The sequence below is a fragment of the Paenibacillus algorifonticola genome (assembly GCF_000971975.1).
Lineage (GTDB): Bacteria > Bacillota > Bacilli > Paenibacillales > Paenibacillaceae > Pristimantibacillus > Pristimantibacillus algorifonticola.
Genome location: NZ_LAQO01000008.1, coordinates 173,015 through 273,557, shown reverse-complemented (window position 1 = coordinate 273,557; position 100,543 = coordinate 173,015). Strand labels below are relative to the sequence as shown.

Here is a 100,543-nt window from a genome sequence, read left to right as displayed (position 1 = left end):
CTCCTTAGTATGATAGGTTTATTCTACAAGCCCTCATTTTTATTGTCCAACTAAGTGTAGACGATCCACAGTTTGAATTAGGGTCAAGGAGAAAGGTTAAAAACGAAGAAATTAGATTAAAGCTTCAGGAAATAATAGAACTTAATGAGGTGCCGCCTCCAAGTCTAAGTGAAGTAGGTAGACAGATAAATTACCCAGCAAGTTTATTATATAACCATGCTAAAGACCTGGCTGTTCAGATTAGTGGACGATACAAAGAGTATAAGAAGAGGCAGCGGGAATTAAAGATAGCTTCATTAATAGATGAAATACACCGAATAACCAGAGAAATAATTAATGAGGGAATCTATCCAAGTCTCTCTAGAGTTCAACAACGCATGACATCTAATCCTAGGAGTATCTTGATCCCTGAGGTTCGTGAGTCTCATCTGGAGTTGCTTGAAAAATTGGAAATTCGTAATGACAGATAGATAAAAAGCCGACTAAGGTATTACACTTAAGTCGGTTGTTTTTTCGGCAATTGTTTGATTGAAAAATATACTAACGGCAAACTTTTGCTTGAATGACTATGGCTAAATACAGAAATCAGAGGATTAAAAGCAGTGACTTTCGGCAAATCTATGGTTTAATTATCGGCAAACTTTTGGTTTAAATGATATGTGGTCCTTTTTCTATCTATGGAGCAGCCATAGGGGGCGAACCTGGGGTTCAGCCCGCGCGGAGGGAACGAATGACAAAACTTCAATAATAGGCTTCGTGAGTGAGCACGGCATCCAAATATTTACCGCTAAGGTCGTCATCGGGGAAAAGACTTCGGCAGCAGGATAATCAGGATTTGGATACTCCCCTCGCCTCCACCCAAACGTTAAGACGCTGACTTCGTGCGGTCAGCGTCTTTTTTAATTATATATTACTTATGAACAATTTGACCGCGAATTTCTCCGTTCGGGTTCTGTATAGTGTGTACATTGACATAGGCATTGCCTCTTTCAAATTCACGAATTAGATCGCGGATTGTCTTTCCTTTTAGCGGTCCGACTAAATCATTATTTCTCAGGATGCCTCGAATCACTCCGCGTCTAACGGTAATGCCAAATTTCGACGGACCAAATAGAAAGGCAACAACGGGACCGTTCTCCCCTCTTTTCCCCAGATGAATATGAGCCTGGGTTACTCGATTGATATTTCGGATGACAAGTTTAAACAGTAACTGATTGTTAGTTCTGTTAAGTCGAAGAATAGCATCTCCAGTAGCGGCAGTCTTTACAGGCGGAACTTCGTTTCTTCCCTTTAGGAAAGCTCGGAACAATCTCATCGACATTCACTCCTTTTTGCTCTTACAGAAGTGTATTCCTAACGAGAGAAATGGTCTGTGTAATGGCCGATAAAATGAAAAATGGTTTACTACCCAGGGTGACATCAAAACTGTGACTACACCCGTAGATGCCTGTGTGGCGTGATCTTCGGACAGGGGTTCGACTCCCCTCGCCTCCACCATGAAAACCCAGTCCGCATGAGGACTGGGTTTTATGTTGGAAAGGATTTTTGGAATAAAATCTGTATTTGTCTGATGTCATGATATAATGAAGTATTCCGATCGATTAGGAACGAGAGAGGAAACTCAATATGAACAGATTTGAAGACTGGAATCTAAAAGTAAAAAAGACATTTAATGCAACGAGCAACTTAGTTGTATTAACCGTTACGGAGGCAGGAGGATTAATGGGTCTCTCCAAAGACCAAATGAAGATCTTCGTGGATAAATATAACTTAACAAAAGTCCCGATCATGAGAAGTGCCCATAGATACCTGTTGCTGAAATGTGAAATAGACGAGATAGTTGCGAATAGGGCCGTTTAGTACAGGGCGCTCCCGCAGACGAAATCAAAACAATGAGTACACCCGTAGCAGCAAGCGTGGTGTGGTCTTCGGATAGGCTTCAAATCCCCTAACATTCACTATGCAAACCCCGACCGCAAAAGGTCGGGGTTTTTTCCTACCCAGTTGTCTAACCTTTACGATAAAGGGGCTTCTAGGATTTTTCATATGGTAAAAGCCCGGTATACGCATGATTCTTGATAAATTGGTTATTAGGGGATCAGAGCTGAATTTTTTATAAACGCCTTCTTCAATTGCGTTATTCTCTGTTTTGTGCGCAGAGCTAACAGATGGTATTGGCCTTTTTTATTTCTTTTAACTGTAATCGATTCAACAAGGTGATGGTTTTAAAAGATGGTGCAATGGTAGCTTTTGATATCCTTGAAAACCTGCGTAACAGAAATGAAACCTATGATTTGTTTTTCAAAAATCAGTATATAGCAGGTTGAAATGTTGTTATGAAAATATAGAGGACATAAAACCATTGATTGCGATTGCGCGGGGGTTTTACTTTGACAGAGAGCCTCGAATCCTGGTCGCTGGTCAGGGGCAACGCGCAATTGAGGCCTAGATGAAGAAGTTGGGTTCAATCCGGAAAAAGCGAGCGCTATTCAAGCTGAGCAAAAAGCTCAAACATGGCTATCTTATATTTATATATTCGCGACAACTATCTTGACTAACACCGATCATAAGCTCGTCCACAATATAATAAACCAAAATATATAATAATAATAATAACGAAATGTAATAAAATAATGATTTTTTAAAAAAGGCATAGGAAATACATTAGAGTATATATTCGTTCATAGATTTCATAAGGTGTTTACAACCGGGATAAAGATGGAGATACGGCCGTGATCGGGATGGGAAGTGAATCCTCTGAATTATCGTCTAGTTTTTGGGATTAAATATAAATAATTTTAATTAATTCAATTTAAAGCAATATATCCATAAAGTATAATTGGATTCATAAGGAGGTGAACATGCGATGTGAAGTCTATATCGAGGGTAAGCCTTTTTAAAAGCTCAAAAAGTAAGCGCTTCCCTGTTTGGAACCCGGTTACATGTCCTGAAGCTTTTACACCGATGATCACCTGCATTTAACCACAAGTGGTACCCCTCACCAAGGAAACTGATTTGCATATTCAGTCACCATTTCTATTTCTCTGTTTGCAGCTTTAAAGGCGATCTGCCCGCCTTATTGAAAGCGCAATCATTTTAGCCGGAGGTGAACATTCACAGCTCATCCGTACGTTCTCTAGGGTGCATACACATCATGCCGACACAGAGGATCAATTATGAATATTTAATAAATCTAACCAAAGGAAAGGTGGATCCATGATGACGAAACTGAAAACCAAATCTAAAGGCGGTAAGGCTCTCCATGAAGGTATAAAGCAAATACTTGTAATAGCGCTGCTTGTGGTGGGGATTTTCCATGGCATGGCCCCGGGGGCGATCCAGGCTGCGGAAGCGCATCAGAATAATCCGTTTGTCGGAGCTACGGCGTACCTGAACCCGGATTATTCCGCCCTTGTCGATACATCCATCGCGCTTACCAGTGATGCGTCGCTAAAAGCAAAGATGGAAACGGTCAAATCTTATCCAACTGCAGTCTGGATTGACCGAATTGCCGCCATTAATGGCGGGGCGAACAATGCCGGACGCAAAAGTATCGAGGAGCATCTGGATGCTGCTCTGGCTCAAAAGATAGCGGGTACTCCGATTACCGCTTCATTCGTCATTTACAATCTGCCGGGCCGGGACTGCCATGCGCTGGCGTCCAACGGTGAATTACCACTGACGCAGGCCGCATTGCAGACGTACAAAACGGACTATATTGATGTCATCGCAGGTATTTTTGCCAAACCCAAGTATCAGGACATTCGCATCATTGCCATCATTGAACCGGACAGTTTGCCTAATCTGGTTACCAATCTCAATACACCGGCCTGTGCTCAAGCCAGTTCGACAGGCATCTACGAGGCTGGCGTGAAATATGCACTGGACAAACTGCATGCCATTCCGAATGTGTACAACTACCTGGATATCGGTCACTCCGGCTGGCTCGGATGGGATAACAACCGGACAGGTACAATCTCGCTGTATACGAGCGTTGTCCAGGGGACAGCGGCTGGCCTGAATAGCGCAGACGGCTTCATTACCAACACGGCGAACAGCACACCGCTGAATGAACCGAATCTGCCCAACCCGGATCTGAACATCGGAGGACAACCGATCAAGTCGTCCAAGTTTTATGAGTGGAATCCGTATTTTGACGAAACCGATTTTACGGCTGCATTGTATAGCGGATTTGTGCAGGCAGGCTGGCCGACCAGCATAGGCTTCCTGATTGATACCAGCCGCAATGGCTGGGGAGGGATAAACCGTCCGACATCGGCTACAGGCAGTGATATTAACACCTACGTGAATTCCGGGCGTGTCGATCGCCGGGATCACCGGGGGAACTGGTGCAACAACAGTGGAGCAGGCATAGGTGAAGCACCTAAGGCAGCACCGGGGCCTGCCCATTTGGATGCCTATGTGTGGGTTAAGCCTCCAGGTGAATCCGACGGTTCCAGTTCGGAAATTCCGAACAATGAAGGCAAGGGCTTCGACCGGATGTGTGATCCAACGTTTACAACCCGTGATGGTGTATTGACGGGCGCTCTTCCTAACGCTCCAGTATCCGGTCACTGGTTCCATAATCAATTCGTCATGCTGGTGCAAAACGCATTCCCTGTTCTTCCGGCCACCAATGGCGGCGGAACGACGGCTCCAGCGGCTCCGGCAGCACTGACTGCGACAGCAGGCAATGCACAGGTATCACTGAGCTGGACGGCTTCCGCAGGAGCGACGAGCTATAACGTGAAGCGAGCGCTGAGTGCGTCCGGACCATTCACAACCGTTGCCGCCAACGTGAGCGGCACATCGTATGCCAATACAGGCTTGACCAACGGAACAACTTACTATTATGTGGTCAGCGCTGTAAATGCCGCAGGTGAAAGCGCGAATTCGGCTGTAAAAAGTGCTGTGCCGGTAGCTGGAGCCACCGCTCCTGCTGCACCTACTGCATTGACGGCCACAGCAGGCAATGCACAGATCAGCTTGTCCTGGACGGCTTCCGCAGGGGCGACCAGTTATAACGTGAAACGCGCGCTGAGCGCGTCCGGTCCATTCACTACGGTTGCTGCCAATGTGAGTGCCACATCTTACACGAATATAGGTCTGATCAACGGCACGACCTATCACTATGTTGTGAGTGCTGTGAACGCTGCGGGAGAAAGTGCCAATTCTGCCACTGCTTCCGCAACTCCGCAAAGCGTGGTTGTTCCGACCAGTGATCTGGTCTTGCAATATCGTGTGGGAGATACCAATGCGACAGACAACCAGATCAAGCCGTATTTCAATATCAAAAACATTGGCAACACGGCTGTAGATCTGAGTGATCTGAAAATCCGTTATTACTTCTCGAAGGAAGGTACCGCAGCTATGGACTCGGCCATTGACTGGGCTCAGGTTGGCGGTACCAACATCCTGCGCACGTTCACCGATACGTATGTAGAGCTCAGCTTCACTTCCGGAGCCGGCGCGATCCAGGCAGGTGGACAATCCGGGGATATCCAGCTCCGCATGTACAAAACGGACTGGACCAACTTTGACGAAACGAATGATTATTCCTACGATTCAACCAAAACATCCTATCAGGACTCGAACAAGGTGACCCTCTATAAAGGCGGCAACCTAGTGTGGGGAATTGAGCCTTAAAAGACAGAAAAAGAATCTCCAGAGTTGATTGACGAATTGGTCAGAGATAAAGACGTATGCAGACCATCATCACCAAGCAGGGGCGTTTCAAAGTCATGTTCATGACTTTTGGAATGTCTCTTTTACAATTTTAACGAAACTGAGGGCGTCTTATTTACTGTACTTGCCAACAATTGCATCAATAATTTGGAATCTGAAGGTCGTTGGGGGACTTTATTGTTTATTAGCTGATGAAGGATTTTTGCAGGCATGCGTTGAAGAGCATCAGTATTAAGAATTAGCATCAGGGGGATATATAAATGTCTAAATGGTTATAAGCAATTGCTGGAGAGATAAGAAGTTTTTTATTTACAACATGCTTCAAAGAATAAATGATTCCACCTATCTAAAATTCTGCTCAACACGCGGCGGCGAATTGTGGTTTTGCACAACCACGGTTCGCCTCCACCAATACCATGAAAAACCCGACCTCGTGAGGTCGGGTTTTTGTATTTCGAATTATTTCTATTATGAAGGATAGTCTTGATGAAGAGAACCTATTTGTATTTGCCAATAGACAATACCGCATATAGTATTAATATACTGGTAAACAAGGAGTGTGATCATTAAATGGAAGAGAGAGGAACTGTAGTCTCGATGTTATCCTCGCAGACTGGAGATTCGACGCAGCAATCGAATGAAAATGTAGCGTTAATGTGCAAAGAAAACCCGACACTATTAAAACAAATTGCAGAAGGTCTATTACATTCGGACGTGAAACTTGCAGGAGATTGCGCAGAAGTTTTCACAAAGGTAGCAGAAACTCACCCCCACCTAGTTACGCTATATGCTGAGCAGCTCCTTTCCTCGATTCATCACAAACATACACGGGTGCGATGGGAGTCCATGCATGCTGTTGCATTCATAAGTCCCCTCATAGCTAGTCGGATAATCGCTGTACTTGATGAAATACAAGAACGGATGTTTTTGGACCAAAGTACAATCGTAAAAGACTATTCGATACTTTGTTTGGGGAATGTGGCATCCTGCGGTGAAGTGGAAGCCAAAATGGTCCTGCCGATATTAAAGCAGGGACTCATTCAATTAGGTGATAAGTTTATATCAAAAGTGTTAACCGCCATGATTGGGATATCGAAGGTCTCCCCGAGTCTAGCGGTCGAAGTTTTAATGTATGGATATGATTATGAAACTCACCCCAAAAGCTCCGTCCAAAAGGCGGCGAAGAAGTTAGTGAAAGCAGCCCAGTAGATCGCTCATTCTGAGCTGACATCTAAAAGTCTATGAGGAAGTGCAACGTGTTAGGTGCTCTATTTGCATTTTGTCATGGTGATGCTTTATAAGATCATTTTTTTGATGGGGGCTTGTAGGAAATATGCCGTTTTAGAACTTGACAGAAAAAAGGAAAATAAAGTAATTTTATAGAGGAATCCATGAATAGCTATTCTGGTCAGAGAGGACGAAGTCGAAATGGTGGCTAATTGGTGGCTGGCTCTCATTATTATGGTTGTGTCTAACGGAATTGTAGCTTGGACTTTATTAGTAGGACAAGAGCCCGTAAGTCGAAGGGCTAAAAAGTGGTTGTTTATCGTTGTAAATGTCATTGCGCTGGTGCTCGCTGTTTCTCAATTTTTCTGGATGGATTTTTAGACTTGGAAACGTTAAGAAGCATAGCATGATCTTCGGACAGGGGTTCGGCTCTTTCCCTCGCCTCCAAAAGAGTAAAATAAAAAGCCATTAACCAGTGAATTGGTTGATGGCTTTTGTTTATTTTTTATAAATAGGGCGCATTCATAGCCCGTAAGCAAGCCTTAGTCATACGTAAGCATAAATAAAGGAAAAAGTTACTTCAGCTCATACTTTGCAAGACTCGTACTCATATCCAGATAAAAGGTATTTGCATTTAGGAATCGAATGTTTCTCTCGGCAAACCGAGCTTCTTCCAGGATTAATGAGGTTTGCGTTTTGAGCGTGCGAGAATCCACTACGTAGAAGACTGCTTTTGATGGTTTTTCGAAATCAAACCAAGAACCTTTAGACTCGACACCGCCGAAGGCGATGCTTTGGTTCCCTAGCAGCTGTAACGTGTATTGGTCAGGCAAATCATCAAAGGTTCTCGTTGCGACAAGCTTATTATTTGTATCGTACACGGTAAGCATATTTTTATCCTGAACCAGATAGTGATTGCCTATAGACATGAACAGTCTATCTTTATGATCGGGCTCAGGTGTCGGCATAATGCGGCTCCATTTCTTTTTTCCGTCAGGTGCATAACCGTATAAGGTTTCCATTCCGGTCTTTGCATCAAATACAGGAACAAGTAATGTTCCACCACTGAGAACATCGAAATCAGCATGTATATAGCTAAAATAATCTTGCGGGAGTTTTGCAGTGGCGATTTTTTTGTTAGCAGAAATAGAATATATATCTAAAATCGTTGTAGCCCCTATATAGTTAACGGAACCGACATAATTGCCTTGGATGTGGCGTATAACGCCATCATATTCTCTATTAAGAAGTTGTTTGCCTTCCGCTGAATAAAGAACTAAATGGCTCTTATTTTGAATCGTATCAATAGTGGCAATGCGTCCATCATCAAGCACGTACCAATTAAAATTATAAGCAAGGGTCTTCACCCAACGCTGCTTATTGTTTGAATCAAGTGCGACTAGTTTGCTGAAGTTTTTCTTTTCGATCTTTACCTGTTCTACATAATATAAGTTCCCGTTATGATCCATATCGAATGCATTGTACGCGTGAGGCGAGTTGCGTATCCATTTTTGCTTTCCCGTCGTATCGTCAAAAGCCATCATCTTGTAAGTGGGTTTGCTTTTTCCGCCGGGTTGATAATACTGTAACATATATCCAGTACGGAAACCGTTATGATCAGATACGATAGGGAGATATTTTTTCCCTAGAAAATAATCATTTTTGTCGAAATTAGTTGTTGATGTGTGATCTGGAACTGTAATGGTCCATCGTGGTTCGGGAAGCTCTGTAAAGTCAGCAGCAGATACAGGATGCGATAAGCATGTTGTCAAAATCGCAATCAAGGAAAATAATTGAATACGTAAAGCATACTTTTTCATTAAAGTAGAATCCTCCTAATAGTAGGTAATCAATTGGCTATGGTGATTATATCATACGATTTGGGAGCTTCCCCCACTAGAGAATCTTTGTGGCGTATTTGTTGTTTCTGCGTTATATTTAAAATATCGCACCAGACTAGGCAAGGAAAAATGTTATACCGAGTGTTTAATTGAAGCTTCTATATATAGATAAGGATTGGGGAAAATCCAAAATGAACAGCATTGAATCTCTGCAAACTATGGTTGCATTGACGCCGATCTTTAAAGCGGCAGTTCCTGCCGAATTATCGATCGCTATTTGTGATACAGAGAAATTTATTGCTTATTGGGCTGGCGAAAATATTGATTTGCACATACGTGTTGGTCAACCGCTGCACCATGAGGAACCGTTAACGCATGCGATTCGAAATAATGTAGCGCTAAGGGCGGAGGTTCCTGCCACCTTTTATGGTTATGAATTTATTGGGACGGCAACACCGCTCCATGACTCCGAGGGCAATGTTATTGGAGGCATAGCCATTCAGCTTCGAAAACAGAGTGAATTAATAGCGATTGCGGATCAAATTTCTTTTTCGCTATCGCAAGCCAACACTCAGCTCTCGCAAGTCGCGGATGGCTCGGTTACACTAGCGGAGTCTGCCCAACAGCTTCTTGCCCTCGCCCATCGGACGGTAGAACAGGTAGATGAAGCGGACAAAGTGGTATCGATCGTCAGAAAAGTAGCGGACCAGACGAACTTATTAGGCATTAATGCGGCGATTGAGGCGGCACATGCAGGGGGTCGAGGAAAAGGCTTCGGCATTGTAGCGGGTGAGATACGGAAATTGTCCAATGAGACGGTTACCTCTACAAACGCGATTCAGCATACTCTGAAATCATTTGAAGAGGCAATAAGTAGCATGCGTGCATCTATCGAGAGTATGACATCCATAGTTGATCAGCAGGCCGTATCATCCCGACAGGTTTTGGATTTTATTGAAGAGGTTCATCGTATGTCGGAGCAGCTCAATCAATTCGCAAAGAGATTATAATCGATCCTCTACAATGTTTACCTCCTCCATTTGCCTCCGCCAATATCATGATAAAGAGCACCGAATCAGGTGCTCTTTTTGCTTTCTAATGAACTGAAGAAGCATACACCTTTTCGAGGTAAGCAATAGAAACCTGCTCCGCTTCTTCTTTTAAAACGAGTGTACCAGATTGTTGGCGCAAGCGTTTATATAGATCGATCGTGCTTTTTAATGCATGGTAGCAGCTTTCGAAATTGTGCGAAGGAATTGTCTTTATTAATTCTTCTTTTTCACTGATGCCATACTGTTCCAGTTTTCTAACGCCTCTAGGAAGCTGGCCATTCTTCATTAACACCAACGGACCTATAACAGTGCCGCGAATAAATGTCAGATGGTCGATCAATTCAAACCATTCTCCTCTTCCCAGCTTCGTTGCGCCGTAATGGACCCAGACCCAGAAGCGGTCCTCTATCCATTGTGCATTTGGGTATGGATGTGAGGGGGAGGTTTCTTCAAAAATTTTGCTGATTTCCTGATCTTTCTCCCATAATATAAGAGGGTTTTCGATTCGTATTTCAAGCTCTTCCAAGGTAACGAATTTAAGATCGACATGCAGCGGCTCTGGCCCATATAAGCAAATCACCACACGAGGTTCACCAACATGTTCACCTGTGAATCCAGAAAGCAGCTTGCCCAATCCTTCAGCAATGAGAATCCGTTGATTCATGATTTGCTCCTGGTAGGCTGAGTCATATACGATGATTAGGTCTAAATCGCTATATTCATCCATGGTATTCGTCATCATGGAACCGCCTGCAAGGAGACCCCGAACTCGTTGATCTTGACTGAGTTTTTCCTTTGCTTGATTAATGAATCGTTCGTGCACAGGTAAAAACATATCAAACACCCCTTATAATATGACCCATAAAAATGGGTATTACGCCAACTTATCATCTCGAATGGTCTTTGTCAATTCGTGGAGGTTGCGGAAGCCTGGATAAGAGCGAGTTGACGATTGAAGCTGCTTCTATGGTGCTTCGTTGAGGCTGCCGAGTGAAAACGAAAAAAGTGGACAATATGTATCCGTTTACATTATAATCAAATTAATTCCATATTTTGATAGGGGGTGATTTGGAGCTTTTTCTGAGCAGGCGCTTCTAAGCACGGTGAAAAAGTTTGAAGTCTCGTTGGCGTGCCAATCTATCAAAAGAAATGGAGGGAGAATGAAATGAAGAAAACATTATATTCTGCTATTATGTTAACACTGTTATCAGGAACGCTTGCGGGTGCCGCCTGGGCGGATAATTACGAGTCAAATGACACGTTAAGCACAGCGTATAAAATTCCAACGCAAACGGTGGTCACTCCCTATGGTCTGGCATACTGGGGAGGAAGCGCTTGGTCCTATTTATCATCCCCGACGGACGTAGATTACTTTACATTCAGAGGGCATGGCAAATCGGTCGTGCTTGGTTCTCCTTCCGGCTATGATTACGATTTATACGCCTATGACAGTGCTGGAAATTTGGTTGCTTCTTCTACGAATACGTCAGGAGCGGATACGGTTCTTGTCGACTACGATAATGTATATTTTAAAGTGGTAAGCAAAGATGGACGATACAGCGACACCGATGCTTACAGCGTAACCTTTTACAAAAGGGATGTTTGGGTACCGTGACCAGATGGTGAGGGTAAAATAACGGTAGGCATAGTGGACTTTTTTCCGCCTGCCTCTACCAATAGAAACTCTACAGCCTCCCTGAGGTTGTAGAGTTTTTGTTATTCCAAGCAAATGGTCTTCATACCTTCTTTATGCCCGTTCCTATTATACAAACAAAAAACGACATATTATTTACAAATATGGTATTAATGTATAAAATAACCATAGAAATGAAAGTTTCAATATGTCGCTTATTCCGTATGGTCTGAAAGATTCGGATACAACGTCCCCACTTTAGTTGATTGGAAATTTTATGGAGGTGGAATATTTGGCACGTGTATTAGTTGTGATGATGCCTGCAGAAGGGCATATCAATCCGTCGTTGGGGCTAATCAAGGAACTGGTAGAAAATGGTGATGAAGTCGTCTATTGTTGTACGGAGAAATACCGGACGAAGATCGAGCAGATTGGAGCACAATTTAAAGCCTACTCGTTCACCGAGGCAACCCTGCTCAATGACCCTGATATGAAGCCATTTGAAATCAAACATCCTTATCAATTTATATATATGGTCTTAAAACATATTATTCAGCGATTTATTCCGGATATACTGAAGCTGATCGAAAATGAAACCTATGATTATTTAATTTTTGACTCCTTAATAGGCTGGGGAGGACAAATTTTAGGTAAAAAGCTGGGTATACCAACGGTATGCTCGACCACTACCTTTGTTTTCGTGGAGCCTCTCGGATCAGACAATGATCTGGAGGAGGACGATGAGGAGGTTAAGCGGCTTTATAACGGCATCATGGAATTGTCACAGCAATTAGCTGCCCAGTTCAACGTGGCTGTTCCTTCTTTGGCGGAGCTTGCCAAGCATGCAGGACAATTAAAGATCGTCTATACAAGCCGTTATTTTCAGCCAATGGGGGACAAGCTGGACGACAGCTTTGTGTTCACCGGCCCGTCTATTGTACCTCGCATGGATGCGCCAGCTTTCGCCTATGAGCCGCTTCATGCTCCGTACAAACAGACGGTTTACATTTCGATGGGAACCATTTTAAATAAAGACCTTGATTTTTATAAACTCTGCTTTACCGCATTTCATGATTTGCCTATACAGTTCATATTGTCGTCAGGAAAAGATACCGATTTAGAGCCATTGGCTGATCTCATTCCTGACAATTTCATCATAAGGCCCTATCTCCCTCAGCTGGAAGTGCTGCAGCGTGTAGATGCTTTTCTGACACACACAGGCATGAACAGTACAAGCGAAGCCTTGTATTACAATGTGCCGTTGATCATGCTCCCGTTAACCTCGGATCAGCCTCGTGTAGCAAGCCGGGTGCAGGAGCTTGGAGCAGGAGTAATCGTAGATAAGAACAACCTCACGCCCGAGGTACTGAGGAACGCAGTATTAGAGGTGCTCAGCAATGCCTCCTACAGAGAGCAGGCTGGGGTAATTGGCGAAACGCTGCGCGAGGCTGGCGGGTATAAGCAGGCTGCTGCGGCCATTGGGAGCTTTTTGGGCAATCGGCCGTTATCGGCGACCTCTCGCCTCCATATTTAGATTCTAAGGCACCTTAAAGGGTGCCTTTTTTCATTTCAATGTCATTTTTCGACTCGGTGAGAGCAGCTCTATACATCTTTACGAGGTTCAAATAAACGGAAAAATGTTATAATAATAACGAATGGAGCTGATGCCGATGGATTTGTTGGACCCGCGTGTGGATTTTGTATTAAAGATGATCCACTCGATAAACAGTCCATTTTCGATGTTTATGCCAAGACCGCGGAAGGCAAACTGATTGATATTGAGATGCAGCTTTTCAATAAGTATGACATAGAGAAACGAACACTGTTTTACTGGAGCAAGCGGTATGCGAGCCAACTCAGTGAGGGTGACAAATATCCGGAGCTTAAGAAATGCGTTACGATCAATATTTTAAACTATTCGTTCCTAAAGAACGATCAATACCACAATGTGTTTCATCTGCGTGAAGATCGGACAGGAATAGCCTTAATTGACGACATTGAGGTTCATTTCCTGGAGCTGCCTAAGCTGGATGAACGTATCGTTCCGTCAGAGGGCGGGTTGATTAATTGGCTGCTGTTTTTAAAAGGGGCCAATACATCACAATGGGAGGTGCTGAAAATGAATGAGCCGAGCTTGGAGAAGGCGATGGATACGCTGCAATATTTGAGCCAGGATTCAGACGCTAGACGATTGTACGAGGCCAGACAGAAGTATCTGCATGATGAAGCATCCATGATGGAAAGTGCGATGAAAGCAGGCATGAAAGCAGGCATGGAGGCAGGCCTAGAAGAAGGTATGAAGGCAGGTATAAGGGAAGTAGCGGAGAACATGCTAAGCCTAAATTTGGACCTTGCAACGATATCCAAAGCTACTGGACTGACGGAGCAGGAGATTGACAATCTGAAAAAGTGAATAAAGACTATTTTTTTAAGTCCATTTCCTTATTTGATAATAAATGAACATGAAAAATATAGTGCGCATCCTCTTGGGTGCGCACTATTTGTATTTATCGTAAATATAAAAGGGGAATAAGCAAACAAGGCTTCCCACGAATTTAACTCTGGTTCCTAAAACAATTAATGACTTCTAATTGACGTTTACTGCCTAACCTATTAGACTGATGGTACATAACGATATTTATATTTTACATAACAAAAATAACAAATAAGCAGTGGGTATTTGGCGTTCTGCAGGTTTCAATAATGTTAGCGATATAAAATTTGTCCTCACACATTTGCGAATCGGCATAAGTATAGCAGGCCTTATTTAACTAAAGGGGGCTATAAGTCATGCGAATCGAAGCGAGCAAGCAATATATTTTCCGAGAAGGGCAGCCGTTTCAGAGCAGCCATGCTTCTACGGTGGCGGTGCTGCCGAATGGAGATGTGCTGGCAGCGTGGTTTGCCGGGAAGCATGAGAAGTCCAGTGAGCGGAGCATTGGTTTGCCAGAGGGCTCATTCAGCCGAGCCTATGGTCTTCTAATGCAGGGCATGTACATATGCTGCTTCGCAGCACAGAAGGGTTTATTTTTCGCAGCGATTCGAATGATGATGGGCGTACCTGGTGCCAGGCATATCCGACGCCACTGCCTAATAACAATAGCGGTATTGATGTGGTGTTGGAGGATGAGCCCGGAGAATATTCGTATCCGGCTATCGTGTCATCAGGCGATGAATTATATGTCACGTATACGTGGAAAAGGGAGCGAATCGCTTTTTGGAAGCTGAATTTGAATAGATCTTTACCAGAGTGACTGGAGTGACAGAAGGAAAAAGAAAGGTGGTATTTCTATGACCAGTGGGCAGCCCTTATTAGAAGTAATCGCAGTGAATGCGGCTGACGCGAGAGCGGCAGAAGCGGGCGGCGCGGATCGAATCGAGCTGGTTTGCGCCATGTCAGAAGGTGGGCTCACGCCTAGCTTTGGTATCATCGAGCAAGTGGTTTCCAGCGTTTCGATTCCAGTGTATGTCATGATTCGGCCGCATAGCCGCTCGTTCTGCTACAACGAGGACGATATGGAAGCCATGAAAAAAGATATTCGTACGGCCCGCGAGCTGGGAGCATCCGGAATCGTTATAGGTGCCTTGACGGATAAGGGCGAAGCGGATCTATCGATGCTGCAGAAGTGCTTGGCTGAAGCTCAAGGGTTAGGTGTTACTTTTCACCGGGCAATTGATGAGAGTGCTAGTCTGACCCGAACGTTAGACGCCATAAGCGCGTTGTCCCAGATTGAACGGGTACTCACATCGGGTGGTAAGAGCACTGCCTTAGAAGCAATGGACGAATTAAAGCAGCTGTCAAAACGAGGCGGGGAACGAAACGTTGCCATAATGGCGGGCGCCGGGCTGCTAATAGATAAAATCCATTCCTTCGTGCTGCAAACGGGCATTACAGAACTGCATTTTGGCTCAGGAGTGCGCCGCGAGGGCAGTTTTCACTGGCCTGTTGACTCGAATTTAGTGGCAAGGGCAAAGCAGCACTTAGCTAACGCAGCAAAAGAGCTTTAAAATCCTTAATTCCCTAATTATATAACAAGAGGTGATCCGGTTATGCAGGTTATGGCAGCACGTTTGGTAGAGGAATATAGAGGCGGCACGCTTGAAAATATTCATCACGGTCATATTTGCGGAATCGATGATAAAGGCGAAGTCATCTACAGTGTAGGCGACCCGGAATGGGTTTCCTATATGCGCTCTGCGGCCAAGCCTTTTCAGGCGATTCCAGCCTTTGTGCATGGCGTTCCTGAGACTTACAGCCTGACGGATCAGGAGAAAACACTGATGACAGCCTCGCATCGCGCAGAGCCTTATCAAGTAGAAGCGCTGGAAGCTATGCTTGCCAAAATAGGCGTAGAGGAGCGGTGCTTGATTTGCTCCGAGACGTATCCTTTAAGCATACAGGCACGTGATGCGCTTTTGCTCCAGAGTCAGCCGCCGCGTCGTCTGTATCACAATTGTTCAGGCAAGCACTTAGGCGTTCTTGCGCTATGCCAAGCAAAGGGATATCCATTAGAGGGATATGCCACCCCTGAGCACCCGGCACAGAGAGAGATTTTACAAACAATCGCTGAATTCTCGGGGGCACAAGCAGAAGAAATCCAGCTGGGCACGGACGGCTGCGGCTTTCCTGTGTTTGCGCTGCCCCTGCGGCAAATAGCAGCCATGTTCCTAAAGCTTGCTTGCCCGGATTTGCTGGAGGATCATCGAATACGAGAGGCGGCTTCACATATAGGAAGGCTGATGAACGAAAATCATAATATGGTTTCAGCCCCATGGTTCATATGCTCTAATCTTTTAAAGGATCGCAATATTGTGGCGAAGGGCGGCGCAAAAGGCATTTATGGGTTTGCTCTTCGCAAGGAAAGAATGGCGTTTGCTTTGAAGGTGCTGGACGGCTCTGAGGAAGAGTGGGCGCTCATTATTGCGTCTATTTTGGAGCAGATAAATTACAGCAATCGAGTTACAATTGACCTGATGTACCAACTTGCGTCGCGGGAGCTCAAAAACGACGGCGGCCTTGTAGTAGGTACCAACGAAGCGGTATTTAAACTAAATAGAGTCGAGGAAGGAAGGCGGTCCCTATGAACCAAGCACATGGGATAAAATCGGCGGCAAGCGTTTCACCATCAGAACGTCAACTAAGATGGCAGGCGCTGGAGTTTTATGCCTTTATTCATTTTACGGTGAACACCTTTACGGATCAGGAATGGGGCTTGGGCAATGAAGACCCGGCTATTTTTGACCCTACGGAGCTTAGTGCTGATCAATGGGTAGAGGCATGTAAATCCGCTGGCATGAAGGGTTTGATTTTGACCTGCAAGCATCACGATGGTTTCTGCCTATGGCCTAGTAAGTATACGGATCATACGATAGCGGCAAGCCCTTGGAAAAATGGCTCCGGCGATTTGGTGCAGGAAGTAGCCGAGGCTTGCCGAAAAGGTGGAATCCAGTTTGGTGTTTATTTGTCGCCATGGGACCGCCATGAAGCCTCCTACGGAGACTCGGAGCGTTATAATGAATTTTTCAAAAATCAGCTCAGAGAGCTGTTGACGAATTACGGAGATATCTTTTGTGTGTGGTTCGACGGTGCATGCGGGGAAGGGCCTAATGGGAAAAGGCAGGTTTATGATTGGGACGGCTACTATGCAGTCATTCGCGAGCTGCAGCCCAATGCCGTTATTTCCGTTTGTGGCCCCGATGTGCGCTGGTGCGGCAATGAAGCGGGGCATACGCGAGCTTCGGAATGGAGCGTCGTGCCGGCCCATTTGCAGGATAATGAAAAGATTCAAGAGCAGTCGCAACAAGCGGATGATCGCGAGTTTGCGACCAGAATCAATTCGCAGGAAAGTGATTTAGGCAGCAGAGAGATTGTCAAACAGTACGACCAATTAATCTGGTACCCAGCGGAAGTGAATACATCGATTCGTCCGGGCTGGTTTTACCATGAATCTGAGGATGATCAGGTGAAATCGCTAGAAGAGCTTCTGGGCATTTATAATGGCTCGGTTGGCGGCAATGCTACTTTTCTGCTGAATCTTCCACCGGATAAGCGTGGCCTCGTTCACGAAAATGATATAGAGCGCTTACAGCAGCTTGGCGACGCTTTGCGCAGCACCTTTGCACATAATTTAGCGGCACAACCGAAGGTGGAAATACAAGCGTCGGAAACGAAGGAAGCAGCTCACGCAGCATCACAGCTGTTAAATGATGATTTGGATACGTTCTGGTGTCCTCGCGAAGGAACAGAGCAAGCTTGGATTGAGGTGGATTTGCAGGAAGAGCAGCGCTTTGACCGAATCGTGCTCAAGGAGCACATTAGGACGGGACAACGAGTGGAACGTTTTCAGCTGGAATACTTCGAGGGGAACGACTGGAAGTCTTTATATGAAGGAACGATTGTTGGTTATAAGCGCATCTGCTGCTTCGAACCGGTAACCGCAAGAAAAATCCGGCTCACTATTCAAGAATCCAGATGGTGTCCGACTTTATCTTGGCTGGGCGTTTATTTGAGCAATCAAGGGGAGGCTGTCTAATGGCGATTTTTGAATGCAGGCAATCCCAGTTTATATATGATGGGAAGCCGGTACAGCTTTTATCAGGAGCTATGCATTATTTTAGAATTGTACCCGAGTATTGGCTCGACCGGCTGCAAAAGCTGAAAGCTTGCGGCTTCAATACAGTAGAAACCTATGTGCCTTGGAATTTTCATGAGCCTAAGCCGGGGCAGTACCGTTTTGATGGCATGGCGGATTTGGAACGTTTTATTCAGACAGCGGGGGAGCTCGGTTTGCTCGTGATTGTGCGAGCAAGCCCCTTCATTTGCGCGGAATGGGAATTTGGCGGTTTGCCTGCATGGCTGCTGGCGGATGACGAGGTTAAGCTTCGCTGCTATAACGAGAAATTTCTGGAGCGGGTAGACGCCTATTACGATGTGCTGCTGCCCAAATTACAGCCGCTCCTATGTACAAACGGCGGGCCTATTATTGCGCTGCAAATTGAAAATGAATACGGAAGCTACGGCAACGACGCCAGCTATTTGGAATATTTGCGTCAAGGCATGGTTCGTCGCGGGATGGATGTACTGCTGTTCACCTCAGATGGGCCGACTGACTCTTTGCTGCAAGGAGGGTCGGTACCGGGACAGCTCTCCACTGTGAATTTTGGCTCCGGGGTGAAGGGAGCTTTTTTGAAGTTGCGTGAATATCAGGCGGATCAGCCCATAATGTGCATGGAATATTGGATTGGCTGGTTCGATCATTGGGGAGAGCGGCACCATACTAGAGACGCAGGCGATGTGGCTAGCGTATTCGAGGAAATGCTTGAGGAGAAGGCTTCGGTCAACTTCTACATGTTCCATGGCGGAACGAACTTTGGCTTCTATAATGGAGCGAACTGCCAGCAGAAGGATCAATATGAGCCGACGATTACGAGCTATGATTATGATTCGCTCTTAAGCGAATCGGGGGAGCCTACGGATAAATTTTATGCGGTGCGGGCTGTCATCGATCGCTATATGAAGCTTGGTGAACTTAAACTGCCAGAGCCTATTGGCAGAAGGGCATACGGCCAGGTAGAAATAACGGAGCAGGCGGCATTGTTCTCACAGTTAGACCGGCTGCCCGCGCCGATTCGCCGAACGAATCCCGAACCGATGGAGAAGCTCGGTCAGGATTATGGCTTTATTTTATACAAGACAACGATTTCAGGGCCACGGGAGAAACAGGAGCTTGTCGTGCAGGAGGTACGGGATCGTGCGCTGGTATTTGTGGATGGCAAGCTGGAAGGTGTGCTGGAACGCGGCAATCAGGAGCGAACGGTATCGTTCGAGGTGCCGGCAGCAGGGGCCGAAATTGCGATTCTCGTTGAAAATATGGGGCGAATCAATTACGGCCCGTATCTCAGAGATCCGAAGGGCATTACGGAAGGCGTCCGCTTTGGTTTTCAATTTTTATACGACTGGGCGATTCATTGTCTGCCGCTTGATGACTTGTCGCCTTTGCAATTCGAAGCTGCAACCGATGCTTTCACTAATACCAACACTGCCGCTGCGCAGGCAGCGCCTGCTTTTTACCGAGGCATTCTCCACGTGGATGATGTGCAGGATACATTCCTGCGGCTGGAAGGCTGGACGAAGGGAGTTGCCTTCATAAACGGGTTCAATCTGGGGCGATATTGGGACAAAGGGCCGCAACAAACGCTGTATGTGCCAGCACCGCTTTTGCGCCAGGGTGAAAATGTCATTGTTATATTCGAGCTGCATGGAACGGGCAGTCGGAGCGTAACGTTTGTAGATACCCCGGATTTGGGCGCCTAGACTGGAAAATAGAATAGTAGACGATTATTGCGAATTGTGTAATGACGGGGAAAAGGGTATACGTTGGTGTGAGGATACAAACATGCGGAGAGGATGAGGGAAGAGATGAAGGTAGGACTCAGCACATACAGTCTTCAGCAGGCTCTGGACAAAAAAGAAATGACGGTGCCGGATGCGATTCGCTTTATCGCCGAGCAAGGCGGGGAACATGTGGAAATCGTTCCTATCGGATACAGCCTAATCGACAATCCAGAGCTGGTTGATCAAATTGTGCAGACGGCCAAGGAAGTGGGCATCGACATTTCCAACTATGCCATAGGAGCAAATTTTGTTGCGAATGACGGTCCTGAAGCGCTGGACAACGAAATTCAAGCCGTCAAGAAGCATGTCGATGTTGCCAGAGCGCTAGGCGTCGCCAAAATGCGGCATGACGTCGCCTTCCGCCCCGCACACGAGGGAACGGTTGCCCAGTTTGAGAAGGATCTGCCGACTCTTGTAGAAGCATGCCGCACCATTGCTGATTATGCAGCAGGCTTCGGCATTACAACGAGTGTGGAAAACCATGGGTATTATGTGCAATCCAACGAGCGAATCCAGCGATTATTGCATGAAACGGCGCGGGATAATTTCAAAACGACGCTGGATATCGGCAATTTCCTCTGTGTAGATGAAGACCCTGTCAGCGCTGTGAAAAATAACATTCCTTATGCCTCGATGGTTCATGCCAAGGATTTTTACCTTAGACCATCCTCTCGCAACCCGGGAGTGGGCTGGTTTCAGACCGCGCATGGCAATTATTTGCGAGGTGCAATTGTGGGCCATGGAGACATCGACATGTACGAAGTGTTCCGCGTGCTGAAGCAGTCTGGTTATGACGGGTATATTTCCGTTGAATTTGAAGGCATGGAGGATTGCAGAACCGCTTCCAAAATAGCAATGGACAACGTACGCCGTTTCTGGCAAGAAGCATAACCGTCCGACCCATTAGCAAATGAACAGGCCAAAAAGCAGATCATGGAGGGAAGCAAAATGTCCAAATTAAAAATCGCCGTCATCGGCGCAGGCTCTATATCAGATTGCCATTTGCAGGCGTATGCCAGCAATCCGGAAGTTGAAATCTACGCCATCTGCGACTTGAACGAAGGCCGGGCGCAGGAAATGGCGAAAAAATATAACGCTTCTAAAGTGTTCACCGATTATAAAGAGCTGCTGGCGCTGCCTGAAATCCATTCGGTCAGCATTTGTACGTGGAATAATTCGCATGCCGAAATTAGCATTGCCGCCTTGGATGCCGGTAAAAACGTGCTGTGCGAAAAGCCGCTCTGCCAGACCGTTGAGGAGGCGCTCGAAGTGGAGAAGGCGGTGCATCGTAGTGGCAAGCTCCTGCAAGTTGGATTTGTACGGCGTTATAGCGACAATGCCCAAATTCTGAAAAAATTCATCGAAGAGGGCGAGCTCGGCGAAATCTACTATGCGAAAGCATCCTGCTTAAGACGCCTTGGCAACCCCGGCGGCTGGTTTTCGGATATCGAGCGTTCCGGTGGCGGCCCGGTTATTGACCTGGGTGTGCATATTATTGATATTTGCTGGTATTTAATGGGCAAGCCCAAGGTCAAGTCGGTATCCGCGAACCTTTCCCATCAACTCGGCAACCGTTCCAACATCCGCAATCTGTCGTTCTATAAAGCCGCTGACTATGATGCGAAGGAAAATACGGTAGAGGATATGGCCAATGCGATGATTCGGTTTGAAAATGGCGCGAGCTTGCTGGTGGACGTCAGCTTTACGCTGCATGCCAAGCAGGACGAAATATCCGTCAAGCTTTACGGAGACAAGGGCGGCGCCGAGCTGGAGCCGGAAATTTCAATTATCGGCGAAAAATTCGATACGATTTTGAATATGACGCCGCAGGTAGATTTCAAATCATTTGATTTCATGGGCTCCTTCAGCAATGAAATCAATCATTTTATCGACAGCACATTGGGACGTAAGGAGACGCTGAGTCCGGTAGAGGACGGCGTTGAAGTGATGAAGATCCTTTGTGCGATCTACGAGTCGGCACGTCAAGGACGCGAAATTCAATTTTAGGAGATGACGGCGATGAGCGAGCCTAAGGATATTTTGCTGGATCAGGAACTGGAGCAAGAGCAGGAGCAGGAAGCGGATATTGTTGAAGCCGGCGTACATCATTTCAGCAAAGAGGAAGAATGGGTAAGGCCTGAAGAGCCGCTGCTGAATGAACGATTGGAATGGTTCAAGGATCAGAAGCTTGGCCTGATGATGCATTGGGGGCCTTATTCGCAGCTGGGGCTAGTGGAATCCTGGGCGCTGAGCGATGACGACGGGGACTGGTCCCGCCATGATGTGGATTGGACCGACGACATGGAGGACTTCAAGCGCGAATATTTCGACCTGAATAAAACGTTCAATCCGATTCGCCTTCAGCCGGAGGTGTGGGCGGATTTGGCCGCCGACAACGGCTTTAAATATTTTTTGTTTACCACGAAGCATCATGACGGCTTCTGCATGTGGGACACGCATACGACAGATTATCGCATTACGGGAGCGGACACGCCGTTTCATAAACATAAATACGCAGACATTTGCCGTACGCTGTTTGATGCCTTCCGCGCTAGGGGACTAGGCATCTCGGCTTATTTTTCCAAAGCGGACTGGCATACGCCTTATTACTGGGCGCCCGGCATGGAGCGCGGACGGCATATGTGGCGTGGGCCTTCTTATGATCCAGAGCAGTATCCGTGGCTGTGGGAGAAGTTCGTGGAATTTACGCATGAGCAGATTATGGAGCTGCTGACGAAATACGGCCGGATTGAGTGTTTATGGCTCGATGCAGGCTGGGTGCGGGAAGGCAGGAAGGGACAGGATATCCGTCTGGGCGAGGTTGTGGAGCGGGCACGCAAGACGCAGCCTTGGCTTCTAGCCGCCGATCGTACGGTCGGGGGACCTTATGAGAACATTGTAACGCCGGAGCAGACGATTCCAGAGCAGCCGATGAATATTCCATGGGAGAGCTGCATCACGATTGGCAATTCCTTTGCTTATGCCTTCGACGACAAATATAAGTCAGCTAGGCAGCTGGCCCATATTCTTCTTGAGGTCGTAGCCAAGGGAGGGAATTTGGCGCTGAACGTGGGGCCGCAGCCAGATGGACGACTGCCGGCAGGTGCGGTCAAGAGTATCAAGGAGCTTGGTGCTTGGCTGAATGTACATGGCGAGGGCATCTACGGAACGCGGATTTGCGGTCCTTATTTTACAGGAGATTGGGCATTTACCTGCAAGGACAATGTAACGTATGCCTTCCGCCTATACGCAAATGAAAATGAGGCCGTCGATCAGCAGCTCGTCATTCCATACTTAGGCAGTGTAGAGCGGATCGAGCTTGTTGGAACGAATGATCAAGAGGGAGTTGCGTTTACCAAGGCGGAAACTGGAGTGGCTGTTAAGCTGCCGCAAGCGTCCATTACGGAGCAGGCGCCTATCACACAAACGTTCCGATTGTTTACATCCTAATAAGCAGCATTCGAAATCTCGGGGGAGAGTCAGCGGCCCTCGAGATTTTTTTGTGCTTTGCTTATCCCTTGCTTCTGCCCTGCGTATCCGCTATCCGCTGGCGAAAAAAGAGAAGAAAGCACCGATTTTCCCTGATTTGACAAGGGTTTCTGGAATATGGAGAGGTGTGCGAAAATTGCAAATTGCTTAAATGACCCGACTCAAGGTACGATCAATGCAAGAAAGCGCTACCTGATAGGAAAGTTTACACAATCGGCACGGAGAAGAAGTTCCAGTGAAAAAACAAGCTGTATAATGAATTGTGTGTTAGGTATTATTACATAAAAAATATAGAGGGAATGATGCAGATGAGTCAGAACTCGGGAGCGATACCGACACGAATGAAGCCCCAAAAAAGCATGAATCAGAGCGAGCGCAAAATAGAGCACCCCTTCCTTAAAAGTCTTAAAAGGCATTGGCAGCTGTATTTATTGGTGCTTCCTCCAGTGCTGTATCTATTTATCTTCAAGTACATGCCAATGGCTGGCGTACAAATTGCCTTCAAAAACTACAGCGTCGTTCAGGGCATTTGGGGAAGCCCATGGGTAGGGCTTAAACATTTTGAAACCTTCTTCAACTCTCCAAATTTCTGGCTGCTGCTCAAAAATACGATTGGTATCAGCCTTTACACGCTGATTGCGGGTTTTCCGATTCCGATCCTGCTTGCTTTGGCGCTCAATGAGCTGCGAACGGGTTATTTTAAAAAGACGGTGCAGATGGTCACCTACGCCCCGCATTTCATTTCAACGGTCGTTATGGTATCCATTATTATTTTGATGCTCTCGCCGCATGTCGGGGTCGTAGACCGGCTGTTTACCTTCCTTGGCATGACCATGACCAACTTTATGGGCATACCAGAATATTTTAAATCGATTTATGTATGGTCGGGTGTATGGCAGGGGATGGGTTATTCTTCGATTATTTATATTGCTGCGCTTGCTGGTATGGATCCCTCGCTCTATGAAGCAGCCCGCATGGATGGAGCCTCCCGCCTCAAAAAAATATGGCATATTGATATTCCGAGCCTCATCCCCGTCACCGTCATCTTGCTGATTTTGAATCTCGGCAGCATTATGGGCGTCGGCTTTGAAAAAATTTATTTGATGCAAAATCCGCTGAATACGAGCGCTTCGGAAGTGATTTCCACTTATGTGTATAAGGTCGGATTGATCGGAGCGAATTTCAGCTTCTCCTCAGCGGTAGGATTGTTTAATTCAATCATCAACCTGATTTTGCTTATTTTGGTCAATGCGGTTTCCCGGAAAGTCAGTAAGAACAGCTTATGGTAAAGGAGGAGGCTATCTATGTTTAATCGGAATCGAATTAAAGACCCCTTGGGCGACCGTATTTTTATGGGCATCAATTATTTATTTCTCGTGCTGGTGCTGATCGTTGTCGCTTACCCGCTGCTCTATATCGTCAGCTCTTCCTTCAGCTCCTCCCGGGCGGTTACATCCGGGCAAATATGGCTGCTGCCGGTCGATTTTAATATTAAGGCGTATATCTCGATTTTTAAAAGCACGCAGCTGATGATGGGTTTTTATAATACGATCATCTATACGGTAGTCGGAACGGCGATCAATGTGATCCTGACGGTTATGCTGGCGTATCCGTTATCCCGCCGGTCGTTTTATGGCCGCGGCGCCATCATTATTTTTATGATGATTACGATGTTTTTCGATGGCGGCCTGATTCCCACATACTTGCTGATGAAGGATCTTCACCTGCTGGATACCCGCTGGGCGATGTGGCTGCCAGGGGCGCTGGCGGTGTTCCAGGTCATCGTGGCCAGAACCTTTTTCCAGTCCTCGATTCCGGATGAATTGCGGGAGGCTGCTGAGGTGGATGGCTGCCGGGATATCCGGTATTTGGTCAGCGTTGTGCTGCCCTTATCGAAGCCGATTTTGGCGGTTATGACGCTGATGTATGCGGTGGGCCATTGGAATGCTTACTTTGATGCACTCATTTATTTGCGCTCTGAAAATTTATTCCCGCTGCAATATGTGCTGCGCAATTTGCTCATTCTGAACGCTGCCGATCCGGCAATGCTCGCCAATACGAGCCAGCAGCTCCGTGATCAAGGGTTCGAGCAGGTGCTCAAATACGCATTGATCGTTGTGGCGAGCATCCCTATTTTGATCATGTATCCATTCGTTCAACGGCATTTCGTCAAAGGGGTTATGGTTGGTTCCTTGAAAGGGTAGGGCATTTGCCATATCTGCCATCTGGAAGCCATTGTGAAAGGGGGCGAAGGTCGATCGGGCTTCCGGGACAGGGTTCAATATAGTGCAGTAACAGACAAATAAGTGGTGTTCATTAAAAAGGAGGAGTCTGGTTTGAAAAAATCTTGGATTTCGATGTTGTTGCTTATTTTTACTACGGTTGCCGTACTGTCGGCTTGCAGCTCCACACCAAGCAATAATACACAAAGCAGCAGCGGCGGTGGAGAGAGTGCCGGACCCGTAACGATGACTTTTTTTGCTCCACAGGGCAAAGCACCTATGGAAGACAATGAGTTCACGAAATTCATTGAAAACAAGTTTGATGTTAAGCTGAAATGGGATCTCGCTCCAACAGACGCGCTCCAGGATCGCAGGCAATTGCTGCTGGCGAGCGGCGATTATCCCGAAGTTTTCCTCCATGGCAAATTTACTACATCAGACCTTCAAACTTACGGGAATCAAGGGATCTTCCTTGGATTGAATGATTTAATTGCGAAGCATGCCCCGAATCTGACGAAGATTATGGAAGAAAAACCGTATTTCAAAGAGGCGATTACGGCTCCGGATGGTAACATTTACGCCCTGCCTATATTTAATGAATGCTACCACTGTACGTATGCGCAAAAATATTGGATCAATACCGATTGGCTCGACAAGGTTGGCCTTGAAATGCCGACGACGACCGATGAGCTTTACACCGTTCTTAAAGCCTTTAAAGAGAAAGATCCTAACGGCAATGGCAAAGCCGATGAAATTCCACTTACAGGCGCACCGAACAAATATGTATGGAACGGAAATATGGACGCTTATTTGATGAATAGCTTCATCTATAATGACAACGATAAATATTTAATCGTCAATGACGGCAAAGTTGATTTTGCCGCTAACCAAGAGGGCTGGAAGAAGGGTCTGGAATATATGCACAAGCTGTATTCGGAAGGCTTGATCGACCCGGCTGCTTTTACACAAAATGACCAAGCGGTCGGACAGCTCGGCAACAGGGAAGGCGACGAGGTTGTTGGCTCCATTACGACTGCGCTCGTAAGCTACCTGGTCAATACGTACGATAAGACGATTACCCGCCATCAGCACTGGGATATCGTGCCTCCGCTCAAAGGGCCGGATGGTGTGCAAACGACAGGCGCTACGCAAAGCGTAGGCGAATTCGAGTTTGCGATTACCAATAAAGCTTCGGAAGCGCAGCAAATCGCAGCGATTGAAATTATCGATTACATGTTCAGCGAAGAAGGCGCGCTTTATGCGGAATACGGCCCGACTGAGGGCAAGGGCTGGCAAATGGCTGGCGCCGATGAGAAAAATATTAATGGCGAGCCTGCCAAGTACAGCTACTACAACCTGCCTGAGCGTGATCCAAACGTCGTCGTTAACGAAAGCTGGTCGCAAATTGGCGCACATGATTTGTCCAATACGTTCCGCAACTTGTTCGTGGAAGGGCAGGATCCTCTAGTGTCTGAAGGCTACGGCACTCGTCTGGCACAAGCGACGAATGTCTATGCTCCTTATGCTCCGAAGGAAGTGTATCCTTCCAACGTCTTTATTCGTCCGGAGGATACAGAAGCAGCAGCTCAGCTGACAACCGCAGTTAAGGATTACGTGCAGACGAACATGGCGCAATTCATACTGGGCAACAAGAGCATTGAGAAAGACTGGGATAGCTATGTCAAAGGCTTCGATGGACTAGGCCTCGGCAATTATTTGGCGATTTATCAGCGTGCGATTGAGAAAAAATAAAACAGCATAAACGTTTATTCTAAGGGGCTGCTCCGTGTTGTCAGACATGACTCGGAGCGGTCTTCCCCTATGACGGCCCCGCTTCATCCTATATAATAAATGAATATTTTGAAGCTTGGTGAAAAAGCTGCTGCGCTGCATGAAAAGCTTGGCTTCCGATCGCCGTTACCCTTGCCTTTCTTTAGATGATCCACTATATGTGGAAATGCAAGGGTAAAAGCATATGCTTACGAAGCTGCTTTCCTACGGAAAGCTTTAAGCGAACGCTGTCGCTTCTCCAGCACAAGCCTTTCATTCCGCTACGCCTTCTTCACCACGCATCTAGGTGGAGCTGGGAGCTTGAGCCGGGCGGCTGTTGTCATATGTATAAAAAGTGAGGGGGGACCTCAGAGATGAACAACAATTGGTTTAGACGTTTGCTGCTATCGTATTTACCGGTCTTTTTTATTGTGACGACGATTTTGTTTATTATTTTCTTCCAGCTGTTCAATGAGCAAAATCGCAAGGAAGCTTTGAAAGCCAATGAATTTCTGGCGTCTCAGGTCATGCAGTATTTGGACAATTCGCTGCGCTCGATCGATTTTAAAGTGCTGCGAGAAATTTTGACGAACCCGGATTTGAAAAATTATTATACGGCTGCTGGCAGCGATGATGTGTACGCCGGCATTCAGGTTCTCGAGGTTATTGATGAGCTGAAAATCAATTTCCCGTTAATCGATTCCATCTATTTGGTCCGGTATAAGGACAATATCGTATTCAGCAACGGAAAGGCGGTTCCGATTGAGGAGTTTCCAGATGCGTCTTTTATAGAAGAAAGCCGCAGCAACCCGACGCGAAAATGGGTGGATTTCAGAAATTTCAAAGCTCTTCCCTTACAATCGGCGCAGCAGGTCGTGACGCTTGTGCGCGGCATGGAGGGCGGAACTGGCCTTATGGTCGTCAATGTGGATTTGCAAACGCTGCGGAAGTCCATTATGCAGATGTATGCTCCCGAATACACCTTCGTCAATGTGATCAGCAGCTCTGGCGGGAATTTGTGGGATGAGCATTTGCCCGAAAGTGGGGGTGCTAAGCCTGCTTCCGGCGAGGTTTTCTCGACCTTTACGTCCAGCTACAGCGGCTGGAAGGTAGAGACGGGTATTAATAATGGGAAGGTCGTTAAATTTGCGCTGCAATTTTATAATATATGGTTTGCTTTCGCGATTGCAGTCGTTCTAATCGGCGTCATTTGGGTCGTTTATGTCACACGGAGAAACTACAAGCCCATCCAGCAAATCGTGACGTTAATTCAGACAGTCGCCTCGCAAAAACAACCGGGAACGAGCTCCGCCAAAGAAAATGAGTTCAGGTTTATTCAAAACACGCTTGAGCGGATGATCGATCAAACGAAGCAATATCAGGAAAAATACGAAGAAAATCTGATTTTGCAAAAGAAATATTTTTTTCAGGAGCTGCTTGAAGGAACGCGTCCTTTCACGGACGGCGAATTGCAGGCTGAAATGACGAAGTTTAAGCTTCCGGAGCTTGATTGCAGATGGATGGTCATGGTTGTAGAAATTGACCGTTATCCGCAATTTGCCGTTGACTATCATCAGCATGATCAGACGCTGCTAAAGTTCGTCCTGTCCACTGTGCTGCAAGAAAGCGCCCAGCAGGAGGAGGCAGACGTATGGGCGGAATGGATTTCGGAGCGCCGGCTGTATGCGATTCTCTGGCTTTCCGAAACGGCATTGTCTGAACAGGTAGAGCGCAAGGTGCTGTCCGGCTATTTGGAGAAGGTCGGGCAATATTTGAACTTCACCGTTACGATTGGGACGGGTGGAGTGGCGACTGATCTACGAGGTCTAAGAGCTTCGCTCAAGGAAGCATCCCATGCTCTAGATTATAAAGCGGCGCTGGGCATGAACCGAGTGATTTCGTGCGGGGAAGTGCCGGATTCCAAAAATGACGTATATGAGTTTCTCAAGACGATTTCCCTATTAGTGCAAGCGATGCGGCTGTCCGATGAAACGTGGGAAAAACACTTTGAACGCTTGTTTGATCAAATCAGCGCCTCTGTGTTGTCCCGTCAGGAAATGATGAATACGGTGCAGCTGCTGTTCCAGCATTATAATCGGGAGTTTGCCGAGCTTCCTCGTGAATACCAAGAGCTGTGGTCGGCTTCGTTCGGCCGTCTCCTTCGTGGGCTGGAGGACTGGGAAGTATTAGATGATCTTCGGCTGCTCTGCTGGGAGACATTTCGGGAGCTTGCTGAGCAGATGCAGGCGATGCGCTGCAGCAAGAAGCATCGGACGCATATTTTGGAAATACGCAAATACGTGGAGGAAAACTATAATAACCCAGAGCTTTCGCTGAATTATTTAAGCGATCTGTTTGATATTAATCCGAAATATTTAAGCAAGCTGTTCAAGGATGAAATTGGCGAGAAGTTCGTAGATCTGCTCATCAGTCACCGTATAGAGCGGGCTAAGCAGCTTATGCTGGAGACGGACAGGGCGATTCAGGAAATTAGCGAGGAAGTGGGCTATACCAACTACAACTCCTTTAATCGGGCGTTCAAAAATGTAGTAGGCGTAGCGCCAAGCGATTACCGAAAGGCGATATGAACAGCTGATATGAACAGCTGATATGAACAGCTGATAGAGACCGAGGCGGACAGCCCCACAAAAATAAACGGCGGTAGTTCATTGTGAATACACAAAAAACTATCGCCGTTTATCTTTTATAGGTGGGGGAAGCCCGCTGCACAAGCTTATTCGAAATAAGCTGCTTAAGCGGAATCTCTAGGAATTAAGGTGGCGCTGAGATGCAGCCGCTCCATCGGCGTTCCTGGACGTTCGATGCGGCGCCATAGCGCTTCGATCGCGCGGCTGCCAAGTGCTTCCTTGCTGAGGTTCACGGTGGTGAGTCGAGGGGACGTGTGGGCTGCCGCCTCAACGTTGTCGATACCTGTCACGCGCGTCTGCTCTGGAACCGCTACTCCCATCCTCTGCAACTGCTGCATCCATTGCATGGCGATGTCGTCATTGGCGCAAATCCAAGCATCTGGGCGCTGTTCTGGTGCGAGCTGGACAAATCGTTCTGCGGTAGCGGTGAGCCATTCCTTCTCTTCATAGGCCAGCTCCCACTCCTGCAGCTTCGCCTCTGGGCCGCCGTAGCGCTCCATTGCTGTCCTTACGCCGATCCGTCTTTCGGCAAAGCTGGCGGACCTGCCATCATCACCGAGAAAAATAAGGCTTCTGCATTTCTGGGCGGCCAGCAGATGATGAGCAATGATAATTCCCGCTTCAATATTCGCATGATTGACCGAATCAAAATCAAGCAAAGGCTCATTATGATCGAGCAGCACCAATGGCTTGCCTGTACGGGCCATAAGCTGAAGGGCGGCATAAGGGTATGCGCCCATGACGATGAGTCCAAGGCAGCTGTTCCAGTCCAAATGCGGCGCGATAATTTCCTGCGGCGATAAATGGGACACGGCCGGGAACGAAACGGGCTGGGAGACGATAACATGAGGCCATCCCCGCTCGCTGCAGCCGGATATGAGTCCGTCCAAAACCCGCTGCCAATAAAAAGGGTCGACTCGGTTGGAAGGATTCATGCAGATTAGGACAAAGGAAGAGGCAGCGTCAGGAGCAGGGGAAGGCGCCTTCTGGGAAGGGAGCCCGTAACCAAGCGTTTTGGCGAACTCCAAAACCCGCTCGCGCGTTGCTTGGCTGACCCCGGATTTTCCGCTAAGCGCGCGGGATACCGCATATTTGGATAGGCCGAGCTGATCGGCGATCATTTGGATCGATACTTTACGTGGCATGATGTTCTCCTTAGGTGATAGGACTAACAAACGTCACGCTAAATAACAGCGTTGACGTTTGTTGGCAAAAGTTATAGACTGGCTTTATCATAACGTTATTATATAATAACCTAACAAAAATAACAATATTCATTTGGAGGGCCCATGAAAATTTTAGTGTTTTACGACGAATCATTTCCTTACGAGGGCGTGCGCCCCTCACCGGAAGTATGGAAGAAGATTTCCGTATGGGCTGAAATCGCTGATGCACATACGCTGTCAGATCGTTTGGCAGAGGCGAGTTGGGAAACGCTTATTCATTTGCACGGCCCGTATTTTCCGAAATCCGCATGGAGCGGCGTGAAAGCCCATCTGGGCCGAGGAGCCGGCTTGCTTCATGCGGGCGGTGCTCCTTTTCGCAGGCCAGTTGTGAAAGATGGCGACGGCTGGAGAGTGGAGCGGGAGCAGACGGCGTACCATCAGCTCTTGAACATCCATGACGCGCTGCCAGCAGCCGTTCAGAAAGTAGAGCGGGTAGCTGCATCGGCTGAATTTCCGCTGCTTCTGGGGCGCGAAGCGCTTTTCGGCATTGAACCGACCTGGGGATTGACGCTTCATGCTACAAAGTCGAGCGATATCCCCGCCGAGATGGGCTCGGGTGGCCCAATGGATGCTTTTATTTACCCGATGCTTGTTGGTGTGGATAAGGATGGACGCGAAAGAGCGGCTCCGGTCGTCCTGCTGGAAAACATGAAGGGGAGCTTTGCAGGAGGCCGCTGGATATTGATCAATCAGACGCTGGAGCAGCCATTCTGGGACGGCGCGGGCGCTGCATTGCTCAAGGAGCTTGCCGAATATGTTGGACGCGGCGTCACCGAGCTGTGGCTTAAGCCCAATTACGCGGCTTATGAACCGGGTGAACAGCCTGTTTTGACGCTTCAATTGCAGTCCTTGTCCCGTACTTGCTTGATGGAGCAGCACTGGAACTTCAAGCTGAAGGTAGAGCATGAAGGTCAGGCTTCGGTCTGGGAAAGTACGCTGCAAGCGAAGACGGGGCCGCAGCGTCGGGATTTGCAGCTGCTCCGCATCCCTGTGCCGGTACCGGCAGTGGCAGGCCTTCACTTGATCACCTGTGAAGTCCGCTCAGATGCAGGCGAAGTTCGGCTTATGACGCAGGCTTATTGGGGAATGGACAGGGAATTGCTGAACAGCGGGGAGCTGCTTGCATGCGGAAGAGACTATTTCTACCGCGGCGGACGCCCTGTACCTATCGTCGGCATGACGTATATGGCCTCTGATGTGTCGCGCAAGTTTCTCCATCTGCCGAATGTGAGCCGCTGGGAGCGGGATATGGCAGAGATGAGGCGGGCCGGAGTCAATTTGATACGGACGGGCATCTGGACGGGATACCGGAATATGATGTTCGCGGATGGACATGTCGTCGAGGATGTTTTGCGGGCAATCGATGCTTTCCTGCTTACCGCCAAGCGGAATGGGCTGGAGGTTACCTTCACCTTCTTCTCATTTACGCCCGAGGCGTGGGAAGGGGTTAACCCGTATTTGGATCCGCGGGCCGTCGAGGCTCAAAAACGGTTCATTGCTTCCATCGTCTCCCGCCACCAGGGCACGACGCGCGTACATTGGGATCTCATCAATGAGCCTTCGTTATTTGATCCGGCGCGTGTGTTTGAGGGACCGAGGGCGCTTGCGGACCGTTATGAACGAGCAGCGTTTTCCCAGTGGCTGGAGGTACGCCACAGCGGCGACCTTACCCGGCTTCAGGAACGATGGAATATGACTCCCGGAGAGCTGCCATCCTTTGAAGCGGCCATGCCGCCGGACCCGGGCGATACCCATTTTGACAGTGTGCTTTTGCCGAAAAAGTGGGCGCCATGGCTGGATTATGCGCTGTTTTCTATGGATATGCACAATCGCTGGGCGCAGGAGCTGGCCTCCACCATTCGCAGCTCCAATCCGCGTCAGCTTGTGACGGTCGGACAGGATGAGGCGCTGGGCGGGCAGCGGCCGTCTCCCTTTTTCTACGCTTCAGTAGTCGATTATACGACCGTACATAGCTGGTGGCTGATGGATCAGCTGGTGTGGGACGGGATTTTCACCAAAACGCTGGATAAGCCAAACTTGACCCAGGAAACCGGCATTATGCATATTCAGCGCCCTGACGGCATCGCCAAACGCTCGGAGGAAGAGCTGCATCGCATTTTGGAGCGAAAATATGCCTATGCTTTTTCAACCGGAGGCGCTGGGGCGGTGCAATGGATATGGAATATTAACCCTTTTATGAACAATGCGAATGAATCGAACATCGGGGCCCTTCGGGCCGATGGCACCCAGAAACCCGAAACGGATGTGACGTATGATTTTGGCCGCTTTATGCAGGAGATTGGCGGTCTGTTTGAGGGACGGGTATTGGAGGACGTTGCTGTCGTATACCCGTATTCCAATGATTTTTCGAGCCGGAAGCTCGCTTTCGAGGCTACCTCGCAGGCGGTAAGAGTGCTTGCATTCGGGATGAATATACATCCTCGGGGCGTAGGCGAATACCAGCTGGAAGAGCTGGAGCGCCAGCCGGCTAAGCTCATTGTGGTGCCGAGCGCCCATAACTTCAGCGATGAGGCATTTGACCAGCTGGTTAGTCTTGCGAAGAACGGCAGCACCGTGCTATGGACGGGGCCGCTCCGCTTGGACGCTTATTGGGGCGCTGCCAATGAACGGCTTCGGGCTGAGATCGGCGAGACGGTGCCCGGCAACGTGCTTCGTGAAGAGGCGCTGCTGCTAGGCGGCAAGCTGCACAGCGTATCGTTCGGAGGACGCAAAATCGGGCAGCTGGCTATCGATCGGCCGATTTTGCAGCCAGGAAACGGTAGCGGCAATGCCAGCCAAGGTCTGGTCAGCATTGCGCTGGGTGCAGGCCGCTTCATATGGTGTCCGCTGCCGCTGGAGCTGAATGACAGGTGGGAGCCGCTGCAAGCGTTGTATGAAGAGGCGTTCCGTGCTTCCGGCGCTGAGCTGGAGCTGGAATGGATAAGTGGCGGCGACGCTGCGGGTGTTTATGGACGGAAGCTGCAATTTGATGAGGGCAATCTTTATATTTTTGTATCTGAATATAGCAGCGACATTGAACTGGAAATACGGGACCCGTTGACTGGCGCCCATTATGCATTTGTTTTAGAAAATGAACGGACGGTCATGTTCGTCGCCGACCATGAAGGACAGCTGTTGTCGGTGTATCGCCCCGAGCAAGTGAGCATCAGAGCTTTCAAACGCTAAATCAACCCAGAAGGAGAATGTGCACATGGACTATAAAGACGCTTCGCTTCCGATTCAGGAACGGGTTCAGGATTTGCTCGAACGAATGACAACAGAGGAGAAAATCGGCCAGCTTATCCAGCCTATGGGGTGGAAAACCTACCTTAAAGAATTGGACGGCACCGTGCAGGTGACGGAGCAGTTCAAAGAAGATGTTGCGCGGGGCGGAGTAGGTTCTTTATACGGTGTTCTTCGCGCCGATCCTTGGACAGAGGTGACGCTGGAGACGGGACTTACGCCAAGGCAAGGTGCGGTCGCGACGAATGAAATCCAGCGGTACGTGATCGAAAACTCCCGTCTCGGCATTCCGATTTTGTTCGGGGAGGAGTGTTCTCATGGGCATATGGCAATTGGGGCAACGGTATTTCCCGTTCCGCTTACGGTCGGAAGCACGTGGAATAAAGACTTGTACCGGGAAATGTGCGAGGCGATTGCGGTAGAGACTCGAAGTCAGGGGGGCGCTGCGACGTATTCGCCTGTCCTTGATGTGGTGCGCGACCCGCGGTGGGGGCGGACGGAGGAATGTTTCGCGGAGGATCCGTATTTGATCGGAGAGCTGGCGGTTCAGGCGATCAAGGGGCTGCAAGGGGAGCGGCTGGATACGGAGAAAACGATTGTGGCGACGCTTAAGCATTTTGCGGCATATGGCAGCTCGGAGGGTGGACGCAATGCGGCTCCCGTCCATATGGGCATGCGCGAGCTTCATGAAATCGATTTGCTGCCGTTCAAAAAGGCGGTCGAAGCAGGCGCCTGCTCCGTCATGACGGCGTACAACGAAATTGACGGTGTGCCCTGCACTTCAAATTCCTATTTGCTGAACGACCTGCTGCGCAAGGAATGGGGTTTTGACGGTTTTGTCATTACCGATTTTGGCGCGATTCAAATGCTGGTCAGCGGCCACAACACGGCGGAGAACGGGGAGCAGGCTGTGGCGCAAAGCCTGAGGGCAGGCGTTGATATGGAAATGTCCGGCTATATGTACGGCAAGTATTTAGGGAGCGCGCTTGCGCAGGGGCTGATGACCGAGGAAGAGCTGAATACAGCGGCAGGACGGGTGCTCGACATAAAATTTAGACTCGGCTTGTTCGAACGGCCCTATGTCGATCCAGATTTTGCGCAGCGGGTCATCGGGTGCAAGGAGCATGTGGAGCTGGCGAGACGGGTAGCTGCGGAGGGCATTATTTTGCTCAAAAATGAAAAGGCCACGCTTCCGCTCAGCAAAGCAGGCACCAAAATAGCGGTTATCGGCCCGAATGCGAACCACGTCTACAATCAGCTTGGCGATTACACTTCACCGCAGCCGAAGGGGCAAATCGTCACCGTGCTGGACGGTATCCGCCGCAAGCTCGGCGCAGATGCGGAGGACCAAGTGCTGTATGCCCCCGGCTGCCGGATCAAGGGCGATGCCAAAGACGGCTTCGGCCATGCCTTCGCCTGCGCGGAGCAAGCGGATGCCATCGTTATGGTCATCGGCGGCTCCAGCGCCCGGGATTTCGGCGAAGGCACGATTGATTTGCGTACAGGTGCGTCCGTCGTTACGGATAACGCATGGAACGACATGGAGTGCGGCGAAGGCATCGACCGTTCGACGCTTAATCTCATGGGTGTGCAGCTTGAGCTGGTGCAGGAAATCTATAAGCTCGGAAAGCCGGTTATCATCGTCTATATTAACGGTCGGCCGATTGCCGAGCCTTGGATTGAAGAGCATGCCCATGCGATTTTGGAGGCGTGGTACCCGGGACAGGAGGGCGGCAATGCGATTGCGGACATTTTGTTCGGCGACGTCAATCCTTCTGGGCGCCTTACGATTTCTATTCCGAAGCATGTCGGCCAGCTGCCTGTTTATTATCATTCCAAGAGAACACGCGGCAAGCGGTATTTGGAGACGGATCTGGAGCCGCAATATCCATTCGGGTTCGGACTCAGCTATACCCAATTTGGCTACGATAACATACGGGTTGTGCCGGAAGTGATGGCTCCGGGCGGAGAAGCCGAGGTCCAAATCGAAGTGACGAACATCGGCGGTGTGGCTGGAGATGAGGTTGTGCAAATGTATATAACTGATGTATCAGCATCGGTTACCCGTGCTGAAACCTCGCTCAAGGGCTTCCGCAAAATCCATTTGCAGCCGGGGGAGACGAAGCTTGTCACTTTTCCTGTAAATCAAGAGCATCTTGCATTGATTAATGCCCAGCTGGAGCCGGTTGTAGAACCGGGCGAATTCCGCTTGATGGTTGGCAGCAGCTCGAAGGATTGGCTGGCATGCAGCTTGCATGTGCAGCGTGAGGGGGAGCAAGCATGATTCGAATTCGGCGCTTCATTCAGGATATGACCGAGCGGCAGTGGCTGGAGACGATGGAGCTTCCGCAGTGGCATATGCAAAGAGCGAAATATATCCGGCCTGGCGAATACGTGATGGATGAGCAAAATGTCGGTGTGCAAAATGTGAATCCTCTTCACAGTACACATGGCACGACTTATTTTTTAACTAAAAAAGCAGACATTCCGCAGGCTTGGCATCAAGACGCGGTTGGTCTCATTTTCGAAGCGGGTGGGGAAGGGCTGCTGAAGGTGAACGGGGCTCCGTATCACGGACTCGACCGGAATCATTGGTATGTGCCGCTCCCCGTGGACCGGGTAGGGAGCACGCCGCTGCTGGAAATCGAATTGTACGATCCGATTCCAGAGCCGCATGATCCGCTGAACCGCCAGGCGGTTATTCAGCCGCCGATCGCTGGTATCCGTTCGGCACTCGTCCGAGTGAATCAGCCGCTGCAAAGCCTGATGTACAGCGTTACAGTCTTGTTGGAGTCGTTGAACGCGCTGCCGGAGAACGATTTGAAGCGAAATCGCCTTGTGGGGGCGATTCACAACATCATGGATCGCATGTACGCCGAGCCGCAGCGCTGGAATGAGGCGGAGTGGGTGAACGGTCTGGAGCAGTCGCTTGCCCAGAAGGTTCAGGAAGAAGAGCCGGAAGGCGGCCGCAGCGGCTTTATGCATTTGGTCGGGCAGTCGCATATCGACATTGCTTGGCTGTGGCCTGTCCGCGAAACGGTCCGCAAGTCCAGCCGCACGTTTTCGACGGTATGTACGCTGATGGATGAATATCCCGGCTTCATCTATTCGCAGAGCCAGCCGCAGCTTTATGCTTTTGTGAAGGAGCATTATCCCGAATTGTATGAGCGGATCAAGGAGCGGATTGCCGAAGGGCGCTGGGAACTAGTCGGCGGCATGTGGGTGGAGCCAGATTTGAACATTCCGAGCGGCGAGTCGTTGGTGCGGCAAATTTTGTACGGCCAAAGCTTCTATAAGGAGGAGTTCGGCAAACGTTCCAACATTGAGTGGCTTCCTGATACGTTTGGCTACTGCGCGTCGCTGCCACAAATGCTGAAGCTGGCCGATATCCCGTATTTTATGACTACGAAGCTCAATTGGAATGACACGAACGCTTTTCCTTACGACTTGTTTGATTGGGTGGGCATCGATGGCACCTCCGTCATTGCCTATTTGAACCATGGAGTAAATGAGCATACCCGTCCCAAGGATGTCGATGAACACTGGAAATCGTACAAACAGAAGGATTTGCATCCGCAGCAAATGCTGCTTTACGGGCATGGGGATGGTGGCGGCGGCGTAACGAACGAAATGGTCGAGTTTGCGGAGCGCTCCTCCTTTATGGTCGGGCAGCCTGTCAGCAGGTTCAGTACGGCCGGGGCCTTTTTCGAGGGAATCGGAAAAAGCGGGCAATCGCTGCCCAAATGGCATGGCGATTTGTATTTGGAGCTTCATCGCGGCACCTATACGACGCATGCAAGAAATAAGCGAAGCAACCGCAAGGCGGAAGTGCTGTACCGCGAAGCGGAGCTGTGGGGGCAGTTCTCGGGGTTGTCCGGCAAGGTGACTGAGGCTCTCGATGAAGGCTGGAAGCTGATTTTGCTCAATCAATTCCATGATATTATCCCGGGAACGTCTATTCCTGAAGCATACGTGACGTCTACAGAGGAATATGCGAAGGTGCTGGAGATCGGGACGGCTGCACTCGCCCGCTCGCTTGAGGCTATTGCGGACAACATAACGCCAGATGGGGAAGGGTTGCCTTACGTCGTGTTCAACAGCTTGGGCTGGGAACGCGGAGAGGTTGTCAGCTTGACATGCAGTGCTGAAATGAGCGGCTTATCCGTTGTTGATGTGAACGGGGAGCGTCTGGTTTGCGATGTCGAACGGAGTGGGGACGTCCAGACGATATCCGTGTACGTTCCATCTATCCCGGCCTTCGGCTATACAACGATATGGCTGCGAGCGTCATCGCATACGGACGACGTTGAGGATGCGAAAGCAGATGAAGCCTTTCCATCCGTTTGGGAGACGGATTTTTACACGCTTGAGTTTAATGACGTGGGAGAGATTACCCGCTGGTACGACAAGTCTGTGCAGCGCGAGTGGCTGAAGCCGGGCGATAAGGCGAATGAGCTGCAATTTTTTCATGATAAACCGACCTATTGGGATGCATGGGATATCGATCCGCGCTTTGAATCGCAGCGTGCCGGCTCTGTGCAGCTCATCTCGAAAGAAGTCGTACAGCGGGGGAACACCAAGGATGTGCTTCGCTTCCGCTGGAAGCTGAATGAATCGGAAATTAGCCAGGATATGATTTTGTATCGCCATCAGCGCCACGTTGACTTCCAGACGAAGGTGAGCTGGACAGAGAGCCATAAATTGCTCAAGGTGGCATTCCCGGTTGATCTTGTCGCTGCAAAGGCGACGTATGAAATTCCGTTCGGTGCGTTGGAGCGGCCGACCCATAACAATACGAGCTGGGAGCAGGCGCAATTCGAAGTGTGCGGACATCGCTGGGCCGATATTTCCGAGGGCAATGGCGGCTTGAGCGTGCTGAACGACTGCAAGTATGGATACGACATTAAGGACCAGACGATTCGCTTGTCGCTGCTGCGCGCGCCGAAATGGCCGGACGAACATGCAGATCAAGGCGAGCACGAGTTCACTTATGCTGTTCTGCCTCATCAGGAGGATTGGCGGGGGGCTAGGGTTGTTCGCCGTGCGATGGAATTAAATCATCCCGTCATGACGGTCGCGGGACAGCCGAATAAAGGTACGCATCCAGCGGTTCCCGCACTTGCTGCACGGCATGCATGGCTGGATTTTGAAAGCGAGCATGTCATTTTGGATACGATCAAAGCTTCCGAAGATGGGGATGGAACCGTGCTGCGGTTTTATGAGTCATCAGGCGGAAGAGAGACGGTGCAGATCCAGTGGCCGAAGGAAGAAGTGAGAGCGTCTGTCGTGAATTTGCTTGAGGATGAAATGGTGCAGCTGCCGTGTGAGCGAGGGGCATTCGAGCTGACATTCAAGCCTTTTGAGATAAAAACGGTGAAGCTTGTTTCATCGGATCAGGATCAGGAGTAGGGGGAGCTATGTGTTATGGAACGATTTAAGCTGCCGAAGGTAAAGCTGCCGCAGTTGGTGCTGCCTGAAGCGATAACAAAGGTGCTGGAGGAAGCGGAGGTCAAGCTAGCCCACCGCCCGAAGCTCCAGCAGCAATTTCGCAATTGTTTCCCCAATACGCTGGAAACGACGACGAAGCTGATGGATGACGGTACGACCTTCGTCATTACGGGCGACATTCCCGCGATGTGGCTGCGGGATTCGGTGGAGCAGCTCATCCACTACGTGCCTTTTGCCAAAGAGGACGCGGCATTGCAGCGGCTCATTTCTGGACTTATTAAGCGTCATATGATGTACATTGCGATTGATCCATACGCGAATGCTTTTAATGAAACGGCGAATCATTGGCATTGGGATGCTAATGACGATACGGAAATGTCCCCTTGGGTGTGGGAGCGCAAATTCGAGCTGGATTCGCTATGCTTTTCGATACGCCTGTCCTATATATATTGGAAGGAAACAGGGCTCACTGATATTTTTGACGAGCAGTTCAAACAGGCGATGCGCTCTATTGTGAACGTTTGGAAGACGGAGCAGCGCCATGCCGAGCAATCTGCATACCGGTTCAAACGCTCCAACTGCCCGGCCATCGACACGCTGCGCAATGATGGACGCGGGATGCCGGTCAACTATACGGGCATGGTGTGGTCGGGCTTCCGCCCAAGCGACGACGCCTGCGAGCTGCATTATAATATCCCGGCGAACATGTTCGCCGCTGTCTCGCTCGCCCAAATGCAGGAGATGGCGAAATGGGTGTTCCGCGACGAAGCGTTTGTGCGGGAAATGGCGAATTTGGAGGAAGATATTCGCCATGGCATTCAGCTCTACGGGATGTATAATCACCCAGTTTACGGAAAAATTTACGCTTATGAAACGGATGGTTTCGGGAATTACTGCCTATTGGATGATGCGGGTACGCCAAGCTTGCTCTCCATTCCTTACATTGGCTATACCGATGTTCATGATCCTATTTACCAAAACACGCGGCGCTTCATCCTGAGCCGAGAAAATCCTTATTATTATGAAGGAAAAGCGGCTAAAGGGATTGGAAGTCCTCATACGCCGCCGGGATATATTTGGCCTATGGCTTTATCTATGCAGGGGCTGACCGCCGCAAGCGATGAGGAAATGCTGGAAATCATTAAGGTGCTGGAAGCGACGGATGCCGATACGGGCTTTATGCATGAAGGCTTTCATGCGGACGATCCTCACCAATTCACTCGTCCATGGTTCGCATGGTCGAACAGCCTGTTCTCGCAGCTTGTTTACAAGGCAATGGCAATGGGGATTTTGGAGCAGAAATCATAGGGGTACGCTGGCTGATGCTGTTAGTTGCCTAAATCCTTGGGACACTACAGCTCATGTGCTCGTTAAGGGGAATCAAATATCCGGTTCAACAGGAGGCCAATTAATCGATGAAACTAACGAATAAAATAGGTGTAATCGTAGACAGCTTCGGGCTAGGGGTACGAGAGGGACTGGCGAAAGCCAAGGAAGTCGGGGCGGAGGGCGTACAGATTTATGCGGTTAAGGGAGAAATGGACCCGGAAAATTTATCGCCTGCGGCCCGCAAGGAATTAAGAAGCTACATAGAATCACTTGGTTTGGAAATTTCTGCGCTAGTCGGCGATTTAGGCGGTCATGGCTTCGGGGTTGAGGAGGACAATCGCTGGAAAGTGGAAAAATCGAAGCGTATCGTCGATCTGGCGCTGGACCTCGGTACGACGATTGTAACGACGCATATTGGCATCGCTCCACACGATACGTCCTCCGCTGCGTTTCATACGATGCACTCCGCTTGCGAGGAGTTAGGCCAATATGCCAAAAGCGTCGGAGCCTACTTCGCCATTGAGACCGGCCCCGAAACGGCAGCGGACTTAAAAGCGTTTCTCGATACCTTGTCGACGAACGGCGTATCGGTTAATTTTGACCCGGCGAACATGGTTATGGTGACGGGCGATGATCCGGTTCAAGGCGTTCATTTATTGAAGGATTATATTGTCCATACCCATGTGAAGGATGGCATTCGTCTTAAAGAGGTTGATCCGAGAGATGTATATGGAGCGGTCGGATATGCGCCTATGGATCATGAGAAAATCGCGGAGATGGTTTCTTCCGGCTTGTTTTTCCGCGAAGTTCCGCTCGGTGAGGGCGGAGTCGATTTTAATCGCTATTTTCAGGCGCTGCAGGATATTGGGTATACGGGTTACTTAACGATTGAGCGTGAGGTAGGAACGCAGCCGGAGTTGGACATTCGTAAAGCGGTTGATTTTATCAGGAAATACAGATAAGGAGGGGAGCTTGAAAAATGAAGGTGGGCCTCAGCACGTATAGCTTGTTAAACGATTTGAAATCCGGAGCGATGACGGTTCTGGACGCTGTCGATTGGATTGCCGAGAACGGCGGAGAGCATATGGAGCTGGTTCCTTATGGCTATACGGTAGAGGATAATCATGAGCTGGCAGACGCCATTCGCGAAAAGGCGAGCTCGGCAGGCATCCTATTGTCCAACTACTCGATGCCTGCAAACTTTGTCCAGGATACAGAGGAAGCTTTCGCCGCAGAAATGGAACGGGTTAAAAGACATGTCGATGTCGTGCACCGGATGGGCATCACCCATATGCGCCACGATGTAACGGCTTTTACGCTGCCCAAGGAAAACATGTCCATTGCCTGGTTTGAGGAAAGCTTGCCTCTAATCGTCAAAGGGAGCCGAATCATCGCCGATTACGCCGCACAGTTTGGGATTACGACTACAATCGAAAATCACGGCTTTAGCGTTCAGGCGAGCGACCGAGTACAGCGCGTCCTCCATGCGGTAGACCGCCCCAACTTCAAGACGACGCTCGATATTGGCAACTTTATGTGTGTAGATGAGAACCCGATTATTGGGGTAATGAAAAATTTGCCTTATGCGTCTCTGGTTCACTTTAAGGATTTTTATTTCCGTCCCTATGACGAGCATCCCGGTGATGGCGTATGGTTTACGACAGCGCATGGCAATTTTCTGCGCGGGGCCATCGTAGGGCATGGGGATATACCGATCCGTAAAATCGTCAAGCTTATTAAAGCTTCCGGCTATGACGGCAACATTACGGTAGAGTTCGAAGGCATGGAGGAATGCAAAGCAGCTTCTAAAATCGCGATGGACAATCTGCGCCGATTTTGGGATGAGGCGTAAGCCAGAGGTGATAGCTGGCAGGCAAACAGACTATAGGGACCTGTAAAGGGCCGACGTTAGACTAAATAGATACGTGTTGAGCGAATTAATCCTGCTAATTGATAGCGGGATTTTTTTTGCGTTGGGATGCTTGTTTTAATAATTGAGAGATTTTGCTTTTATAGAAGGGATGCTTGTATAGTAAGAGAGTGGATATAGAGGTTTGAGAGAAATAGGAGGAAATCAATTGAGCACACAAAATATTGGTGTACCATTAGAGGGTTTTGCAGAATTCAGCCGGACGGTAGCCGCAGAAGGCGCCGTATTATTGAAAAATGAAGGACAGGTGCTTCCGTTTAAGGATGGCGACAACGTTGCTATTTTTGGCAGAACCCAGGTTAACTATTATCGCAGCGGTACCGGTTCGGGCGGCAGCGTTCATGTTACTTATACAACAAATCTGCTGGGTGGGCTTCGTGGCAAAAAGAACGTTGCTGTCAATGAATCACTGGCCGCTGTCTATGAGAAATGGATTGAGGAAAATCCATTCGATAACGGCGGAGGCGGCTGGGCGGCTGAGCCATGGCATCAGAAGGAAATGCCTTTAACGGGTGAGCTGGTGTCGGAGGCAAGAGCCCAATCGAACAAGGCGATCGTGGTGATTGGACGTACAGCGGGAGAAGACCAGGATAATGCTGATGAGTCCGGAAGCTACCAATTGACGGTGGAAGAAAAAGCGATGCTGAAGCAGGTGACGGCTTATTTTGAACAAACCGTTGTTGTGCTCAATGTATCTAACATTATAGACATGAGCTGGCTGAACGATGAAAGCTACGTGCATCCCATTGCGAGTGTCATTTACTCCTGGCAGGGCGGCATGGAAGGCGGCAATGCAATTGCCGACGTGCTGGCTGGAGATGTGACGCCAAGCGGCAAATTGACGGATACGATCGCTTATTCCATCAATGATTATCCATCGACCCGGAATTACGGCAATGAATTTAAAAACGTTTATGAGGAAGATATCTATGTGGGATATCGTTATTTTGAGACGTTTTGCCCGGATAAGGTTCAGTTTGAGTTTGGTTATGGCATCTCGTATACCTCGTTCGACATCAAGTCTGAGGAGGCCAAGCTGGTCACTAAAGCAGGAGAGCAATACGTTGAAGTCGACGTCAACGTAACGAATACGGGATCCACCTTCGCGGGCAAAGAAGTGGTGCAGGTTTACTACGAAGCGCCGCAAGGCAAGCTGGGCCAACCTGCTAAAGCGCTGGTCACATTCGGGAAAACTAAATCGCTTCAGCCAGGCGAATCGCAGCGCCTTACGGTGAGCTTCCCTGTTTCTGCTATGGCTTCCTATGATGACGCTGGTGTGACGGGACATTCTTCCGCTTATGTGCTGGAAGCGGGCACTTACCGTTTTTATGTAGGTACGAGTGTGAAAAAGGTGGCAGAATTAGCTGTCGAGGGTCAAAACGGCTACGTCGTGGAGACTCTTCAAGTCGTAGAGCAGCTGCAAGAAGCGATGGCGCCGACAGAAAGCTTTACGAGAATGAAGCCGGGCGCTCGCAAGCAAGACGGCTCTTATGAGCTTAGCTCCGTAGAGGTGCCGCAGCGGAAGATTTCTATGGCCGAACGGATCGAGACCAATCTTCCTGCAACGTTAGCGCAGACGGGCAATCAGGGACATACGTTAAGAGATGTTTTTGAGGGTAAAGTCGGTATGGAAACGTTCATCGCGCAGCTTAGCGATCAGGATTTGGCGGCAATCGTCAGGGGCGAAGGCATGAGCAGCCCGCTCGTTACATCGGGGACGGCTTCGGCTTTCGGCGGAGTCAGCGACCAGCTGTTCAACTATGGCATTCCCGTTGCTTGTACAGCAGACGGTCCTTCCGGCATTCGGATGGATAGCGGTCAGAAGGCGACTCAGGTCGCAATCGGCACCTTGCTCGCGGCAACGTGGAATACGGAGCTGGTTGAAGAGCTGTATGTGATGGAAGGTCAGGAGCTATTAAGAAACAACATCGATACGCTGCTGGGGCCCGGCCTAAATATTCGCCGCAGTCCGCTTAATGGGCGGAACTTTGAATATTTTTCGGAGGATCCGTTGATTTCCGGGGTGTTCGCAGCAGCATGTACGAAAGGAATTATGAAGGGCGGCTCTAACGCCACGCTGAAGCATTTTGCCTGCAACAATCAGGAAAAGCATCGCAGCAAGGTAGATGCGGTCGTCTCCGAACGTGCCCTTCGGGAGATTTATCTGAAAGGCTTTGAAATCGCCGTGAAGCAGGGCGGCGCGAATTCGATTATGACCTCCTACAATCCGATTAACGGACATTGGGCCGCTTCCAACTATGACCTGAATACGACGCTTCTTCGCGGCGAATGGGGCTTTAAAGGTATCGTGATGACGGATTGGTGGGCGATTATGAACGATGTCGTCAATGGCGGCTCAGCGGATCGCAAATTAACGAACTGGATGGTTCGTGCGCAGAATGATCTGTATATGGTGGTGCCGAACTACGGTGCGGAAATCAATGGCTGGGATGACAATACGATTGAATCGCTTGAAAATGGCACTTTGACCCGCGGCGAATTGCAGCGCTCTGCTATGAATATCTGCACGTTCATTATGAACGCGCCGGTATTTTCGAGAAAACACGAAATCGTAGAGACGGTTGAAGCGTTTAAGGCGAATGCTTCGCTTGGGGCGGCTGCTTCATCAGAGCAAGTGCAAATACTAACCCAAAATGCACAGGTGAAGCCTGCCGCGACGGGATCGAGCTTTATGAAGGTGGATCAAGCCGGCCAATACCGGATTATTGTCAGCATTATGTCTCCAGAGCCGGAGCTTGCTCAAAGCGCATGTAATGTGACGCTGAATGATCAACTGATGACGACGATCCAAACGAATGGAACCGAAGGCAAATGGATCAGACAGAAGCTTGTGAAAATCGAGCTGGAAGCAGGCTTCTATGAATTGAAGCTGGAATTCATCAAGCCGGGGTTGCAAATTGATTGGATTGAATTTAAACAGGTTTAGGGTGGATCTGGAGCTAGGCTGATTGCGTATAGAGGTTCAAATATACATGTGAATAAAGTCGGCTTACATGAACTTGCTAATCTCTTTCTAAATAGAGGAGATTAGCAAGTTTTTTATTTCATCTATAAAACTATTTCTTCTCTTTTCTATTCATTTCCTTGGCCTCCCAGAAAAGGCCTGTCAAAATATCATTAACCCGCTTTTTATCCGCTGCATTCATAGACACACCATCGAACATAATTTCATGTTCCTCTTCAAGCATTTTCTTAAAATCTAAAATATCCTTAGAGCTTGCCCAACTAGGTATATGGTCAGATTCTATGCCAAGTATATGATCAGCTGTACTGCGAAGCTCTGTGGCTAAATCTCTAATAATGTTACCGGGAGGTACGGCTCGCCCAGCCTCATAATTCGAAATATTAGTTCGTTTCATTCCAAGTATCTCCGCTAGCTCTTCTTGTGAGATTCCTCTTTTTTCCCGGAGAGCTTTAATACGCATACCCATTTCTTTTTTTTGAATGTCATCCAAATGAACCAACTCCAAAAAATGATTTTAAAATATATTGCGCCATTTTAATTGACGTGTTAGTATAACTTAATGTCAATTAAATAAACGTAATTGAAGTGGGGTGAAGAGATGCAAAATAAGAGTAATACTGTGAAAAGAATGGTATTTAGCAACTATCGTAAAAGCTTTAAAAAAACACAGCGCGAAGTTGCATTCGCAGTGGGAGTTACTGAGAGTCATATTCGGCATATTGAGAATGGAAGAGCTAATCCCGACGCCAAGCTGCTATTTAAATTAGTTAAATATTTTGGAACAAATGCGGAAATGTTATTTCCCGATTTGGCAGATCAAGATATTGAGTTTGCTGGCAAGTAAACCAGCAGCAATATTTCCTTCATTATACACAGTCAATTTAATTGACGCAAATTGTTTTTTTAATAAACCTTATTTTTTTAATTTTCACGTCAATTAAATTGACTTTTTGATTACCGTTACAGTAGAGGCGCATGAAGTCGAGAACAACCGTTGAGAAAATAGGAGGAACGATCAATGATTAAAGAACTTAAACTTAAAAAGGGGACTTTTCAGCATGTGGAAAGTGAGTTTTATGCTTATCAGGATACCCAAAAGGAAATTGTTCGACTGAGGAATGAAATTTTACATGGAAAATATAGAGAGGATGAGAATATTGGCGGAGGCAGAAGTAATTTGCCTGATGATCCAACAGGCCGTGCGGTGCTGCTTTTAACCAGTCATAAGAAACTAGAACAGCTGCAAAACATTGTTGATGCTATTGAAACGGTAGTCGAAAGGCTGCCTATAGAAAAGAGAGAGCTTATTAAGCTTCGTTACTGGACGAGATCACAGCCTTTAACTTGGGATGGAACGGCTGATCATTTGCATGTCAGCCGAAGGCAAGCGCTGCGTTGGAGAGATGAAATCGTAAATGCTGTCGCAGAAACACTGGGTTGGAGATGAGTTGGCACTATGATGGCACTTTTGGCTTAATAAACCGTGTTATTATGCTAGTGTGGTAATAAAATAAAGGGGCTGATGCAAGTCCTATATTCATTATCACGGGTCACTCCTAACCGAGTGGCTTTTTATTATTCTATATTCTATTTTGGCAAAAATGAACAAGGAGTGAGGTGATATGTAGTGTCTCTTACAGCTAGACAAGCCCGCTTTATAGATGAATATCTCATTGATTTAAATGCTGCTGCTGCAGCCCGACGTGCTGGTTATAGCACGAAGACAGCAGGGGATCAGGGATCCAGACTACTAGCTAATGCTAATATCCAAGAAAAGCTTCAAAAACGAATGAAAGAACGAGAGCAGCGTACAGAAATTACACAGGATAGAGTTTTGCATGAGTTAGCTAAGATCGGATTTAGTGACATGCGAATGTTTACAACATGGGGAAATAACGGTGTATCGCTTATTAATTCAGAAATGCTCACGTCTGATCAAGCAGCATGTATAGCCGAGGTCAGCCAGACCATTACGGGCTCCGGCGGCAGTGTGAAGTTTAAGCTGCATGATAAGGTAAGTGCCCTTGAGAAGATCGGCCGTCATCTCGGCATGTTTAAAGACAAAGTCGAGTTAAAGGGGCAGCTGGTCCATACTCACAGTCATAGTCATGACTTGAGGAAACTCAGTGCAAAGGAGCTGGCAGAACTTGAACAGATCATTGGAAAAGCTGCCGACGCTGGATGAGATCCGATGTGCCCGGGCATATGTTGATTTTAGCTACTTTGTAGACTATGACAGTAAATTTCATGACGGGGATGGAAAACATCTGGATGTGCTGGATGAGACGCTGGTCAAGGTATCATTAGGTCAGCTAAAAAGAGTAATTATTACTATGCCGCCGCGACACGGAAAGAGTGAACGAGTTAGTAAAAAATTTCCAGCCTGGCATCTTGGAAGAAACCCGGCAGATGAAATCATTTTGGCCTCCTATTCTATAGATTTGAGCCGAGGTTTTTCGCGAATTGCCCGCGATACGCTAATGGCTAATAAAAATGTATTTGAAGCCAGTGTCGATCCCGTTAACAAATCTGCAGAATCTTGGGGAATTGAAGGTTATCGTGGCGGTGTAACCGCCGCTGGTGTAGGCGGGGCAATTACAGGCAAAGGCGCAAAAATCGCTATCATTGATGATCCAGTAAAAAATGCGGAGGAAGCGGACAGTGAAACCATACGTGAGAAGATCTGGGATTGGTATACGTCAACCCTTTACACTCGTTTAACACCAGATGGGCGTATTATTGTCGTCATGACTCGCTGGCATGAAGATGATCTCGTTGGCAGGCTTCTCAAAAAAGAGGCGGATGAGCTTGCAGAAGGGAGTCATCGTGGGGAACGGTGGACCGTCATTAATTTTCCAGCTTTGGCGGAAAAAGGGGATTATCTAGGCAGGGAGGAAGGTCAACCTTTATGGCCTGAGTTTGGTTTCGATAAGCATCGTATGGAGCAGATCAAAATGGATGTTGGATCAAGGGTATTTAACGCTCTTTATCAGCAGCGCCCAAGTGCGGCTGAGGGGAGTTTTCTCAGGCGTGAGTGGTGGAGATATTACGAGAATCCCCCGCCTTTTGCATCGCTCCTTATTTCTGTGGATGCGGCCTTTAAGGATGAGGCCGATAGTGATTATGTGGTTATACAGGTCTGGGGGAAAAATCAGGCCAACATGTATTTGGTCGATCAAATTAGAGCGAAGCTCAATTTTCCCGCTACGATACAAAGCATACGCAATATTTGTATGAAATATCCTGATGCGGCAGTTAAGCTGGTTGAGGATAAAGCCAATGGCTCGGCAATCATTCAGACGCTGCAAGGGCAGATAGGCGGCATTGTTGCCGTTAATCCGGAAGGCGGGAAGATTTCAAGGGTGAATGCTGTATCAGCCTACATTGAATCGGGGAATGTTTATTTGCCCAGAAAAACATGGATAAATGATTTTGTTGAAGAAGCTGCCAGCTTTCCAAATGGAAAGCATGATGACCAAGTAGATGCGATGAGCCAAGCGCTCCATCGCTTTATTTATTTTGGCGGCAGCTTGAAGCCCGCAGATGATAGTGATAATAGCATAGAAGCCCGTATTAGACGAAACATTGCAAATCAAGGGAAAAAGAAAAAGAGGGGAATACAGCCACTATGAATAAGGAACTGCTGATAGTCGTTCTAATTAGCGCAATGCTACAGATAGGGTTATTAATATTGCTGCTTCTGCATACGGAAAGATTGGGAAATGTGTACGAGCGAGCAAACGCTGATTTGTCTGAGCGTTGGGCTAATGAACGAGAAGCATGGGTGCTGGAGCGTCAGCAGCTGCTTGATCGTATTCAGGCACCATCCTTTAGCGAATTCAAGCATGCGGAAGTCAAATTAATAAAGGCAAAGCTGGGAATGACGGAACCAACACCGCTTGAGCCACTTTGAGGAGGATAGGAAGGCATGAATTTATTTAAATATACATGTGGGTTTGATGAGCGTTATGGGGCAGCCGTAAATGCTAGAGATGCTTATGAGCGTCGCGCGGAGGTGGACCCGACCTTTGGCTTTATCGAGGTTAAAATTGAAGAGGTTATCGTTCCTCATCACGTCATTACCATTAGGCCGACAGGAGATAAAGCTGGAAGCAATGATGCTTTTTTTCAGAATATGGAACGACCGGAACTTATAGAATGGCTGAAGGCTAACCATGTACACTATGTACCGCAATGGGGCGACCAGCGTCTGCGAGAAGCGGCGCTAGCAGCTAAAACACAAAATTAGGAGGGCATGAGCCGTGTCTAAACAAAGCAACAATACGGAGGCTAACGTAGTAGGACAAGAGTCGAAACGGCTCACTCCTGATCGTGTTGATCTATTATTTAGAAGTGCTGAAAACTGGACGGATATTCGCCAACAGCTGGTCAACATTAATTATTACCTTGGCAATCAGTGGATAGGCTGGAATAGTGGCGAGCGTCGTGTGCAGGCTATGTCCCAGCAGGCTGGAGAGACGAGAGTTACTCGAAATAAAATCAGGCCAAGAATTATGACTTTGCTTGCCAAGCATATAAAAAACAAACTCAAATTTGATGTGATCCCTGGAAGCAAGGATCAGACCGACATTGATGCTGCAAAGGCTGCAGACAAATATATGCATGTGCTGTGGCAGGAGCTTGATTTAAGTAGGAAAACGAAGGATATGTTCCTCTATATGTTGATTCAAAAGCGCTGCTGGGTCAAAACCTGGTTCGATAGTGAGGTAGGGATTGACCTTACACCCAACGAAGACGAGCTAGGTTACGAGGAATGGGTAAAAGGTGGAGGTAAGTCTGTAAATGAAGGTGCTATTCGCGCACGAGTATGTGACCCTTTAACGATATTCGCAGACCCAGCGGCTACTACAGAAGAAGAAATACGTTGGATTATCGAACGAAAGGCCCGCGATGTAGATGAAATTTATGAAGAGTACGGCGTACAAGTCAGCCCTGATGCAAATATAGATTATCTCAATCGATATGACATAGCTAAAATGTCGACAGATGGGGCAGGCGCTCATAGCAATAGGGGGCTGCAAAATCAGGCTGTCGTTTATGAGCTTTGGTATAAGCCCTGCAAGAGATATCCTGCAGGGGCGAAAATTACGGTTTGTAATGGTCAGGAGCTTGACTATAGTGAAAACTCTGGAGAGCTGCCGTACCAGCTGTTTGGATATATACCTATCCCTGGGTCTATTCAATACGATGCCATTGTAACGGATATGCTGGCTCCACAACGGGAAATTAATGTTTTGCGCTCAATGGTTGCCACACATGCCCGGAGACTAGGCAACTCGATGTGGCTTAACCCGTTGGGTAGTGGAGTAGATGAAGAAGAGTTAACTAATGAAATTGCCGGTATTATTTCTTACAACCCTATCAATAATGCTAAGCCGGAACGGATACACGCCCCGGATATCCCCTCGTTCTATAGTCAAGAGCTTCTCCAAAATGCTATTGATTTGGATGATATGAGTGGAGCGCGCGAGGTATCACAAGGGAGATTACCTGCTGGACTGGATACTCTTGGCGGCTTAGAGCTTATGGTAGAGCAGGAGAATGAAAAGCTGGCTGTGGCCTCCCAAAACTATGAGCAAGGAATGAAAAAGGTCATGCAGCGTATTTTGAGGTTGCTTAAGGCCCATTATACGGAGGAACGCCAGTCCAGGCTGCTAGGTGAGGATAATGAAATTGAGTTGATCAGCTTTAGCGGCTCTGATTTAACGGGATTTGAGGACATTAACATTGTTCAAGGCTCCAGCTTGCCAGAAATGAAGGCGGCGCAGCAGGAGCGTGTGATGACAATGTGGGGAGCAGGGGCCATTATCAAGAAGGATGGGACACCTGATACGGCCAAGTTATTGCGTCTTATGGGGATGGGGGATTCTACTGCATTATTTGAGCAAGAGGCGCTCGACAGCAATAACGCAAAGCTTGAAAATAAAGCTTTTGAAGATTTGCAGAATAATGCTGAGTTTATGCGGATGCTTAATATGTACAATGAGCAGACGCAGATTATTCAGCAGCAGCTTCAACAAGCGGGTATACCGCAAGAGCAGTGGGCGCCATATATGCCTCCGAAGCCCCCAGATGTACCGAACTTATGGGATAGCGATGACGACGAGGTGCACCTTTACGTCCATAATACGTTTCGTAAATCAGGCCGTTACCGTGAAATGCCGACAGAGCTGCGTTCGCTTGTAGATCAGCATTATGAGGAGCACGTAAGCCGGCTGAATGCACCTTTATTGGAAAAGCAAGCTTTGGCTGAAGCTAAACAGCAGCAGATTGCACAGAGATTATAGAGGTAAATAATATCAAAAGTAAAAGGGGGATATCCCAATGCATGATGGACCAGCGGTAGGCATTAAGGTCATTGCACCTAGTGACAGCAATCTTTTTGAGGCTACCCGTGCTATTTATGTAGGAACTGGAGGCGATCTGAATGTGCAGATGTTCGACGGTACTACAGCGATTATTCCCGCCATGCCAACAGGCATGTATCCTATTTCTGTGGTAAAGGTTCTAGCAACATCTACGACAGCAGCTGGAATAAGAGGGTTTTACTAATGGGGGTCTGGGTGGGTCTGGGACTCAATATTAACCTTAACGGCTCGAATAGCTTGGCGGGGGGCAGATCCAGCAAGCTTATTGCAGCAGACAGCTTTGACCGTGATGATAATAGTTCTGTTTTAGGTCTAACAGATACGGGACAGCCGTGGATAAGCCACACAGGCACATGGGGGATTCAATCTCAACGTGCGTATACGCCTGCAGGAACGGAAAATTACGCTACCGTTGATGTAGGCTTAACGGATTATAAGGCGGAAATTTCCCTCTCGGTACGTGTCAATCGATCGGGTCTGGTTTTCAGATTTACTGACTCCTCTAACTGGTATAGGTTTGTGCTGAGCTCGACCACTGTTTTTATGCAGCGCCGCTTATCGGGAACAACAACGTCACTTTCTTCATTTTCCGTTACGCCTACGGATGGAGATACTATGAAAATTATAGTGAATGGAAGCCAGTTTCAAGGCTATTACAATAACGAGCTCAAGGTGACTGTTACAGACACAACTTTTCAGACGCCAACCCTTGTTGGATTGGAATCTGCGGGTTTGGTTTGTCGTCTGGATAACTTTAAAGTGGAGGTTTTATAACATGATTATTACCGTAAGTAAGATTGGTACTGGTACTGATGATGACCCATACCGTCCTGACTACAATGGGGATTGGCAGTTAGTTGAGGAACGGGAAAATGAATTTGTGATCGAAACCCTGTAACGGGCTACAAGTGACAGTCTTGTAGCCCGTTCATTATATCTCCGGGCGTTAATACGTTATGGCCGCCGCATAACATGAGGGTTGAACATGTCAAAACTGTTTTCCAATTAAATCTTCAGTTATTGAAGATCAAAATTGAAGATCAAAACAGAGAAATCGGGCGTTAAATTAGCTCCTGACGCCGGGGAGTATTAAGAAGGAGGAGGCAGGTTAAGTGGATATTCAAAAGGGTACCGAAGGGCAGGGCAAGGAGGATATTGCTTTCGCTAAAAGGCTTGCAGCCGCTCAAGAGAAATGGCGGCTGGAAAAGGAGAATGAAATTGAGCAAATTCGCAATGAATACAAGGATCATGACATGTATCGGCAGGCTACCGAGTATCTCCAGCGCGCTAGCGGCATAAACGATATCATGACTCTTAAGGAACAAATCGAGCTGATTGAACTGCAGGATCGCGCAGAAGAGGAGAATGTTTCTCCGCAAGTGAAGCGACGTATCGAGGAGCTTGAGGCAAAGGCTGCACGAGCGGATGAAATGGAGGCGGAACAGAGTCAAAAGCAAGCTGTTCTGGCTTTCGAAAACATGCTGAAGGAATTTTGTGCCGACAAAAAAATTGATGGAAATTCCATTCACCATGAGGAGCTTTGGAAGTATATGCACGAGAATGAAATTGCAAAGCCGGAATTTGCTTTCAAGGCTATGAAAGCAGATGCTTTAGAGTCTAAACTTTCCTCAGCTAAAGAGGATGCCATTAAAGATTATTTAAACTCCAAACGTGGAGTGAAAACAGATAGCGCACCAGGTGCAGCCGCTCAATCCAACACCAAAATAGGTGGAGGATTCAAAGGGGCAGAGGCTCGAGCGATTGAGCGAATCAAAGCATCTCGGAATGCTGAATAAGAGGAGGAAATATATATGCCAGCAACATTGTCCACTATTGAAGAGGCTCTAAAAATTGATTATTTGCCTGAGGTGCAGGAGCAGGTCAATAACGGTTCCAACTACTTTATTAAAAAACTGAAGGATAAGGCTGAGAAAATTGATGGTGATGGTAAAAACTTTTATATCGCCCATCATTTTGGCCGCAATAGCGGAGTCGGGGCCGGTACTGAGATGGGTGATCTACCCAATGCGGGGCAGCAAGGCTACAAAGGTTCTTCTGGTAACGTTGCTTACGTTCATGGCCGGCTTCAAGTATCCAACGCTACCATTCAAGCCTCCAAACGGGACGAAACATCATATATTCGTGCGTTGACAAGCGAGGTTAAAGGTTTAACAACAGACCTTCAAAACTACATGCGTCGTGTTTCCCTGGGTGACGGAAGCGGTAAATTGGCAGCATTTCCAGCTCAGTCGGCATCAACGACACTTAACGTGGATGATGTTCGTTTGTTTTTTGTTGGCCAGGTTATTGATATTTATACCTTGCCGAATACTGCAGCTGCAACGGGGCGTACGATCACCTCGGTTGATTACGATGCAAAAACCATTACAATCAGCGGCGCGGCAGTTGCGACGACGGCTGGACAAATCGCGGTATCTACCGGCGCATTTAATTTGGAGCCGATGGGACTGGCGGGTATCATCAGCAAGACTAAAGCACTGCAAACGCTTGATCCAGCCACATATACATGGTGGCAGTCCACTGTAATGGCGAATGGCGGTACAGGCAGAGCGGTATCCGATACGCTTATTCGTTCACTGCTTGATCGGCTGGATATTGTTAGCGGCAAAAAAGTGGAATGGCTTGCTTGCTCCCATGGCGTTCGTGCAGCTTATGAGGCATCTCTTACCTCTATGAAGCGTTTTGTTAATCCGATGGAGCTGGAAGGCGGCTATAAAGCGATTGAATTTGATGGTATGCCGCTTATTGTTGATCGCTACATGCCGGCTAAACGTATTTGGGCTGGAAACTGGGATGATCTTGGCTTGTACTATACATCGCAGCTGGCCTTTATGGATGAAGACGGCAGTATGTTTAGCAGGGTCCCTAACAAAGCTGCTTACGAGGCAACGGCATTTTGCTACGAGACGATGGTTTGCCATAATCGTCGTTCATTTGGTGAATTGGGAGATCTCAACGAACCGAACGGCTATTAATTTAAGAATCAGAATGAAAGGGGCCTTCGGGCTCCTTTTTTATAGGAGGATCAATGAATAGACACTATAAAGACGGTTTTACCAGAGTGATGATTAATGATTTATATGACGTTGAGCCACAATTGCAAGCCTATGATGAGCATCTATATTTAATGTGGAATCCTCATACAGGAGAGCATTTAATCATGGATGGCTGGACAGAGCTTGCGGTTATGAAGCTGCCACAGACTGGTTTTCCAGAGCTGTCGAGCCGCGTTGTCACCCACATTCGTAAAATTCATACAGCTAACGGTTTCAGCGCTGCAGCTGTGATCGAGAAGGCTGATGAAATGCGGGAGCATCATTTGGAACAGCGCAAGGAACAGTTGGCAAAGGATTTTGCCAAGGATATGTATAACGGCGATAAATATTCCGTATCGATTGGCGGTGCAAGTACATGAACGTAGGAGAGTTAATCGAACGTGTCCGGCTAGAGATATTCAATGACCTTACCGATGCTGAAATAGTCGGCAGGTTCAATGAACTCTCTCGACGGCTTTTTCGATCATTTCCTTTGCCGAATAAAGAACATATTTTTGTAACAGCTGCAACTAATGGATATGTACTACCCGCAGATTGTCCCGAAGATCGTATTCAGTTGGTTACGGTTGGGGGCATGAGCTATACAAAAATATCTCCTAATTTGCAAGGGCCACCAAACTTTTATGCAAAAATGATTGGGGGCAAGCTTTATTTAGAGCCGAATCCTATTCAATCAGAGGTCGTGCTGTTGTATAGACAGCGTCCTCCTGCACTAAGTGCAGGTCGCCTGGCTGATACGCCAGGGCTTCCTGAAGATTACCATGGGCTTTACATTTATGATGCGGCAGCATGGATTGCCGGACTGCAGAAAGATGTGGATATGCTCAATAACTTTCGCGCTGAATTTATTTCCCTTCTGCAGGATGCACAGAGGGATATTAAGACTATGGGAATTAGGAGAGTAAAGGAGACGACATTGTGGTAGATCGCATGTGGCAAGGCATACGGGGTGTTTCCGACCCGATACCTGTGAGAGCGTTTAACGGGATATTCAAGCCGGATGATGAGGGCTTTAACTTGCCAGATGACGTTTTCACTGAGCTTACTAATTTTAGCGCCAACAAGTATCCAGCTATTACAACTCGTAAGGGATATACGGTAATTGGGGCATATGGTTCTGGCTCAGTGCTGGGTATGGGGGCTTGGAAAGGGAAGGAGCTGCATGCCGTATTTTCGGATGGGACTTGGCGCAAGTGGGATACAGTAGTATGGACTATTCTTGCATCAGGGCTTAATACGGCAGCAGAATGGACCTTCTGCAACTTTAAAGGCAACTTGTCAGGTATTAATTTAATTGGGTCGAATGGCATTGATGCTATAAAAAGATATGACGGGTCAACTGTTCAAAATCTTGCAAATGCTCCATCAGGGGGCAATTTTATTACGACTCACTCCAATCGGCTATATTGTGCAATAGGCAATTCTGTTCGCTTCTCAGCTCTTAATGAAGCCGACGACTGGACAACCGTAGATGATGCGGGTGAAATTGCGGTTGATACGCCAGATGGCGAGACGATTAATGGGCTGAATGCAGGCAATGGACACTTGACCGTCTTTAAGCCCTCCAGTATGCATGAGCTATACGGCAAGGGGCCGCAAAGCTACAGCATGGACAAGGTAGCTTCTGATATTGGAGCCGTAAGCAATAAGTCAATTATTGCTTATGATGAGACACTCCCTTTCATATCGCGGGATGGCATCTATCGGTACAGCGGAGGGATTCGTCCTCGCAAGGATTACTCTGTACCTGTACAGACCATCATAAACAATGCCAATAAAGCAAATATTCATAAAAGTGTTGCTGGCAACGATGGGGCGAGCCTGTACTTTGGTCTGCCTTTAGACACCTCCTCTCAAATCAACTGTATCCTTCAGCTTGATCCTATTCATCAAGCATGGTACACATGGGACGGCATTTCTGCAATGCAGATGCTTCGCGTTGGCGATTATATGTATGTTGGCGATGCAACAGGAAGAATATTGCGTCTAGGAACAGATACAGATGCAGGAGGAGCTATTACAGCGACGGCGGTGACAAAACCATTCACAGCAGACAGTCTGGCGCGGAAGCAGCACTGGTTTAGGCTTTGGGTTGTCGCTACTTTAGCAGCCGGAAGTACACTTCAAATATTCATTAGCGGCCAACCAACAGGAAACAGCTGGATACCACTGCCTATCATATCAACCGACACAGGCATTAGATATAAGGAGATTTTAGTCCCTATTAACAGTATTGCCGCTGCTAATAGTGTAAGGCTTAAAATTGTAGCAACGGGAAGAGTGACGATTCACGAAATTACAAGACAGCTTCGGCAGCTGCCTACAAGGAGATGATGGAATGCCCACACAAAGCATACATGTTGCAGCAGAGGTTGGCACGATAGAGGATTCCTTCGAGCAGCTCGCTAAGCTGCAAAAAACCGTGAAGTATCTAGTGAACGGCAATTTAGATTTTGAAAATATCCGTGCAAGAGGGATTAAAGCCGACAATATTGAGGCTGGTTCTATAACAGCTAATGAGATTGCAGCAGGAACGATTACTTCAGATCAAATTGCAGCGGGAACCATCACCTCAGACAATATTGCGGCTGGCTCTATCACAGTAGATAAAATAAAAATAACGGAGCTTCTTGCGGCAGTAGAGGCCGAAATTGATTTTGTTGTATCTAATGTAACGATAACGAATGTATTAGCTGCGGATAAGGGGTATATCGCTGAGCTTACGGTGGATCAGCTGGAAACAAGTGACAAGGTGCAAAAGTATTTAAACAGCGATACTTCGGATGTTAATTATATTCGTATAAGAGGGCAGACGGCCGAGTGGGTAACTGCCAGCCGGTCGGGGAGTTCGATAGAGCAGGCTAGAGACCGCTATGGTAACTTATTATATTGGACCAATTCAGCGAAAACTGCTGTTACCGCTCAGCCAACAAGCTGGGGGGTCATGCAGTACGTTTATAATGAACTGGTGAAATCCGCGATTAGCTTTCAACTGAAGGATGGGCAATATTTGCCAGAGTTTCAGTTGGGATCAGGAAATGGCAACGGCAATAGAGGGAAGAGTTTCATTCGAAAGCTGACAGACGGTATTGCTATTCAATATTACCGTGAGTCAAATGGAGAATTGGTTGAGCTAAAGGTGGGAGAGAGTGGTGTAGGGTTTGGCATAGACGTGCGCACATCTGATCCGACTAGTCCCGCTGTCGGTCAGATGTGGTTTAGGAGTGACTTGTAATGGCGGTTGATAAAAGCAGATTATTTACTTCTCAATCCATCGCCTTCTCCATTCCCAAGATCGGAAAATGGATAAAAGGCTACAGTCAATTTTTAACGAAGTATACAAGGGATGCTTTGCCTAATATTACGAACTCAGAGGGAGTTACAGTAGCACATTTTCATAATGAAGTAGGGCGTGGCGGTTATTTTCCAGCCTATGCAGGAACCTCGGAAGGACAATTTTTAGCTTTGCGGGGTTATTTGGATATGTATGGAACGACACATGAACGAGAGTGGCTGGATAAGGCTCTTCATCTTGCCTCTTCACTGGATTGGGTTTATTACAGCGGCATGTCTCTTCCTGAGCCCAATGTAACCAACCAATTATGGGTCCCTTACTGGCTCGTTAATGCTAAGCAGAGTCAAGCAACCTCAGAGGAGTTTGTATTGGACGATGTTATTCATTTCAATGGCGGTGTAGGCTATACCTCTAAAGATGTAAACCGAGTATTTTCTGCCCGTTCATTAGACAGCCGGTTGAGCTGGGATAGTCCAACAGCAGATATTATCGGCACGAAATATGATGTCTATTATTTTGAGCCTGTATCCTCTGGCACTTTAATTCGACTTCGTTCAAATTTTACAGGCGATTTATATGTGGCATTATCAACACTTACCGGGCCAATTATCCATAAAAATGAAGTTTTTGACGCTTATCCGATTTGGCGTAAATATAAAGATGGCGAAAAAGGCGCAGCGGTTGATTCCCTCTTTTGGTCTTATGACTGTTATGAACTGTTATACCGCTTTACAGGAAACACAAAATGGTACAAGGCAAGAGAAGCAACTAAAAATATGATCTATATGTCACATCAAATTACTGTGAATAATGATTATTTGACCTTGGATACGAGCAGTACCGATGCTCTTAACTCGGCAGGCACTTATATTTATGACATGCGAGCCAATAAAACAAGATCTTATCGAAAGCCAAGTGGACATATTGTGCTAGAGGTGAAAGCAGACAGCAACTATAAATCTGTAGAAATTGGCAAAGGGAATATACAGGAAAAGTGGGATAGTGCTAACAAGTATATAGACGTGCGCTTAGCTTCGGATATTCCCTTAACGGCTAAAGCCGTTATCATACCTAATATAGAGCATTATGACCAATATTGGGAGGCTCGATTGCAGCTTATTGGCGGGAATAACCTTCAAACCATATCGCTGCGATATGCAGATTTTTATAATGCTAGTCAGGTTAGATGGAGTGCATATTATAGACCGGATAGCCAGAGTGGCTTTATCGTAAAAAGTTCGCATAGCACAGTGAGCTATATGGATGTTTCTACTTCATTGGGAGCGACTGCGCGGCGATTTCAGTTTTTTCGGGGTGAAGAGAAAGGTACCATCATAGACTACTCGGAAACGGATGAAGATGGAACACCGATTCCTAAAGAGATTGTATATACCTACACCGGCTGGGCCCAGTATTTTCTAACCTTTGCCGAAGGGATGCCTAGTACGATTTTACCGATGCAATATCGTGGAAATGGAATGGGTATGGTCGTAACAGATGCCAATGGCGTAGGTTGGGTGGCCAATCTGCCAGATCGATCATCCTTTGGTACGGTGGCTCTCTCCTGGAGTGATTTTGTGCTGGCAGATTACCAGGAGGTGGATATATCAGGTGTGACAGGGCCGGCCGGTGGGCGTGTGCGGAATTACGCGCTGAATGGATTGAATATTCAGGCCTGGTGCGAGATTGTATATATCGGAGTGCTGCAGAAGATGCCGCTTCAAACCAATATATCTACCTTTTGCATTAATGATAATGAACCAGCAGCCCATAAATTGACGATTGAATACGTAAGACCGTATCCTCTTCCGGTTCTGAACTATACGCCATGGGTGGCACCTTTCGGTTTTGGAACAGAAAACAATCAAATTATGAATTGGAGAGGAATGCCGTATTCCGGTTACCAGGCTCCGTACATTTGGGAGAAGCTTAATGAGTCAACGGGGGTAAACGTCGTCTTGGGCTTTTTATCAGATGCGGCAGATGCTTATTATGCGGCTACAGGAGTAAGAGGAGGTTTTGCTCCTGTTTATTTATGGGACAGATGGGATTCGAAGGATTATGGAGCTAAAAATACGTTTACATGGGACGGTCCAGACCCCAATACAACCTGGGCAGGCTTCCAATATCGGACGGCTGACACGGTAGCTAGGACATGGTATTTGGACCCCGATAATCAAGTGGCCGCAACCTTGACACTGGATTTTCTCCATATGATTAATAGGTACTGGACCAGCAGTCAGAATAAAATTTTAACCGACTTTCCTTCAAATGGAGCTCCTTATGGAAACTATGATGAGACACATATGGCGGGTCTATTGCTGCGTACAGCGCTGTATGCCCATCTGGCTGGCGGGGATGATTCTGTCATTATTACTATTATTACAAGAAGCTTAAGATACTTGGACAGGTTTTATGTTGATCCCAATACACCGACCAGCCAAGTAGGGGGGACATGGTCTGTCGATCCTAGTAATGATATTTGGTATACCTATTGGGGCGGGGAAATATTAAGCGCATTGTCCTTGCTTTTAAACCACACGTTAGAGTTTTTGAATGTGAAGGGAGCCTCTCGTGTGCATAGACTGCCCATCTATCATCCAAGTATTCTGGAATCAGGCAGCTCCTCCATGCGGATAACAACTCCAACACGCGTTGGCGCATTTGAGCTGTTGGCTACAAGTGATGCGAAGGCAAGTCCAATACGGGTCTACACCCGTTCAGGAGTGAAGGCGATTAGAGATAGTTGATTTAGCAATAGTTCTTAGAGCAGTATTCATTGAAGCAAAGAGGAGCCGTTAAGCCGTTTATTAAGCCGTTTATTTAACGGCTTTTTTTATTATTTTTGGAGGTGAGCGTTGTGACAGTAAACACAAATCAAAATCAATATTTGACGAATATGGCAGCGGGCAAGACAGCTGCGGGTGGAACAGCAAATGCAGGCCAGCAAGCTTGGGCAAAGGCTCAATTAGCTAAAAGTAGTATTCCTAGTTCAACCACGGCGGCTAATACAACAAACGCGACGTCGCAGACTAACACTCTAGAAAAGAAGAAAGCAGATCCAATATTACCTGATTTAAGGGCTAAATCTGGTTCGTCAGCATCTCAAAATCCGGGGACGGGAATCTTTACTCCGGTTGTGCCCAAAGTAACTCCCGTACCAGCTCCGACGACCACTCAGCCAACCCCCTCTTTTTCAACACCGCAATATAATGATTGGCAAGCTAAGAGTGCCCAACAGTATGCGGCGCTTGAAAGTCTTACGGGAACACCCTTCAGCTATGATCCCGAGACTGACGCCGGCTATCAGGCACAGCGGCAGCTGGCACAAATTCGTGCAGGCGATGCAAGTAAAAGCGCTATGGAGACGGCTAACGAAAAGGGTATTTTAAATAGCAGTCTGACTTCGTCGCAGCTAGGTCAAATTCAACAGCGAGCTGAGCAGGAAGCAGTAGCATATATTCCTGAATATCGCCAACAGGCTTATGCGCAATATCAAGACCGTTTGGCTAATGCCGCCAATCTACTAAATACAGCACGAGCACTTCGTGGGGATCAGTTTAATGAATCCGTGACGGAGGCAGGCTTAACGGGAAACTATATGCCAGCCGGTTCACAGCAGCTTATCCAGCAGCTCATCGGTTTAAAACAGCAAGCGGAGACAAAAGGAATTACGGCGACAGATCGTGCGCAGCTTAGTGGGCAGGCGGATGTTATCCGCTCGCAGCTTCAAGCGATGGGGGTGAATACGTCGACCCTTGGGGCAAATGTTTCAGCAGCAAATGTAACCGCTAATCCTTATGCAGGTACAAGGACATTGGCCGGTCAAGAAATGGATTTGGCCAATAAACAAAGTAACTGGAATGCTTATATGGATATGGTCGGGCAAACGGGTAATCTAGGTTCTGGCCCAACGCAGACATGGGGCAGTCTTGCGAAAAATGCGAATGTCGGACAGCAGACATTAGCTGGCAAGCAATATGATCGCGGTGTTTTTGAGTCTGATCGAGCCTATAATTATACGGCCGGTCGAGATGCCGTTTCTGACAAGCAATGGCTGGATCAGTTTAATGAGCAGGTTCGGCAATTCGGCATGCAGAACGCGCTTCAATGGGCAGCACAAAATCTTAATGAACAACAATATAAAGATAATAGTGCTCGACAGTGGGCAGGCTTGGATTGGGAGATGTCCCAGACGAACAGCAGTGCATACAATGGCATGAATCTAGACCAAGCGTATGGCGCCATTAGCCGCTTATACGGCACTCCAGTTCTCGATTCGTCAGGGCAGCCTACAGGCAAAAATACGATGCCTACAAACGCTACAGATCGCGAGAAGATGTACACATCGGCTATCGATCTTGGATTACCCGAAACACAAACAGATCAGCTTCTTCTATCTCTTGGTTTTAGTAAGGACGAGTTAAGTGCGCTCAATAAGAAGCACGGAGTGACCGAGGGAAAGTAAGTGGCTCTGGTAATACCAGTATTCCGTCAACTTATCAGAGCATCGTTAATGCGGCGGCACAGAAATATCATATAGAACCTAGCTTAATAGCGGCCATTATCCAGCAAGAATCCAGTTGGAATCCTCAAGCTAAATCATCCGCTGGTGCCGGTGGCCTTATGCAGCTCATGCCTGGAACAGCTTCCGGGTTAGGAGTGAAAGATGTCAATGACCCGATTCAAAATGTAAATGGCGGTACGAAGTACATCAGTCAAATGATGAGCAAATACAACAACGACCCCCAGCTAGCATTAGCCGCTTATAATTGGGGACCGGGTAATTTGGACAAGGCAATTAAGAAATACGGAGCTAACTGGTCAGCAATTGTGAGTTATGCTCCAACGGAAACACAGAAATATGTAGCCAAGGTAATGGGAAACTGGAGGGGAGCGGGTGTCAGATAAATATGATGTCGTGCGAAACCGACAGCGGCAAGGAGAAGAAGCGAAGCAGAACGTACTCTCTGGCATGTACAACCGTCCTGCAGCTGTACCAGATAAGTATGAGGTTGTACGCAACCGCGTATTGCAACAGCCTGCCGTTCAATTGGCATCGCCGACGCCAGCTTGGGATAAAATAGCGGGGGCTGCCCAGGGTGGAAGCGCAGCTCAGGCCAAACCGGAGCAAATACCAGGAACGCTATTTAATCGTGATTTTTCGCCAGCAACGGGTTTTTCGGGAACGGTGATGGGACAGAAGCAGCGTTTGAAGGAGCAGCAAGCGGCAGAGCGGCAGGAACGGGCTTTGAATTCCCGACTATCCAAGCTGACGTCGTGGTATCGGCCAGCGGAATGGCCGACGGCAAAGCTGATTGATCGGATTGTCCCGAAAGAGGTGGATGAAGGACTTTCGAGCCTGCTGGATGGGAAAACGGGAGGGGAACGACTGGGTGAGGCTATACGAGCGATGCCAGACATTCCCGGGGTGACGGATACAGGACCTGTCCCCAACTTTATTCGCGGAATAGGGGATACGGCGACATTAGGATTATCCTCGTATATGGATCGACAAATGGGCATGCCAGAACGTGCCGAGGGTGCCACGCAAACAACGGCGGGCAAAGCGGGTCAGTTTGTGGGTTACCTATTACCCGGCACGGCAGCATGGAAAGTAGCTGGTGCTGCTACGAAGGGGATGGCTAATAAAGCAGGTCAAACATTAACACGTGGGGCAATGGGCGGTTCGATGCTGGGTACCGCACGCGAAGTGGGTGAATACCAGCTGGGGGTGAATGAGCAGTCTCTAAGCGGTCGTGCTGCAGATGTAGCCTTAGATACGGTGTTGGGAGGTGCTGGAGATCTGGCTCTATACGGGCTGGGTAAGGGTGTGCAGATGGTTAGACAGGCGCCGGGAGATGTGCTTGCCAGCACGCTGAGAAATGTAGACAGCCATAATAATACTGTAGGAGAAGCGCGAGTAGGGTGGATGGATCCAACAGGAGAAAGAAGTGGCTTGCGAGGAATCTCAGGTAGTTTGCCAGATGTACAAGCCGCACTGCCTACAAGTATTTCAAAAGGCAAATCGGCCGATCCTCCTCCGAATTCATGGGAGGATTTTGTGCAAACCGGGCAACAAATGAAGCAGGAAGGGCGCTTGACTCCCGATCGGGGGGCGGAAGGGCTGAAGTCACCTCGGATTCCAGTGACGGACATAGAGGAGACAAGACTCAGTAACCTAATAGAGCGTACTTTTTCGGAGAAAAAGAGCCGTGGCAGCTCAGGAGATGCTCCCCGAGCAGGCTCATCGATGAGCAAGTTGGAAGCTCCCCGTGCCACTATTACGAAGGCGGCGGAGCGATTAAGCCAGGCGGTAGAGGGAGCTGGGAAAGTCTTGCATCCCATCCGAGCGGCATTGGAAAGGCTGAAGGAGCTTGGAGGGAACCAAACACAAGCACTTCGTAACCGTCAACTACCTTCAGACATGCAGCACGGGTTGGGAAACCGGGCTTCTAGTACTGCGAATAACATGAGTGGGACTGCCTCTAACGCCAGAGGCGAATTAGGCCCAGCGGAATTGAATATTTTATCTAACGAGTCGTTAAGCGCAGAGCAAATGGGTACAGGGCATAGGCTAATGCAAGAGCTAGAAGCAGCGGGAGAACATCAGCGAGCTGCTGCCCTAGGAGATAGGCTGACCCAAGACTTGGCGCAGGATGTAAACTCTGATACATTTAGGATAAATGGGATGTTAGAAGAGAATGCAGATTTCGCTGCTGGTTATAAAGGTAGTGAGCCTCCTGAAGTAGCTGCTGCGAATCCAGTAGGAAGTCTACACTTTCAAAACACGAATCATCTGTCTAGTGAAACTGAACCGATTGGTCGAACGGTAGCAAAAGAAGAAGGCAGTTCGACTGCTGGAGCCTTGAAAAGTACTGAAATGAGAAACTCAAATATTGAGAGTAGAACGAGTGCTAAAGTTGAGGGGGCGGATGAAGGTAAGAATTTCATTGATACTAAAGGATATAGGAATGATACACCGCTTACCAAAGAACAGATAAATGAATTAATTAGTTATGCAAAAAAGTTGAACTTTCCAGAATATAATATTCACATTGCGGATAGTGTAAACACTACCCCTACAAGCATAATGTACGATACGATTTTGACAATAAATAATGATGTATTACCATCCAAACTACCAACAAAAAATCCGAATTCTTTGATTAGTGGTAGGGGCACTATAGCACATGAAGTGGTTGGACACTACGAGACAGTTAAAAAAGGAACTGCTTATAATCAATATGATCTCATTGACAATGTACCAGTGATCAATTTAATAAATTATGCTTTAGATGAAGCCCAAGCTAGCATTAGGGCGGCACGATTTGCATCAGAATTAAGTCAATCCGAGAAAGTTATGCTTTTAAGAGATGGTATTCAAAGATTAAGGAATGCAAATTTGAAGCTAAAAGATGTTAAACATTTACTTGATATAATAGAAAGGTAGGGTGAAAAAATGCGTTATGAACATTTTATGCAAATAGGCCTGACCGTTAATGATAAAAAAATGGGGCATATTATTATAGGAGCTGATCCTAAGTTCACCCTAGATAATACAAGCGGACTAAATATCGTTGATAAATATATAATGGTTAAAGCAACTCTGGAAGAATTGAGGTTTAAAGTCAAGAAGGTAGATATTTCAACTTCTATGTTTGGAGATCTTAGTATCGGAATTATTATTTATGATTCAGATGATTTTAACAAAATAAATGCAGGCGATATAGTTTATAAAGTATTGGATTGAGTTTTTTGTTTAGTTTATCGTTGCCTATTCATATAGAACTAAATTCATTGAGAACGGTGGGGGGACTACCCAGTAGCGTATAAATTTAAAATTAATGAAATAACACATCCAACCGCTGAAATGTAGTATAAAGTTTTCATCGCTTTGTTTGTGCATATATCCATGTTTTAATTTTATACTCTAAATAACGATAAAGCGTTACAAAAAACAGGTTGATTATGGTTAGATACCGCCATAATTGACCTGTTTTTTGTTGACTTCGTTTTCTTGGTCAGCTTCAATGAGGTGGAATTGCGCAATTGACAAGCGATTCAAATAGTACTTAGTGAAATTTATCCTCTTTTCAAAAACAGCATTTGGCGCGTCCTAAAGAGCAGAAAGAGCTGTTGACGCCAACAGGCAAAAACTCAGCCTAACGTAGTAAGTAAATATAGAATCAAGTAACCAAATGGAGGGAGGGGAGCAGATGTTAGATAAATACGATGTCGTGCGAAACCGACAGAGGCAAGGAGAGGAAGCGAAGCAGAACGTACTCTCCGGCATGTACAACCGTCCTACAGCTGTACAAGATAAGTATGAGGTTGTACGCAACCGCGTAGTGCAACAGCCTGCAGTTCAAGTGGCATCGCCGACGCCAGTCTGGGATAAAATAGCGGGAGCTGCCCAGGGTGGAAGTGCAGTTCAAGCCAAACCGGAGCAAATTCCAGGAACACTATTTAATCGCGATCTTTCACCGGCAACGGGTGTTTCGGGAACGGTGATGGGACAGAAGCAGCGTTTGAAGGAGCAGCAAGCGGCAGAGCGGCAGGAACGGGCCTTGAATTCCCCGCTCTCCAAGCTGACATCGTGGTATCGGCCAGCGGAATGGCCGACGGCTAAGCTAATTGATCGGATTGTCCCGAAAGCAGTGGATGAAGGACTTTCGAGCCTGCTGGATGGGAAAACGGGAGGAGAACGACTGGGGGAGGCCATACGGGAGACGGATATCCCTGGAGTGACGGACACGGGACCAATCCCCAACTTCATTCGAGGAATAGGGGATACGGCGACATTAGGATTATCCTCGTATATGGATCGACAAATGGGCATGCCAGAACGTGCCGAGGGTGCCACGCAAACAACGGCGGGCAAAACAGGTCAGTTTGTAGGTTACCTATTACCTGGCACGGCAGCATGGAAAGTAGCTGGTGCTGCTACAAAGGGAATGGCCAATAAAGCAGGTCAAACCGTAACGCGTGGTACAATGGGTGGTGCGATGCTGGGTACCGCACGCGAAGTGGGTGAATACCAGCTCGGGGTGAATGAGCAGTCTCTAAGCGGTCGTGCTGCAGATGTAGCCTTAGATACGGTGTTGGGAGGTGCTGGAGATCTGGCTCTATACGGGCTGGGTAAGGGTGTGCAGATGGTTAGACAGGCGCCGGGAGATGTGCTTGCCAGCACGCTGAGAAATGTAGACAGCCATAATAATACGGCAGGGGAAGTACAAATAGGGCTGACGGCTCCAACAGGAGAGAGGAGTGGCTGGCGAGAAATCGCAGATGGTTTGCCGGATGTACAGGCCGCTCTGCCTACAAGTACTTCAAAAGGCAAATCGGCCGATCCGTCTCCGAATTCATGGGAGGATTTCGTGCAAACCGGGCAACAAATGAAACAGGAAGGGCACTTCACTCCCGATCGGGGGTCGGAAGGGATAAAGTCACCTCGGACTCCGGTGACGGAGGGAGAAGGGAGAAGTCTCAGTGATCTCATAGAACGTACATTTCCAGGGAAAAAGAGCCGTGTCAGATCAGGCGATGCTCCTCAAGCAGGCTCATCACTTAGCAAGTTTGAAGCTCCCCGTGCCACTATTACGAAGGCGGCGGAGCGACTAAGCCAAGCGGTAGGAGGGTCTGGAAAAGTCCTGCATCCCATCCGAGCGGTATTGGAAAGGCTGAAGGGGCTTGGAGGGACTCGTACGCAGGCGCTTCATAACCGTCAACTACCTTCAGAAATGCAGCACCAGTTGGGAACCCGAGCTTCTACTACTGCGAATAACAGGAGTAGGACTGCCTCTAACGACGGAAGTGGTTTAACTCCAGCGGAATTAAATCTATTATCCAACGAATCGAAAAACGCAGAGCAAATGGGTACAGGGTATAGGCTAATGCAAGAGCTAGAAGCAGCGGGAGAACATCAACGAGCTGCTGCCCTAGGAGATAGGCTGACCCAAGACTTGGCGCAGGATGCAAACTCTGATACATTTAGGGTAAATGAGAGGCTAGAAGAGAATGCGGGTGTCATTGCTGGTTATAAAGGTAGCGATCCTGGTGAAGTAGCTGCTGCAAATACAGTAGGAGATCAATACTTTCAAAACACAAAGCATCTGTCTAGTCCAATTGTCCCCCATGATGAAACGCTATCAAAAGGTGTACGAGATTCGACTGTTGGAGTTATAAAAAGTTCCGAAATAAGCATGCCGAATATGGAGAGTATTCGTAGTTCCAGTAATGAGGGGACGGGTAAAGTTGGTTCGGGTGGAAGTGTTGCTAAGGAGTCTGGGGACGTTGTTGAAGAAACTGTAGCATATAGTCGAGTTCAAGGAGGACAGAGTAAAGATATATTAAAAGTCAATGGAGACGGGACTCTTTCTTTGAATGAAAAGTTCAAATCAAATGACTTAAATGTAAGTACAGGCAAAGATCATGCAGAATACTTCAAAAACAAAAGAGGAGACGGTTCATATAAAGTTGAATTTGAAGCGCCAAAGTGGTTAGATGAATTAATTCAAGAAAATGCAATTTCTCAAGATTTTTATAAATCTAATCCCTTGAACCAAGGAGGGAGGGCACCTAAAATAGTTGATAAAGGTATTTTTGAAAAATATAATTTTGATGGCCTTGCTTACGAACTACCATCACCTGTTAGTGAATGGCTTGTTGAATATGCGAAAAATGTGAGGATAGTACCTTAGTAGAAAGAGGTTTTGTTAAATGATAGTTCCACTTTATGCAGAAAATATTGTTGTAGGAATAGTCTTTCAAAACCAATTTAATTGGTACATTTCAACAAAAGAATATTGGATTTTAGACTATAAAAAATACGGGATTAATAATGAAAATTTGTTTGATAATGAAAGAGAAGGTATTATTGTTTTAGATGAAACAACAGTGAGTGAATTTTTAAATAAAATAATAGAGTATAAAGTAGAAATTGATGAGCTAAAAGAAAAGTTTTTATTTTCAGTTGAAATTGATGAAGATAATGCTATCTACGATTATAGACCATCTCTATTAATAAATTTTGATGAGAAGTTTTTATATTCGACGTTTCCTGAATACACTAGTTTTGAAGAGTATATTCCAGATAAATGGATTGGTGAATATAAAAATTTTTATGGTTTAATTGATGAAAGTTTTAAATATTGGTGTAATGATAATGAAAATTATTTTGAAGGGGATATATCATGAGTGAAAAAAATATTACTATAATAAAAGATGTATTTAAAAATGAAAAAAATGGTGTTCTGACAGATGGAATTACAATCATTATTGATGGTCAATTAAAGCAAGTTTTAGATATTATCTCATCAAAAGAGAGTTTTGGAGATTATACGGAAACTGTAAAAGAAGTTCTTTTTACAGGAATTAACCAGTATGTTGAAAAATATAAGAAGGAGCAGTGAAAGATTCTTTTTGTTTCAGAGAATGGATTTATATGAAAAATTGAGTCTGTAAAATAGTTTGTGTAAACGCGTTAATTTTCCATCTCTAAGATCGTACAATACAACCAACGAAGCCACAATACCAGCTAACCACCTGTGTTGTAGTCTTTTTCGATTGTTTGTACTCACAACAATGCTCTAATTTTATACCCTAAATAACGTAATAACGTTATATCAAACAGGTCGATTATGGTCAGATACCACCATGATTAACCTGTTTTTTGTTATCTTCGTTTTATAAAGTCGTCTCATCATAAAAATATAAAATAAAGCTCCGCTGCGGCGGGGCTTTTACTTTTAGGAGGAAACAATCATGAACAAAGGGCAAGCCCTTATTTCAACAGCGGGTGCCTTCGTTGTACCTATTTTTGAATATTTGTATGGAGCGGGTGATGCAGTGTTAACAGCAATGATGGCGTTGCTATTTTTCGTAGCAATGGATTGGATTAGTGGCATAAGGGCGGCTAAAAAGGATTTTTCATACGCAAGCAAGTATGGAATTGATGGTGTATTCCGCACATTTTTCATGCTGGCTTTGCCGGCTGGTGGTCATTTGTTAGATATATTGTTTAATTTGCCAGGTCTCTTTTTTGGTGCACTAACTGCCGGGCTACTCTATCACGTTATACAGTCGATGGTTGCGAACGCTCTTCGTGCTGGTTGGGGAGCGTGGTTGCCTTTGAATGTATTTGAGTCACTATTATCCTGGGTTAGCTCAGAGCTGGATAAAAAAATTAACCGGGCAGCAGAGCGTGGTGCTATTGCAAACGTGGCGGACAACCCTGAAAATGAAACACAAAGGGAATAAATCAATAGACGAGATGTTCGAAAGAGCGAATGAAAGGTGGGCACCGTCGTGGATACGAGGCTATGGATGTCAGTATTGCTATGCTTTGCGACGGCGCTGATGCTGTTTGTGTTGTTACTGTCCTACCGCAAACGCCATTTGCAGGTGGCGAGGACGATGGTTTACATGATGGCAACGGCGTCTTGTTATGCGCTCGGCTATGCATTTGAGATTTTGGGCAGCAGCCTAAGCGGCGTTAAGCTTGCTCTTCAGTTCGAATATTTGGGCATTCCCTTCGTCTCCGCATTTTGGCTGCTGCTGGTCATTCAGTTCACGGGCCTGGCGACCGCCTATCGAAAATGGATCACGGTGCTGCTATTTCTCATTCCTACCACAACGTTTCTCCTCCATCTCACCAACGGATGGCATCATCTTATCTATGAAGCTTATATTTTGAACCCGAATGATACCGTTCCGTTGTACAATACGATAAAAGGGCCTTGGTATTCGGTACATGGGGTCTATAACTATACGATTTTGCTGCTTGGCATTCTGCTGTTTATTCCGATGTATTTGCGGGCGCTGCCCATTGTACGGAAGCAGATTCTCCTCCTCATTCTTGGAGCGGCTGCTCCTATGCTGTTCAACATTGGCTATATGTTCAGCACGGTAATCGATTTTACCCCGCTCGGCTTTGCTGTATCTGGTGTTGTGTACGCTTGGGGGATTTTCAGGTTCGGATTGCTCCGGTTAACGCCGCTTGCATATGCCAAAATGTTTGATACCGTTCGCGACGGCGTCGTGCTGCTGGATTATGAAAATCAGATCGTGAACTACAACCGTGCAGCTGAAGAGGTGTTTCCCGAGCTTGCCCAGACGAAAAGCATTCCTGCCTTCGGCAAGGATGTGCTCACCGCTTCGCCGGAGCTTGTCCAGCGAATAGCGGCAACCGATTTTCAGGATGAGCGCTTTCCGCTTCAGCTGTTGCTGGGTGCTCGGCAAATGTATTACATTTGCAGCTTAACGTATATTTACGACACGGGAACGACTCCGATTGGCAAAATGCTGATGTTCAGCGATATTACGGAGCTGAAGGAGAATGAGGAGCGTCTGCATGAAAAATCGCAGCGTCTGTCCCAACTGAACGCCTTTAAGGACAAGCTGTTCACCGTTATGGCGCACGATATTCGTGATCCGATTGCGCTTCTCGTCAGCTTAACCGAGCTGCTGGGCGAGGAACCTACGGATACCGATATTGCCAGCGCTGAGGTGTTTCAAGAAATCAGGCGGCAGGTCCGCGGCACCTTCCACCTCGTTGATAATTTGCTGGACTGGTATCGCAGTCAAAATGGCGAGGTCGCGTTCAGGCCGTTGGCCTGGAACCTGCAGCAGGTTGTTCGCCAAGCTTTATCGCTGGCAGGAGCCAGAGCGGCGATGAAAAACATTCAAATTTCCGAGCTTATCGACGAGAAGCTGACGGTGAATGCCGATAAAGAAATGCTGGATCTTATTTTTCGAAATTTGCTGTCGAATGCGATTAAATATACGGATATCGACGGAAAGATCGAGGTCAGCGCTTCTATTGAGCATAATGAGGTAACGGTATCCGTTAGTGACAATGGGAGCGGGATTGATGAAGATACAGCGCGGCTGCTGCGTCATGATGAACTCTTTTTCAAGGAGCCTGGATTTGCAAGCAGAGAGGACGGAGGCGATATGCGATTCGGTCTCGTATTGACCCGGGAATTTCTCCGCATGCATGGCGGCAGTCTCCGGTTTGAGAGCTCGGCTGGGCAAGGAACGACATTTCGTTTTACGCTGCCGGGGTCCGTCAGCAGTGGGGGAACGAGTGAAAGTGAAGGAATGGTGGTGAAAGCGATTGAAGGTCATCTTAATTGACGATGAGCCCGTCATGCATTTAATTATGAGGAAAATGCTGGCGAAATACGCCGAGCTGCAGATCGTCGGAGCATTTGCGGATACGCATGCGGCGGCTGATTTTCTCGCTAAAAATACCGACGTCGAGTTGGCGTTCGTCGATATTTCCATGCCCGGTGACAACGGGCTTACGTTCGCCTCCAGACTGGATCAGGTAGGCTGCAAAACACAAATTGTGTTCGTCACCTCGCATAAAGATTATGCCGTTGATGCTTTTGAGTTGTCTGTGCTCGACTATTTAGTCAAGCCGGTAACGCAGGAGCGGCTGGAGCGGACGATTCATCGCGCGCTTGAAGGCCGGAAAAGGGCGGAGGATTCTCAGACGGCAAACGCTCAAACTCAGAACGCCAATCGTGTTAGCATCACAGCTTTAGGCGACTTTTCGGTGCGAAATGAACGGGGACGCGTGAAATGGATTTCCAGCAAAAGCGTCGAGCTGTTTGCCTACCTGCTGCTGAACCGTGGACGCAGGATTTCGCGTGCCAGGCTCGTTGCAGATATTTTCGCCGGCATGACGAGTGTGAATGCGGAAAAGTATTTGAATACGACGGTCTATCAGCTTCGCAAATCGTTAGAGCCGTTAGCGCTTCGGGATGCAATCCGCTCGGAAAATGACGGCTACGCGCTGGAGCTGGCCGATGCGATGATTGATTTTGAGGAGTTTGAGCGTCAAGCAAGCAAGTTTAAAAGGATTGACGCCGCTAATATGGAGGACGCGCTGAACGCGGAAAGGCTCTACACAGGGGACCTGTTCGGCAGCAAAGCCTACGTCTGGGCTATACACGAGACGGATCGTCTGGCAGAGCTTTACACATCCTTCGTCAAAAATGTAGTGGAGGCGCTCCTAGTTCTCTCCAATACGGCAGCAGCGTCGAAGCTGTTGCTGAAGCTATATGCGCAAAATCCCCTTGATGAATCCGTTCTGAGCCTGCTGCTCCGCAAGCATGCGCAGGACGGAAACAAGAAGGGGCTTACTGCCCAATACATAGACTATGTGAGGCTGATCAAAAAAGAGCTCGGCATTCGTCCATCCAAAGCGTTGCTGCTCTTATACGATTCTCTTGTCAGTGAATTATCTGATAACGCTAATAATTAAAGTTAAAACCTCGGCCTACGCTGACCTAGGCTTTAACGGTTTCCGGCCGTGTATACATATTCAGCTCCTGCAGCCGGATCAGCACTTTTCCGTAGCGCCCGCCCTGATGAATGACCACTTTGCCATCCGGATAAGTACGGTGTACATATTCGGTAACGATTTGGCGGGCAGACTCATCAGGAATTAAATTATGGGTTTTCAGCGCTTGCATGACTTCTTCAATCGCTTCTTCGTAAGATGACTCGGTCGTTTTTGTTTCTTTCGTAATAATGGATTCGAATGAATAACCCTTCAAATAGAGCAGATGGGTTAAGTAGGCCATATCTGAGCTTTCTGGATGAACCTCGCGACCAGTCAGCAAAGGAAGAATGGCTTGGAACAGACTATGCTCTCTAGGCCCTGCACCTACACTAATGTAGCAATATTTGCGAGCGGTGCTGAGCACCCGCTCCACGCTTTCCCAATCGACAATGACCGGGCACATGGACACAAATACGAGATCGAAGGCGTTGCTCCAGCCCCTTGCGGCAAGATCCAGCTCCTCAAACACATCATGGATCAGCTCGACCTGTCCCTGATCAAACCTTGCTGTATTCTCCACAAACAGCTCGCTTAACGGAACGTTAGGCTCTACAGCTGTCACGCGTGCTCCGCGGTCGGCGAAAGGAACCGTGAACCCGCCCGAGGCAGCGCCGATATCGAGTACGGACAGCCCTTGGAAGTCGACACCCTGCCCTTCTATCCAGCGAATAATTCGCTCGCTCCTGTGTCTTCCCCCTTCACTGAACACCTCTGCATTAAAGGTTTTTGCTTTATGATCAAAGGACGTACGGCCAATGCCGGCCTTCTTCATTTTATTGCCCGTCGCGGCCGGGTCCTCCGTCCAAGCCTTCTCCCACACAGCTGCATTAAACAAATCGTTATTCATATCCCTTCATTCCTTTCCTGATTATAATATGGTTCTCATTTCAAAGACTTTATAGACTCTTTATATCTACAATAACCTTTAATGGAATGAAAAGCAATGGCTCTTTTTTGAAATATAGAGAAAGGATATGATTTTCCCATCCTTTCTCTATATTTCTCGGAATGAAACGCGCTGCGCCGCCAGAGGACGGCGACAGCCGTTTCACCTTGGGTTCGAGCACCGCGCTGTGTTCCAAGACAAGCCCGAAAATAAAATGGAACCGGACAAATAACGTGGAAGTAATTAGAGTATAAATAGAATCTGAAGTGATATTAGCAACATTTAGGAGCTTGTTCGGTAATTCTCTGCTAAAATTAAAGGTACAGGCAAATTATGATGTTTTTTCACAAATGGAGACAAGTTACCGCATTAGTGGAGGAATTATTTATGGGGAATAATTCGAAATTTTTCAAGCTGCTCGGACTCATTGGCGGAGTTGTCGCTCTAAATATTGTCATCTTGTCACCAGGGCTTGTCGGGGTGGTCATAGGGGGTGAAAGTGTTCTTGCAACCGCTTCAGGCGTAACCTTATTGTTCAGCAGCTTTCTGGTTCTGACTTATGGTAGCTATACGCTGCTGCTTAAGCCCGCTGCGGTGCCACAGATTCGTTCGATTGCCACACGCGAGGATTTCATGGCGGCGCTTTCCTATTACAAAAACGTTAAAGTGCTGCACAAGGATATTGCCTTGGCCCTCGACCAGTTGGAGCGTATAGCGAAAAAGAGAGCGATCTTATCCGACATACTCGGCCAAAGATTTGAGCAGACGGAAATCAGCTACAAAAAATTCGATTCCGTCATCGTTGAGGTCGAGAAGCTTTTTTACTTGAATATTAAAGGAATGTTGAATAAGCTCGGCGTGTTCGATGCTTCTGAGTTTGCCTCCTTGGAACGGCAGCGGAGCGCGAAGAAGTTCTCGAATAAGCTGATGCAGGAAAAAATAGAGCTTTACCAGCAATACCTGGACTACGTATCCGGTTATCTGGGAGCGAACGAAGAGATTTTGCTGAAGCTGGACCGCTTGGCTCTCGAAATATCGCTGCTAGGGAGCACAGATTACAGAACGGTCGAGGAAATGCCCTGCATGAAGGAGATTGATGTATTAATAAAGCAAACCAAATTTTATCAACAATGAGAAGGAGACGCATATGGCGAGTAAAGGAAAAGCTTTTGTTGTATTGGCACTTATTGCAATTGTTGTTTTTGCTCTCGTTTATTTTGGGATTAGCTTAACCTCGAACTTAGGCAAGACGGATACACAGATTTCGTCGGAGGATGCGGCGAAACAGCTAGATAAGCTTTATAAAAATATTTCGGTTTCAACCGCGGAGCCGGTCAAAGGGCAGATTGATCTTGATCCTGCTGATGTCGGCGACTCCTTGCCAGATATTTCGAAGTTTCCCGTATCGGTTGAAAACACGACCGACCAATTCGTCGAAATTTTTTCCTCTACCGAGAAATCGGGTACGGATATGGATGGCTGGCTGAACGAGGTGGCCACCGCTTTTAATCAAGCGAAGATTAAAGTGAATGGGAAGACGGCTTCGGTCAAAATCCGCAATATCGCCTCAGGCACCGGGGCGGATTATATTCGTTCAGGCAAATATGTGCCGGATGCCTTTACCCCGTCCAACGAGCTGTGGGGCGAAATGGTGGCGGCGAATGGCGTTCAAACGAAGCTCGTGTCTAAACGGCTCGTAGGCAATGTAGCTGGCATTGTGTCCACTCAAGCAAAATACGATGAACTGATTGCCGAATATGGCTCGCTCAACGTGAAGACGCTGACCGATGCTATCGCGAACAATCAGGTGGCGATGGGCTATACCGACCCTTTTGCGAGCTCAACTGGCCTCAATTTTCTGGTGACGTCCCTTGCGACCTTTGACAGCCAGGAGCTGCTGGGCGAGAAGGCGGTGCAAGGCTTTGAGAAGTTCCAGGCCAATGTTCCTTTCCTTGCCTCCACTACACTGCAAATGCGTGAGGCCGCCAAGACGGGGATGCTGGATGCTTTTGTACTGGAGTATCAAACCTATGTGAACGCGGCGGATTTCCAGAGCGGGTACGTGTTTACGCCTTTCGGCGTGAGACATGACAGCCCGCTGTATGCGCTTGGTAAGCTGTCCAAGGATAAGCAGGACATTATCCAGAAGTTCGCTGATTTTGTCGCACAGGATAAATACCAGAAAACTGCTGAGGAAAAAGGTTTTAATGGCCTCGATGACTACAAGTCCGAGATGGATGCTGTGAATGGCAAGACGCTCGCATCCGCGCAGAAGCTTTGGAAGGAAAAGAAGGATGGAAGCAAGCCGATTGCTGCTGTTTTTGTAGCGGACATTTCGGGCAGCATGGGCGGGGAGCCGCTTAATCGCCTGAAAGAATCGCTGCTCAAGGGGCAGAAATTTTTGGGCAGGAACAACAGCATCGGATTCGTCTCGTACTCCAGCGACGTTGCGATTAACTTGCCAATCGGGAAGTATGACACCAACCAGCAATCGATGTTTGTTGGCGCGATCAATAGCTTGCAGGCGAGCGGAGGAACGGCAACCTTTGACGGTATCGTAGTCGCCATGAAAATGCTGCAGGATGAGCTCGCTGCGAACCCGGATGTGAAGCCGCTCATTTTTGTGCTAAGCGATGGGGAGACGAATGAAGGGCATTCGCTCAAAGACATTAAAGGACTCATTGAAACGTACAAAGTTCCGATTTATACGATTGGCTACAACGCAAATATTAAGGCGCTGCAAAGCATTTCGAGCATTAACGAGGCGGCAAGCATCAACGCCGATACCGAAGATGTCGTTTATAAAATTGGAAACCTGCTGAACGTTCAAATGTAATTTTATATTGCAGTTAGAGTTCGAAGAGGAGGGGTTGCAATGTCATTTACGATGGAAGTGGTCAGTGAGGAGAAGCTGAAATCGGTCATTGAAGAGCAGGTGAAGCCTGAGCCTGAGGAGGTCACCCAGCTGCGGGAGCTTGCGACGAGCAATGTATCGACGATTTTGGAGCTGGATCTGGATCTGGATTCGCTCGAAAAACGGAAAGCGATTTTGCAATCGATTGACCAGTTTGGCATTCAGTCGATGAGGTCTTCCTCGGAGAAAAATTCGCTGCTGCAGGTGGCAGTCGGAAATTTGGCGCAAACAGGCGATGAAGGCGGCCAAGTGGCGAAGAGTTTGACGGAGCTGCACATCCAGCTCAAGGATTTGGACCCGAGTGTCGTCGATTTTGCCAAAAGCGGCGTGCTGGGCATGTTTTTTAATCCGTTACGGCGTTATTTTGCCAAATACCAGAAGGCGGACACGGTCATTTCGGGCATCATTTTATCGCTGGACAAAGGCAGTACGATACTTAAAAATGACAACACCACACTGGAGCTGGAACAGCATGCGCTTCGTGAACTGACAAAAAAACTGCAAAAGGAAATCCAGCTCGGCATGCTGATGGATGAAGGCATCGAGTCGCAGATTGCAGCAGCCAAGGCGCGTCAGGAGTCGGAGGATAAAATCCGCTTCATAACCGAGGAGGTGCTGTTCCCGCTGCGCCAGCGGGTCATGGATTTACAGCAAATGCTCGTTGTGAATCAGCAGGGGATTATGGCGATTGAGGTTGTGATGCGCAACAACAAGGAGCTGATCCGCGGGGTGGATCGGGCGAGGAACGTCACCGTTTCGGCGCTGAAAATTTCCGTTACGGTAGCAAGTGCGCTCTACAATCAACGAATCGTCCTGCAAAAAATCGAGCTGCTGAATCAGACGACAGACAGCCTAATCAGCGGCACCTCCAAAATGCTGAAAAACCAAGGCGCTGCAATTCAAAAGCAGTCGATGGAAGCGAACATTTCCGTCGATACGTTAAAGACGGCTTTCGCAGATGTGCTCTCGGCGATGGACTCGATCAGCACCTACAAGCAGGAGGCGCTGCCTAAAATGCGACAAACGATCCAGCAGTTCAGAGAGCTGGCGGATAGCGGCGAGGTTCAGATTCAGCGGCTGGAGAAGGGGCAGAAGCTGGGATTATAGAAGAGGATGGAGAGCAGGGGCAGCAAGCGTGAAGCGCCTCTGCTCTTTTTTATACAAATGATCATTTTCATCGTATACCGTCAAATGCCCTAAAAATATGCAGTAGCTTCTATAAAAATAGCATTTAGCTGTTTTGCCGCTTGTGCTACGATAAGAGTAACCTTGTCATAAATAGCGAAGAAGAATGGAGAAAAGCGATGATTAACTTATCCCTAGAAATTCAAAATGCCGACGGAGCGGTGCTTGAGACTCGTACGGACAGCGAACAGGTTTATTTGGTCTACAAACAAGCTTACGAGCCTGGAAATGTAATCGTTCTCAAAAGCTCGCAGGCTAATGTGCATCTAGTCATTCAGTTGGAGGATTCGATGAATCCGGCCTTCATTTATTTGAAGGGTGAGGAGTACCGCTATATCATTCCTTTTGGTGAAAAAAGAGTATCCTACTCACCTAAGTCGTTTACGGGCGACATCCATGTGCTGACTGCCCGCCTCGCAACCGTCGAGGAAACAAGTGCTTATAAAAATGTAGCTAAAAATGAATATGACCAGCACGCCAACGAAACCTGCTTCCCGCATGCATCCGCCAATGTGGAGACGCGCGGCGAGGCCGTATTTGCGGCACGGAACGCCATTAATGGGAATGCTGCGAATGATTCGCATGGCGAATGGCCTTATGAATCATGGGGCATTAACCAGAGAGAGGACGCGGCTATTTCGATCGATTTTGGACGTACCGTAATCGTGGACAAGGTCGTTTTAACGCTGCGAGCAGATTTTCCGCATGATAACTATTGGGAAAATGTGACGCTAACGTTTTCGGATGGCAGCTCGCATCAGGCCAGCCTGATCAAAACCCATAAACCGCAAACGATTTTGCTGGAATCCAGAGCGATTGACCATGTAACTCTAAGCGAATTAGTGAAGTCGTCCGATCCTTCACCGTTCCCTGCTTTAACGCAGTTTGAGGTGTTCGGAAGAGAAGCGTAACAACGGCAGTGCTAACGAATATTAAAATTATAGGCCGCAGGTTAATTGATGAATTAATCTGCGGCCTTTGTTTTAAAGAAGTTTTTACTTTGAATATGTTGAAGTTGAGTCACGACTAATAGTTAGCATAGTTGCATTTAAAATTTTTCCTGAAATTTGTCTTGGTTAATGATTACATCCCCATTTTCATTGATATCGATTTGATTAACGATTCTATAATTCTTATTATTGTTCATGGAGTTTTTATTAAACAGAATTATCACAAAATTCTTACCCTTTTTTAAATAATCAATAGAATTTAACTCGTAATTATAATCATAATGGCTATCTTCAGCTATATAAGCATCTTGGCTTTTACTCATTTCATCATTTAAGAAAGTTATTATGGATGACTCTTTAGATTGTTGCGATTGTTCAGTCACCTCAATAAATGAGCGTCTGAATTGAGAAGTTTCAATTTCTGTTTGTTTAGTCAAATGCTCGTTGTTGTCTTTATCTACAAAGTAGAATTGTAATGTAATTTTGTCGGGTACAGAATTTTCAAAATGAAATTTTATTGGAGCACTGGACTTGTTCGAAAATTCAGTTGTAAATACAGTTGTTTGACTGAAACTCATAGTTATAAATATGAAATAGATTATTATAAAGGTTGTAATAAACCATGAAGCAATTTTACCGCGATTACTGATAATGTAGTTTTTTAGTGATACAAGACTTTTACACAATTCTTGTCTGATATTTTTGAATGCTAAAAAAAATAGAAATAAGAGAAATAGAAATATTGTAACACCCATAACTAAATATTGTAGAGAGAGAAAACCAACGATGTTAATATACATTACTATCGTTATCCCGGAGAGTATGAATGCAAGAGAGGAGAATTTGAATACATAATTATAGGCAAGATCTGCTTTATGCATTACTTGTAAAGCTTCGTTGTTCCCTTCATCCCTGTTCGTATAATTCAGAGCTGCAAATTCACAATAGCAATAATATATTGCATAAACTAAAATTAAAAAAGCGCTCGAGAGCATACAGGCTGCAATTATATGTTCGTAGCTGATAAAAAATGAGAGATATATTTTATTTGCAAGATTGTTCAATGTGAATTTTAATATTTTGAAGTATCCAGCTCCTAAAACGCCAAGTACAGCAGTTATAAGAACAAGTCTTCCTGATCTTTCTCCAAAATTAAGTTTGTTAGATATATTACTCATTCCTCCACGATTTAATAATTTGGAGTTGTATACGAGAAAAGGAATTTATGGTTTCTTTTTAATATACGGAATCAAAATATTATCTAGTATAAGAACAGTGAATAAAAGGGTATTGAATCCTAACATTTATTGGTTTATAAAGCTTTTTCCTATTCTTCCTAAGCATAACCAGAAATAATTTAGTTTGCTTTCAGAAAGAGTTTAGGCTGGCTTGATCAAATCACACTTAACATAATACTCCAATGAATAGTGAATTGAGCGAGAAGACGTTTTGGGAAGGATGAACGGCCGTAATGATAACACCAGCAACCAAGTAGTGATAAATTTACTAGAACCGCGAGTGAATTAGTTAGTGGGAAGGGCTATTACACAGACTGAGCCAAGGAGAAGCCGAGTTTTAGTGTTCTGAACGGCAATTCAGCAAGCGTTAAGAGAACTGGTTCGTCCATCTGTCTCACTTATCTTGATGAAATTGTGTTGACGTCTGGGAAGACAGCAACGGCAGGTAGCGATCGAGGCGGATTCAGACAAACAAAAATCGATTAGACAAGAGCGCCGTGCAGGTGCTTTTTTGTCATTTGGCAGATGGTTCACAGCATTGACACTTCTTGAGAAACTTTATAAAATGAAGCAGGCACTGTAATACTGCTAGTATTCCATGCAGAACACTCAGGTAATCCGCTGGCTATTTTGACTGGAGGTTCACTGGTTTAAAATGAATCTAAAAATTATCGCAATCGGCGTCTACGTCATGCTTATTTATTGGCTTTCTTTGCAATTTTCTTTTCTGGATACCTTATTTTTTCCTACTTTGGGGGCATTCAGCTTCCTGTTTGTCTCGCGGTCATTCCGTTATACGGAGCTGAGCAAAATTACATTAGGCGCGTTTATTTCGTCAATCGTCGGTACGCTGCTCTTTTTCATCTATCCAAGCGCGATTTCCTTGTTCGCGAATGTGTTGATCACGATTTGGATGATTACTAAATTTAAGTGGAACGCTCCGCCAATTGTAGCGGTATCGCTGATTCCATTCTTCTCCCATTCGACGCATCTTTGGCTCATTCCGGTATCCGTATGTGCGGCGCTGCTGGGCTTGATGCTGATTTTATTCCTTGCCGAATGGGCTGAGAAACGGCTAAGCCCTTTATTTTCTCTAATAAAAAGAAATGGTGTATCCGTCGAATCGGATTAACGCATTTATAAATTCTTATCAATTGTGTGAAAAGTATTCACTCGCAGCGCAGGTAGTTTTATAATATAATTTATGATAACATGTAGTATTAGATGAAGAATGTGAACAAGGAAACGAAAATTCCGCTCATGCCTATAGATTTGTCGTTTATGAGCGTTATTTTAAGCAGTAGATCAATGGGCATGATTGAAAGTTCTATTCATTAAATTGCAACTACTTTGAAGGAGGATTTATCATGGCATTGGTTTCGATGAAAGACATGTTGAACAAAGGTTTAAAAGAAGGTTACGCGGTTGGTCAATTCAACATCAACAACCTGGAGTGGACGCAAGCAATTTTGGGCGCTGCTCAAGAAGAAAAATCCCCAGTTATTTTGGGCGTATCTGAAGGCGCTGCTCGTTACATGGGCGGTTTCACGGTTGTTACTGCAATCGTTAAATCCCTAATCGAAGAAATGAAAATCACAGTTCCAGTTGCCATTCACTTGGACCACGGTTCCAGCTTCGACAAATGTAAAGAAGCAATCGATGCAGGCTTCACTTCCGTTATGATCGATGCTTCCCACTCCCCATTCGAAGAAAACGTAAAAACAACGAAGCAAGTTGTTGCATATGCTCACGAGCGCGGCATTTCCGTTGAAGCTGAACTGGGAACAGTTGGCGGACAAGAGGATGACGTTATTGCTGATGGCGTTATCTACGCTGATCCACAAGAGTGTAAACAACTGGTTGAGCTTACAGGTATCGACTGCCTGGCTCCAGCACTTGGTTCCGTTCACGGTCCTTACAAAGGCGAACCAAACCTGGGCTTCAAAGAAATGGAAGAAATTTGCCAAACGATCAAGCTGCCATTGGTATTGCATGGTGGTACTGGTATCCCTACTGAGCAAATCAAAAAATCCATTTCCCTTGGAACAGCTAAAATCAACGTTAACACTGAAAACCAAATCGCCTTCACTAAAGTTGCTCGTGAAATCCTGACTTCGGATTCCGAAGTATTCGATCCACGTAAATTCTTGGCTCCAGGCCGCGAAGCGATTAAACAAACCGTTATGGGTAAAATGCGCGAGTTCGGTTCTTCCAACAAAGCGTAAGCTGAATAGATAGCCATTTAAAAAAGGGTTGGACGAGCTGCATGCGGCTCGTTCAACCCTTTTTTTGCGTAATAGCAGTTGTGCTATATGGCCTGCTTTAATCTATAATGACAGGTTGTTACTTTAGCGGTACGTTGGCAGCCAACTGCCATGCGCTTCAATCAGCTCATCGCATAGCGAGACAATGTCATCCATCGACAATTCTGCCGACGTATGCGGATCGAGCAGAGCTGCATGGTAAATATGCTCGCGCTTCAGTGTTTTGGCTGCCTCAATTGTGAGCAGCTGTGTATTAATATTCGTCCGATTCAAAGCTGCCAGCTGCGGCGGCAAATCGCCGACATAGGTTGGCGTTACGCCGGAACGGTCAACCAAGCAAGGCACCTCGACGCAGGCTTCCTTCGGCAAGTTCGTAATCAGGCCAGTGTTCATCACATTGCCGCCGATTTTATAAGGATTATTGGTCTCGATAGCTTCCATAATATGTGAAGCATATTCGCGGCTGCGCGTATGCTCAATCTTCTTGTTAGCAAGCATCGAATCTCGTCTTTCTTCCCAGCCTTTAATTTGCTCAATACAGCGGCGCGGGTATTCATCCAGCGGAATATTGAAGCGTTCAATCAGCTCTGGATAGTTCCGTTTAATAAAATACGGGTGGTATTCGGCATTATGTTCGGATGATTCTGTGACATAATAGCCGAATTTCAGCATGAGCTCGTAGCGTACCATATCGTGATGCTTCTCCGCTTGTTTTTCCGCCGCGCGCCGTTTAATTTCCGGGTACAAATCTACGCCGTCCTTCGTTGCTTCCAGCAGCCACGCCATATGGTTAATACCGGCGATCTTCGTTTTGACACCTGCAGTATCGATGCCCAGATGGTCGAATAGACCCGGTACACATACTTGTACGCTGTGACATAGACCTACAGCCTGCAAGCCGCCTTGCGAAATGAGCACATTCGTCAATACAGCCATTGGGTTGGTGTAGTTGAGGAACAGGGCGTCTGGACAAACCTCCTGAATATCTGCTGCAAAATCAAGCACGACCGGAATCGTCCGCAGATTTCGGAAAATACCGCCGATGCCGACAGTATCGGCAATAGTTTGGCGCAAGCCATATTTTTTCGGAATTTCAAAATCCGTAATCGTGCAAGGATCGTAACCGCCAACCTGAATGGCATTGACGACATATTTAGCGCCGCGAAGCGCCTCCTTGCGGTCGGTATACGCTTTTATGACGCAGCTGCTTCCGAGCGACTCTTTCATATTCAGTAACAGCTGCTCGGATTCACGCAGCCTTCCGCCATCAATATCAAACAAAGCTAGCTCAAAGCCTTGCAGTGCTTCTGTAAGCATGACATCACCCAACACATTTTTCACAAAAACAGTGCTGCCCGCACCAAGGAACGTTATTTTCGCCAATGAATTCGCCTCCGTTTATGAATAGCTTTGACTCCTTAACTATAGTCCCGGAGAGGCCGCGCGAACATGGAGTAATTCCTGTTAAACCTGTCATAATGCCTTTACATTGCATGGTTTCATTCGTTCTATTATACTATTACCTGTCATAATGAGGGGGGATGTCGAATGCCTCTGACCGAAGTCAGACATAATCGGGAGACGCCGCAGCGGCAGATGGAGCTGTTTTTGCGTTTTTTCGGCAAGGAAGAATGTGAGCCCCTGCATAGCTGGGGCCCGGGCTTACGCGACTTGTATATTATCCATTATGTGATCAGCGGCTCAGGTGAATTTAGTACCGGAGGAGAGACGTACCAGCTGTCACAAGGACAGGGCTTTCTCATAACGCCAGGCGCGATTGTCCATTATACAGCGGATGAGGCTGACCCTTGGGTGTATACGTGGATTGGTTTTGACGGGCTTCATGCCAGAGCTTTTGTGCAGCGGGCGGGGCTCAGTGTTTCGCAGCCGATATTTCGTGCCAAGAGGACGGGGAGAGACGATAGTCAGGACGGCAGCGGAAGAGCTGATAACGATGGCGCCAACTGGTTCGACACCAGCCATAAGCAGTTGATGGATGCCCATGAAACGGGCAGCCGGGACATTTTGTACCAGAGCATTTTGTACCGTCTAATTGGGGAATTAATTGAATGTGCAGATCCTGCATTAACGGAATCGCGGTCGCTCCGTGCCAACTCCAAGGAAACCTACATCAACGAAGCGATTACCTATATCGAAAATAACTACAGCCAGAAAACAACGGTTGAGCAAATCGCTCAGGTGGTCGGCTTGGATCGAACCTATTTGTCCAGCTTGTTCAAACAGCAGTTTGACCTGTCGCTGCAAGCGTTTTTGCTGCAATTTCGAATGAATCGGGCGGTAGAGCTGCTGAGCAGCAAGCAGCTGTCGGTGAGCGATATTTCCCGCTCGGTGGGCTACACCGATCCCTTTCTTTTCTCCAAAATGTTCAAAAAGGTCATCGGCCACTCGCCGCGCCGAACGCGAGAGCTGCTGGAGGAAGAGCAGGGCAAGCTGTGAGAGAATGGTCATGGTGCTTGCAGCACCGATACAGACGTACGCGGAAAATAGCCAGCTCAAATGGGTCATAAAAGAAAGCTGCGGTGCAGGGGAAAAGCAAATGGATCTATCTTTGCTAAAGCTGCATTGCGAGGTGGGACCGGGCTTGATCCTGGACAATATTCGTGGATATATACGCTGCCTGTCCAATAAATACACGCATTCCTTAATGAAAAAAGGCCGGCTTTGGCAAATATGCCAAAGCTGACCCATAGAGAGCAAGCGCCGTGCTTCATAGCAGCGGCAGCTTGCTTTTTGTTTTGAAGGGCAGGGCGATGCTGAACGGAATCGCTGCCGCAGGCAATGATGAGCGGCTTTAGCCGCGGACCGGCACTCGTTTCTTTTTCCCCGCCCGCATGGACAGAAGGAAGCACAGCAGGAGCACGATGCCAGCGGAGGCGTAAGGGAAATTGATATTCATATCAAACAGCACGCCCGCAGTGATCGGTCCGAGAATGTTGCCCAGGCTCGTAAAAGCGGAGTTCAAGCCAGCGAGGTAGCCTTGCTGATCATTCGCCATTTTTGAAATTTGGGTGCCGATTGCTGGGCGCAAAATATCGACGGACAGGAACAGAAAGAAGGTGACCACGAACACCATCCAATAGTTGTTGGTCAATAGCATCAGCAGAACGAATAGTCCCGCTACAAACAAGGACCACGTAATGACGTTCTGCTCGCCAAACCGATTCAAAATCCAGCCGAAAATCGTTACCTGCACAACCGCGCCCGCGATAGAGCCGAACGTAATAATAAACGCGATGTCGGTTGCCGTAAAGCCGAAGCGATGGTCAACGAATAGGCCGAATACCGTCTCATAGTTCGCAAGTCCGAACGAGGCGACAAGCACGATGATTAAGCTGAAAAAATACGGCTGTTTATAAGACGTCAGCAGCTGGGACATAAAGCTGGGTTCGCCAGCCGAAGACGAAGCCTTAGCGGGAGCAGAAGCGGCAGGCGTTGGAGCGGAATTCGCCTTGGATTCTGGCAAAACAAGCAGCGTAACAATGGCGGCCACCCCGCCGGCAATGCCCGCTACATAAAAAGGCACGCGTACGCCAAATTCGGCTAAATAACCTCCGATGCCGGGGCCAATAATAAATCCGGTCGTAATCGCGGCATTGATGTAGCCCATGCCTCTGGCGCGTTCTTCATTGCTGGTAACGTCAGCGACATAAGCCATAATCGAAGGCATGCTGAACGCGGCCCCGATTCCACCGAGAATGCGTGAAACAAACAGCAGCCACGGCTCGCTGACCGCACCAAACATCCATTCCGAGAGGGCGAACAGCGCAACGCCCGCCACAATCATTTTTTTTCGGCCAATAGAATCGGAGAGCCTGCCTGCAAGCGGGGAAAATAATAATTGGGCCAAGGAAAAAGCCGCTACCATGAAGCCAAGTATGCTTCCGTTCAAATCCAGCTCTCGCATATAGGCAGGCATAACGGGAATCACGAGCCCAATGCCTGTAAATACGAGCAAAATATTGCCCATCAGAAGGAGTATAGCCCCTCTGTTCCGTAGTAATAATGACATGGTTAAAATCCTCTCATCTTGATCTAGGTTGTAGCAATCATTAGATTTGCTGGCGGCTGGAGCTTGCGATGCCGTGAAGGACGACCTTTACAGCGGTCCTGTAAATTTTCAAAACCTCATCCATCGCATAGGAGCGTCTGGACAATTGATTCAAGCCGAAAAACAAGCTTTCCAATATGATCGCCAAATGCTCAACATGCATCGGCTCTAATTCGCCTCGATCAATGCCCTCCTGAATGAGGCGCTTGTTAAATTCCAAATGCCGGTCGATCATGACCGTCATTCGTTTCTCTACCTCATGGGTTTTCTCCTCATGATTGAAAAATTCATCAGCCGCTTTCGTGAGCGGATGGCTGAAATCATCCATCACACCTTGCTCGACAATGGCGTACAGCTTTTCGGTGGACGTCTCATAGCGCGCCTGCTGCTCGTTCCATGTTTGCTCCCATTCCAAATCCCATTCCTCTAATAGATAGAGAAACAAACCTTCCTTGCTTTTAAAATGGTAATAAATATTGCCCTTGCTGCTTTCGGTCGCCTCTACAATATCTTCAATCGAAGTCCCTTTATAGCCCTTTTGGGCAAAAAGCGCCCGCGCGGCACCTGCGATTTTCTTCTTCGTCTGCTCGCTTTGCAGCTGTTTCTTATTCATGAGGCGCTGCCCCTTTCTGTTATAGTGAACGGCGTGCATAAAATATATAGCGATAAACTATACTGAACGTTCGTTCTATAATAATAGCAAAATAGGCGGGGGAAATGCAAATGGAAGAGTAGAATTCATTAGGTATTCACCGTTTTTATGCAGGAAAATTATCATTTGCGGAGCCTTTAAAGATTCCGAGGGCCGTGTCATTAAAGCATAACCCAGTTTTATATGCAAAATAGAAAAAGAGCTCAGCTGAGCTCTTTTTCTTGAAATATAAGAATTTATATGTTTTTCCATATAATTCGGCTTCTATTTCATCACGAAACGAGCGTTGCCTTTAAAGGACTGCAGCGCCGTTTACGCTTGTTTAAGCCTCTTCTTTATTGATTTTCGCCGGGTTGTTGATTTTATAAGCGACGGGATGCTTGGTCAGCTTTTTGGCGACAATTTTTGCTTCGAAGGTGATGATATCGCCAACCTCCAGCTCCTGTTTTTTGAGTGTGGCGCTATGGCTTGACCAGGCTTCGCCCACGGGCGTTTCCGGCTCGGTAATGGACACCGCCTCATAAATGACAACCTCATCATCATTATCGGAAAAATGGTTCGGCACCGTCGTAAATTCCTTAACGGTTGCGATCATTTTCACCTTTTCCTCCGGCAGCACAAGCTTCGGCGCTTTCTCCTTCTTGGCTTTGCTTTTCGGTTTTTCTTCCGTTTGCTCTGCTGGGTCGCTGGCCGAGTCCGCAGCATCCGTGCTAGCCGCTTCCTCTACAGCGTCTGGAATCGCCGCTGCACTTTCGACCGAGTCGAATGCGAAACCGGCTTCCTCCAGCATTTCCTCAACCGACTTCGTGGAGGACATCCCAGTCTCTGCCTCAGCCTCAAAGCTGGCATCTGCGTTTCCTTCCGCGCCTTGTGCTTCACCAGTGGCTGCCGCTGCTTCCGATCCGCTGCCATCGCTGGCCTCGCTCGCTTCGGCGTGAGCTGTATGCTTCGCTCCGTAGCTCGCGGCCTGCATTTCCTTCAAATAGGAAGGGTGAATGCAGTGCTTTTGATCGTTATCTAGCTGAATAACGGCGGTCATTTTATCGACGAAGCCGACGATGCTGCAAACAACATTCAGGCCGTTGCCTTTATAATAAAAGGTTTTGGCTTTGCTCGCTTTCTCCGAGAGCAAGCCCCATTCCTGGCATTTCTCCAGCTGTTCCTCATCATTCTCGAAAGGCTCATAATGCTGAGGCTCAATGACAAACGCGTATTCCATCCTATTCCCGCCTTTCCGCCCTTGCGGCTAATTAAATAAGGTACAACCAGTTTAGCATAAAACCGGCCGCAGCTTAAGCTTCGCCGGCCCAGTCCTGCTTCAGCGTAACGAGCTGCTGGAGCGCAGCATTGTCCAGCTCGGTAATCCAGGTCTCGGAGCTGCTGGAAATGACATTTTCGCTCAGCTTCTGCTTCGATTCCAGCATTTCATCAATACGCTCCTCCAGCGTGCCGAGCGCAATGAACTTGTGCACCTGAACGTCGCGGGTTTGCCCCATGCGGTAGGCGCGGTCGGTCGCCTGGTTTTCCACGGCGGGATTCCACCAGCGGTCGAAATGGAACACATGATTCGCCGCAGTCAGATTAAGGCCGACGCCGCCCGCTTTTATCGACAAAATAAAGACGTTCGGCTGCTCGGATGCAGGGAGCGTATTCGACTGAAACCGCTCAATCATCCGGTCGCGAGTGAGCTTCGTTGTGCTGCCGTTCAAATAAAGAACCTGCTCCTGAAGCTCCCGCGCAAGGATGCCCTGCAGCAGCTGTCCCATGCCGATATATTGCGTAAAAATAAGGCAGCGCTCGCCTTCGGCTCGCAGCTCCTTCACCATCGCCATCAGCCGTTCCAGCTTGGACGATCGGCTGATCAGCGATTCCATTGCAGCCTCGGCACCAGTCGTTCCGCTGGCGATTTCCGCTTCCATCACCTCAAGCGGCATCCCATCCTCCAGCAGAGCAGGATGATTGCAAATTTGCTTGAGCTGTGTCAGCACGGACAAAATCGCGCCTCGGCGCTTGTTGCCCTCCACCCTCTGCACTTTAGCCATCAGCTCGTTGACGGTTTGCGTATAAAGCGCGCCTTGCTCGGCGGTAAGATGAACGTACGTTTTCATCTCGTTCTTATCCGGCAGGTCGAGCTGAATTGCCGGGTCCTTCTTTTTGCGGCGCAGCATGAAAGGCTTGACCAGCCGCTGCAAATCGATCACGCGCTCCGGGTCCTGCTCCTGCTCAATTGGCGTAGCGAAGCGCTTCTGAAAGCCCTGCGCACTGCCGAGAAAGCCAGGATTCATAAAATCATAGATCGACCACAGCTCGCTCAGCCGATTTTCAATCGGCGTTCCGGTCAGTGCAATGCGATGCTTGGCGGGCAGGCTGCGAATGGCGGCGGCCTGCTTCGTTTGGGCATTTTTAATATTTTGCGCCTCATCGAGGCATATCGCTTCCCATGTGCGGCCTTGCAGCAGCTCTTGATCGAGCATGGAGGTCGCGAACGAAGTGAGAATAACATCCGCCTCGCTGGCGGCTTCGTAGAAAGCGTCGCCCGCCAGCCGCTTGCTGCTGTAATGCAGCATGACGTTCAGTGATGGCGCGAAGCGGCTAATTTCCTTCTGCCAGTTGCCGAGCACCGAGGTCGGGCAAATGATGAGGGCGGCTGTGCGGCCAGCGCCGCCCGACTCTTTCATATTCATCAGATAGGCGATGAGCTGCACCGTCTTGCCGAGGCCCATGTCGTCGGCGAGACAAGCACCGAGCCCGAGCTGACGCATAAAAGCAAGCCAAGAGTAGCCCTCCTGCTGATAAGCGCGCAGCGTCGCTTGCAATCCCGCAGGTACGGGGAGCGCCGGCGCCTCTTTTTGCTGCACGAGCTGATCCATCATCTCCTGCATATAGCCATTCAGCTCGACTTCCAGCCGCAGCTGCTCATTCTCAGCCTCTTCCGCCGATGCTTCTGCGTCTTCTTCCTTGCGGGCGAAGTAGTCTTTCCGCGAAAGCAGATGGAGCTGAAGGACATCCTGGAAGGAGAGCCCTTGGGCGCTGTTCATGCCCTTCATCATCTTGCTGATTTGCTCCAGCAGGCCGGGATCGAGCGTCACCCACTGCCCGCGGAATTGCAGCAGCCGCTCCTGACGGGCGAGCAGCTCCGCAAACTCGGCTTCCGTGAGGGTAAGATCGCCGACGGAAACGCGCCAATCGAATTCAATAATGGCGTCCAGCCCGAAGAAGGAGCGGCCTTTGGCCGGGTTTTCCTCTTCCTTGACTTTGGCGCGCAGCCGCGGTTTTTTGCGGCGGGCACTTTCCCACCAGGCGGGGAGCAGCACCTGCCAGCCCGCTTCGATTAGGCGGTTGCTGCCCACCGTCAGGAAGCGCCAAACGGAGTCGCTGCTGAGCGGCACTCTTAGCACATCGTATTTCTCGCCTGCCAAATGCTCGTCAGGCAGACTAGCGCGCAGATGATCCAGCCATCCGGCGCAGCGATCACGCACAGCATGAACCCAAGCCGCCGGAACTTCGCCGGCGACATCGCCATGCTGCGACAGCCTCACGGGCCGCAGCACGGAAGGGTCCAGCTTGTCCTGCAGCACGAGCCGCAGCTGCCACGCTTCATCGGTTTCCTCTCCCGGCTCAAGCAGCTGCAGCATGGGGCGGAACGGTGCATGGTCTGCCTTCCAGCCGACGGCCATCAGCCAGCCGGACGCATCAAGACCAGCAAAGATCGCCTTCTCCTTCACGAACAGCAGCGGATATTCCGCGCGCAAATCGGCGGACGCCGCTTCACTGTTGTAATAGCGCTGGAACACCGCCGCCGAGAAGGCGGCCTCCAGCATGCCCAGAAAGCCATTCGACAAGCGGCCATCCTTCACCTTGTCCTGGGCAAGCTCCAGCTCGCTTGCCAGCTCCGCCGAAGCAGAGGTGTCCCACACCCATTGCAGCTGCCCGGCCCGCCATGCGGAGTGGCTCGGCAAGTAGCGCTTGGCCTCCATGTGCTCATGCAGCAAAGGCGCAAGCCGGATGAGCGCAGCCGACTGCTCGTCCCATGCCCAGTGAATATGCGCCAGCAGGCGCTGCTCGGCAAAGAAGGGAAGCACATGCTCCGCGGGAAGCACGACCAGCTGGGCCTGCTCCATTTGCCTGATTTCAAGCTCTGTTCCATAGGTGGTGGCTGCATGCCAAGCAAACAAGCTTTGCTTGAGGCGAACGCCGGAAAGCAGATCCTGACGATCGTCCACCGCATACAGCAGCGCATCGCCAAAATCGGTTAAAGCCAAATGGACCGTTATCGTCGTCCATGATGGGCTCTTTGTCAGCTCCGTGCTCATGACAGCAATTTCCCCTTTCGCAGCTCTTCCTGCAAAGCCCGCAAGCGGCTGTAGCGCCCGGCGAAGACGGTGATGAACGTTTCCCAGCCTGCCTCGTCCTTGCGTTTTTTATACAGCTTCGCTAATCGTTTCAGCAGCTTGACCGCCGATTTGTAGCCGTCCCTGTTTTTCAGCAGCACATAACGCTCGACAGCTTGGTGATAGAAGGGGAGCAGCAGCTCAGGGGCGTGCTTCTCGATCGGGGCGAACATCGCGACGCGATAATACAGCGGGTCGATGCCTTCACTTAGCTGGTAGTCGATCCACTCCTGCCATTTTTCATAATGATGAAGCTTGTCCGCATAGATGGAGCGCGAGGCGGGCAGCAGGAGCAGCAATTGCTCCCACATGGCTTCCTCCTCCTGAGGCATTTGCGCCAGCACCGCATCCCAATAGGCGAAAAAAGCGTTCAAATGCACGCCATGATGATCCTCCAGCAAGCTGGCCGTTTGCTTCAGCCAATGGAGCAGCCGATTCCACTCCTTGCGCTGCTCAAGCTCATCCAGCAGGGCGTAATAATCATGAATGCGCAATCTGGATTTGCGGTTGAGCGCGGTTAACAGCGCTTGTGCCTCCTCGTCGCGTCCTAGCAGAAAGCACAGCCAGCATTTGGCGAACATCCATTGATAACGCGTCTGGGCGATTTTCTGCTGCGGCTTCAGCGCCTCCAAGTGCGCAAGCTCCTCTACAAATAACGGGCTGCCCGGCAAGCGGGGATAGAGCCATTTTTTCCAAAGCGCATAATACACAGGTGAAAAATAATCCGCATACCGCTCCTCCGCGAGCAGTCTTCCACGCAAATCCGCCAGCGTTTCCGCCAGGCGGTCCCAAAACGCCGGCTCGGCATCAGCGAGCGCAGGCGACTGCTCGAACAGCTTGCTGATGCTGCCTTGCACGTCCTCCATCGCTACCCGCGTATGGTAGCCGACGAACGTGCCCGTATGCAGCTGCTCCATAATAAACAGGAAGCTGTGCAGCTCGAACAGGCATTTCATCGCAGGGGAAAAAGCCGGCCGCGATTGCTGAATAAGCTCAGCTGCGCGGCTGGCATAGTCGCTGTTTCTCGTTTGTGCAGCAAGCGGCTCCAAGCATTGCAGCAGCCATTTTCGCCACTCCGAAATCGGCTGTGCGGGAAGCTGCTGGAGTGCGGCATCTTTTTTTCGCTGGTTCTGTTTATCTATAGGCATCATTCGAATCAATCTCCTGAGACATTTCTTGAAGGCCGGACTTGTTGGCTAGCCTACAGCATTAACTCTTCAAAAAGTGCGCGGTATAGGTATTTATTATCATGTATTTGGATGTATTTGGATTCATAGGAATTTTGGCGGACATAGAAGCCGTTATTCCCTCCAAAAACGGTTTTGACTGGTGCTGGCGGACACAGAAGCCGCTATTCGTCCCTATGTCTCCTATTTGAAGCGATAGGAAGTAGAATAACGGATTCTCTGTCCGCCCGGCAGCTGATAACATGAAATATGCTGAAATAGCGGAATGTCAGTCCTTTAAAATAGGCGAATATTCGATCTGAGCTGAGCGAGCACGTGAGTATGATGCTCTTGTTCGCTCGCCATGTTTCTCACCCTAACTATACGCGAATAAAAATAGAGTTGGCAAATCGCTCATTCATACGAAATCGCCGCGCTCCTAACAGTCAGGGGCGCGGCGATTGCTTAGTTAGGCCAGTATAGAGCGCGTGTTGCGCATTACAGCTTTCATAAATGGAGAATTTATAGGGACGCTGCCCATAATCTTCATTTTCCGTTTCTGCACGTCCAGACTTTTCATTTGATCGGTCAGGACAACCCCAGAGAAGGCTAAACCTTCTGGCAGCGCGACCTCAAACGGATATTCTTTGATTTGGCTCGTAATGGGACAGACGACTGCAAAGCCCGTCAGCTCGTTAAAATCAGCTTCGGATAATACTAGCGCGGGTTTTCGCCCAGCTTGGGGATCAAAATCCAGCCATACTAAATCGCCTCGGTCGGGGATAGGTATCGTCAAATGAGCTCGTCTCCTTCAATGCCAACATCGACTTCCTCATGCCGAGGGGAAGCGGGCTGAATTTTGGAAAGGAGCCGCTTCAAATGAGCACGCAGCTCTTCATTCGTTTCTTGCTGTTGTTTCATAGGACGCATCAGCAATTCATTTTCAGGAGTAATAACCAATTCGATTTCTGCGCCCTCCTCCAAATTGAGCCGTTTAAGAAGCTGATTCGGAATGCGGACAGCGCTGCTGTTTCCCCATTTGCTAAGCGTTACATAGGAAAGGCTGCCTAGATTGAATTACTATATCTCCTTGCTATGTATAGTATAATGTTCTCTACTGAATAGGATGCAAAACAGGGAAAGAGGGATCGAATGCTTACTATTTTTTATATCGAAACGGTTCGTTGGAGTGGCTATCGGCTTGAGGTGCAAGAATGATCAAATCATTATATACACGCGTAGTCCTAATATTCCTAGTCTCCGTGATCGGGAGCACGATCATTGCTTTTTTTGCAGCCACTTGGCTATTTGAAGATCAATTGAACGAAAACTCGCAAATTCTTTTGCGTAATTTTGGACATGACATCGCCTCGATCTACGAGACCATTCCATCACGTGAAGCGGACGCATTAGTAAGTAAAATGAAGCAGCTCAATTCCTATCATATTCGAATTTATGAAGCAACGGATCGATTCCAGTCTTTCGGAGCGCTTAACGGACATAAGCCTGCTGCTACAACTGCGGAGCAAGTAAAAAAAGTATTAGATGGAGAAGTGGTTCAAGGCAATACGGAGGGTGTTATTGTTGCCTACATTGGATTTCCGTTGAACACAGATATGGGAATGAAAGCGATGTTTGTGGAGACGCTCTCCCCTCCGTCCACCTCATTTGTAATAAAATGGGGATTAACGATTGCAGCGTATTCGTTGATTACAGGAAGCTTGTTTGTTCTAATTGCCTCCATCTTCATCATAAGGCCGATTAACAAGCTGACAAAAGCGACCAGGCGGATAGCAGCTGGAGACTTCAACGTCAAGCTGAATATTAAGCAAACGGGTGAATTAGGTACTTTGGCTCGCAGCTTCGAAGAAATGATGCATGATCTGCAGCGGCTTGAGCAGATGCGCAGGGAATTCGTAACGAACGTGTCGCATGAGGTTCAGTCGCCGCTCACCTCGATATCCGGGTATGCTATAGCCCTCAAGCAAGAAGGCATCGAAGCTAATGAGCGCAGCCGTTATCTCGATATTATTATCAATGAAGCGAAGCGGATGTCCAAGATGAGCGATAATCTGCTCAAGCTAAGTTTGCTCGAATCACAGTCACAGCAGCTGCAGCTGGCAACGCTCAGTCTTGATGAACAGATAAGGCGAGTTATCGTCGCGATCCAGCCGCAGTGGTCGGCGCGCAACATCCGTTTTGAGCTTAATTTGAAGCCAGCTATGCTAACGGCTGATCATGATCAGCTAAATCAGGTATGGACCAATATAATTGGCAATAGCATCAAATTTTCCAAGGATGGCGGCATGATTAAAGTCAGCATCGAGCAAGACATCAAACACTTTACCGTCCGAATATCAGACAATGGTATTGGTATTTCGCTAGAGGATCAGAAGCGTATATTCGAGCGTTTCTTTAAGGCTGATCGTTCTCACAGTCGAAAATATGAAGGAAGCGGCATGGGGCTGGCCATCGTTAAGCAGATTATATCGCTTCATCAAGGCGATATCCGAGTGGAAAGCGAACCGGGTCTGGAAACAACCTTCATCGTCACCTTGCCCGTCACAATGCTGACTGAATAAGTGGCTTATCCGTTATCTCAATACGGTTACCTCTCCCGATGCCTGCGTCATCAGGTGCAAGCTTCCTTGCATGTGATGAAGCAGGCATTATTTTGCTCGTTCATACTCCGTTCATCCTGCCGGCATGTAGAGTACATTTTCGTCGTGTAAGCTTTCCCTATCGGCCCTTAAGGGCGCCCATTAGAGAGATGACGATAGGAGAAGATGCAAGTGGAAATACGAGAGGTACACAAGGTGGAGCTGGATACAACAACAGATAAAAAGCCAGCCAGCAGTATGAAAAAATGGCTTCGCAATTTACTTAAAGGATTAGCCATCGTAGTTATAGCCATCGTCGTTTTCATAGCCGTTGTTTTTTTCGTTGATCTGTTCAGCAGCAAATCAGAGCAAGCGAAATTATTACCTTATGGCCAGTCTGTAACTGTAGATGGGAAATATATGAATGTATCGACTCATGGAGAAGGAGAAGAAACCATTGTGCTCCTTCCAGGTTATGGTACAGCAGCGCCAGCACTTGATTTTAAGCCGCTAATTGAACAACTATCACCATTTTACAAAGTCGTCGTGATTGAGCCGTTTGGTTATGGATTAAGCGATCTAACCGACAAAGAACGCAGCACAGAAAATATTGTGAGTGAAATTCATGACGTGCTGCAGAGTCTTCAAATTGACCGTTATATTTTAATGGGCCACTCCATTTCAGGGATATACGGATTAGATTATGTGAACAAATATCCAAGCGAAGTGAGCGCATTTGTCGGGCTCGACAGCAGTGTCCCAACGCTAAAAGAGCAGAAGATAGGATCCTCCATATTAGGAACGCTTAATCTGCTCAAAAAAACAGGTTTCGCCAGATTGCAATTGAAAATAGGCGATGACCCCTATGCGGAGCTGCCCTATGATGATCAAACAAAAGAACAATTAAAAATACTTATTCACAAAAACATATATAATGCCAATCAATTAAATGAGGCCGGAAATATGTATGCTAATTTTGAAGCAGCAGAACATTTAACGTTCCCAAAAGCTCTTCCCGTTATGTTCTTTATCCAAGCAAATCATCCAGTAACGGATAGATGGATACCAGAGCATGAAAAGCAAATCAAAGATTCTGTACATGGAAAAATGGTGTTATTTGAAGCAGACCACTATTTATATCGTACTCATTCAACAGAAATCGTTGAAAACCTCAGGACGTTTATGGAACAAGTAAAACAAGACAAGTAGACAATTAGATAATTTCTGCTTCTTATGTAACAACCTGCTGCGTATTGCCCTGTTTTGCGCCGGGACGCTGCACGATTTTCACCGAACGGCTTTGTACGAGTAAAATATAACCAACATCAAAAAGGAAAATAAGGACGTACATGATCATCAGCAGCAGCGAATCCGGATAGAGCTTGTAGCTGAGCACGGAGGCGCATAGGGTGCCGAGCATTTTCGCCCAGGCAATAAAACGGGACTGCCCTAGCAGGTCCTTCTGGAACAGCATTTGAATAAACAGGATCGACATCATCAGATTGATGCCAAAGGCGGTATATTTGCCCTCCGGGTCATGGAATTCGACCGAGACGCCGTAATGCAGCAAGAAGGCGGTAGCGAGCAGTGCGCCGACGATAACAGCTATTTTTTTCGGTGAATACTCATTGCGGGTGTAATACAAAAATTGCAGCAAAATGATGATGTCGAGCGCGAACCAGACGATTGTGATGATTTGCTGAAGCGGGTTGAATGGCATGAGAAAGCCGAACAGCAGCTCCCATGTCAGGTTGGCGCAGAGCGCAGCCAAAGGCATGCCGCAGGTGCGATCCTTAAAGCCTTGATAAATAATAAGCAAATAGGTGATTGTCCAAAAAAACGCCATACCAAGCAAAAGCAGCAGGTCCATCAAGCCTCATCGCATCCTTTCCAAAAACGGTTGTTATAAAAACGTATGTTGGCGGCTGCTCGTCTATGTCTTATGTTAAAATAGAAGGCAACGAAGCTGGCCGGGTGCCGCTAGGCGCATAAACAGCTAGAGCAAGGAAAGAAGGACGAACGAATGGCAATCTATGAAATCGAAGAGGATGAGTGGCTGCGTCTGGCACGGATCGGCAATGGGAAGGATGCGCTGCTGTTCTCCAGCCCTTTTTGTGGAACGTGCAAGGTAGCGGAGCGAATGCTGGACATCGTCCAGGCAGCGGAAGTGCCGACGACGATGTATAAAATCAACATCAATTACGCGCCCAAGCTGCGCGAGGCTTGGAAAATTACAAGCGTTCCTTGCCTGGTGCTGGTGAAGAACGGCGAGCCCCAGCGGTTCGAATACGCGATGCGCTCTGTCGATTATCTTTACAAGCTGTTGAAAGAGAATGAGTAGCTATATACATTTATAAAAATGGTACATCGGAGCATGCCGCGATGTGCCGTTTTTGTTTTTCGCCTAAAAAAAACAGACATGGACCTGAAATAAACAACGGTAGGAAAAAAAGCGGCTCTCCATTACGATGAAGGAGAATAAGGCGGGTATACTAGAATCATCAGAAGGTGCTTTGCAGGAAGGATGGGGAAGATGCTGAAAGCGGTTGTGTTTGATGACGAATATATTGTACGCCAAGGGCTGAGCCAAATGATCGACTGGCAGCGTTATGGCGTCGAGCTGGTAGGAACGGCGGGGGATGGCTTATCGGCACTGGAGATGTTCCGCGAGCAGCGCCCGGACATTGTGCTGACGGATATTCGGATGCCGGGAATGGACGGATTGCGCCTCATTGAGACGGTGGCGGGCGAAGCGGGGGACACGATGTTTATCGTGTTCAGCGGCTTTAACGAATTTGAATATGTGATGCGGGCGATTGGGCTCGGCGTTGTCGATTATTTGGAGAAGCCGATTACGGTAGAGAAGATAGATGAAGTGATGCGCAAAACGATCGAGCGGATTGATAAGCAGCAAGCGTTCAGCTCCATGAAATCAAAATGGGAGGCGTCACAGCAGGAGCTGCTGGAGAAAGCAACGCTGAATTTGCTGCTCGCGGGCGACACTGCGCTAGGCAAGTGGAAGGAAAGCTACGGCCCGGATTGGGAAAATATTGCGGGTATTACGGTGCTTGCTTTTTCCTCGGAATGTGTAGAGCTGGCGGAAAGTACGTCCTATCGAATCGTTGAGGTTACGAATGGAGCAGACCGGCTGTCGGTGGTGCTTCATTTCGAGCTTCCCGCAGATGAGCTATGGGAGCAGCTTATGCTGCAGGGCGGAGACTGCGAGCTGTTTGCAGCCGGAGGAACCTATGCTTCGCTTGCAGAAGCGCCAAAAAGCTGCAAGGAAGCGCTGCGAGCGCTCCGCTACGGCCGATTTTTGGAGGAAAGTGGCTTGATCCGGATTGAGGACATGGAAGGCAGCGATGAGCTGGCAGGCAACTTGACGAAGCATGAGGAGTCTGTCATTTTCTCCTTGCGCACGGGAGACAAGAAGGGATTGCTGGGTGCCTTGGACGAATTCGAGGCGTCGGTTGGGGAGCAGAAGCTGGACCCGGAGCAGGCGGAGCGAGAAATTTTGCAGCTCGTTTATGTAGGGCTTGAGGTGCTGAAGGAAACGGGGCGGGATATTCGCTCCCTTGGCAAGGTCGCGCATCAGGAGCTTGGTGTCATGCATACGCGCGAGGAAATGTTCCGCTGGCTGCGGAGCAAGGTGGAGGCAATGCTGACGGCGATTACCGAAGCTAGACGCTCCACGAAGCATGCGGCGGTCGAGAAGGCGCTTGCCTATATGGAGGAGCGTTTTGGGCAAGATATTTCCTTGCAGGAGCTGGCGGAGCATGTTGGATTGAATGCGACGTATTTCAGTCTGCTTTTCAAAGAAGAAATGGGCCTTTCCTACATTAAGCATTTGACCCATGAACGTATGGAGCATGCGAAGGTGATGCTGCGCGCGGGGATGCTTGTCGGCGAAGTCAGCGAGAAGGTCGGCTATCTCAACTACAGGCATTTTACAGAAACGTTTAAGAAGCTCGTAGGCATGACGCCTAAG

At 47.8% G+C, this 100,543-nt stretch carries 79 protein-coding genes and 2 pseudogenes (1 of these 81 only partly in view); 65 read left to right on the top strand and 16 right to left on the bottom strand.

Annotation, left to right across the window (positions count from 1 at the left end):
• Nucleotides 1-910: 910 nt before the first annotated feature.
• Complete coding sequence (locus WH37_RS17335; RefSeq protein ID WP_414811861.1) at nt 911-1,309, bottom strand: CHRD domain-containing protein; 399 nt, start codon at nt 1,307-1,309, stop codon at nt 911-913.
• A gap of 317 nt (nt 1,310-1,626) precedes the next feature.
• On the opposite strand from WH37_RS17335, the gene WH37_RS17330 reads away from it, so the two are divergent.
• From WH37_RS17330 to WH37_RS17315, 4 genes are all read left to right on the top strand, one after another.
• Entirely contained in the window at nt 1,627-1,860 is a 234-nt protein-coding gene (locus tag WH37_RS17330; protein WP_046231846.1) for a hypothetical protein, read from the top strand.
• A 1,359-nt stretch (nt 1,861-3,219) separates the two neighbouring features.
• The gene (locus WH37_RS17325; protein WP_231594267.1) at nt 3,220-5,646 is read left to right on the top strand and encodes a glycoside hydrolase family 6 protein; all 2,427 of its coding nucleotides are present in this window, start codon (nt 3,220-3,222) and stop codon (nt 5,644-5,646) included.
• A 609-nt stretch (nt 5,647-6,255) separates the two neighbouring features.
• Nucleotides 6,256-6,894, top strand: coding sequence for a hypothetical protein (locus WH37_RS17320; RefSeq protein ID WP_046231845.1), 639 nt, complete (start codon nt 6,256-6,258; stop codon nt 6,892-6,894).
• 219 nt (nt 6,895-7,113) lie between these two features.
• The gene (locus WH37_RS17315) at nt 7,114-7,293 is read left to right on the top strand and encodes a hypothetical protein (RefSeq protein ID WP_046231844.1); all 180 of its coding nucleotides are present in this window, start codon (nt 7,114-7,116) and stop codon (nt 7,291-7,293) included.
• A 194-nt stretch (nt 7,294-7,487) separates the two neighbouring features.
• Here the strand turns inward: WH37_RS17315 and WH37_RS17310 are convergent, their stop codons facing one another.
• Entirely contained in the window at nt 7,488-8,732 is a 1,245-nt protein-coding gene (locus WH37_RS17310) for a hypothetical protein (protein WP_046231843.1), read from the bottom strand.
• A 212-nt stretch (nt 8,733-8,944) separates the two neighbouring features.
• Here WH37_RS17310 and WH37_RS17305 point away from each other — a divergent pair, with 212 nt between their 5' ends.
• Complete coding sequence (locus WH37_RS17305; RefSeq protein WP_046231842.1) at nt 8,945-9,763, top strand: methyl-accepting chemotaxis protein; 819 nt, start codon at nt 8,945-8,947, stop codon at nt 9,761-9,763.
• Between the two features lie 85 nt (nt 9,764-9,848).
• Here WH37_RS17305 and WH37_RS17300 read toward each other — a convergent pair whose 3' ends face one another.
• Nucleotides 9,849-10,640, bottom strand: a complete 792-nt coding sequence (locus tag WH37_RS17300; RefSeq protein WP_046231841.1) for a nucleotidyltransferase domain-containing protein — start codon at nt 10,638-10,640, stop codon at nt 9,849-9,851.
• A 330-nt stretch (nt 10,641-10,970) separates the two neighbouring features.
• Between WH37_RS17300 and WH37_RS17295 the strand changes: the two genes are divergently transcribed.
• The 15 genes and pseudogenes from WH37_RS17295 (at nt 10,971) to WH37_RS17225 (ending at nt 29,902) form a co-directional block, all read left to right on the top strand.
• Nucleotides 10,971-11,420, top strand: coding sequence for a hypothetical protein (locus tag WH37_RS17295; RefSeq protein WP_046231840.1), 450 nt, complete (start codon nt 10,971-10,973; stop codon nt 11,418-11,420).
• A 310-nt stretch (nt 11,421-11,730) separates the two neighbouring features.
• On the top strand, nt 11,731-12,972 hold the full coding sequence (locus WH37_RS17290) for a macrolide family glycosyltransferase (RefSeq protein ID WP_046231839.1): 1,242 nt from the start codon (nt 11,731-11,733) through the stop codon (nt 12,970-12,972).
• A 171-nt stretch (nt 12,973-13,143) separates the two neighbouring features.
• Nucleotides 13,144-13,851, top strand: a pseudogene (locus tag WH37_RS17285) (Rpn family recombination-promoting nuclease/putative transposase); the annotation flags it as partial.
• 586 nt (nt 13,852-14,437) lie between these two features.
• Nucleotides 14,438-14,692, top strand: coding sequence for an exo-alpha-sialidase (locus WH37_RS36495; RefSeq protein ID WP_052737040.1), 255 nt, complete (start codon nt 14,438-14,440; stop codon nt 14,690-14,692).
• A gap of 37 nt (nt 14,693-14,729) precedes the next feature.
• A complete protein-coding gene (locus WH37_RS17275) occupies nt 14,730-15,446 on the top strand; it encodes a copper homeostasis protein CutC (RefSeq protein WP_046231837.1) in 717 nt (238 codons plus the stop codon).
• 42 nt (nt 15,447-15,488) lie between these two features.
• On the top strand, nt 15,489-16,523 hold the full coding sequence (locus WH37_RS17270; RefSeq protein ID WP_082110865.1) for an asparaginase: 1,035 nt from the start codon (nt 15,489-15,491) through the stop codon (nt 16,521-16,523).
• Entirely contained in the window at nt 16,520-17,971 is a 1,452-nt protein-coding gene (locus WH37_RS17265) for an alpha-L-fucosidase (RefSeq protein ID WP_046231836.1), read from the top strand. Before WH37_RS17270 ends, WH37_RS17265 begins: the two co-directional genes overlap by 4 nt.
• Complete coding sequence (locus WH37_RS17260; RefSeq protein ID WP_046231835.1) at nt 17,971-19,752, top strand: glycoside hydrolase family 35 protein; 1,782 nt, start codon at nt 17,971-17,973, stop codon at nt 19,750-19,752. Before WH37_RS17265 ends, WH37_RS17260 begins: the two co-directional genes overlap by 1 nt.
• Nucleotides 19,753-19,857: 105 nt before the next feature.
• Complete coding sequence (locus tag WH37_RS17255) at nt 19,858-20,724, top strand: sugar phosphate isomerase/epimerase family protein (protein ID WP_046231834.1); 867 nt, start codon at nt 19,858-19,860, stop codon at nt 20,722-20,724.
• 57 nt (nt 20,725-20,781) lie between these two features.
• Nucleotides 20,782-21,840: a Gfo/Idh/MocA family protein gene (locus WH37_RS17250; protein WP_046231833.1), complete on the top strand. Its 1,059-nt coding sequence runs from the start codon at nt 20,782-20,784 to the stop codon at nt 21,838-21,840.
• A gap of 12 nt (nt 21,841-21,852) precedes the next feature.
• Entirely contained in the window at nt 21,853-23,283 is a 1,431-nt protein-coding gene (locus tag WH37_RS17245; protein WP_046231832.1) for an alpha-L-fucosidase, read from the top strand.
• A 347-nt stretch (nt 23,284-23,630) separates the two neighbouring features.
• On the top strand, nt 23,631-24,611 hold the full coding sequence (locus tag WH37_RS17240) for an ABC transporter permease (protein ID WP_082110864.1): 981 nt from the start codon (nt 23,631-23,633) through the stop codon (nt 24,609-24,611).
• Nucleotides 24,612-24,626: 15 nt separating this feature from the next.
• A complete protein-coding gene (locus WH37_RS17235; protein ID WP_046231830.1) occupies nt 24,627-25,526 on the top strand; it encodes a carbohydrate ABC transporter permease in 900 nt (299 codons plus the stop codon).
• A 132-nt stretch (nt 25,527-25,658) separates the two neighbouring features.
• On the top strand, nt 25,659-27,296 hold the full coding sequence (locus WH37_RS17230) for a type 2 periplasmic-binding domain-containing protein (RefSeq protein ID WP_082110863.1): 1,638 nt from the start codon (nt 25,659-25,661) through the stop codon (nt 27,294-27,296).
• Nucleotides 27,297-27,688: 392 nt separating this feature from the next.
• Complete coding sequence (locus tag WH37_RS17225) at nt 27,689-29,902, top strand: helix-turn-helix domain-containing protein (protein WP_046231829.1); 2,214 nt, start codon at nt 27,689-27,691, stop codon at nt 29,900-29,902.
• A gap of 164 nt (nt 29,903-30,066) precedes the next feature.
• Here the strand turns inward: WH37_RS17225 and WH37_RS17220 are convergent, their stop codons facing one another.
• On the bottom strand, nt 30,067-31,107 hold the full coding sequence (locus WH37_RS17220) for a LacI family DNA-binding transcriptional regulator (RefSeq protein ID WP_046231828.1): 1,041 nt from the start codon (nt 31,105-31,107) through the stop codon (nt 30,067-30,069).
• A 144-nt stretch (nt 31,108-31,251) separates the two neighbouring features.
• Here WH37_RS17220 and WH37_RS17215 point away from each other — a divergent pair, with 144 nt between their 5' ends.
• The 7 genes from WH37_RS17215 (at nt 31,252) to WH37_RS17185 (ending at nt 46,085) form a co-directional block, all read left to right on the top strand.
• Nucleotides 31,252-34,374, top strand: a complete 3,123-nt coding sequence (locus WH37_RS17215; protein WP_046231827.1) for a glycoside hydrolase 5 family protein — start codon at nt 31,252-31,254, stop codon at nt 34,372-34,374.
• Nucleotides 34,375-34,399: 25 nt separating this feature from the next.
• A complete protein-coding gene (locus WH37_RS17210) occupies nt 34,400-36,715 on the top strand; it encodes a glycoside hydrolase family 3 N-terminal domain-containing protein (RefSeq protein WP_046231826.1) in 2,316 nt (771 codons plus the stop codon).
• Nucleotides 36,712-39,840, top strand: coding sequence for an alpha-mannosidase (locus tag WH37_RS17205; RefSeq protein ID WP_046231825.1), 3,129 nt, complete (start codon nt 36,712-36,714; stop codon nt 39,838-39,840). Before WH37_RS17210 ends, WH37_RS17205 begins: the two co-directional genes overlap by 4 nt.
• Nucleotides 39,841-39,855: 15 nt before the next feature.
• Nucleotides 39,856-41,187 (top strand): glycoside hydrolase family 125 protein, encoded by a 1,332-nt coding sequence (locus tag WH37_RS17200; protein WP_046231824.1) that lies wholly within the window; start codon nt 39,856-39,858, stop codon nt 41,185-41,187.
• A gap of 107 nt (nt 41,188-41,294) precedes the next feature.
• On the top strand, nt 41,295-42,170 hold the full coding sequence (locus tag WH37_RS17195; RefSeq protein WP_046231823.1) for a sugar phosphate isomerase/epimerase family protein: 876 nt from the start codon (nt 41,295-41,297) through the stop codon (nt 42,168-42,170).
• A 17-nt stretch (nt 42,171-42,187) separates the two neighbouring features.
• Nucleotides 42,188-43,060: a sugar phosphate isomerase/epimerase family protein gene (locus WH37_RS17190; RefSeq protein ID WP_046231822.1), complete on the top strand. Its 873-nt coding sequence runs from the start codon at nt 42,188-42,190 to the stop codon at nt 43,058-43,060.
• Nucleotides 43,061-43,286: 226 nt separating this feature from the next.
• Nucleotides 43,287-46,085, top strand: coding sequence for a glycoside hydrolase family 3 C-terminal domain-containing protein (locus tag WH37_RS17185; RefSeq protein ID WP_046231821.1), 2,799 nt, complete (start codon nt 43,287-43,289; stop codon nt 46,083-46,085).
• A gap of 130 nt (nt 46,086-46,215) precedes the next feature.
• On the opposite strand, the gene WH37_RS17180 is transcribed toward WH37_RS17185, so the two are convergent.
• Nucleotides 46,216-46,614 carry a helix-turn-helix domain-containing protein gene (locus tag WH37_RS17180; protein WP_052737039.1) on the bottom strand — a complete coding sequence of 133 codons (399 nt, stop codon included), beginning with the start codon at nt 46,612-46,614 and terminating at the stop codon, nt 46,216-46,218.
• Nucleotides 46,615-46,752: 138 nt separating this feature from the next.
• Between WH37_RS17180 and WH37_RS17175 the strand changes: the two genes are divergently transcribed.
• The 27 genes from WH37_RS17175 to WH37_RS17050 all read left to right on the top strand — a co-directional run bounded on the left by WH37_RS17175 (nt 46,753) and on the right by WH37_RS17050 (nt 74,159).
• Nucleotides 46,753-46,968 carry a helix-turn-helix transcriptional regulator gene (locus WH37_RS17175; protein WP_231594264.1) on the top strand — a complete coding sequence of 72 codons (216 nt, stop codon included), beginning with the start codon at nt 46,753-46,755 and terminating at the stop codon, nt 46,966-46,968.
• A gap of 174 nt (nt 46,969-47,142) precedes the next feature.
• The gene (locus WH37_RS17170) at nt 47,143-47,571 is read left to right on the top strand and encodes a RinA family phage transcriptional regulator (protein WP_046231819.1); all 429 of its coding nucleotides are present in this window, start codon (nt 47,143-47,145) and stop codon (nt 47,569-47,571) included.
• Between the two features lie 180 nt (nt 47,572-47,751).
• Nucleotides 47,752-48,309, top strand: coding sequence for a terminase small subunit (locus tag WH37_RS17165; protein ID WP_046231818.1), 558 nt, complete (start codon nt 47,752-47,754; stop codon nt 48,307-48,309).
• Complete coding sequence (gene terL / locus WH37_RS17160; protein WP_052737038.1) at nt 48,272-49,756, top strand: phage terminase large subunit; 1,485 nt, start codon at nt 48,272-48,274, stop codon at nt 49,754-49,756. The genes WH37_RS17165 and terL overlap by 38 nt, the downstream gene beginning before the upstream one ends.
• Nucleotides 49,753-50,037: a hypothetical protein gene (locus tag WH37_RS17155; RefSeq protein WP_046231817.1), complete on the top strand. Its 285-nt coding sequence runs from the start codon at nt 49,753-49,755 to the stop codon at nt 50,035-50,037. The genes terL and WH37_RS17155 overlap by 4 nt, the downstream gene beginning before the upstream one ends.
• Nucleotides 50,038-50,052: 15 nt before the next feature.
• Nucleotides 50,053-50,373 carry a hypothetical protein gene (locus WH37_RS17150; RefSeq protein WP_046231816.1) on the top strand — a complete coding sequence of 107 codons (321 nt, stop codon included), beginning with the start codon at nt 50,053-50,055 and terminating at the stop codon, nt 50,371-50,373.
• A 13-nt stretch (nt 50,374-50,386) separates the two neighbouring features.
• Complete coding sequence (locus WH37_RS17145) at nt 50,387-52,432, top strand: portal protein (protein ID WP_052737037.1); 2,046 nt, start codon at nt 50,387-50,389, stop codon at nt 52,430-52,432.
• Nucleotides 52,433-52,469: 37 nt separating this feature from the next.
• Nucleotides 52,470-52,697, top strand: coding sequence for a spike base protein, RCAP_Rcc01079 family (locus WH37_RS17140; protein WP_046231815.1), 228 nt, complete (start codon nt 52,470-52,472; stop codon nt 52,695-52,697).
• Nucleotides 52,697-53,287 carry a hypothetical protein gene (locus WH37_RS17135; protein ID WP_046231814.1) on the top strand — a complete coding sequence of 197 codons (591 nt, stop codon included), beginning with the start codon at nt 52,697-52,699 and terminating at the stop codon, nt 53,285-53,287. Before WH37_RS17140 ends, WH37_RS17135 begins: the two co-directional genes overlap by 1 nt.
• 1 nt (nt 53,288) lies before the next feature.
• Entirely contained in the window at nt 53,289-53,411 is a 123-nt protein-coding gene (locus tag WH37_RS37095) for a hypothetical protein (RefSeq protein WP_269431320.1), read from the top strand.
• A gap of 214 nt (nt 53,412-53,625) precedes the next feature.
• Complete coding sequence (locus WH37_RS17130) at nt 53,626-54,309, top strand: hypothetical protein (protein WP_046231813.1); 684 nt, start codon at nt 53,626-53,628, stop codon at nt 54,307-54,309.
• A 15-nt stretch (nt 54,310-54,324) separates the two neighbouring features.
• A complete protein-coding gene (locus WH37_RS17125) occupies nt 54,325-55,509 on the top strand; it encodes a phage major capsid protein (RefSeq protein ID WP_046231812.1) in 1,185 nt (394 codons plus the stop codon).
• A 53-nt stretch (nt 55,510-55,562) separates the two neighbouring features.
• Entirely contained in the window at nt 55,563-55,949 is a 387-nt protein-coding gene (locus WH37_RS17120) for a hypothetical protein (RefSeq protein WP_046231811.1), read from the top strand.
• Nucleotides 55,946-56,515, top strand: a complete 570-nt coding sequence (locus tag WH37_RS17115) for a phage adaptor protein (RefSeq protein WP_046231810.1) — start codon at nt 55,946-55,948, stop codon at nt 56,513-56,515. Before WH37_RS17120 ends, WH37_RS17115 begins: the two co-directional genes overlap by 4 nt.
• Nucleotides 56,509-57,924 carry a hypothetical protein gene (locus WH37_RS17110; RefSeq protein WP_052737036.1) on the top strand — a complete coding sequence of 472 codons (1,416 nt, stop codon included), beginning with the start codon at nt 56,509-56,511 and terminating at the stop codon, nt 57,922-57,924. Before WH37_RS17115 ends, WH37_RS17110 begins: the two co-directional genes overlap by 7 nt.
• A gap of 4 nt (nt 57,925-57,928) precedes the next feature.
• Nucleotides 57,929-58,825: a hypothetical protein gene (locus WH37_RS17105; RefSeq protein WP_046231809.1), complete on the top strand. Its 897-nt coding sequence runs from the start codon at nt 57,929-57,931 to the stop codon at nt 58,823-58,825.
• Nucleotides 58,825-61,635, top strand: coding sequence for a hypothetical protein (locus WH37_RS17100; RefSeq protein ID WP_046231808.1), 2,811 nt, complete (start codon nt 58,825-58,827; stop codon nt 61,633-61,635). The genes WH37_RS17105 and WH37_RS17100 overlap by 1 nt, the downstream gene beginning before the upstream one ends.
• 110 nt (nt 61,636-61,745) lie before the next feature.
• Nucleotides 61,746-63,353: a hypothetical protein gene (locus WH37_RS17095; protein ID WP_046231807.1), complete on the top strand. Its 1,608-nt coding sequence runs from the start codon at nt 61,746-61,748 to the stop codon at nt 63,351-63,353.
• Between the two features lie 20 nt (nt 63,354-63,373).
• On the top strand, nt 63,374-63,796 hold the full coding sequence (locus WH37_RS36490; protein ID WP_046231806.1) for a lytic transglycosylase domain-containing protein: 423 nt from the start codon (nt 63,374-63,376) through the stop codon (nt 63,794-63,796).
• Complete coding sequence (locus tag WH37_RS36050) at nt 63,786-66,338, top strand: hypothetical protein (protein ID WP_052737034.1); 2,553 nt, start codon at nt 63,786-63,788, stop codon at nt 66,336-66,338. Before WH37_RS36490 ends, WH37_RS36050 begins: the two co-directional genes overlap by 11 nt.
• 9 nt (nt 66,339-66,347) lie before the next feature.
• The gene (locus tag WH37_RS17080) at nt 66,348-66,638 is read left to right on the top strand and encodes a hypothetical protein (RefSeq protein ID WP_046231805.1); all 291 of its coding nucleotides are present in this window, start codon (nt 66,348-66,350) and stop codon (nt 66,636-66,638) included.
• Nucleotides 66,639-67,104: 466 nt separating this feature from the next.
• Nucleotides 67,105-69,588 (top strand): hypothetical protein, encoded by a 2,484-nt coding sequence (locus WH37_RS36485; protein WP_231594261.1) that lies wholly within the window; start codon nt 67,105-67,107, stop codon nt 69,586-69,588.
• 19 nt (nt 69,589-69,607) lie between these two features.
• On the top strand, nt 69,608-70,084 hold the full coding sequence (locus WH37_RS17070) for a hypothetical protein (protein ID WP_046231804.1): 477 nt from the start codon (nt 69,608-69,610) through the stop codon (nt 70,082-70,084).
• Nucleotides 70,081-70,299, top strand: coding sequence for a hypothetical protein (locus WH37_RS17065; RefSeq protein ID WP_046231803.1), 219 nt, complete (start codon nt 70,081-70,083; stop codon nt 70,297-70,299). Before WH37_RS17070 ends, WH37_RS17065 begins: the two co-directional genes overlap by 4 nt.
• 352 nt (nt 70,300-70,651) lie before the next feature.
• Complete coding sequence (locus WH37_RS17060; protein WP_046231802.1) at nt 70,652-71,146, top strand: phage holin family protein; 495 nt, start codon at nt 70,652-70,654, stop codon at nt 71,144-71,146.
• 66 nt (nt 71,147-71,212) lie between these two features.
• Nucleotides 71,213-73,024 carry a sensor histidine kinase gene (locus tag WH37_RS17055; RefSeq protein ID WP_156182329.1) on the top strand — a complete coding sequence of 604 codons (1,812 nt, stop codon included), beginning with the start codon at nt 71,213-71,215 and terminating at the stop codon, nt 73,022-73,024.
• Nucleotides 73,005-74,159 (top strand): response regulator, encoded by a 1,155-nt coding sequence (locus WH37_RS17050; RefSeq protein WP_046231800.1) that lies wholly within the window; start codon nt 73,005-73,007, stop codon nt 74,157-74,159. Before WH37_RS17055 ends, WH37_RS17050 begins: the two co-directional genes overlap by 20 nt.
• A 25-nt stretch (nt 74,160-74,184) precedes the next feature.
• Here WH37_RS17050 and WH37_RS17045 read toward each other — a convergent pair whose 3' ends face one another.
• Complete coding sequence (locus WH37_RS17045; RefSeq protein ID WP_046231799.1) at nt 74,185-75,087, bottom strand: class I SAM-dependent methyltransferase; 903 nt, start codon at nt 75,085-75,087, stop codon at nt 74,185-74,187.
• Nucleotides 75,088-75,513: 426 nt separating this feature from the next.
• On the opposite strand from WH37_RS17045, the gene WH37_RS17040 reads away from it, so the two are divergent.
• The 4 genes from WH37_RS17040 (at nt 75,514) to WH37_RS17025 (ending at nt 80,136) form a co-directional block, all read left to right on the top strand.
• Nucleotides 75,514-76,260: a hypothetical protein gene (locus WH37_RS17040; protein ID WP_046231798.1), complete on the top strand. Its 747-nt coding sequence runs from the start codon at nt 75,514-75,516 to the stop codon at nt 76,258-76,260.
• A gap of 13 nt (nt 76,261-76,273) precedes the next feature.
• Entirely contained in the window at nt 76,274-77,962 is a 1,689-nt protein-coding gene (locus WH37_RS17035; protein WP_046231797.1) for a vWA domain-containing protein, read from the top strand.
• A gap of 39 nt (nt 77,963-78,001) precedes the next feature.
• Nucleotides 78,002-79,147, top strand: a complete 1,146-nt coding sequence (locus WH37_RS17030; protein WP_046231796.1) for a toxic anion resistance protein — start codon at nt 78,002-78,004, stop codon at nt 79,145-79,147.
• 197 nt (nt 79,148-79,344) lie between these two features.
• Nucleotides 79,345-80,136 carry a carbohydrate-binding protein gene (locus WH37_RS17025; RefSeq protein ID WP_046231795.1) on the top strand — a complete coding sequence of 264 codons (792 nt, stop codon included), beginning with the start codon at nt 79,345-79,347 and terminating at the stop codon, nt 80,134-80,136.
• A 137-nt stretch (nt 80,137-80,273) separates the two neighbouring features.
• Here the strand turns inward: WH37_RS17025 and WH37_RS17020 are convergent, their stop codons facing one another.
• The gene (locus tag WH37_RS17020; protein ID WP_046231794.1) at nt 80,274-81,353 is read right to left on the bottom strand and encodes a hypothetical protein; all 1,080 of its coding nucleotides are present in this window, start codon (nt 81,351-81,353) and stop codon (nt 80,274-80,276) included.
• Nucleotides 81,354-82,068: 715 nt separating this feature from the next.
• Here WH37_RS17020 and WH37_RS17015 point away from each other — a divergent pair.
• Both WH37_RS17015 and WH37_RS17010 read left to right on the top strand, forming a co-directional pair.
• Nucleotides 82,069-82,545, top strand: a complete 477-nt coding sequence (locus WH37_RS17015; protein WP_046231793.1) for an HPP family protein — start codon at nt 82,069-82,071, stop codon at nt 82,543-82,545.
• 235 nt (nt 82,546-82,780) lie between these two features.
• Nucleotides 82,781-83,638 (top strand): class II fructose-bisphosphate aldolase, encoded by an 858-nt coding sequence (locus WH37_RS17010; protein WP_046231792.1) that lies wholly within the window; start codon nt 82,781-82,783, stop codon nt 83,636-83,638.
• A 123-nt stretch (nt 83,639-83,761) separates the two neighbouring features.
• Here WH37_RS17010 and melA read toward each other — a convergent pair whose 3' ends face one another.
• A complete protein-coding gene (gene melA, locus WH37_RS17005; protein ID WP_046231791.1) occupies nt 83,762-85,060 on the bottom strand; it encodes an alpha-glucosidase/alpha-galactosidase in 1,299 nt (432 codons plus the stop codon).
• A 165-nt stretch (nt 85,061-85,225) separates the two neighbouring features.
• Between melA and WH37_RS17000 the strand changes: the two genes are divergently transcribed.
• Nucleotides 85,226-86,134: an AraC family ligand binding domain-containing protein gene (locus tag WH37_RS17000; RefSeq protein WP_046231790.1), complete on the top strand. Its 909-nt coding sequence runs from the start codon at nt 85,226-85,228 to the stop codon at nt 86,132-86,134.
• Between the two features lie 355 nt (nt 86,135-86,489).
• Here WH37_RS17000 and WH37_RS16990 read toward each other — a convergent pair whose 3' ends face one another.
• The 7 genes and pseudogenes from WH37_RS16990 to WH37_RS16960 form a co-directional block, all read right to left on the bottom strand.
• Nucleotides 86,490-87,707, bottom strand: coding sequence for an MFS transporter (locus WH37_RS16990; protein WP_046231788.1), 1,218 nt, complete (start codon nt 87,705-87,707; stop codon nt 86,490-86,492).
• Nucleotides 87,708-87,747: 40 nt separating this feature from the next.
• Nucleotides 87,748-88,359 (bottom strand): TetR/AcrR family transcriptional regulator, encoded by a 612-nt coding sequence (locus tag WH37_RS16985; protein WP_046231787.1) that lies wholly within the window; start codon nt 88,357-88,359, stop codon nt 87,748-87,750.
• Nucleotides 88,360-88,720: 361 nt separating this feature from the next.
• Nucleotides 88,721-89,617 carry a hypothetical protein gene (locus WH37_RS16980; protein WP_046231786.1) on the bottom strand — a complete coding sequence of 299 codons (897 nt, stop codon included), beginning with the start codon at nt 89,615-89,617 and terminating at the stop codon, nt 88,721-88,723.
• 73 nt (nt 89,618-89,690) lie between these two features.
• Nucleotides 89,691-92,711: a DEAD/DEAH box helicase gene (locus WH37_RS16975; RefSeq protein ID WP_046231785.1), complete on the bottom strand. Its 3,021-nt coding sequence runs from the start codon at nt 92,709-92,711 to the stop codon at nt 89,691-89,693.
• Nucleotides 92,708-93,940, bottom strand: a complete 1,233-nt coding sequence (locus tag WH37_RS16970) for a hypothetical protein (protein ID WP_052737033.1) — start codon at nt 93,938-93,940, stop codon at nt 92,708-92,710. The genes WH37_RS16975 and WH37_RS16970 overlap by 4 nt, the downstream gene beginning before the upstream one ends.
• A 484-nt stretch (nt 93,941-94,424) precedes the next feature.
• On the bottom strand, nt 94,425-94,745 hold the full coding sequence (locus WH37_RS16965) for a type II toxin-antitoxin system PemK/MazF family toxin (RefSeq protein WP_046231877.1): 321 nt from the start codon (nt 94,743-94,745) through the stop codon (nt 94,425-94,427).
• Between the two features lie 2 nt (nt 94,746-94,747).
• Nucleotides 94,748-94,987: pseudogene (locus WH37_RS16960) on the bottom strand (AbrB/MazE/SpoVT family DNA-binding domain-containing protein); the annotation flags it as partial.
• A 182-nt stretch (nt 94,988-95,169) separates the two neighbouring features.
• Between WH37_RS16960 and WH37_RS16955 the strand changes: the two are divergent.
• Nucleotides 95,170-96,537, top strand: coding sequence for a sensor histidine kinase (locus WH37_RS16955; RefSeq protein WP_046231784.1), 1,368 nt, complete (start codon nt 95,170-95,172; stop codon nt 96,535-96,537).
• Nucleotides 96,538-96,741: 204 nt separating this feature from the next.
• Nucleotides 96,742-97,764, top strand: a complete 1,023-nt coding sequence (locus WH37_RS16950) for an alpha/beta fold hydrolase (RefSeq protein WP_414811850.1) — start codon at nt 96,742-96,744, stop codon at nt 97,762-97,764.
• A 22-nt stretch (nt 97,765-97,786) separates the two neighbouring features.
• On the opposite strand, the gene WH37_RS16945 is transcribed toward WH37_RS16950, so the two are convergent.
• A complete protein-coding gene (locus WH37_RS16945) occupies nt 97,787-98,425 on the bottom strand; it encodes a transmembrane-type terpene cyclase (protein WP_046231783.1) in 639 nt (212 codons plus the stop codon).
• Nucleotides 98,426-98,578: 153 nt separating this feature from the next.
• Here WH37_RS16945 and WH37_RS16940 point away from each other — a divergent pair, with 153 nt between their 5' ends.
• Both WH37_RS16940 and WH37_RS16935 read left to right on the top strand, forming a co-directional pair.
• Nucleotides 98,579-98,896, top strand: a complete 318-nt coding sequence (locus WH37_RS16940) for a thioredoxin family protein (protein ID WP_052737032.1) — start codon at nt 98,579-98,581, stop codon at nt 98,894-98,896.
• Between the two features lie 192 nt (nt 98,897-99,088).
• Nucleotides 99,089-100,543 carry the 5' portion of a response regulator gene (locus WH37_RS16935; protein ID WP_046231782.1) on the top strand. Its footprint extends 51 nt past the window's final position, so only the first 1,455 of its 1,506 coding nucleotides appear in the window; its start codon is at nt 99,089-99,091; its stop codon lies beyond the right edge, outside the window.

Coding starts and splice junctions, on each gene's coding strand:
- WH37_RS17330 (WP_046231846.1), top strand. CDS start 1,627: ATGAACAGATTTGAAGACTGGAATCTAAAAGTAAAAAAGACATTTAAT.
- WH37_RS17325 (WP_231594267.1), top strand. CDS start 3,220: ATGACGAAACTGAAAACCAAATCTAAAGGCGGTAAGGCTCTCCATGAA.
- WH37_RS17320 (WP_046231845.1), top strand. CDS start 6,256: ATGGAAGAGAGAGGAACTGTAGTCTCGATGTTATCCTCGCAGACTGGA.
- WH37_RS17315 (WP_046231844.1), top strand. CDS start 7,114: ATGGTGGCTAATTGGTGGCTGGCTCTCATTATTATGGTTGTGTCTAAC.
- WH37_RS17310 (WP_046231843.1), bottom strand. CDS start 8,732: ATGAAAAAGTATGCTTTACGTATTCAATTATTTTCCTTGATTGCGATT.
- WH37_RS17305 (WP_046231842.1), top strand. CDS start 8,945: ATGAACAGCATTGAATCTCTGCAAACTATGGTTGCATTGACGCCGATC.
- WH37_RS17300 (WP_046231841.1), bottom strand. CDS start 10,640: ATGTTTTTACCTGTGCACGAACGATTCATTAATCAAGCAAAGGAAAAA.
- WH37_RS17295 (WP_046231840.1), top strand. CDS start 10,971: ATGAAGAAAACATTATATTCTGCTATTATGTTAACACTGTTATCAGGA.
- WH37_RS36495 (WP_052737040.1), top strand. CDS start 14,438: ATGCTGCTTCGCAGCACAGAAGGGTTTATTTTTCGCAGCGATTCGAAT.
- WH37_RS17275 (WP_046231837.1), top strand. CDS start 14,730: ATGACCAGTGGGCAGCCCTTATTAGAAGTAATCGCAGTGAATGCGGCT.
- WH37_RS17270 (WP_082110865.1), top strand. CDS start 15,489: ATGCAGGTTATGGCAGCACGTTTGGTAGAGGAATATAGAGGCGGCACG.
- WH37_RS17265 (WP_046231836.1), top strand. CDS start 16,520: ATGAACCAAGCACATGGGATAAAATCGGCGGCAAGCGTTTCACCATCA.
- WH37_RS17260 (WP_046231835.1), top strand. CDS start 17,971: ATGGCGATTTTTGAATGCAGGCAATCCCAGTTTATATATGATGGGAAG.
- WH37_RS17255 (WP_046231834.1), top strand. CDS start 19,858: ATGAAGGTAGGACTCAGCACATACAGTCTTCAGCAGGCTCTGGACAAA.
- WH37_RS17250 (WP_046231833.1), top strand. CDS start 20,782: ATGTCCAAATTAAAAATCGCCGTCATCGGCGCAGGCTCTATATCAGAT.
- WH37_RS17245 (WP_046231832.1), top strand. CDS start 21,853: ATGAGCGAGCCTAAGGATATTTTGCTGGATCAGGAACTGGAGCAAGAG.
- WH37_RS17240 (WP_082110864.1), top strand. CDS start 23,631: ATGAGTCAGAACTCGGGAGCGATACCGACACGAATGAAGCCCCAAAAA.
- WH37_RS17235 (WP_046231830.1), top strand. CDS start 24,627: ATGTTTAATCGGAATCGAATTAAAGACCCCTTGGGCGACCGTATTTTT.
- WH37_RS17225 (WP_046231829.1), top strand. CDS start 27,689: ATGAACAACAATTGGTTTAGACGTTTGCTGCTATCGTATTTACCGGTC.
- WH37_RS17220 (WP_046231828.1), bottom strand. CDS start 31,107: ATGCCACGTAAAGTATCGATCCAAATGATCGCCGATCAGCTCGGCCTA.
- WH37_RS17215 (WP_046231827.1), top strand. CDS start 31,252: ATGAAAATTTTAGTGTTTTACGACGAATCATTTCCTTACGAGGGCGTG.
- WH37_RS17210 (WP_046231826.1), top strand. CDS start 34,400: ATGGACTATAAAGACGCTTCGCTTCCGATTCAGGAACGGGTTCAGGAT.
- WH37_RS17205 (WP_046231825.1), top strand. CDS start 36,712: ATGATTCGAATTCGGCGCTTCATTCAGGATATGACCGAGCGGCAGTGG.
- WH37_RS17200 (WP_046231824.1), top strand. CDS start 39,856: ATGGAACGATTTAAGCTGCCGAAGGTAAAGCTGCCGCAGTTGGTGCTG.
- WH37_RS17195 (WP_046231823.1), top strand. CDS start 41,295: ATGAAACTAACGAATAAAATAGGTGTAATCGTAGACAGCTTCGGGCTA.
- WH37_RS17190 (WP_046231822.1), top strand. CDS start 42,188: ATGAAGGTGGGCCTCAGCACGTATAGCTTGTTAAACGATTTGAAATCC.
- WH37_RS17175 (WP_231594264.1), top strand. CDS start 46,753: ATGGTATTTAGCAACTATCGTAAAAGCTTTAAAAAAACACAGCGCGAA.
- WH37_RS17170 (WP_046231819.1), top strand. CDS start 47,143: ATGATTAAAGAACTTAAACTTAAAAAGGGGACTTTTCAGCATGTGGAA.
- WH37_RS17155 (WP_046231817.1), top strand. CDS start 49,753: ATGAATAAGGAACTGCTGATAGTCGTTCTAATTAGCGCAATGCTACAG.
- WH37_RS17150 (WP_046231816.1), top strand. CDS start 50,053: ATGAATTTATTTAAATATACATGTGGGTTTGATGAGCGTTATGGGGCA.
- WH37_RS17140 (WP_046231815.1), top strand. CDS start 52,470: ATGCATGATGGACCAGCGGTAGGCATTAAGGTCATTGCACCTAGTGAC.
- WH37_RS17135 (WP_046231814.1), top strand. CDS start 52,697: ATGGGGGTCTGGGTGGGTCTGGGACTCAATATTAACCTTAACGGCTCG.
- WH37_RS37095 (WP_269431320.1), top strand. CDS start 53,289: ATGATTATTACCGTAAGTAAGATTGGTACTGGTACTGATGATGACCCA.
- WH37_RS17125 (WP_046231812.1), top strand. CDS start 54,325: ATGCCAGCAACATTGTCCACTATTGAAGAGGCTCTAAAAATTGATTAT.
- WH37_RS17120 (WP_046231811.1), top strand. CDS start 55,563: ATGAATAGACACTATAAAGACGGTTTTACCAGAGTGATGATTAATGAT.
- WH37_RS17115 (WP_046231810.1), top strand. CDS start 55,946: ATGAACGTAGGAGAGTTAATCGAACGTGTCCGGCTAGAGATATTCAAT.
- WH37_RS17105 (WP_046231809.1), top strand. CDS start 57,929: ATGCCCACACAAAGCATACATGTTGCAGCAGAGGTTGGCACGATAGAG.
- WH37_RS17100 (WP_046231808.1), top strand. CDS start 58,825: ATGGCGGTTGATAAAAGCAGATTATTTACTTCTCAATCCATCGCCTTC.
- WH37_RS17080 (WP_046231805.1), top strand. CDS start 66,348: ATGCGTTATGAACATTTTATGCAAATAGGCCTGACCGTTAATGATAAA.
- WH37_RS36485 (WP_231594261.1), top strand. CDS start 67,105: ATGTTAGATAAATACGATGTCGTGCGAAACCGACAGAGGCAAGGAGAG.
- WH37_RS17070 (WP_046231804.1), top strand. CDS start 69,608: ATGATAGTTCCACTTTATGCAGAAAATATTGTTGTAGGAATAGTCTTT.
- WH37_RS17065 (WP_046231803.1), top strand. CDS start 70,081: ATGAGTGAAAAAAATATTACTATAATAAAAGATGTATTTAAAAATGAA.
- WH37_RS17060 (WP_046231802.1), top strand. CDS start 70,652: ATGAACAAAGGGCAAGCCCTTATTTCAACAGCGGGTGCCTTCGTTGTA.
- WH37_RS17055 (WP_156182329.1), top strand. CDS start 71,213: ATGTCAGTATTGCTATGCTTTGCGACGGCGCTGATGCTGTTTGTGTTG.
- WH37_RS17045 (WP_046231799.1), bottom strand. CDS start 75,087: ATGAATAACGATTTGTTTAATGCAGCTGTGTGGGAGAAGGCTTGGACG.
- WH37_RS17040 (WP_046231798.1), top strand. CDS start 75,514: ATGGGGAATAATTCGAAATTTTTCAAGCTGCTCGGACTCATTGGCGGA.
- WH37_RS17035 (WP_046231797.1), top strand. CDS start 76,274: ATGGCGAGTAAAGGAAAAGCTTTTGTTGTATTGGCACTTATTGCAATT.
- WH37_RS17030 (WP_046231796.1), top strand. CDS start 78,002: ATGTCATTTACGATGGAAGTGGTCAGTGAGGAGAAGCTGAAATCGGTC.
- WH37_RS17025 (WP_046231795.1), top strand. CDS start 79,345: ATGATTAACTTATCCCTAGAAATTCAAAATGCCGACGGAGCGGTGCTT.
- WH37_RS17020 (WP_046231794.1), bottom strand. CDS start 81,353: ATGAGTAATATATCTAACAAACTTAATTTTGGAGAAAGATCAGGAAGA.
- WH37_RS17015 (WP_046231793.1), top strand. CDS start 82,069: ATGAATCTAAAAATTATCGCAATCGGCGTCTACGTCATGCTTATTTAT.
- WH37_RS17010 (WP_046231792.1), top strand. CDS start 82,781: ATGGCATTGGTTTCGATGAAAGACATGTTGAACAAAGGTTTAAAAGAA.
- WH37_RS17000 (WP_046231790.1), top strand. CDS start 85,226: ATGCCTCTGACCGAAGTCAGACATAATCGGGAGACGCCGCAGCGGCAG.
- WH37_RS16990 (WP_046231788.1), bottom strand. CDS start 87,707: ATGTCATTATTACTACGGAACAGAGGGGCTATACTCCTTCTGATGGGC.
- WH37_RS16985 (WP_046231787.1), bottom strand. CDS start 88,359: ATGAATAAGAAACAGCTGCAAAGCGAGCAGACGAAGAAGAAAATCGCA.
- WH37_RS16980 (WP_046231786.1), bottom strand. CDS start 89,617: ATGGAATACGCGTTTGTCATTGAGCCTCAGCATTATGAGCCTTTCGAG.
- WH37_RS16975 (WP_046231785.1), bottom strand. CDS start 92,711: ATGAGCACGGAGCTGACAAAGAGCCCATCATGGACGACGATAACGGTC.
- WH37_RS16970 (WP_052737033.1), bottom strand. CDS start 93,940: ATGATGCCTATAGATAAACAGAACCAGCGAAAAAAAGATGCCGCACTC.
- WH37_RS16955 (WP_046231784.1), top strand. CDS start 95,170: ATGATCAAATCATTATATACACGCGTAGTCCTAATATTCCTAGTCTCC.
- WH37_RS16950 (WP_414811850.1), top strand. CDS start 96,742: ATGCAAGTGGAAATACGAGAGGTACACAAGGTGGAGCTGGATACAACA.
- WH37_RS16945 (WP_046231783.1), bottom strand. CDS start 98,425: ATGGACCTGCTGCTTTTGCTTGGTATGGCGTTTTTTTGGACAATCACC.
- WH37_RS16940 (WP_052737032.1), top strand. CDS start 98,579: ATGGCAATCTATGAAATCGAAGAGGATGAGTGGCTGCGTCTGGCACGG.